Source organism: Brucella sp. JSBI001 (assembly GCF_026014005.1).
Lineage (GTDB): Bacteria > Pseudomonadota > Alphaproteobacteria > Rhizobiales > Rhizobiaceae > Brucella > Brucella anthropi.
This window is the reverse complement of record NZ_CP110339.1, coordinates 3299351-3414693: the sequence shown is the minus strand read 5'-3', so window position 1 is coordinate 3414693 and position 115343 is coordinate 3299351. Positions and strand designations below refer to the sequence as shown.

The following is a 115343-nucleotide window of genomic DNA, read 5'->3' as shown; positions in this document are numbered from 1 at the left end:
TTGATCGTGCTGGCGCTTGTCGGCGTTGTGCTTATCCAGCGTTCTGAAGGCGGTGGCCTTGGCATTGGCGGTGGTTCGGGGTTCATGACGGCTCGCGGCGCAGCCAACGCACTGACCCGCACGACAGCCATTCTCGCGATCGGTTTCTTCGCGACCTCGCTTATTCTTGGCATCATGGCACGCTACGGCGAAAAGCCGACCGACATTCTCAACCGTATCCCGGCGGCAACCGGCAGTCAGTCAGCTCCGGCAGGCGGCAACGGCGGCGGTATCCTCAATCAGCTGGGTGGCGAGTCTTCGCGTCCTGACGCCAATCAGACTGCACCTGCAGCTCCAGGTGCTACAGCGCCGGCAACACAGCCCGACGCTACCCAGCCGCAGGCTCCGGTTGTTCCGGAAACCCCGGCCAACCCGGTTCCTAGCTCGCAGTAAAAGGCCGAGCAAAGTGAACAGAATGCGGAACCGGCCCTTGTGGCCGGTTTTCTTTTTGTTAATCATGAGACTGCAAAGTGTTGCAGCTAGGCAATACGCTGCCGCGAATCGCATTGCAGAACGATGGCAACGAATTGAGAACCGGATCGCTTTGCAGTAAGGAAAGCGAAAGTCTGGTCGCAATTAATGCGGCAGACATTTTTCCCTTGTGCTTGAATTTTCGGGAACCGAACATGTTTTCACGCCGTATTTTGATGGCAGGTATTGCAACTCTCTGCATCGGAGCGACTGCTCCTGCATTTGCAACTTCGCCGGTAAGCGCTGAAGCGCAGCTCAATGAAGCTGCTGCGTCTGTTCAGCAAGTTGCTCTCTCAAGCGATGCCAAGGCCAATCCTGAAAAGCCGAAGAAGAAAAAAGCTTCCAAGAGCGGCAATGCAGTTAAGGCCAACAAGTACAACATCGATCCGAAGTTCCGGGCGCAGGAAGTGGCTTTTACCGGCTATAAGCCTGGCACTATCGTGATCGACCCGAAGCAACGTTTCCTTTACCTTGTTGAAACGTCGACGACTGCTCGCCGTTATGGCATCGCTGTCGGCAAGCAGGGATTGGAATTCAAGGGCACTGGAACAATCAACGCGAAGCGGGAGTGGCCGCGCTGGATTCCAACCAAGGAAATGATCGAGCGTGATCCGGCTCACTATGGTCGCTTCAAGAACGGTATGGATGGTGGTCCAGGCAACCCACTTGGTTCGCGCGCTCTGTACTTGTTTCAGGGCAACAAGGACACCTACATCCGCATTCATGGTACGGTACAGCCATGGACTATCGGTAGCTCGGCTTCCAACGGCTGCTTCCGCATGATCAATGAGGATGTGATGGATCTTTATGAGCGCGTCGGTCTGGGTACCGAAGTGGTTGTTCTCTGATCTGTAAATGACTATGTGAATGTGGCCGGGCTTATGGGCTCGGCCTTTTCTTTTGTGCCAATGGCTATTCTGGCAGGTGGAAGCTGTGGATTTCGAGCTTCGACATGGCTTTATGTGAATAGGGGCGCTAGAGAGTACAGACGTATTCGCTCCGGGGTTTCTGGCTCCGGTTTTTCTTTGTGCAACGACGATTACCGCCTGGCTTCGGTGAAAAAACACTGCCGGGGTGCATTTTTTTGTGGCGGAATCAATCAAGAAAGTCTAACGAGATAAGCCCATGGCGCGATATGTATTCATCACTGGCGGCGTGGTTTCTTCCCTTGGAAAAGGCATAGCTGCCGCAGCACTGGCTGCACTCCTTCAGGCACGTGGTTACCGCGTGCGTATCCGTAAACTCGACCCTTATCTGAATGTCGATCCCGGCACGATGTCGCCTTACCAGCATGGTGAGGTGTTCGTCACTGACGATGGTGCCGAAACCGACCTTGATCTGGGCCATTACGAGCGGTTCACCGGTCGTCCTGCCAACCAGCAGGACAACATCACCACCGGCCGCATCTATCGGAACATCATCGAAAAGGAACGCCGCGGCGATTATCTCGGTGCGACGGTTCAGGTCATTCCGCATGTGACCGACGAGATCAAGAACTTCGTCCTTGAAGGCAACGAAGACTATGATTTCGTTCTTTGCGAAATCGGCGGCACGGTTGGCGATATCGAAGCCATGCCGTTCCTCGAAGCGATCCGTCAGCTTGGCAATGAACTGCCGCGCGGAACGGCAGTTTATATCCATCTGACCTTGATGCCGTATATTCCGGCAGCTGGTGAACTGAAGACCAAGCCGACCCAGCATTCGGTCAAGGAGCTGCGCTCTATCGGTATTGCTCCAGATATCCTTCTGGTCCGCGCCGATCGCGAGATTCCGGAATCAGAACGTCGCAAGCTGTCGTTGTTCTGTAATGTCCGCGAAAGCGCGGTCATTCAGGCGCTCGACGTAGCAACGATCTACGATGTGCCGATTGCCTACCATAAGGAAGGCCTTGATTCGGAAGTTCTGTCGGCATTCGGTATCGATCCGGCTCCGAAGCCCCGTATGGACCGCTGGGAAGAGGTCTCCAACCGCCTCCACAATCCGGAAGGCGAAGTGACCATCGCCATCGTCGGCAAATATACCGGCCTTAAAGATGCCTATAAGTCGCTGATCGAAGCGCTCTATCATGGTGGTCTTGCCAACAAGGTAAAAGTCAATCTCGACTGGATCGAGGCTGAAGTCTTCGAAAGCGAAGATCCGGCCCCATATCTGGAAAAGGTTCATGGCATTCTGGTGCCGGGCGGTTTCGGCGAACGTGGCGCGGAAGGCAAGATTCTTGCAGCGAAGTTCGCTCGTGAACGCAAGGTTCCTTACTTCGGTATCTGCTTTGGCATGCAAATGGCTTGCATTGAAGCAGCACGTAATCTCGTTGGTATCGAAAACGCATCTTCGACCGAGTTCGGTCCGACCAAGGAGCCGGTTGTCGGTCTCATGACCGAGTGGCTGAAGGGCAATATGCTCGAGAAGCGCGCTTCGGCTGGTGATCTTGGCGGTACAATGCGCCTTGGTGCATATGAAGCGGCGTTGAAGTCGGGCTCGAAGATTGCGGAAATCTACGGATCGACCGATATTTCCGAGCGCCATCGTCATCGCTATGAAGTCAATATCGACTACAAGGAACGTCTGGAATCTGCCGGACTGAACTTCGCAGGCATGTCACCGGATGGTGTTCTGCCGGAAACAGTCGAATATCCTGACCACCCTTGGTTCATCGGCGTTCAGTACCACCCTGAACTGAAGTCTCGACCGTTCGAACCGCATCCGCTGTTTGCTTCCTTCATCGAAGCGGCAATCGAGCAGAGCCGTCTGGTCTGAAAATCTAACGCGCCTTTCGGGGCGCGTTTTCATTTCCGCTTTCAGGCCGTGGTCTTGTTTTCGACCCACCTTTACGCCAGATAAGGTGCCTGCAAGGCATTCAATATCGAGGTTCACGTCATGGCGACTGCCAATTCATCCGTAAAAATCGGAAACGTTACTTTTTCAAACAGTGCGCCGTTTGCCCTGATAGCGGGCCCGTGCCAGATGGAAACGCGTGAACACGCTTTCGATATGGCAGGCCGTCTCAAGGAGATGACTGATAAGCTCGGCATCGGTCTTGTCTACAAGTCCAGCTTCGACAAGGCCAATCGCACATCCTTGAAGGCTGAGCGTGGAATCGGCCTCGAAAAGGCAATGGAAGTTTTTGCGGATCTCAAGAAGGAGTTCGGCTTTCCGGTGCTGACGGATATCCACACTGAAGAGCAGTGCGCCGCAGTTGCTCCTGTGGTCGATGTCCTGCAGATCCCGGCATTTCTCTGCCGCCAGACCGATCTGCTGATTGCTGCCGCCAAGACGGGACGTGTCGTGAATGTCAAGAAGGGCCAGTTTCTGGCGCCGTGGGACATGAAAAATGTTCTTTCCAAGATTACGGAAAGTGGCAATCCGAATGTGCTGGCGACCGAACGCGGTGTTTCGTTTGGCTATAATACGCTCGTTTCCGATATGCGTTCCTTGCCGATCATGGCAGGCCTCGGTTCGCCAGTAGTCTTCGATGCGACTCATTCCGTACAGCAGCCGGGCGGGCAAGGTGGTTCGTCGGGTGGTCAGCGCGAATTCGTTGAGACGCTGGCACGCGCAGCTGTAGCCGTTGGCGTTGCCGGGCTCTTCATCGAAACGCATCAGGATCCGGACAATGCTCCTTCCGATGGCCCGAACATGGTGCCGGTGGATAAAATGCCCGCGCTCCTCGAAAAGCTGATGGCTTTCGATCGTATCGCGAAAGGGCTTTAAACAGTTCTCGGAGAATTTAAAAAGGCGGGGGATTTTCCTCCGCCTTTTGTTTCGCTAAGCCATTCTCGCCGCTTTTTTTGCGGTTAGGGCTTAAAAATTGGCCTGGTGCATAATCTTTTCTGAAATGTCTGCAAAGTTTCAGGATTATGCGCTAAGAAATGGCCGCATCGGATTTGTTAAGCGCCTCGCACATCTGGCGGGGCAATCTATAGGGAAGGACTGGTTCCTATGACTGCAATCATCGACATCGTCGGCCGCGAAATCCTCGACAGCCGCGGCAACCCGACCGTCGAAGTGGACGTTGTGCTTGAAGACGGCTCTTTCGGACGTGCTGCGGTTCCGTCTGGCGCATCGACTGGCGCGCATGAAGCTGTAGAATTGCGTGATGGTGGCAGCCGCTATCTCGGCAAGGGTGTGGAAAAGGCCGTCGAAGCTGTCAATGGCAAGATTTTTGACGCTATTGCGGGCATGGATGCGGAAAGCCAGCTGCTCATCGACCAGACGATGATCGAGCTTGACGGCTCGGCCAACAAGGGCAACATCGGCGCCAACGCTATTCTGGGCGTTTCGCTTGCCGTTGCCAAGGCTGCGGCCCAGGCAACCGGTCTCCCACTTTACCGCTACGTTGGTGGGGCAAATGCCCATGTTCTGCCGGTCCCCATGATGAATATCATTAATGGCGGTGCACATGCTGACAATCCGATTGATTTCCAGGAGTTCATGATTCTGCCAGTGGGGGCTTCGTCCGTTCGTGAAGCTGTTCGTTATGGCTCGGAAGTTTTCCATACCCTCAAGAAGCGTCTGAAGGATGCCGGTCACAACACCAATGTTGGCGATGAAGGCGGCTTTGCTCCTAATCTGAAGAATGCCCAGGCTGCGCTCGATTTCATCATGGAATCGATCGAAAAGGCCGGTTTCAAGCCGGGTGAAGATATTGCTCTTGGCCTCGACTGCGCTGCGACCGAATTTTTCAAGGACAGTAATTACGTCTATGAAGGCGAACGCAAGACGCGCGATCCAAAGGCTCAGGCCAAGTATCTCGCCAAGCTCGCCAGCGACTATCCTATCGTCACTATCGAAGATGGTATGGCTGAAGACGACTGGGAAGGTTGGAAGTACCTGACCGATCTTATTGGCGACAAGTGCCAACTCGTTGGTGACGACCTGTTCGTCACCAATTCCGCTCGTCTCCGTGACGGTATTCGTATGGGCGTTGCCAACTCGATTCTCGTCAAGGTCAACCAGATCGGATCGCTGTCTGAAACGCTCGACGCGGTCGAAACGGCTCATAAGGCTGGCTATACTGCCGTCATGTCGCATCGTTCGGGTGAAACCGAGGATTCGACGATTGCCGATCTCGCGGTTGCTACCAACTGTGGTCAGATCAAGACTGGCTCGCTGGCCCGTTCGGACCGTACGGCCAAGTACAACCAGCTGATCCGTATCGAGGAAGAACTTGGCAAGCAGGCCCGCTATGCAGGTCGCAGCGCACTGAAGTTCCTCTGATTTTTCTCTGAGACTGATAAAGGCGGGCTTCGGTCCGCCTTTTTTCGTTTTCGCCCTATATGACTTCCAATGCTCGGCATTTGACCGGATGCAATTATATTGATATCAATGTTATTGCATTGGTGTTTGAGCTGATGAGGCAGCGGCTTGGAATTCAGATGATGAAGCCGTGGGGGAGTTAACAACGGGAGAGAGAAAATGGCTTATATCGAAGGATTTGTTGTCGCCGTCCCCAAGGCGAACAAGGAACTTTATCGCAAGCATGCCGCCGAAGCTGCTGTATTATTCAAGGAGTTTGGCGTGACGCGTATGGTCGAAGCATGGGGGGATGATGTGCCGGATGGCAAGGTCACCGATTTTCGACGTGCGGTTAAGGCCGAGGCCGACGAGGAGGTTGTTTTCTCCTGGTTCGAATATCCCGACAAGGCAACGCGCGACGCTGCAAATAGCAAAATGATGAGTGATCCGCGTATGAAGGCGATGGGTGACCAGATGCCATTCGACGGCAAGCGCATGATCATGGGCGGGTTTTCCACAATTGTAGATGTTTGATCCTGTCAAACATTTTATCAATCTGAATGAGCGGCTCGTCTTTATGATGAGCCGTTCTCGATTCCTGACGGGTTTGAATGGTTTGCGCGAGGTTCACTTCTTCCAGTTGTTACGAAAACTAGTCCCGACTGCTCCTGACATCGGTTCTTGGTAAATCTCTGTTAAGCAAAATAATGCTTGATGGTGGAATTCGGATTGATGTCCTTCGCAGGATTCGTAGTGGCACCGAATATCCGGGAAGGAAGCCGAAATGTGGACCAAGCAGAAGCGTAAATCGATCCGTGGGCGTTTTGTGTTGCCCATTCTGACGGCTGCATTTCTGAGTTACTTCGGCTTTCACGCCTATCACGGCGAATATGGTCTCTACTCCCGTATCCAGCTGGAAGAGCAGAAAAGTCTTCTGGCCAAGCAGCTCGAACAAGTGACGGCAGATCGCAACGCGCTCGAAAAACGAGTCACGCTTTTGCGCGACGGTTCCATCGAGAAGGATATGCTTGACGAGCAGGCACGCAGAGCGCTTAATCTCTCCCATCCCGATGAAGTGACAATTATCACCTCCAGGGAAGACCGTTCAAATTAACTGAAATCCGGTTAATTGTCTTTTTGTGATATGTTTTTAAGGGCTTGGCGACATAGCAGATATGCTCTGGGCGCATATTGTATCTTGTGATATGCCCGTATAACGTCACAATAGAACGACAATTTAGGGAGCGAGATATGGCACCGAGGGCTAAAAAGTCGCCTGCTAGCAAAACGCAGGCGACTTCTGTGACTGCACCCAAGGCACCTGCACCTGTGAACTTCGACAAGAAGCAGGAGCTGGACGCTTATCGCGAAATGCTGTTGATCCGGCGTTTCGAAGAAAAAGCCGGTCAGCTTTATGGCATGGGCTTCATTGGTGGTTTCTGCCACCTTTATATCGGCCAGGAGGCCGTGGTGGTCGGCATGCAGATGGCGCTGAAGGAAGGTGATCAGGTTATCACCGCCTATCGCGATCATGGTCATATGCTAGCAGCGGGCATGAGCGCGCGCGGCGTGATGGCTGAACTGACCGGACGTCGCAGCGGCCTTTCCAAGGGCAAGGGCGGCTCCATGCACATGTTCTCCAAAGAGAAGAACTTCTACGGCGGTCATGGTATCGTCGGTGCGCAGGTTTCGCTCGGCACAGGCCTCGCATTCGCGAATCGCTATCGCGACAACGACAATGTAACGCTGACCTATTTCGGCGATGGCGCTTCCAATCAGGGTCAGGTCTACGAAAGCTTCAACATGGCATCGCTATGGAAGCTGCCGGTAGTCTACATAATCGAGAACAACCGCTACGCCATGGGCACTTCGGTTTCGCGCTCGTCCGCAGAAACGGACTTCTCGAAGCGCGGTCTCTCTTTCAATATTCCGGGTATCCAGGTGGATGGCATGGATGTTCGTGCGGTCAAGGCTGCTGCGGATCTGGCCGTGGAATGGACGCGTTCGGGCAAGGGGCCGATCATTCTCGACATGCAGACCTACCGTTACCGCGGTCACTCCATGTCGGACCCGGCAAAGTATCGCTCGAAGGAAGAAGTGCAGAAGATGCGCTCCGAGCATGATCCGATCGAGCAGGTCAAGCAGCGTCTGATCGACAAGGGTTGGGCAACCGAGGAAGAGCTGAAGGAAATCGACAAGGATGTCCGCGACATTGTCGCTGATTCTGCTGATTTCGCTCAAAACGATCCGGAGCCGGATGCATCCGAGCTCTACACGGATATTCTGCTCTAATTCCAGGAAGGTGTTGTCATGCCCGTAGAAATTCTCATGCCCGCACTTTCCCCAACCATGGAAGAGGGCAAGCTCTCCAAATGGCTGAAGAAAGAAGGCGACAAGGTTACGTCCGGCGATGTGATCGCCGAAATTGAAACCGACAAGGCGACGATGGAAGTCGAAGCTGTCGATGAAGGCACGATTGGCAAAATTCTTGTCGATGAAGGCACCGAAGGCGTGAAGGTCAATACGCCGATTGCCGTGCTTCTCGGTGACGGTGAAAGCGCTTCCGATATCGGTTCTGCTCCGGCCGCCAAAGCCGAGGCACCATCGAGCGAAGCCAAGGAAGAGCCAAAAGCCGAAGAAAAGAAGACTGATTCTGTTCCGGCTGCTCCAAAGGCTCCAGCACTCGAAGTCGCGTCCGACCCGGACATTCCGGCTGGCACCGAAATGGTTTCTACGACCGTTCGTGAAGCGCTTCGTGATGCGATGGCCGAAGAAATGCGCCGCGACCCGAGCGTTTTCGTTATGGGTGAAGAAGTTGCCGAATATCAAGGCGCTTACAAGGTAACTCAGGGACTTCTCGATGAATTCGGTTCCAAGCGCGTTGTAGATACCCCGATCACCGAACATGGTTTCGCCGGTGTAGGTGTAGGGGCTGCTTTTGCAGGTCTGCGTCCGATCGTTGAGTTCATGACCTTCAACTTTGCCATGCAGGCAATCGACCAGATCGTGAACTCTGCTGCCAAGACGCTTTATATGTCCGGCGGACAGATGGGCGCTCCGATGGTCTTCCGTGGTCCGTCCGGTGCGGCTGCGCGTGTTGCTGCCCAGCACTCGCAATGCTATGCGGCCTGGTACAGCCACATTCCGGGTCTCAAGGTCGTCATGCCGTACACGGCAGCCGACGCCAAGGGCTTGCTGAAGGCTGCCATTCGCGATCCGAATCCAGTGATCTTCCTCGAAAACGAAATCCTGTACGGTCATCATTTCGATGTACCAAAGCTTGACGATTTCGTGCTGCCGATTGGCAAGGCCCGCATTCACAAGCAGGGCAAGGACGCCACCATTGTTTCGTTCGGTATCGGCATGACCTACGCCGTCAAGGCGGCTGAAGAGCTGGCCCAGCAGGGTATCGATGTTGAAATCATCGATCTGCGCACGATCCGCCCGATGGATATTCCAACTGTAGTCGAATCGGTCAAGAAGACTGGCCGACTTGTGACTGTGGAAGAAGGTTTCCCGCAGTCGTCCGTTGGTACGGAAATCGCCACCCGCGTCATGCAGCAGGCTTTCGATTATCTCGATGCGCCGATCCTGACCATTGCTGGTAAGGATGTTCCGATGCCTTATGCGGCAAATCTGGAAAAGCTGGCGCTGCCGACTGTCGCCGAAGTGGTCGAAGCGGTGAAAGCCGTTACCTATACCGCGTAACGAAAGGGTCTGGACATGCCGATCAATATCACCATGCCAGCGCTTTCTCCGACGATGGAAGAAGGCAACCTGTCGAAATGGCTGGTCAAGGAAGGCGACAAGATCGCTCCTGGCGATGTTATTGCTGAAATCGAGACCGACAAGGCCACGATGGAAGTGGAAGCTGTGGACGAGGGCACGATTGCCAAGCTCGTGGTTCCCGCTGGCTCCGAAGGCGTCAAGGTCAATGCGCTGATCGCTATCCTCGCCGAAGAAGGCGAGGACGTGGCGGCTGCAGCAAAGGGCGCGGCTTCTGCTCCGAAGACAGAAGCGAAGGTCGAGGCTCCCAAGGAAGAGCCGAAGCCAGCCGCAGCTCCTGCAGCGGTGCCTGCACCAACCAAGGCAGAGCAGCCTGCTGCTGCGAATAAGGGTGACCGCGTGTTTGCGTCACCGCTTGCACGCCGTATCGCCAAGGAATCCGGTGTCGATATCGCCGCTGTGAAGGGTACCGGTCCGCACGGCCGTGTCGTTCAGCGCGATGTGGAAGCTGCTCTGGCTTCCGGTGGTGCCAAGGCTGCTGCGCCGAAGGCGGAAGCTGCCTCTGCTGCCGCACCGAAGCCGATGTCGGATGAAACCGTTCTCAAGCTCTTTGAGGAAGGCACCTACGAGATCGTTCCTCACGATGGTATGCGCAAAACCATTGCCCGCCGTCTGGTGGAATCGAAGCAGACTGTTCCGCATTTCTATCTGACGATTGATTGCGAACTGGATGCACTTCTGGCTCTGCGTTCGCAGATCAATGCAGCTGCGCCGATGATCAAGACTGAAAAGGGTGAGGTTCCGGCCTACAAGCTTTCTGTCAACGATCTGGTGATCAAGGCTGTTGCTCTTGCACTGCGTGACATTCCTGAAGCCAATGTCTCCTGGACTGAAGGCGGTATGGTCAAGCACAAGCGTGCTGATGTCGGCGTTGCAGTCTCCATTCCGGGCGGTCTGATTACACCAATCGTGCGTCAGTCGGACTCGAAGACGCTGTCCGCTATCTCCAATGAGATGAAGGACCTTGCCAAGCGTGCGCGTGATCGCAAGCTGAAGCCTGAAGAATATCAGGGCGGTTCGACCTCCGTGTCCAACCTTGGCATGTTTGGCGTGAAGGACTTTGCCGCGATCATCAATCCGCCGCATGCGACCATTTTCGCAATCGGCGCAGGTGAACAGCGTGCAGTGGTCAAGAACGGTGAAATCAAGGTTGCGACCGTTATGTCTGTAACCCTTTCAACCGATCATCGTGCCGTCGACGGCGCGTTGGCTGCTGAACTTGCACAGGCCTTCAAGCGTCACATCGAAAACCCGATGGGTATGCTGGTCTGATTGATCAACTTCAAGGGCGTCGCGTTCTGCTGAACTCGACGCCTGAGGTTTTTGAATGGCTGGACAACCGAACCTACGCCCGGCTGAACGCCGTGAAGCCGCAGAGATCGCCATTCTTGTCGATATCTCTTCGCACGGTTTTGCGTCATGGCTCTGGTACGGGGCCGTTCTTGACGGGCGAACCGAAACGGCCATGGAACGCGGTCGGCAATATATGCGCGCTGACGGGAGCGAAGGCTGGCAGAGCGCGACCATAGCCGAATGGGCCGACGATATTGCTGGGCTTTCCATCGGCTTCACTGTGGACGAAAGTATCAACGATCTGCCTGAAAAACATCCGGTTACGGATCAGCTGATCGCGATGCAGCGCAAGGTCATTGGCAACCGTTTTATAGATAGTGTTGGCGTTTATCGGGAGTTTCGCGGCAAAGGTATTGGCCGTGCACTCGTCGCCAACGAGATCGACCTGGCGTACCGGAACGGTAATCCGGCAATCAGCCTGATAACCGAAAGCCACAACGATGTGGCGCTTTCCCTTTACGGCGCCCATGGTTTCAAGGAAATTGAGCGGCTCGAAGCGATAGAACGCATTGGGCAGGACAAAAGACACGACTGGGTGCTGCTCACCCGAGAAGTGAACTGAGCAAAGGCAGGACAATATGGCCGACATTTACGACGTTATTGTTATCGGCTCGGGCCCGGGTGGTTATGTTACCGCAATCCGCGCTGCGCAGCTTGGCCTGAAGACGGCTATCGTTGAGCGTGAACATTTGGGTGGCATTTGCCTCAACTGGGGCTGTATTCCGACCAAGGCGCTTTTGCGCTCGGCTGAAATCCTGCATTTTGGCGAACACGCCAAGGATTACGGTCTGAAGCTGGAAGGAACGATCACACCTGATGTGACGGCTGTGGTACAGCGGTCGCGCGGTGTGTCCGCACGTCTTAATGGCGGCGTCGGCTTCCTGATGAAGAAGAACAAGATCGACGTGATCTGGGGCGAGGCAAAGCTTGTAAAGGCTGCTTCGGGCAACAATCCGGTTGAGATTTCGGTCGGCAAGTCGTCAAAGCAGCCGATGCAACCGCAGAACCCTGTTCCGAAGGGCGTTTTGGGGGAGGGCACCTACAAGGCGAAGCACGTTATCGTCGCCACTGGCGCACGTCCGCGCTCTTTGCCGGGCATTGAGCCGGATGGCAAGCTGATCTGGACCTATTTCGAAGCAATGGTTCCGCAGGAACTGCCGAAGTCCATGCTGGTTATGGGGTCGGGTGCGATTGGTATCGAGTTTGCCTCTTTCTACAATGACATGGGCGTTGACGTGACGGTCGTGGAATTGATGCCGCAGATCATGCCGGTTGAAGATGCGGAGATTTCCACACTCGCGCGCAAACAGCTTGAAAAGCGTGGCCTGAAGATCATTACCGATGCCAAGGTTACCAAGGTCGAGAAGGGTGCAAATAATGTGACTGCCCATATCGAGACCAAGGACGGCAAGACGCAGTCGTTGACCGTGGACCGTATGATCTCGGCAGTTGGCGTTCAGGGTAATATCGAAAATCTTGGCCTTGAAGCACTCGGTGTGAAAACAGACCGTGGATGCGTCGTCATTGATGGATATGGCAAGACCAACGTTGCTGGCATCTATGCTATCGGCGACGTTGCCGGTCCGCCAATGCTAGCACACAAGGCCGAGCATGAAGGCGTTATCTGCATCGAGAAGATTGCAGGCCTTCCGAATGTTCATCCGCTCGAAAAGAACATGATTCCGGGCTGCACCTACTGTAACCCGCAGGTCGCTTCCGTTGGTCTGACCGAAGCAAAGGCCAAGGAAAAGGGCTACGATATCCGCGTTGGTCGCTATTCGTTTGCTGCAAATGGCAAGGCGATTGCGCTCGGTGAAGATCAGGGACTGGTTAAGACCATCTTCGACAAGAAGACGGGACAGCTGCTTGGTGCTCATATGGTCGGTGCGGAAGTGACTGAACTCATCCAGGGTTTCGTGATCGCCATGAACCTTGAAACGACTGAGGAAGAGCTGATGCATTCGGTCTTCCCGCACCCGACCCTTTCCGAGATGATGAAGGAAAGCGTTCTGGATGCGTATGGTCGTGTGCTGAACGCATAATACGGAGGGACGCTCATTCCGCTGATCGAGAACGGAGGGCCATGGCGGCGTGCCGCCTGGCCGATCATTAAGTGGTGTACTGTTGGAGGACTGGTGCTGGGCTTTGCAGCCGGCACCTTGAGTGTTCTTGGCGGCAACACCATATCGGTCAACGGAGTGGCCATAACCGGTTGGTATGGTGTCTGGGTGCTCACATTGGCGCTCGGCACTGCAGGCTTGGTATTTGGCCTGATATGGGCATTAGTTTTCCGGGCTCTTGGACTGGCGGCGCGGCGATGAGTAGCAAATCGCTCAAGTTGACAGGGTTGAGGGCAGGGATTAGGACCGAACCGAATTTGGGAGCATTTCAGGTCCATTCATGAAAATGCTTCGGATAGGCAGGAAAAAGCATGGTTACAGTTCTCGATCTGGTGAACCAAGGCAAGCGTGAGCGGCATCCAGAGAAGGCGCATCGTCCGGACAATGTTGTCCTGAAGAAGCCCGATTGGATTCGTGTCAAGGCTCCTGTCTCACGCGGCTACAGCGAAACGCGCGATATCGTTCGCTCAAACAAGCTGGTCACGGTTTGCGAAGAGGCAGGTTGCCCGAACATCGGCGAGTGCTGGGAAAAGAAGCACGCGACCTTCATGATCATGGGCGAGATCTGCACGCGTGCCTGTGCTTTCTGTAACGTCTCGACCGGTATCCCGACTGCGCTCGATCCGAACGAACCCGAGAATGTTGCCAAGGCCGTCAAGCAGATGGGCTTGACGCATGTGGTTATTACATCGGTGGATCGCGACGATCTTGCCGATGGTGGTGCGCAGCATTTTGCTGAGGTCATTCAGGCCATCCGCGAAGCTACTCCTGCTACCACGATTGAAATCCTGACACCGGATTTCCTGCGCAAGGAAGGCGCTCTCGAAGTCGTGGTGAAAGCCCGTCCCGACGTGTTCAACCACAATCTGGAAACTGTGCCGTCGCGTTATCTGAAGGTTCGTCCTGGCGCTCGTTATTTCCATTCGATCCGTCTGCTGCAGCGCGTCAAGGAACTGGACCCAACCATTTTCACCAAGTCCGGTATCATGGTCGGTCTTGGCGAAGAGCGGAACGAAATCCTTCAGTTGATGGACGATCTGCGTTCGGCTGATGTGGATTTTATGACCATCGGCCAATATCTTCAGCCGACCCGCAAGCATCATCCTGTCATTCGCTTCGTGACACCCGACGAATTCAAGTCGTTCGAGACGATTGGTCGGACGAAGGGCTTCCTGCTGGTTGCATCCAGTCCGCTGACGCGTTCATCGCATCACGCTGGCGATGATTTCGCGAAGCTGAGAGCCGCGCGTGAGGCGCAGATCGCTGCACGGGCCTAAGACAGGAAATGCCGCAGTTTACAACCGTCAGGCGGGTACATCACCGGGCAGAGCAAATGTTCGGTCTCGTTGCGGATGTCGAGAAATATCCGCAGTTTCTGCCAATGTGTGAGGCCTTGTCTGTTCGCTCCCGCAAGGAGCGTGACGGTAAGGCTCTTCTCATTGCCGACATGACAGTTGGTTACAAGCTTATCCGTGAGACATTCACCAGTCAGGTGCTGCTGAAGCCCGAGGAAAACGTCATTGATGTAAAATATCTCGACGGGCCGTTTCGCTATCTCGACAACCGCTGGACCTTCAAGCCGGTGGGAGACGGAAGTGAGTGCGATGTCGAATTTTTCATCGATTATGAGTTCAAGAGCCGTACCCTCGGTCTTCTCATGGGAACGATGTTCGATCTCGCTTTCAAAAAATTTTCCGAAGCGTTTGAGAAGCGGGCCGATCAGATATACGGACTAACCTGAGAAGAGCCCTGGTTTTCCGGGGCTCTCATTTTTTCTTTTCACGCACATCTTATCTGAAAACCGTTTCACACTTTTCAGGATGTGCTTTTACTGCGCCGTATAACCGCCATCGACCAGTATGGATGCTCCCGTGACGAAGGAAGATTCGTCGCTTGCCAGAAAAAGCACGACGCTGGCTACTTCTTCGGCGCGACCGAGACGACCTATAGGATGCAGGGCTAATAGAGCCTGTTTCTTGTCGTCGGGTATATCCTTGAGAAGCGGCGTATCGATATAGCCGGGACAAACCGCATTCACCCGGATGTTTTGCGCACCGTAATCAATGGCAAGTGTCTGCGTCAGAAGTTTTACGCCGCCCTTTGTAGCCGCATAGGCGGTGACGCCTGATTTCCCGACATGACTGTGAATGGAGCCGCAATTCACGATCACTCCGCCGCCCTGTGAGCGCATCTGGTCAATCGCGTATTTATCGCAAAGATAGACACCGGTAAGGTTGATATCGATGGTTTTCTGCCATGCAGTTTCATCCAGCTCGTCTATCGGGCCATCTGCGGCGATGCCTGCATTGGCGAACATGATGTCGAGGCGACCATAAGTTTCGACGGTTTTTGCAATCAACGCCTGCACGGCTTTCGTATCGGTTACATCGGTTTTGACGAATATTGCCCGTTCGGTGCCGCTTGCAAGCTTGCTGGCCAGTTGCTGGCCATGCTCTGAATAATCCGCGATAACGACATTCGCTCCCTCGCGAACAAAAGCCCGAACAGTCGCTTCGCCGATGCCACTTGCCCCACCTGTAACGATTGCCACCTTACCATCGAAACGCATCGCCATGTTCTCCTTGTCTGATCAAAGACAAGGATAGGGCGCGACAGATAAAAGTATATGCTTCAGACTATCGAAGGTTTTCCAGAACGAGGTCCAGTGCGGCGAAAACCGTCGCGTGGCGGATTTCGGCTCTGGTTTTTGGACCGAAATGGTATTCGCGATGAAGGGGCGGGTGGCCTTTTCGCGCCGATGCGATGTGCACGAGACCGACAGGTTTTTCATCGGAACCGCCGCCTGGCCCCGCAACGCCCGTAACCGCCACCGTTACACCGGCGCGGGAGCGAGAAAGTGCCCCTTCAGCCATGGAAAGCGCCACTTCTTTCGAGACAGCGCCAACGCGATTGATCAATTCCATCGGAACACCGATCATTTCGGCTTTCGCTTCGTTGGAATAAGTAACGAAGCCGCGATCCACGACATCGGATGAACCGGCGATGTCGGTCAGAGATCCAGCTATAAGCCCGCCTGTGCAAGACTCGGCCATCGCGATCATTACACCGGCCTTGCGGCAGGCTTCCAGCACGGCAATAGCTTTGTCTTCTGCGATGAGCGCGCTCATTCGGGAACCTCGCCGGGATAGATGACGGTTGCCGTTGCAATGGCAGCGATACCTTCACGGCGTCCGACGAAGCCAAGTTTTTCGTTGGTTGTGGCTTTAATGGAAACGCGATCGGCGGCAATTCCCAGCATGTCGCAAAGAGCTTCTGTCATTGCTGCACGATGTGGGCCGATCTTCGGTGCTTCGCTGATAAAGGTCACGTCGACATTGGCGATACGACCGCCAGCTTCACGCACGATATTGGCAGCATGTTCGATAAAGATGCGGGAAGCAGCGCCTTTCCATTGTGGGTCGGAAGGCGGGAAATGCGTGCCGATATCACCCGCTCCTCGCGTCGCAAGCAGGGCGTCGGTCAGCGCATGAAGTCCAACATCGGCGTCTGAATGGCCATTGAGTTTCGCTTCGTGGGGAATTTTCACACCGCACAGCGTCACATGATCGCCGGGTTCAAAGGAATGGACGTCATAACCATTGCCAGTACGAATGTCGGGAAACGAGACGTGGTCTTGCCGCAGGCGTTTGTCAGCCATTTCGATATCCTTTGCCCAGGTAAGCTTGGTATTGTCCGCCGATCCTTCGATGATGCGGACAGCGATACTTTGCCATTCGGCAATGGCAGCATCATCCGTGAAATCAGAGCGACTGATCGCGAAGGCCTTTTCATGTGCATCAAGGATTGGCGTATAGGGAAATGCTTGGGGGGTCTGTGCAGCAAAAAGACCAACGCGAGGCACCGTCGTTTTTACTGTTCCGTCTGTGGCTGACTGTTTGAGAGTGTCCGAAACTGCCAGAGCCGGTAGAACGCCTTCATCAGGCGCGAGATTTTCGACGATACGCTTCAGTAAATCCTGACTGACAAACGGTCTCACACCATCATGGATCATGACATATTGCGGTGCATAATCTCGCAATGCGAGGAGACCAAGGCGCGTTGATTCCTGCCGGGTAGCGCCGCCATTCACGACGAGAATGGTGCCGCAGTTTTCCGGGAGGGCGCGTTCGTAAAGCACATGGTCGTCTGGATGAATGACGACAACGATGCTATCAACCAGCGGGCAGTCGATAAAAGCGCGCAAAGTGCGGGCAAGTACGGCTTCGCCACCGATGCGCCGGTATTGTTTCGGCCCTTCGATGCTCTGCCCGGCTCGCTCTCCGCGGCCAGCTGCCACAATGACTGCTGCTATCTTTGAAATGGTTGTCGCCTCTGCCAAAGGTTGCATCTGTTCAAATTTGCCTTTTCAAGCCGAATAATGCCTTGTGCAGATAAATGCCAGACGGCAATTGATTTATCGTGATTTTGCGCGCGCTTTTCCTTGCGTTGAAAATTGAGACTGATTAATGTATGTGCTAATTGCACTATGCACATCAAATAGGCATTTATTGGTGAGTTTTCTCGATCAACCTTTGACCATTGGCGATGTGGCCCTTGCCAATCGCGTTTTCCTCGCGCCGATGTCTGGCGTTTCGGACCTTCCGTTCCGCAGGCGTGCCGCAGAGGCTGGCGCTGGCATGGTCGTGTCTGAAATGGTCGCCAGCGCCGAACTCTGTAACTGTCACAAGGAAAGCCTTCTGCGTCTTTCGGGTGAAGGGCTTGGAACGCATGTCGTGCAGCTCGCGGGACGAGAAGCACACTGGATGGGCGAGGCGGCCAGGATCGCCGAAGGTGAAGGCGCTGATATCATCGATATCAATATGGGGTGTCCGGCCAAGAAAGTGACGGGCGGTTATTCGGGATCTGCGCTGATGCGCGATCTCGATCACGCAATGACCCTCGTCGAGGCCACGGTTAATGCGGTCCGCGTTCCGGTCACACTCAAGATGCGGCTGGGATGGGACGAGAAAAGCGTCAACGCGCCTGAACTTGCAAGGCGCGCTGAAGGAGCCGGTATTGCCATGGTGACTGTCCATGGGCGCACGCGTTGTCAGTTCTATGAAGGTAAAGCGGACTGGAATGCAATTCACGCCGTCCGGGATGCAGTCAGGATTCCTCTGATTGCCAACGGAGACGTGGCGTGTCGACCTGATGCGGAGGAAATTTTACGCCGTTCCGGAGCGGATGCCGTGATGGTCGGGCGTGCCTCTTATGGACAACCATGGCTGGCCGGTGCAATTGCTGGAAGCGATCTTGCCCCACAGTCACGAAGTGAAATTCTTGATTATATTATAAAGCACTACGAAGATATGCTCGAGCATTATGGAAGTACGACGGGCATCCGTCATTCGCGCAAACATCTCGGCTGGTATCTTGATCGTCATGCTGGCGCTGCATGTACGCCAATCGAGAAAGCAGAAGTCATGACCCTGACTGACCGGAAAGCCGTCATCGATGCCTTGCGTCGTATATTCATGCGCGAAGTTCCTGAAACCGCGCTCAAAGAGGTTGCCTGATGCGCGAGAGAACCGAAACGAACGGTATTCCGTCTGTTGTACTCGATGCGATCAGCCAACCGGTTATCATGGTTAGCGCCGAGAATTATATCGCCTATGCCAATCTGGACGCGGAACAGTTCTTTCGTTCCGGCTCGTCCATTCTGGCGCGCAACCGGCTGGAATCCTTTCTGCCCTTCGGCAGCCCGCTTCTGGCACTCGTCGATCAGGTTCGCACCAGTCAGATGCCGGTGAACGAATATCGCGTCGATGTCTCGTCGCCGCGTCTTGGGGCAGAGCGCATTGTTGATGTTTACGTAGCGCCTGTAGCGGAGCTGCCGGGAGCTGTGGTCATCCTCTTCAAGGAAAAGACGATGGCTGAAAAGATAGACCGCCAGATGACGCATCGAGGTGCTGCGCGGTCCGTGACCGGGCTTGCCTCAATGCTGGCCCATGAAATCAAAAACCCTTTATCCGGTATCCGCGGTGCGGCACAGTTGCTGGAGCAGGTTGTCAGCGATGAAGATCGAGCGCTTGCGCGCCTCATTACCGACGAAACGGATCGGATTGTTTCACTGGTTGACCGCATGGAAGTTTTCTCGGACGAGCGCCCCATCGAGCGCTCTGCGGTCAACATTCACGCGGTTCTGGATCATGTGAAGGCGATTGCGAAGAACGGGTTCGCACGGAAGATCCGCTTTGTGGAAGATTATGATCCTTCTCTCCCGCCGGTTTTCGCCAATCGTGACCAGCTCGTGCAGATCTTTCTCAATCTCCTGAAGAATGCCTCGGAAGCCATAGGCGATCGTGAGGGCGGCGAGATTGTCCTGTCCACGGCTTATCGTCCAGGCATTCGTCTACAGGTGCCGGGCGCACGGGACAGGGTGGCGCTGCCTCTCGAATTCTGTGTGCATGATAATGGTCCAGGTGTGCCGCAGGATATGCTGCCGCATTTGTTCGATCCGTTCGTGACCACGAAGACCAATGGCTCGGGGCTGGGATTGGCACTCGTTGCGAAGATCATTGGCGATCATGGTGGCATTATCGAATGTGACAGCCATCCTTCGCGAACGACTTTCCGCGTTCTGATGCCCGCATGGAAAAATACTGAACTGGCAGCTGGAAATACTGGAGATAACGCATGATCGCAAGACGTCCGACGGGAACCATATTGGTGGCGGATGACGATGCAGCCATTCGGACCGTGCTGAACCAGGCATTGTCGCGAGCAGGCTACGATGTGCGCGTAACTTCCAATGCTGCCTCGCTCTGGCGATGGGTGGCTGCAGGTGATGGTGATCTGGTCATTACAGACGTCAATATGCCGGACGAGAATGCCTTTGATCTTCTGCCGCGCATCAAGAAGATGCGTCCCGACCTGCCGGTTGTGGTGATGAGCGCGCAGAACACATTCATGACGGCAATTAGGGCATCCGAGGCGGGAGCCTACGAATATCTGCCGAAGCCATTCGATTTGACGGAACTCATTAATATCGTCGGTCGTGCGCTGTCTGAACCAAAACACAAGCCCATTGCCGCTCTATCGGATGAGCAAGCAGATAACATGCCGCTGGTGGGCCGTTCGCCTGCGATGCAGGAAATATACCGTGTGCTGGCGCGCATGATGCAGACGGACTTGACCGTGATGGTTACGGGTGAATCCGGTACGGGCAAGGAACTGGTTGCGAGCGCCCTGCACGAATATGGACGCCGTCGAAAAGGACCGTTTGTTGCGATCAATATGGCGGCAATCCCACGCGACCTGATTGAGTCTGAGTTGTTCGGGCACGAGAAGGGCGCTTTTACCGGCGCACAAAACCGCTCGAGCGGTCGCTTCGAGCAGGCGAATGGTGGAACACTGTTTCTCGACGAAATCGGTGATATGCCGATGGAAGCACAAACCCGACTTTTGCGTGTGCTGCAACAGGGCGAATATATGACAGTCGGCGGACGCACGCCGATCAAGACCGATGTGCGCATCGTTGCAGCAACCAACAAGGATTTGCGGCAGTTGATTGCACAAGGACTTTTCCGCGAAGACCTTTATTATCGGCTGAATGTCGTGCCTCTGCGCTTGCCGCCGCTTCGCGAGCGCAGCGAGGATGTGGCCGATCTCGTGCGCCATTTTTTCAAGCGGGCTGCCGAAGAAGGTTTGCCCGAAAAACGTATCAGCACTGCTGGCCTGGAAATGATGCGTCGGTACCCATGGCCTGGAAATGTGCGTGAGCTGGAAAATCTCGTGCGAAGACTGGCGGCGCTTTATCCGCAAGAGGAAATATCGCCGGAGATCATCGAAACCGAATTGAAGTCTGAACTGGCCAAGCCGGATATCGTTCCCGCCGGTGGTGGCGATATGGAGAACATTTCCATATCGCAGGCTGTCGAGCAGAATATGCAGCGTTACTTCGCGTCATTCGGTGCCGACCTGCCGCCTCTAGGTCTCTATCATCGGGTTCTGGCGGAACTGGAATATCCCTTGATCCTTGCCTGTCTTACGGCAACACGTGGAAATCAAATCAAGGCGGCAGATCTTCTGGGATTAAATCGGAACACGCTGCGCAAGAAAATTCGTGAGCTAGGGGTCAATATATATCGCGGCAACAAGGGAAACTAAGCGGTAGTTGGGCGCTAATAACGCATTAACTACATTATTTAATAGGCGATTAAGTCTGCTCGACTACTGTTAGTTGCATGAGAGATCAGCAATCCACGCGAAGCAAGAAAACCCGGCGCATTCTCGAACCGGCTGTAAGGAGCGGCATTCTTGCTGCGCCTTTGATATTGATGCTAGCGATCGTCGTCATCTTGTCTGGAGCAGAGCCTAAACTCTCTGCGATGATAGATCAAACCTTCACCGGTTCGATAAGCCCCATCATAAAGTAATGCTCATTAGCCTTGAAGAAGACGCCTGAAGTCCTACTCTTTTAGGATAGCTAAAGGAGAGAACCATGCGTCTTGCTGTTACGACTTTGTTTCTTGGTCTGTCTGTTGCTGCGGCCTATGCCGCTCCGCCACCGGAAGGCGCCAAACTTTCGGAAATAATCGCGAAAATCGAACAGAACGCGGATACTGCTTTCATTGATGAAGTCGACTGGAATGATCGTGGTTATTACGAGATCGAATATGTCACCAAGGCTGGCGCCAAGGTGGAGGTGAAGGTCGATCCAAAAACCGGAGAAAATGTTCGCTAGTCTCTGACACTTGTGCGAGCGATTATGTTGGAGCGGGTAGCGGGAATCGAACCCGCGCGTTCAGCTTGGGAAGCTGACAGGCTACCATTACATCATACCCGCAAACTGTAATGTATTTCAGTCGATTAGCGACAAATTCGACGAGGCCGCTTTAGAAAGTTTTACAGTTGGTTTTGCCAAACTATGTTCTCTTTCTGGTCTCGTCAAACTGTTTTGTCGACAGGTCGGCCTTGTCACTACATGCGGTCTCATGACCTCACGAAACACTACAGTACCGTGACAAATTTTTCATGAACCATTCCATTGATATCCAGGATTGAGGGGCCATCTGCAGGTAACGCTCCTAACCATGCAGCCAGATTCGCAGGCTGTTGCAGATGACAGGAAGTCCATGGGTAAGACCACAAAGCGCCGAGCACTACTTATCGTAAACCCACATGCCCGAAATGGCAGGGGTTACGGCGCGGATATTCGTGCAGCATTGGAACGCGGTGGCCTCCAGCTCATAGAACGAAATCCGCAGGACGATGAAACAATTTCAGATGTGATCCTTCGTGAAAGAGATTGCGATCTGGTTATTGTCGGTGGTGGCGACGGTTCGCTGAACGCTGCGGCCAAAGGATTGATGGAAACCGGATTGCCGCTTGCAATCCTTCCGCTGGGAACGGCAAACGATTTTGCCCGAACCATTGGCATTCCTGCCGATCCAGTTGAGGCAGCGCGTCGCCTTGCATCCTACGAGGTGCAGCCCATCGATCTGGGTGAGGTGAACGGTCACCTTTATTTCAATGTCGCAAGTATCGGTTTCAGTGCTGAATTGGCGCAGCAACTGAGTTCCGCGGCGAAGAAGAAATGGGGAAAGCTCGGTTATGCGATTGTCGCAGCGCGCATCCTCATGCGCTCCGAGCTTTTCACAGTCTATCTGGAACATGACGGCATGACAGAGAAAATCCGTACGTTGCAAGTCTCTGTCGGGAATGGAAAATTCTACGGCGGCGGTATGGCTGTCGAAAAGGATGCGACAGTGGATGACGGTAAGCTGGATTTCTATAGTCTGGAAGTCGATCACTGGTGGAAGCTTTTGCGCCTGCTTCCAAGCTTGCGTCGCGGTACCCATTCCAAATGGGATGATGTACGGGCTTTCCCGACGACCGAAGTTATTGTGCGCACCAAGAAGCCGCGTGCCGTAAACACAGATGGTGAACTGTCAACCTGGACACCTGCCCATTTTCGTCTGCTGCGCAAAGCAATCAATGTTTACATGCCAGATTCAAAATTGAGGCCGTGATGTTGATCACGCAAAAAAAGACCCGCCTTGTTGGAGCGGGCCTAATCCATGACGTTAGGTGACTGGCTCGGAGGTCATAAGAGCCGTATGAATAACGATTGAAGGGTCTGAACGTTCCACATTTAAAAGAAAAAATACCAGATAAGCAGCACGACAACGAGTGGAACCCCCATCAGCCAAAGGATCATTGCTCTCAACATTTTTGTTCTCCTTCCTGTTGAAAATTCAACGTTTCGAATGAGCGATTGTTCCACAAGTCAGGACATTCATGGCGCGTCCGCGTTGAGCCCGTGCCGTTCAATGCGACTCAAAATACGCGGAATTTCAAAAGCTTTAATGATCCGTCAATGAATCGGTGACATCACTAAATTCTAAAAGGCGTGACCAGCGTTTCCGGTTGCGTTGTTGAGTAACGGGCGTGTGGCGTATGGATTCGAAACGAGGGCTGAAACATTCGGTCAACGGCAAGGCAGTGAAGCTGCGCGATAAGCGCGGTTCTGTCGTTCTGTTGTCGTTTATGGCCATTGCTGTTGCCTTGGCGGGTTGTGCATCGGCACCGCAGCCGAAATCGAAGACAAAGCGCTCGAAGGAATATTTCGCCGAATCCAAATATGGCGTGAAAGCCAGCCCACGCGTAGCCTTTTCGAAAGGAAAGCCTCTACCACGTGGTGGCGGGCGCGATCAGACCGGTCAGCCATACAAGGTTAAGGGGCGCTGGTATTATCCCAAGGAAGACAAGAAATACGTCAAGGTCGGCCATGCCTCCTGGTATGGCGAAGCTTTCCATGGTCGTCTGACTGCCAATGGTGAAGTCTATGACATGACGCATCTGACCGCAGCGCATCCAACGATGCCGTTGCCGAGCTATGCCCGCGTGACCAATCTTGCCAATGGCAGTTCGGTGATCGTGCGTGTGAACGACCGTGGTCCATACGAATATGATCGCGTGATCGATCTTTCCCAGAAAGCTGCCGAAATGCTTGATTATCAGCATCACGGTACAGCGAATGTGAAGGTCGAATATGTCGGAAGAGCTCCGTTGAACGGCAATGATGATGCATTTCTGATGGCGTCGTACCGTCCGGCAGGTGGCGATGCGATCGGCCAGCCCGCAACTGGCGTCATGATGGCAATGAACGGGCCGACGCCGACCTCACCGAAGTCACGCGTTCCGATGCCTGTAATGGACGCGGTTCCGGTGTCCGCGCCTATACCTGAAAACTCACCGTTTGCAGTCGATCCTGCTTATAGCGATCCGTCGGGTGGAGCAGCTCCAATGTTACCGGCAAATGTACCGGTACCGTCGCAGCGCCCCGGTACAAGCTTCGGAGTGGCTAATGCTGCCGGTGTCAGCGGTCTCGCGGGCTATGCGTCTGACCGGCTTGCAGCAACAGCCTATGCCGAAGAGCGCGCCTATGGCAGCATCCTGACCAAGGATGCGATCTCAAGCGCCTGGAAGCGTCGTGAAGCCGAGGAACACGGCGAATATGTTGAGATTGGCACATTCAAGACGCTTGAAGAGGCCAAGCAGGTTCAGGCTTCATTGCCAGGCTCAATCAGATTTACGCTCACGAAGATTCCGACCGAAACCAGTGAGTTGTACGAGTTGACAGCCGTGGCCGAGAAGGGTGGAAATGATGCCCTGCTGCGTGCGGCCTGGAAGGCAGGCGCAGAAAATGCGTTTGTGGTGCGTCTCGATTGATCGCTCACGATACGGTGATAAACACTGGCATATTGATTTTGGTCGGATTCGTTGCGTAAGCTCTATCACATTGCTCACGTAACGGGATTTGCATGGGGCTGATTTCAAAAACACTGGTGTTTGCTCGTGCCGTCACTGCCGGCGTTTCGCTGGCTGTTGCCATGCCGGTTACTAGCTTGGCGGCACCTGTCGAAACTGCATTCGTTACAAAAGCTCCGCAGGTCTTGCTCGTCGATGACCGGAGCGGAACTGTGCTTCTTTCCAAGAATGCCAATGTTCCGATTCCTCCTGCGTCTCTTGCCAAGCTGATGACTGCGGAAGTGGTATTTGAAGCGCTCGAACAGGGTGCCACGACACTCGGTACATCATATACAGTCAGCGAAAATGCATGGAGAACCGGAGGTGCACCCTCGGGGACGTCAACGATGTTCGCGCGCATCAAGTCGACGCCGACCGTCGCTGATCTTTTGCAAGGAATGATTGTTCAGTCGGCGAATGACGGAGCTATCGTACTGGCAGAAGGACTGGCAGGCAGCGAGCAGGCTTTCGCAGACCGCATGAACGACCGTGCGAAGGAACTAGGCTTGACCGGCTCCAAGTTCGTAAACTCGACGGGTTTGCCTGCTGAAGGACAAGTAGTCTCGCTGCAGGATTTGGTCAGATTGGCGCGACATATCCGAACCGCCCATCCTGAATATTATAAGTACTATGCTCAACCGGCCTTCACCTGGAACAACATCATGCAGCGCAACCGCAATCCGTTATTGCGGCTTGATGTCGGGGCTGACGGCATGGGAACAGGCTTTACGGAAGCGTCGGGCTTTGCGCTGGTCGGGTCGGCGGAACAGAACGGTCGCAGGCTTTATCTGGCGGTGAGCGGCCTTGCCAGCATCAAGGAGCGTGAAGAAGAAGCAAAGCGTCTCCTGCAATGGGGGATGACGGCATTTGATGATGTGCAGCTTTATCCGGCGGACGAAATCGTGGGTGAGGCGCAAGTTTTCGGTGGTGCGCTCACGCACGTGCCGTTGAAGGTCAAGGATCGCGTCGAGCTGTTGTTGCCCAAGGACGGTCGCGACAAGCTGAAAGCGCGTATTGTCTATAAGGGTCCACTCGATGCACCTGTCGCCGACAACCAGCAGGTCGGCGTTCTTCGGCTGGAGCTTAATGGTAGTATTCTTCGCGATGTTCCTGTTTTTACAGCGCAATCTGTAGAAGAGGGGAGCCTTTCGAAGCGCGCATTGGGTGCGGCAATGGAGCTTTCCACTGGCTGGCTGCGGAAATATCTTTAACCTGTGCTACGCGTATTCCAGGCTCGACCTGATAGCCAAAGGCCGATAATAACTTTCATAGAAGTCCATTCGGACATCGATTCAAACATTTGGAAGTTGGTTTGTCGGGATTGTTCATCACATTCGAAGGCGGCGAAGGAGCGGGCAAATCAACGCAAATTGCGTTGCTGGCCAAGCATTTGCGGGCAAACGGCTTCGATCCGGTCACCACGCGAGAACCGGGTGGTTCTCCTGGTGCGGAAGCAATTCGCCATGTCATATTGAGCGGCAATGCGGAGAACTACGGCGCAGCGATGGAGGCGCTTCTGTTCGCGGCGGCAAGAGCAGACCATGTGGACCAGCTTATCCGCCCGGCGCTGAATGAGGGGCGGGTGGTCCTCTGTGACCGTTTCATCGACTCAAGTCGTGCGTATCAAGGTGTTACCGGCAATCTCGACAGAACCTATATGGCGGCGGTGGAGCGCATTGCGATCGATGGCGCCATGCCTGACATGACGATCATCCTCGATATTCCCGCAGAGAAGGGTTTGTCTCGTGCTGGAAAACGGCGCGGTAGCGAGACGGCGGACCGATTCGAGAAGGAAGATATTGCTGTGCACGAGGCACGACGGCAAGCCTTTCTCGCAATCGCCGAGGTGGAACCTGAACGCTGCAAGGTGATCGATGCTGATCGCTTGCAAGACCAGATTGCAAGTGATGTCGCAAAAGAGGTTGATAGTGCTTTGAAGGAAAGGGGGTTGTTGTGATTGAGGAACTCGACGTCCCTAAAGCGCACGATTCCATTGAAGGTGTGCCAGAGCCTTCTGCAAGTGATTATGTTGCCGGGCACCGGGAGATTAGTGACTTTTTGGCGCAAGCCTATCGCGAGGGGCGTATGCATCATGCGCTGCTCTTTGAAGGTGCGCAGGGGATCGGCAAGGCAACGCTCGCTTTTCACCTGGCAGGGCATATGCTGGCGCATGGCGACAATAGCGAGGCGCCGGAGCATATTGCTGTTCCGGATTTTGCAAGACCGCTCTGGCGACAGATTGCAGGCGGGATGCATCCCGCTGTCCTGCATATTAATCGCCCATTCGATCAGAAGACCGGGAAATTCAAAACGGGTATTCCTGTGGAGGAAATCCGCCGGATTACACATTTTCTGACCAGAACGGCATCAGACCACGCTTGGCGCATCGTTATTGTCGACCCTGCCGATGATATGAACCGCAATGCCGCCAATGCACTCCTGAAAACCCTGGAAGAGCCTCCTGCACGGGCGCTCTTTATCCTGATTTCCCATTCGGCGGGACGCTTGCTCCCGACAATCCGGTCGCGTTGCCAGAGCATCGGCTTCAAGCCACTCGACGATGCTGGGTTGACGGATGCCTTGGCACATGTCGGTCCCGGTGTCGGAATGCAGGCTGATGCTGTTACGCAAACACTGCTCCAGCGATCGGAAGGCAGTGTGCGTAAGGCACTTCTGCTGGTAGCGAATGGCGGTATCGAAATCTCCGACACTGTCGATTCCCTTCTCGAAGGACAAAATTTCGATTTGCCGAAAGCGCAGGCGCTCGGCGGCATATTGAATGGTCGTGAGTCGGAGGTTCAATATGAGCTGTTCCGTGATCATCTGCTTGGGCAGGTTGCAATCGAAGCTCGTCGTCGTGCGGAGGCAGGGCAACTGCGTGATGCAGATCGCTGGTCGCGTTTCTGGAGTGATCTCGTACGCGAGACCGTGGATGCTGAAACCTATAATCTCGACCGCCGGCAAGCTGTGGTAATCCTTTTGGAAAAAACGCATCGCGCTTTTCGTTCCGGTCAGCCTCCGCTTGCGTGACATGGCCGCTGACATGCGTTATGTCACCGCTGATAATTTTCTCCTCGTGTGTCTGCTAATCATTCAGGCGCGCTTTCAAACTTCGAAAGACCGGGTCCATAATGAGCCGCGAAAAATATTACATCACCACCGCGATTGCTTATCCGAACGGAAAGCCGCACATCGGCCACGCGTATGAGTTGATCGCGACCGATGCAATGGCGCGTTTTCAGCGCCTGAATGGCAAGGATGTTTTCTTTCTGACCGGTACGGACGAACACGGCATCAAGATGTTGCAGAGCGCGCGCAAGGAAGGCATTACGCCGCGCGAGCTCGCAGATCGCAATACGGCTGCGTTCCGCCAGATGGCGGATGTGCTGAACAGCTCGAATGACGACTATATTCGCACCTCGGAAGAGCGCCATTACAAGGCGAGCCAGGCTATCTGGAAAGCGATGGTTGACAATGGCGATATCTACAAGGGTGGATATGCCGGCTGGTATTCCGTGCGTGACGAAGCCTATTACGGCGAAGAGGAAACGGAAGTCCGCGAGGATGGTGTGCGCTACGGTCCGCAAGGGACTCCTGTCGAATGGGTTGAGGAAGAAAGCTATTTCTTCCGTCTCTCAGCCTATCAGGACAAATTGCTCGATCTTTACGAGAAGAATCCGGGCTTCATCATGCCTGCGGAACGTCGCAACGAGATCGTGAGCTTCGTAAAGTCGGGTCTGAAGGACCTGTCGATTTCGCGTACGACATTCGACTGGGGCATTCCGGTGCCGGGTGACGAGAAACACGTCATGTATGTCTGGGTCGATGCCCTGACCAATTACATTACTGCTCTTGGCTATCCTGATACTTCGGATGAAAAGTGGGGTTATTGGCCTGCCGATGCACATATCATCGGCAAGGATATCTCGCGCTTTCACGCCGTCTATTGGCCTGCATTCCTGATGTCTGCTGGTATTCCGCTGCCGAAGCGGGTTTTCGCACATGGCTTCCTGTTCAACCGCGGCGAGAAAATGTCGAAGTCCCTTGGCAATGTGATCGATCCCTTCGGTCTCGTTGAACGTTATGGGCTCGATCAGCTGCGCTATTTCCTGATGCGTGAAGTACCATTCGGTCAGGACGGCAGCTACAGTCATGACGCCATCGTCAACCGCACCAATGCCGATCTGGCCAATGATCTCGGTAATCTGGCGCAGCGTTCGCTGTCGATGATCGCCAAGAATTGCGAAGGTAAGGTTCCGGTTCCGGGTGAATTCTCCGACGCGGATAAAGCCATTCTCGATCAGGCCGATGCGGCGCTGGAAACGGCGCGTAAAGCTATGGACGACCAAGCGCTGCATCTGGCGCTCGGCGCGATCTTCGCCGTCGTTGCGGAAGCCAATCGTTACTTCGCAGGGCAGGAGCCTTGGGCTCTGCGCAAGACCGATCCTGCACGCATGGGCACTGTCCTTTATGTAACAGCTGAAGTCATTCGCCGTGTCGGCATTATGGTGCAGCCGTTCATTCCGCAGTCGGCAGAAAAGCTTCTCGACATACTGGCAATTCCTGCCGACAAGCGTCAGTTCTCTGACGTTACGGCAAGCCAGCTTGTCGGGGGTGCCGATCTGCCAGCCCCGCAGCCGGTATTTCCGCGCTATGTGGAAACAGAAGAACAGAACTGAGTTCAATGATGCTTGTCGACAGTCATTGTCACCTCGACTTTGCCGACTTTGAACCGGAGCGTGATGATATTGTTCAGCGCGCTCTGGATGCCGGAGTTAGGCGCATGGTGACGATTTCCACGAGGGTAAAGAAATTCGATACGATCCGTGCGATCGCGGAAGCCTATGATTCCGTTTATTGCTCGGTCGGTACCCATCCGAACAATGCGCATGAAGAACTCGACATTACGGCTGATGATCTCGTGCGTCTTTCGGAACATCCGAAGGTTGTCGCCATAGGCGAGGCGGGTCTCGATTATCACTACGACTATGCCCCACCGGAAGCGCAGCGCCAAGGTTTCCTCGTACACATCGAGGCGGCGCGTCGGACTCAGTTGCCGTTAGTCATTCATGCCCGCAGTGCGGATGAGGATATGGCCGAGATACTGGAGCGTGAGACGGAGAAGGGCGCTTTTCCGTTTATCCTGCACTGCTTCTCTTCCGGTCGTGCTCTGGCTGAAAAGGGCATCGCGCTCGGCGGTTATGTTTCTTTCTCAGGGATTCTGACTTTCAAGAACTCACCGGAGATCCGTGAAATAGCGACCATCGTTCCGCGTGACCGCCTGCTGGTGGAAACGGATGCGCCGTTCCTTGCTCCGTTGCCGCACCGGGGCAAGCGTAACGAACCGTCTTTCGTGCAGCATACGGCGGCCGTGCTGGCTGAGACAATTGGCGTGAGCAATGACGAAGTCGCGCGTATCACGAGCGACAATGTGTTCAGGCTGTTTTCCAAGATGCCTCGGCCTACACTGGCATTGTAAGGGGGAAGATTGAGCGTGACTCCCCCCAAAAATTGCCTGCGTTTCACGGTTCTGGGCTGTGGTTCGTCGCCCGGCGTGCCGCGTATCAATGGCGATTGGGGCAGTTGCGATCCCAATAATCCGAGAAACAAACGTCGTCGCGCATCGCTATTGGTTGAGCGATTTGACGATACAGGTAACAGCACAACAGTTGTGATCGATACCGGGCCGGATTTCCGTGCTCAGATGATTGATGCAGGCGCACACAGCCTCGATGCGGCTGTTTATACACATCCGCATGCTGACCATATTCACGGTGTCGACGATCTTCGCACATATGTCGTTGAAAATCGTCGTCTCATGGATGTCTATGCCAATCGATTGACGCGGAACCGGCTCTTCGAGGCATTTGGCTATTGTTTCGAAACACCTGCCGGATCGAGCTACCCGCCGATCCTCAGCATGCACGACATTGCTCCGGAGACGCCGTTTTCCATATCGGGAGCGGGTGGCCCAATCCGCTTCGAGCCGTTTAGTCAGGTGCACGGCGATATTGAATCGCTCGGCTTTCGTATCGGATCTGTTGTTTATTGCACCGATGTGAGCGCTTTCCCTGAAACAAGCCTCAAGTATTTGGGCGGGGCCGACGTGCTCGTCATCGATGCATTGCAATACCGCCCACATCCAAGCCATTTCTCGCTTGGCGAAGCGCTGGAATGGATCGAGAAGCTGGCGCCCAAGCGCGCCATTCTCACGCATATGCACGTTCCACTCGATTACGAGACCGTCATGCGTGAGACACCGGGTAATGTCGAACCGGGATATGATGGACTCCGCTTCGACGTACCGTTTTAGATTTTAGGCCATGAAGAAAAAAGCCCGCGATGAGATCATCGCGGGCTTTTCATTTGAAAGCTCTTTGATTTAGCCCACTGCGCCCTTGGACGGGAACGGCATCACATTGCTACCCTCAACAGCTTTGGGCGCTTTGTCCTCCAGCATGAGGCCGCCAGCACGAAGAAGGTCGGTAAAGCGACCGCCGCGTGCGGCCAGTTCATCGAAGCTGCCGCTTTCGACCAGATGGCCCTTGTCCATGAAAAGGACCAGATCGGCGGAGCGGACTGTAGAAAGACGGTGAGCAATGATGAAGGTCGTGCGGTTGTGGCTGAGATCGTCAACCGCCTGCTTCACCTTCTCTTCGGTTTCAACGTCAAGCGCACTGGTGGCTTCATCCAGAACGAGGATCGGCGAATCCTTCAGGATTGCGCGCGCAATCGCAAGGCGCTGACGTTCACCGCCCGAAAGCTGTGAGCCGCGTTCGCCGACAACCGTATCGTAGCCATCGCTCTTGGCCAGAATGAAGTCGTGGGCTGCTGCGGCACATGCTGCAGCATGCACTTCCTCATGCGTGGCGCTTTCACGACCGACACGAATATTCTCCTCGACCGATCGATTGAACAGGCCTGCATCCTGAAAGACGGTTGCGATGGCGTGACGTAGCGAACGACGGCTGACGGTACGCGTATCTGTTCCGTCGATCGTGATGCGGCCAGCTGCCGGATCAAAGACGCGCTGCAACAGATTGATGAGCGTCGTCTTGCCTGCACCGGTTGGGCCGACGATGGCCACCGTCTGTCCCGGCTTGATTTCAAACGATACATCATAGACGCCCTGGCCGGAGTTCGGAAACTCGAAGGTTACATTGTCGAAAATGATGTCGCCCTTGACGTCGTTCAGGTCTGAGACGCTCTGGGGCTCCTGACGATCAGCCGTGGCATCTTCCATCTGAAAGAACTCTTCAAGCTTGGCGCGTGCCGTAACGGTCTGGTTGATGAAGGCGCTGATCTGGTCGAGACGACCGATCATCAGCTGTGCAAAGCCGATAAAGGCAATTACATCGCCGACGCGCATCTGGCCTTTGGTAACGAAGTAAGCGCCGAGAACGAGAACCACCACCATTGAGAAGGTCGATGCCATGCGGTTCAGGCCGCTGGCCAGCGCCCACCAATTGAGAACAGGAAACTGTACCTTCTCCAGGTTCTTGGCATAATCACGCAGAGATTGGGTTTCCGACGCAATGCGGTTATAGCTCTGCACAACCGAGACGTTGCTGATCGTATCGCTCACATGTTCGAACAGCTTGTGGTGATGCTTTTCGACAGCGGTCTGACCATCCTTGGTCTTGCGCATGACGAGCTGGCCAATCATCACATAGATGACACCGAGCACAATGAGCACCAGCGACATGCGCATATCCATGCTCATTGCAACCGGAATGAGCGTTGCCAGAGCAACCACGGTCGTCAGATGCTGGCGCATGAATTCGAGCCAGAGCGTGAAAAGCGAGTCTGTTGCGCGGATCAGCGTGTGGAGTGCGTTGGATGTACCGCGCTTCTGGTGCCACGAAAGCGGCATAGTGATGAGACGCTCATAAGAATCGATCATCACGCCCAGACGACGGCGGTGTGCGAGGCGGTCGGCTCCGCGCGCCACGAAGACTGCAGCAACGATGTTGAAGCCGCCAAGCGCAGCCCACATCGCAAGAGGCGAGAAGATGTCGCCCTTATCGGAGATAGCCTGAATGACCCGACCGAACAGAATAGGTTCGGCAAGTGTGACCAGGGCAACCAGCACGCTGGCGACACACATGGTAATCGTTGCAGTCTTTTCGACCGCAAGGTATTCCATGGCTCGCCAGTAGATTTTGAGCAATGACACTTTCGCACTCCCGCTCGTTCTATTTCACGGGACTAAATGGTATAGCCCCTTAGTTCTATCAATATCTGATGACGACAAGAAGTGGCGATTGGGTGTCAAGATCGACCATAAATTAAGAACGTGTGTAACCGAGTGTGAAGATTCAGTAGTCGAAATGGAATTCTTTAGGGATTGCTGGACCAGTTTCGGCTAAAGCAGCCAAATTGCAGTTTTCAGGAATTCCGCCTAGCAATCGTCGGAACTCGCGTCTATTGACAGGACTTAATGACCGGCGCGCGCGTACGCACCGCAATAGCAAGAGTTGATCGGGTTTCTCCATGGCAGGCGTTGAACAGAAGATTGTGGATACAGGCGAGGCGGGCATGCGGCTCGACCGCTGGTTCAAGGTCCATTATCCGGGGCTGGGTTTCGGCCATCTGCAGAAGCTTCTGCGGTCGGGGCAAGTTCGTATCGACGGCTCAAGGGCCAAGGCAGATACGCGTATTCAGGCCGGACAGACTGTTCGTATTCCACCTCTTGGCGTCGATGAAAAGGCCGTCGGCCCGGTCACGGCGCGCACAATCCGCAGTCAGCAGGACGGCGACGTGCTTTCGCAGATGCTTCTTTATGAAGACCCGAAAGTGTATGTTTTCAACAAGCCTGCAGGTCTCGCCGTGCAGGGCGGTTCAGGCGTATCGCGTCATGTTGATGGAATGCTGGAGGCATGGCGCAACAAGAAGGGCGAAAAACCGCGTCTTGTGCATCGTATCGACCGTGACACATCGGGCGTGCTTGTCGTTGCTCGTACGCGGGGCGCAGCGCAGGCGTTGACCACCGCCTTCCGTGAACGCGACACCAAAAAGACCTATTGGGCTTTGGTCAAAGGCGTTCCACGCAAGCGCGAAGACAAAATTTCCACCTGGCTGGTCAGGGAACAGACACCGGATGGCGACAAGATGCGTGTTTGCCAGCATGGTGAGCCGGATTCCGATCACGCTGTCTCATATTATCGCATCATTGAGAAGGCAGGGAACAATCTGACCTGGCTGGAGATGGAGCCTTATACCGGCAGAACCCATCAGTTGCGCGTTCATGCGGCCTATATCGGTCATCCTATCATCGGTGATCCAAAGTATTTTGAAGCTGACCAAAATTGGGAATTCCCGGGCGGTATACAAAAACGTCTGCATCTTCATGCGCGCCGTATTCGTATTCCAAACCCGTCGGGCGGTACTATCGATGTGACCGCGCCACTGCCGCCGCATATGGTTCAGTCGTGGAACCTGCTCGGCTTTGATGAGGAAAGTGCGGAAGATTAAAAATGTCAGGCGAAGCGGGGGGATCGTCCGAGGGACGAGTTTCGTTCGATGGACTGGCCATCATGCTGGTCATGTTCATCATGTTCAGCTGGGGGCTCAATCAGGTTGCCATCAAGATCGGCAATCGAGGGTTCAATCCCATGCTGATGGCAGCGGGGCGTGCTGCGCTCGGTGGCTTGTGCGTTTTTCTCTGGTGTTACTGGCGCCGTATTCCGCTTTTCAAGCGTGATGGCACGCTCTGGGCCGGAATTGCCGCCGGGCTGTTGTTCGGAAGCGAATTCGTCCTGATTTTTCTGGCGATGGAGCTGACGAGCGTTGGGCGCGTCACACTCATGATGAACGTCATGCCGTTCTGGGTCGCGATTGGCAGTCATTTCCTTCTCGGCGAGCGGATGTCTGTCCGGGCCTTCGTTGGCATGTGTATCGCCTTTCTGGGTGTGTTTCTCGTCTTCTCCGATCATGTCAGCCGACCGGGGCCGTACGCCATCTATGGCGATATGCTTGCGCTGGTGTCAGGTGTGCTGTGGGGACTTACCACGCTGGTTATCAAGCGAACCCGGCTTGCCTATACGGCTCCAGAAAAGACGCTTCTCTACCAGCTGGTGGTCGCGACACTGGTGCCGCTGCCATTCATCGCGTTGAGCGGCCCATTGCTTCGTAGCCCGGATGCCTTGTCCATATCGGCGTTTCTCTTTCAGGCGATATTCGTGGTGGCATTCACCTATCCGCTCTGGTTCTGGATGGTGCGCCGTTATCCGGCATCGAAACTTTCTAATTTCGCCTTTCTCACGCCCGCTTTCGGCGTTTTATTGAGCGGTCTGATCCTGAATGAGCCTCTGAGCTGGAAAATATTCGCGGCTCTTGCGCTGATTGGTTGCGGACTGATGATTATCAACAAGCCGGCAAAGGTCACCAACGCCCGATGAAACTGGTCCTTTTCGATTGCGACGGTACGCTGGTCGACAGCGGTGACTTCATTCACAGATGCATGGCTACGAGCTTCGCAGATGCCGGTCTGGAACCTCCCGGAATCGAGGAAACGCATTCGATCATCGGCCTGTCGCTGCATCTGGCTATTGCTAAGATTCTGGATCGCGAGCCGGATGAGCAGGTGCATTGGTTGACGCAACGCTACAAGGAAAACTTTGTGATGTTGCGACAGGCGCCCGATTTCACGGAGCCGCTCTACGATGGAATTATGCCGCTTCTGACGGAGCTCGGGGCGAGGGACGATCTTCTGCTTGGCATAGTGACCGGAAAATCCCAGCGCGGCGTCCGCTCTGTTTTCGAACGTCATGGCATCGGGCATCATTTCGTGGTGACGCGTACTGCTGACGATTGCCCGTCGAAACCGCACCCGGCCATGGTGCTTGAATCCTGTGCGGAAATGGGGATAGAACCCAGCCAGACAATTGTTATCGGTGATGCTGTTTATGATATGCAGATGGCACGCGCGGCGGCGGCTATGGCGGTGGGCGTCTCCTGGGGGTATCATAACCGACAGGGACTGATTGAATCTGGCGCCCATCACATTCTGGACACGCCATCTGAACTCCATGCATTGCTGCAAGGTATGGACGAACAGGTTCTCTAGTTGTTGAGCCTTCCACCAAGTCAGCGACACTGAACTGGACAAATCTATGCGTGATATTTTGAGTGATCTTGAGGCAGGAAAGCAGCTTTCGGACGAAAACCCGATCGTGCGGGCACAAAAGCAGATGCTGGCGCAACTGCCTAAACGCTTCTACGAAAAGGCAGAAGTGGCGGAAGTTGAAGGCGGCTTTGCCGTCCATCTGGATGGTCGCCCTGTCAAGACGCCGGCTCGCAATCTGCTGCTGTTGCCGACCAAGGCGGCGGCCCAGATTGTAGCGGATGAATTCACCGCTCAGGAAAAGGTTATCGACCCAGGGAAAATGCCTGCGACCCGTCTCGTCAACACAGCGATTGACGGGATTGCGCAGGATCCACAGGCAGTTTTTGAGGACATTTTGCGTTTCGCGGGCACGGATATGCTTTGCTATCGCGCCGATAGTCCGCAGGAACTCGTTTCCCGGCAGACCGAGCAATGGGATCCGCTGATCGATTGGATGGAAGGCCTTGGCGCACGTTTTTCACTTGCCGAAGGTGTGATGCACGTTGAACAGCCTCGGGAAGCCATCGCGGCATTCGGTGTTCATCTGGCTGGTTTCAAAGACCCAATCGCGCTGGCATCACTGCATACAATGACGACGCTGACCGGGTCAGCGATTATTGCACTTGCTATCGCAAAGGGTGAAATAACAGCAGAGCAAGGCTGGAATCTGGCTCATATTGATGAGGACTGGACTATCGAGCATTGGGGTTCGGACGCGGAAGCCATAGAGCGGCGAGAAAACCGCGAAATTGAAATGATGATGGCGGCGCGCGTGCTCAAAGCACTTTAAATATCAGACTTATCGCATTGATCTAATAAAGAAACCCCGGCAATGCCGGGGTTTCTTTTGCGCGCGCAATCATCAAGTGTTGTGCGTCGTTCCCCTCGGTAAGAGCAAAAGAAATGGCGCGAACGCATTAACGCCCGCGCAGCTTTCTTAAACCGAGTAGTACATGTCGTACTCGACCGGATGCGGCGTCGTTTCATAACGCATCACTTCGGCCATCTTGAGTTCGATGAAGCTGTCGATCTGATCGTCATCGAACACGCCGCCAGCCTTGAGGAATTCACGATCCTTATCGAGCGACTGCAGTGCTTCACGCAGCGAACCGCAGACGGTCGGAATCTTCTTCAGTTCCTTGGCAGGCAGATCGTAAAGATCCTTGTCCATGGCCTGACCGGGATGAATCTTGTTCTTGATGCCGTCAAGACCAGCCATGAGCAGGGCAGCAAAGCACAGATACGGGTTTGCCGCCGGATCAGGGAAACGAACTTCCAGACGCTTGGACTTCGGCGAATTGCCGAATGGAATACGGCACGAAGCCGAACGGTTGCGAGCCGAGTAGGCAAGCAGAACCGGGGCTTCGTAACCCGGAACCAGACGCTTGTAAGAGTTGGTCGACGGGTTGGTGAAGGCATTCACGGCCTTGGCGTGCTTGATGACGCCACCGATGAAGTAAAGGCAGTTTTCCGACAGGCCGGCATATTCGTTACCAGCGAAGGTTGGCTTGCCTTCTTTCCAGATCGAGAAATGGACGTGCATGCCCGAACCGTTGTCACCGAAGATCGGCTTCGGCATGAAGGTTGCGGTCTTGCCATAGGCATTGGCAACCTGATGCACGACATACTTGTAGATCTGCATCTTGTCGGCGTTGCGGACCAGCGTATCGAATTTCACGCCGAGTTCGTGCTGTGCGGAAGCAACCTCATGGTGATGCTTTTCAACCGTGACACCCATTTCGGTGAGGACGGTCAGCATTTCCGAGCGCATGTCCTGCGCGCTGTCGATCGGCGGTACCGGGAAATAGCCGCCCTTGACGCGCGGACGGTGGCCGAGATTGCCTGTTTCATATTCGGTATCGTCGTTCGACGGCAGTTCGGTCGAGTCGAGCTTGAAACCGGTATTGTACGGGTCAGCCTTGTACTTCACGTCGTCGAAGACGAAGAATTCAGCTTCCGGACCGACATAGACCGTGTCGCCGATACCGAGCGACTTCATGTAGGCTTCCGCCTTCTTTGCAGTCGTGCGCGGATCGCGGCCATAGGCTTCACCCGAGATCGGGTCAAGAATGTCACAAAGGATGACCAGCGTGGATTGAGCGAAGAACGGGTCGATATGGGCCGTCGTCGGATCCGGCATCAGAACCATGTCGGATTCATTGATGGCTTTCCAACCGGCGATGGAAGAGCCGTCGAACATCACGCCGTCGACAAACATTTCTTCGTCGACGAGGCCGATATCCATCGTAACGTGCTGCAGTTTGCCCTTCGGGTCGGTGAAGCGAAGGTCGACGAACTTGATGTCGTTGTCTTTGATTTGTTTGAGAATATCGTTGGCAGTCGTCATTTTAATTCCCTGTTTGCACGACGATGGATTGTACGCAGGTATTATCAGATTGCATCCACGCCGGATTCACCGGTGCGGATACGGATAACTTCTTCGATGTTGGAGACGAAAATCTTGCCGTCGCCGATGCGTCCCGTCTGGGCAGCCTTGCGGATGGCTTCGATGGCGCTGTCCACGGTTTCGTCTGCGACGATGACTTCAACTTTCACCTTGGGAAGAAAGTCGACGACATATTCGGCGCCGCGGTAAAGCTCGGTATGACCTTTCTGTCGTCCGAAGCCCTTGGCTTCGATGACAGTGATCCCCTGTAAGCCGACTTCCTGAAGGGCTTCCTTCACTTCATCCAGCTTGAAGGGCTTAATGATGGCTTCGATCTTTTTCATCAGAGAATGGTCTCCGCTCTTCTACGGAAATGGACATTGTGCCCGTTTCACCAATAGAGAAGCATGAAGTGTGCCAGTTTGAAGTCTGTATAAATAATTTCTTCGATTTCGTTCATCCGCAGGCAGAGTGGCACTATTCATGACGCTTGTGCAAGCGGGACTCTGCTGACGGGTATGAAATAGGCACTATCATTCTGGTTTATCTGTCTAAAAATTAGTCATTGTGCATCAAAAGAGGGCAAGCTTGCATAAAGTCCGGTGCCGCGTATTTAATCACAATGAGACCCCGTATTGAGAAGGTACGCGATGTACGAGTTGCTGACCCCGCAGGAAATGGCAGAAGCGGATCGCCAGACGATCGAGACTGGTATCAAGGATGGTTTCTCACTGATGCTTGCTGCAGGCCGAGCCGTCGCAGAGGTTGCACAGCGGATGTTTCCTCGCAATGCTCCAGTTGCTGTTCTGTGCGGGCCTGGCAACAATGGTGGCGACGGTTACATCGCCGCGCAGTTTCTGCTGGAAGCGGGTTTGGAAGTTGTGTGCTTCGCATCCGCTCCCCCGAGGAAAGGCTCCGATGCCATGCGTGCGTCGTTGTTCTATAAGGGGCCTGTCTCGAACTTCGGTGAATTTTCGGTCGCGAGTTTCGGTGGCGTAATCGATGCATTATTCGGCGCTGGCCTCGCTCGCGATGTTCACGGAGCTGAAGCCATCGCGATTGATGCTGTGAACACTTCTGATGTGCCGGTTGTGGCGGTTGATTTACCTAGTGGCATATCCGGTGAAAGCGGCCATATCCTCGGAACGGCGATCCGTGCACGAGCAACAGTTACGTTCTTTCGCAAGAAACCCGGCCATTTGCTACAACCGGGAAGGGCGCATTGCGGTGTACTTCATGCGGCCGATATCGGCATTCCCGATCACATGCTCGCGGCGATCGTACCGCATGCATTCGAGAATGCTCCAGACCTTTGGGCAAGCGCCCTGCCAGTATCTGGCGTTGAGGCCCATAAGTATAGTCGCGGCCATGCAGCCGTGTTTTCCGGTGGCGCTCATTCGACAGGTGCCGCACGCTTATCAGCCCTCGCTGCGGCCCGTAGTGGAGCGGGTGCGGTAACACTTCTGTCTCCACCCGATGCTATGACGGTCAATGCCACGCATTTGACCAGTATCATGATCCGTGAAACCCGTGGTTTGAGGGATGTTCGACAGTTCTTTGCCGAACGTAAGGTCGCAGCAGCGGTACTCGGTCCGGGCTATGGAAATCCCGCGTTCGCGCGTGAGCACGCCCTGTTTCTCGCAAGCGGTGAGGCTGAGGGGTTTCATGGTTTGGTTCTTGATGCCGACGGGATTACGGCCTTTGAGCAGAATCCAGCTGAGCTTTTCGATAAGCGACAGGGCATAAAGACTGCTCTTGTGCTTACACCACATGAGGGAGAGTTCCGGCGGCTTTTTCCAGATATAGCAAAGAGTTCGACATCAAAGATCGAAAAGGCTCGCGAGGCTGCAAGGCGTGCTAACGCAGTCCTTATATATAAAGGTCCCGATACCGTGATCGCAGAACCGGGTGGTCTGGCAGTGGTCAATGCCAATGGAACCCCGCTGCTCGCCACTGCAGGATCAGGCGATGTCTTGACGGGAATTGTGTGCGGCCTGCTTGCTCAAAGGATGCCCGCATTTGCAGCGGCCTGTGCTTCCGTGTGGATGCATGCGGACGCCGCGCGACGCTTTGGCCATGGACTTATTGCGGAAGATTTGCCTGCTCAGATACCTGCTGTCCTGTCGGCATTGGTGCGATCCTCTCGCAATTAACGACCGGACGTCCGGCTGTTCTTGGTGCCGACATCAATCGTGATGCTTCCAGAGACCGAAACGTCAGTATTGCCAACACGAAAATTTTTCCAGTTACCGCTTGGTGCCTGTTCCGGTTCGGGAGCAGGCGGCGGGGCGGTCACAATGGGTTTTTGAGCCTGAACGCCGGGCAGTCCCGGCGATCCGTCGTTCGCAGACGCTGTTGATACCGTGGCTAAGAAAACAAAGCCAAATATAAGAAAACGCTGCGTAATCATTTACCATTCTCCCTTTATACGGGATCGGTGACCGCATCGATGAGCTGTTCGGCCATTTCGAGAGTGAACTCGTCAAAATGCGAAATCACACGGCTTGGATCGTAATGCTGCACGGGAAGATCGGTATACCCAAAGTCGACGGCAACAACGGGGATGCCTGCAGCTTTTGCGGTGTCGATGTCGGTTCGGCTATCCCCGACCATGATTGCCCGTTCACGATTGCCACCAGCCCGTACAATGGTCTCGGTGAGATGGCGCGGATCAGGCTTGCGATAAGCAAATGTATCGGCTCCGCAGATTGCAGCAAATCGTTCGGCTTCACCCATGGAAGTCAGGAGTTTTACCGACAAGGCCTCAAATTTGTTCGTGCAAACTGCCAACTCGTAGCCACTTGCCGAGAAGCGGTCCATTGCTTCCACAACGCCTGGGAAAAAGGTTGAATGTCCCGGCATGTGATCCGCATAATGTTCGCGGAACTCTTCCACGAGGTTGTCGAGCAGTGCTTCGTCAGCCTGTTTCTTCTGCGCAGCGAAAGCACGCTCGATCATGACGCGCCCGCCTTGCCCTACGAATCTGCGTAACGATTCACGATCTGCTGTTTTCAGGCCCGATATAGCGAGGCAGTGATTGAGACTGTCGAGAAGGTCTGGTGCTGTGTCGACAAGGGTTCCGTCGAGATCGAAAACGATGATGGGCTTGGGGTTGGCAGCAGACATTAGCTTCTCGTGTGTGAAATGGGGAATAAGGAAGTCCTATCTGATTGTCGACTTCGGCTCAACCTCGCGATCGGGATGCGCTCTAAAAACCGAAATTCTGCGTCATAGTTCGAATAGGCGCTTTGTTGTGCCGCGTCCGCATGCTAGAGGCGAACCGGACCACAATGAGAATCCGCAGGGGAATATCGGGAATTCAAGTATGGACGAAGCTCGCAAGCTGAAAATCGCAGCCGCCGCAGAAGCGCTCACGCACGTCAAGGACGGAATGCGTCTGGGGATTGGTACTGGTTCGACAGCCGAGGAATTCGTGCGCCTGCTTGCCGACAAGGTAAGCAACGGCTTCAAGATCATTGGAGTGCCTACTTCCGAACGCACCGCAAAACTTTGCGAGGAACTCGGGGTTCCGCTTACGACGCTCGATGAAACGCCTCATCTCGATCTTACCGTGGATGGTGCCGATGAAGTCGATACCAACCTTTCGCTCATCAAGGGCGGCGGTGGAGCGCTTCTTCGTGAAAAGATCGTGGCTGCGGCATCTGACGCAATGATCGTTATTGCCGACAGCTCAAAGGTAGTTGAGGCGCTTGGGCGTTTTCCACTGCCTATAGAAGTCAATCGCTTCGGTCTCGGTGCTACCATGCACGCGATTGAAGAGGCAGCTGCGAAGTGTGGTCTTGCAGGCCCACTGGCACTGCGTTTAAAAGATGGCTCACCCTTCGTAACAGATGGTGGGCATTATATCGTGGATGCATCTTTTGGCCGCATTCCCGATCCAAAGACACTATCTGACGCTCTCTTCGCAATTCCAGGCGTTGTCGAGCACGGACTTTTCATCGGACTGGCGCGTGCGGCAGTGGTTGCCGGCAACGACGGCATCCGCACCATGAACCGGTCTTGAACTGATTGAACGGAGTACTGACCTTATGATCCCGGCAACTGGCTTTCGCCGTCTGATTGCACCGTTTTCCGCGCTCGTACTGATGTCGGGCATTCATGCAGCTTCGGCACAGGAAATCACTGAAGCTCATCTGGAAGCTGCCCGTGCCGCTATTTCTGCGATTAGTGCTACTGAGCAGTTCGACGAAATTCTGCCGAACGCAGCGCGCTCCCTCAAGGGTGAACTGATCCAGAAAGATCCGAATCTGGAAGCCCTGATCACGAAGACTGTCGATGACAAGGCTCTCGCTCTTGCTTCCCGCCGTGCTGATCTCGAAACCGAATCCGCTCGCGCCTATGCAAAAGCATTTTCCGAAGACGAACTCAAAGCCATAGCAGCATTCTATACGTCGCCTGCAGGCAAGAAGCTTCTGTCCGAAGGCCCGATTGTGACGCGTGAAGTCGTGAAAGCAGCAAATATCTGGCAGAATGGCATCGCTCGTGATCTGGCGACCGGCGTAGCTGAGGTTCTGGCGGCACAGGCTGGCGCTGCTGCAGCTCCGGCACAGCCTGCGCAGCAGTAATTTTTGCGGTAACGAGGAATTTGGAAGCCCGGTCCCTTGGCCGGGCTTTTTCTTTTGCTTACATAACAGCCAACCTAATGTTTACTGGAGAATCCCATGACCGGCTTCGACTATGATCTTTTTGTTATCGGCGGTGGTTCTGGCGGTGTTCGGGCAGCGCGTCTCGCTGGGGCCATGGGCAAAAAGGTCGGTCTTGCAGAAGAATATCGCATGGGCGGAACCTGCGTTATTCGTGGCTGCGTACCGAAGAAACTCTTCGTCTATGCTTCGCAGTTTCCTGAGCATTTCGAGGATGCAGCCGGCTATGGTTGGGATGTCGGCACATCGACGTTTGACTGGAAAAAGCTGATCGATGCCAAGGACAAAGAAATTGCCCGGCTTGAAGGGCTCTACACCAAGGGCCTCCAGAATTCCGATGTCGAAATTTTTGCCAGCCGCGCCGAATTGATCGATGAACATACTGTCGAGCTGAAGGCAGACGGTCGTCGCGTTACTGCAGACCAGATATTGATTGCGACCGGCGGTCATCCGAGCATGCCCGAATCCATGCACGGACATGAATATTGCATCAGCTCCAACGAAGCGTTTCATCTCGCTGAGCTGCCGAAAGCGATTGCCATTGCGGGTGGCGGATATATCGCTGTTGAGTTCGCGAACATATTCCACGGCCTTGGCGTCGAAACGACACTCGTGTATCGAGGCAAGGAAATCCTCTCCCGTTTCGACCCGGACTTGCGCCATCTTTTGCATGAAACCATGGAAGCAAAAGGTATCCGTATCATTTGCGAAGCGGTTTTCGAGAAAATCGAGAAGCAGTCCGACGGTAATCTGAAAATCGTGTTGAACAATGGCGATACATTGGAAGTCGGTCAGGCAATGATGGCGATCGGGCGCAAGGCCAACACGACGGGTCTTGGGCTAGAGAGAGCTGGCGTCAAGATGGATGAGCTTGGCGCAATTCCGGTCGATGATTATTCGCGTACCAATGTCGCGAATATCTGGGCCGTCGGTGATGTTACGAACCGCGTCCAGCTGACGCCGGTGGCAATTCACGAAGCCATGTGCTTTCTCGAAACGGCGTTCAAGGACAATCCGACGAAGCCCGACCATGAATTGATTGCGACGGCGGTGTTCTCTCAGCCAGAAATTGGCACGGTCGGTTTGCCGGAAGATGAGGCTGCGAAGAAGTATCCGGAACTTGAGGTTTACCGAGCGCTGTTCCGCTCTATGAAGAACACGCTTTCCGGCCGCAATGAAAAAATGCTGATGAAGCTCATCGTTGATGCCGCGAGCCGCAGGGTGGTCGGGGCGCATATCATGGGGCCAGATGCCGGTGAAATGGCTCAGCTTCTGGGTATTTCCCTCAAGGCTGGTGCGACCAAGGATGATTTCGATCGCACGATGGCGGTTCATCCGACTGCGGCCGAAGAACTGGTCACCATGTACAAGCCGACCTATCGCGTCGTGAATGGTGAGAAAGTCGACGACTAACTCTTTCGCGACCGGTTTCTCCGGTTAACGATTATTGCTGGCATAAAGTCTCGGCCTGCATTATATCAGCGCGACCACGCAGGCCGGTTTTCCGGGGCAGACTGTCATCTTTGTCAGATGCGAGCTGTCCGTTAAGGGATTCCGGCATTCGTGTAAGGAGGATATAATCCGAGAGAAATCGAGCGGATAGAAGCAAACAGGTGCTCAAATGACGAAGAACTGGACCCCGCATTCCTGGAGAAACAAACCGATCAAGCAAGTGCCGTTTTATCCAGACGCACAGGCTCTGAACGACGTTGAGGCTCGTCTTCGCACCTATCCGCCGCTGGTTTTTGCAGGTGAAGCACGCAAGCTCAAGCAGCAACTGGCTGAAGTGGCGGAAGGCAAGGCATTTCTGCTCCAGGGCGGCGATTGTGCTGAAAGTTTTGCTGAACATGGCGCGGATAACATCCGCGACTTTTTCCGCGTCTTTCTTCAGATGGCCGTTGTACTCACATTCGGTGCGTCGAAGCCCGTCGTGAAGGTCGGTCGTATCGCCGGTCAGTTTGCCAAACCACGTTCATCGGACATGGAAACGCTGAATGGTGTGGAACTGCCGTCCTACCGTGGTGACATCATCAACGGTATCGAGTTCGACGCGGCATCGCGCATTCCGGATCCGCAGCGTCAGGACATGGCATATCGCCAGTCGGCGGCTACGCTTAACCTGCTGCGGGCATTCGCCCAGGGCGGTTACGCTAATCTGGAGAACGTTCACCAGTGGATGCTCGGCTTTGTCGGCAAGAGCCCGCAGGCAGAGCGCTATGCAGCTTTGGCGCAGCGTATTTCCGAGACCATGAACTTCATGCGTGCAATCGGGATCACGGCTGACAGCAATCATTCGCTGCGTGAAACCGATTTCTACACCAGCCATGAAGCGCTGCTTCTTGGCTTTGAAGAAGCGCTGACTCGTGTGGACTCGACGTCCGGCGATTGGTACGGCACGTCCGGCCACATGATCTGGATCGGTGATCGCACACGTCAGGCTGACCATGCGCATATCGAATACTGCCGTGGAATCAAGAATCCGCTCGGTCTCAAGTGTGGGCCGTCGCTGCAGCCGGATGATCTCATCCGCCTTATCGATCTTCTGAATCCGGAAAACGAAGCAGGGCGCCTGACGTTGATTGCGCGCTTTGGCTACGACAAGGTTGGTGATCATCTGCCGCAGCTTATCCGTGCTGTCGAGAAGGAAGGTCGCAAGGTCGTATGGTCATGCGATCCTATGCACGGCAATACGATCACTGCCGGTGGCTACAAGACGCGTCCGTTCGACCGTATCCTCAAGGAAGTGGAGTCCTTCTTCGCGATCCATCGCGCTGAAGGATCGCATCCGGGTGGTATCCATGTCGAAATGACCGGCAAGAATGTGACGGAATGCACGGGCGGCGCGCGTGCGATCTCGGCAGAAGATCTGCACGATCGTTACCACACGCATTGCGATCCACGTCTCAACGCCGATCAGGCACTGGAACTCGCGTTTTTGCTGGCCGAACTCCTCAAGAAGGAGCGCGATGCCGGTGCGGACAAACAGGTTGCGAGTGCCTGACCGGTTTCCAACATTCTAGAGCTTGCAGGGCGGAGGTTTCGATCTCCGCCCTGTTGCATTTCGGGGAAACTCACCTATTGATTGCCTTGGAGCGGCATGTGTCTGAATGGATGCATAAAGGACGCTTTATGCTTTCAGAAAATTGGCTCTGATTTTCGGGCCAAGCTGTAACCAATTTGATTGAGGGTAATGATGCAGCGCATTTTCCTGGCCTTTCTTAATTCCATGCGAGCACTGAAGTACCTCGCAGGACATGAAAAGGCCGTCCAACAGGAGCTTGTGCTGTTTCTTCTGTCTCTGCCGGTGGCTTTTTTCCTTGCGCCGACATGGCTCGCTTTCCTCTTCATGACTGGCTCGATCTTGTTTCTCATCCTCGTGGAAGTGTTGAACACTGGTATCGAGGCAACGTGTGATGCCGTCTCGCGGGATTTTCACAAGGAAATTCAGATTGCGAAGGACTGCGGTTCTCTTGCTGTTCTGATTTCCATTGTGTTCGTCGTCGCGATCTGGGGCTATATCCTCGCCAATACCTATTTGGCCTGACAAACAGAGTAGTCTGTTGATTGCATCCGTTGCATTTGCTTGCCCAAGCGCGCTAAAGCTTGGGCATGTTAGCCTCTCATGAGAATCTTGCCATGCTCCGTATTGCCGTTGCGCAGCTTAATCCCATCATGGGCGATATCGCCGGAAATCTGACCAAGGCACGCGCGGCACGCGCTGAGGCGGCCAGGATGAAGGCCGATCTCATTTTGTTTACAGAATTGTTCATCTCCGGCTATCCGCCGGAAGATCTGGTTCTGAAACCATCTTTTCTTGCTGCGTGTGAAAAGGCTGTTCGTGCGCTGGCGAGCGACACTGCCGACGGCGGACCAGGCGTCATTATCGGCACGCCGCTTAGCCGTGAAAGCGGTCTGCACAACTCTATCGCGGTTCTGGATGGCGGCGAGATCATTGCCGAACGGTTCAAGGTCGATCTGCCCAACTATGGCGAGTTTGACGAGAAGCGCGTATTTCAGGCAGGCCCAATGCCTGGGCCAGTCAATTTCCGTGGTGTTCGCATAGGGATTCCAATCTGTGAAGATATTTGGGGCGAACTCGGTGTGGCGGAAACGCTGGCTGAGAGCGGCGCAGAGATTTTGCTTGTACCGAATGGTTCGCCTTATCATCGTGCGAAGATGGACCGGCGCCATCAGGTTGTCCTGAAGCAGGTGATCGAAACCGAGTTACCGATGGTCTATGCCAATCAGGTTGGCGGACAGGATGAACTGGTTTTCGATGGTGGATCGTTTGCATTCAACACTGACCGGTCGCTCTGTCTGCAAATGCCTCAGTTTGAGGAGCAGATCACGCTGACCGTTTGGCGCAGAGAGAATGACGGCTGGCGCTGTGACGAAGGCGAAAAGGCTAATCTTCCTGAAGGGCTTGAAGCTGATTATTCCGCCTGCATGCTGGGCTTGCGGGATTATGTGAACAAGAACGGTTTCAAGGATGTGGTGCTCGGGCTTTCGGGCGGTATCGATTCGGCAATCTGCGCGGCTCTCGGCGTCGATGCATTGGGTAAGGATCGCGTGCGCTGCATCATGCTGCCTTACCGCTATACATCCGATGAATCTCTGAAAGACGCAGCCGATTGTGCAAAAGCGCTCGGTGTTCGGTACGATATTGTTCCGATCTCTGCGCCAGTTGAAGGCTTTCTTGAAGCGCTGCATCCGCTGTTTGAAGGCACCGAGAGCGGCGTTACCGAAGAAAACCTGCAAAGCCGCGCACGCGGCACCATTCTGATGGCTGTTTCAAACAAGTTCGGTTCGATGGTTGTCACCACCGGCAACAAGTCTGAAATGTCGGTAGGCTATGCGACGCTTTATGGCGACATGAATGGCGGGTTCAATCCGATCAAAGACGTCTACAAGATGCAGGTCTATGCGATGTCGGAATGGCGCAACAGTCATGTTCCGAACGGCGCACTCGGACCATCGGGTGAGGTGATCCCGCACAACATCATCTCCAAGGCGCCGTCTGCTGAACTGCGTGAAAACCAGACGGATCAGGATAGTCTGCCACCTTATCCGGTTCTGGACGATATTCTTGAATGCCTTGTCGAAAACGAAATGAGCAACACCGAGATTGCTAAACGCGGGCATCCGCTCGAAACCGTTCAACGGATCGAACATTTGCTCTATCTGGCTGAATACAAGCGCCGACAATCGGCGCCCGGTGTTAAAATTACCAAGAAGAATTTCGGACGCGATCGCCGCTACCCTATAACGAACCGCTTCCGCGACCGCTGAAAGACAATAAGATGACCGCAACCGTTCGTTTTGCTCCGTCGCCGACGGGCTATATCCATATTGGTAATACGCGCACAGCGCTTTCAAACTGGCTTTTCGCACAGAAGAATGGCGGCAAGTTCATTCTGCGCTATGACGACACCGATGTTGAACGCTCCAAAGAAGAATACGCACAGGCAATCGCAGTCGATCTTGACTGGCTCGGTGTCAAACCTGATCGCGTCGAATATCAGTCGAAGCGTTTTGATGTTTATGGCAAGGCGGTAGAGAAGCTCAAACAGGCTGGTTTGCTTTATGCTTGCTATGAAACGGCTGATGAATTGGAGCGTCGCCGCAAACTGCGCCTCGCACGTCGTCTGCCGCCGGTATATGGCCGCGAAGGTTTAAAACTCACTGAAGATGAGAAAGCTGCGTTTGAAGCTGAAGGGCGCAAGCCGCACTGGCGTTTCCTGCTGCCGAATTTCGAAGCTGATCCGTTTGATACGCAGCGCACGGAGGTTCATTGGGATGACCTTGTTCGGGGCCCGCAGACTGTCGATCTGGCCTCTATGTCCGATCCTGTGCTGGTGCGTGAAGACGGCACTTATCTTTATACCTTGCCGTCGGTGGTGGATGATATTGATCTCGGTGTCACGCACATCATTCGCGGTGACGACCACGTAACCAACACCGGTGTGCAGATTGCTATTTTCGAGGCACTGGGGGCCAAGGCTCCGGTTTTTGGGCACCACAATCTACTGACGACAATTTCGGGCGAGGGGCTTTCAAAGCGAACCGGCGCACTGTCTGTCGGATCGCTGCGCGACGCCGGGTTCGAACCGATGGCAGTGGCCTCGTTGGCGATTTTGATCGGCACCTCGGAAAATGTTTCGGCGGCACCCAATATGGAAAGTCTCGCCGGACGTTTCGATCTGGCATCCATATCGAAGTCATCGGCAAAGTTCGATCCTGCGGAACTGGACACGCTCAATCGTGCCCTGCTGCACGAGATGCCGTTTTCAGAAGCCCAGCCACGTCTGGCTGCCATGGGCATTTGCGGCGAGAAGGCTGAGCCGTTTTGGCAGGCGGTGCGAGGAAATCTCGACCGCTTCAAGGATGCGGTACATTGGTGGTCTATCGTTGACGGTGATCTGCCAGAAACGCCGGACCTATCAGAAGAGGATCGTGTTTTCCTGGAAGAGGCTTTTGCCCTTTTGCCACCAACTCCCTGGGATCATCAGACATGGAAAGTCTGGACCGAAGCAGTGAAGGCTGCAACTGGGCGCAAGGGCAAGAACCTTTTCATGCCCTTGCGACTGGCGCTTACGGGGCAGGCGCATGGGCCGGAGTTGGCTGACTTGCTGGTGTTGATTGGTCCGGAAAGAACCCTGACCCGACGACCCTGACTTTTGCGTTTGCCGTATAGGGGCGTTCCACAGGCGGTGTCGTTGCGACAGGTGCAACATAGGCTGGTGTGGTATTCGAGGTCTGCACCGTTGCAGACGACGTGTAATCCACTTTCTCTGTTTCGACAGGAGCGGGAGTTTCATAGGCAGGCAATGCAATTGAGTTGGCCATCTCGGCGCTCGGCTTGGCGATGCCTCTGGACTTCCGCTGTGGTACGTGGACAGTTTTCGACTGAGGTTTCTTAGGGGACACCACCCAGGAGGCCTTGCACAATTTGACATGTTTGGACGGAGACGGACGTCCGGCAAGCGCCATATTCAGCTCATTGACGCGTTCGCGCAAAGTCTGTGTTTCGGTTACCAGATGATCTGTTCTGGTCAGCAATTTCGTGCACTGCGCGGATTTGACAGCAGGTGTAAACAGGATCCCGACGCAACGATTCTGAGCCGAGGTCTTTCTCATCTGAGAAAGCTCTGCTTCCTTGCGATCAAGGAGTGACTGGGTGACGCGAAGTTGCTTCTTAAGCTGTATCTGCTCGGCAGGCGTGCATAATTCTGGAGGGCGTATAGTTGTACAGCCAGCCAATATTCCCGAAAATATCAAGACTACTGAGTAAGTCAGCGATCTATTAGAATTAATTGAAATAAAAGACATGATAACCTCGATAACGATGCTGGCGATATCATGTTTAAAAAATATAGTAAATTAAATACTAACGGCGAGTATATTTAAATATACTCGCCGTTATTTAAACTTATGTTATAATTATCTAACTTAGTTGTTGTTAAATTACTTCTTCTTGCGAAGAGTCTCTCCTGATTTTTGCAAGGCTTCAACAACTGCCAGTGCTGTCATATTGACGACGCCACGCGAGGTGACGGATGGCGTCAGAATATGTGCCGGACGTGCCGCGCCGAGCAGGATTGGACCCACGTGCAGCGCATCTGTAACCATCTTGACTACGTTCAGCGTGATGTTTGCAGCGTCAAGGTTGGGGAAGACAAGAAGATTGGCTTCGCCCTTCAGGCGCGAATTCGGGAACACACGATCGCGCAGAGCCTGAGAGAGAGCAGAGTCGCCGTGCATTTCGCCATCGGATTCCAGCTCAGGCGCCTTCTCGGCAAGAATTGCCGCTGCTTCACGCATCTTTTCGGCGCTGGCTGATTCTTTCGACCCGAAATTCGAATGGGATACTAGGGCAGCCTTTGGCTCAATACCGAAGCGGCTGATTTCCTTTGCGGCAAGAATTGCCATTTCGGCGATCTCGTTCGCGCCCGGTTCGACGTTGACATAAGTGTCTGTGAGGAAGAGGGCGCCACGCTGCGAGATGAGCAGGCTCAAGGCGGAATAGTCTCGGATACCGGGAACCTTGCCGATAATCTGCCGTACGACACGGAGGTGGCGTTCGAAGCGACCTTCAAGACCGCAGATCATGGCGTCTGCTTCGTCGCGCATAACCGCGAGAGCGGCAATTGCGGTCGAGTTCGTGCGGACGATGGTGCGTGCAGCTTCCGGTGTGACGCCCTGCCTGCCGGTGTAGGACAGATAAAGGTCTACATAGTCGCGATAGCGCGGATCGTCTTCCGGATTGATGAGTTCGAAATCCGTTCCCGGACGAATCTTGAGGCCGTAGCGGCGCAAGCGTGTTTCGATAACCTGCGGGCGTCCGACGAGAACCGGAGCTGCGATACGCTCTTCAATGACTACCTGAGCAGCGCGGAGCACGCGTTCATCTTCACCATCTGCATAAATGACGCGCTTTGGTTTTTCCTGGGCGCGGGCGGCAGCAAAAACCGGCTTCATGATGAGGCCGGAGCGGAAGACGAAGCGGTTCAGACGATCGAGATAGGCTTCCATGTCTTCGATCGGGCGTGTCGCCACGCCTGTTTCCATGGCCGCTTTGGCCACTGCCGGGGCGATACGCAGAATCAGGCGCTGATCGAATGGCGATGGAATGATGTAGTCTGGTCCGAAAGTGGGTGTGTCGCCGGAATAAGCGCGTGCTGCGACATCCGAAGGCTCTTCGCGGGCAAGAGCGGCAATTGCGCGAACAGCCGCCAACTTCATTTCTTCGTTAATTGCAGTCGCACCGACATCGAGTGCGCCGCGGAAGATATAGGGGAAGCAGAGAACGTTGTTGACCTGGTTCGGATAATCCGAACGTCCGGTGCAGATCATGGCGTCGGCGCGGGCCGCACGAGCCTCTTCCGGCATGATTTCCGGCTTCGGATTGGCAAGGGCCATGATGAGTGGCTTTTCGGCCATCTGTTTCAGAAGTTCAGGCTTCAGCACGCCAGCAGCCGACAGGCCGAGGAAGACGTCAGCACCACCGATGACATCGGCCAGAACGCGCGCGTCAGTCTTCTGGGCGTAAACTTCCTTCCAACGATCCATCAGCGTGTTACGGCCTTCGTAGACAACGCCTTCGAGATCACAGACCCAGATGTTTTCGCGTTTCGCGCCGAGATTGACGAGAAGATTGAGGCAGGCAAGGGCAGCAGCGCCAGCGCCCGATGTAACGATCTTGGCGTCCCCGATTTTCTTGCCGGCAAGTTCCAAACCGTTCAACACCGCCGAAGCAACGATGATCGCTGTGCCGTGCTGGTCGTCGTGGAAAACCGGAATGTTCATTTTCGCGCGAAGCTGTTCTTCAACTTCGAAGCACTCCGGTGCCTTGATGTCTTCAAGGTTGATGCCGCCGAAAGTCGGCTCTAAAGCGGCAACAACATCAACGATGCGACCGATTTCGTGCGCGTCGATTTCAATGTCGAACACGTCGATGTCGGCGAATTTTTTGAAAAGGACAGCTTTACCTTCCATGACCGGTTTGGAAGCAAGCGCACCAATGTTACCAAGGCCGAGAACCGCAGTGCCGTTTGACACGACGGCAACGAGATTGCCGCGAGCGGTGTATTCGGCGGCAGTTGCCGGGTCTTCGTGGATTGCGAGGCAGGGAGCGGCTACGCCGGGAGAATAAGCTAACGCCAGATCTCGTTGGTTGCCAAGTGGCTTTGTCGCCTGAATTTCCAGCTTTCCGGGCTTCGGATAACGGTGGAAGAACAGAGCTGCTTCATCGAAATCCGAACGGGAAGTGAAAGGTGTTTTCTTGGTCATGGTCGCATCGCTTTCCAAAATCTTTCGTGCAGGGCAAAAGCTCGTTTGCACGTGGAGGGTGCGGTATCCGCATACAGTTTCCGTACACGACTTCCGCACTCTGGGCCGTCATTGTTCTTAGTCTATCGGCTCAAATCTCAGTAGGCCCGTTTTCGAGAATGAGTTTTTCCAATTTTGCAGATCTATTATTTGATGCTGTTAAAACGCACTCTGATAGGCGCCGCCATCGATAACGAGATTCTGCCCGGTAATGAACCCGGAATGTTCCGAACATAGGAAGGCACAGGCCTGACCAAATTCCTTTGGCTGCCCGATTCTTCCGGCGGGAATTGCTGATGCGCGCTTTGCAGCTTCCGCATCCGCTGTCGTGCCGTTCTTCTGGGCTGAGAATGCAAAGCCATTGCGAAGGCGATCCGTGTCAAAGGCCCCGGGAAGGATGTTGTTGATCGTCACATTGGAGGCTGCAACCGTGCGGGCGACGCCAGCCAGAAATGCAGTCAGACCGGCGCGGGCGCCAGATGAGAGATCAAGCCCGGGAATGGGGGCGTAAACCGACGTCGATGTGATATTGACGATACGGCCGAAACGGCGCTCGACCATTCCGTCGATAACAGCTTTGATCAATTCTATGGGGGTGACCATATTCTGTGTCACACCCTGCAGGATCGCGTCGCGGTCGAGCAGGCGGAAATCCTTGAAGGCTGGACCGCCGTTATTATTCACGAGAATGTCGGGTGCAGGGCAGGCGGCAAGCAGTTTGGCTTGCCCTTCAGCGGTGGACACGTCGGCAACGACAGCATCGACTTTCACGCCAAATGTTTTGCGAATTGCTTCCGCGGTTGTGGCGAGAGTTTCTTCGTTGCGTCCATTGAGAACCAGATCGCAACCGGCTTCGGCGAGCGCCTCCGCGCATGCCCGTCCGAGTCCCTTGCTGGAAGCACATACAATTGCTTTTCGACCCTTCAGGCCCAAGTCCACGGCTTGATCCTCACATCTTGTTCAAGTTTTAGAGACATGCCACCAAGCGAGCAGTCCGATCAACCGGATTCTGGTTCACGGGCGCATATGTCCACCTTTTACCGGCAGAATATGCGTTCATTGCGAACAATATTTGGTGAAGTGCTATTCAAGCGGCGGCATGAATTCTGCCCTCGGGCGTATAAGCGATCCGCTATCAGCCTGTTCCAGTGCATGGGCGAGCCATCCCACAATGCGTGCGAGCGCAAACAGAAATAGCGGTGCGTCGGGCGGTAGATCATAGATTTCTGTAACGGCGGCGAGGGCGAAATCGACGTTTGGCTTTTCTCCGAGAATGTTCGCGGCACTTTGTTCCAGATCGCTATAGGAGGCAGGCAATTCCAGATGTTCCAATAGTGCGGTGGCGCGAATATCACCTGTTTCGCGGTAAAGCGGGTGGCCGAAAAAGTGAAACTGTGTTCCTTGCCTGAGCTGGCCCTTGATCGCTGCTTCCGCTCCTATTTGCCGGGTTTGCGTAATAATAGCCGCCGCCGCTGTAGCCGCTCGTCCATGTCGCGGGCCAATCAATGTTGATAATCCGGCGAGAACCGCAGCGGAAAGCGGTGTACCTGTAGACGCCGCAACGCGTGTAGCGAATGCCGATGCATTGAGTTCGTGGTCGGCCAGAAGCACAAGAATGCGCCGGATCACATCACTTGCCTGCGGCTTTTGCCAAGCCTGAGCAATGCGTTCATGCATCGGCATATTCGATGCGGAAACGCCAAGAACGGTATTGTGAAACAGTTGCAGCAGACCAAAAGCCTCTTGCTGCAGAATCGATGTTGAACGCCCCGAACTGGGTAGATCATTCGCAGCGCGAATACCAAGGACAGTAAACAGCCGTTCCAGAGGCGCAGTTTCGGTCTGACGAATGTTCAAGGTCGATTCGTTGTCACTCCTGATGATACCGTCGAAATCCATCTGCCACAGCAGTGCAGCCACTTCCTCCAGCGTCGCTGTTTCGGACAGCTCAGCAGCGTCGCAGCCGCGATAGAGCAAGCGGCCATCCAGGATGGTCGAAATGCCCGAGCGCATGATCGGCAGGCCCCAACGAATGGTGTCGGCGGCAACCACGCTATCTCTCTTGCGACCGGGACGCTTGCCAGCCAGACGATGGACATCCTCCGACCGATAGAGGCTGCGTCTCGGATCATCCGGCAATGGTTTGGAACGGATGCGGCCACGGCTCACATTTGCATAGAGAGTCTGCGGCTTTGTCTGGAGAACAGCGAGGGCTTCCTCCGCAGTTAGCCAGTCCATTATTGCCCCCTACATTGATCTATTTCGTCAAGATTGACGTCAACTATACTTGGATTCAATGTCGAAAGGCAAACAAGGAGAATAATTATGAATAGCGGACTTGAAGATGTGATTGCTGCTGAAACCGTGTTGTCTGACGTCGATGGGCTTGCAGGCAGGCTGGTTATTCGCGGTCGGTCGCTGGACGATCTGGTCCCGCATAGCAGCGTCGAAGATGGAATAGAACTTCTGTGGGGCGGCTTTTTCAATGACCTTCCCAAAGGGGAAGAGCTTCAAAAAGCGCTCGGTGAAGCGCGCGTACAGGTATTTCATCATACGGATGCGCTTGACGATACATTGATGGAAATGTCTCCCATCGAAGCGCTTCGCGCATTGATGGCACGCATCCCTGATGACGATGATCTGACCGCAGCCTTACACCTGATGGCGGCACCGGCAGTCTTTACGACGGCCATTCTGAGGGGCCAGAAGGGGCGCCGTCCCATACATCCTGATCCGACGCTTCCCCATAGCGCTGACATCCTTCGTATGATGAATGCGGGAATGCCGGATGAAGCAGAAGTTGCGGGGCTGAACACCTATCTTATGACGGTTTCCGACCATGGATTGAACGCATCGACTTTTGCTGCGCGTGTCGTGGCATCAACACGAGCCGGATTGACCTCATCGCTGCTTGCCGCAATCAGCGCATTGAAAGGACCGCTGCATGGTGGTGCACCCGGACCGGTCCTCGATATGCTGGATGCAATCGGTAGACCCGACAACGCTGAACGTTGGCTTGAATCTGCTGTTGCCGATGGAGACAGGCTGATGGGGTTCGGTCACAGGGTCTATCGTGTACGCGATCCTCGTGCCGATGCCTTGAAAGGTGCATTGAAGCACATCGAAGCCCTAGAACAAGGGCGTGGAAAACACCGCGTTGAGTTGGCCGAGGCCGTTGAAAAAGCCGCTATCGCAGTTCTAAAGCGCCACAAGCCGGACCGTTCCCTCGAAACCAATGTCGAGTTCTATACTGCTTTGTTGTTGGAACAACTGGGGTTCCCGCGTGAGGCTTTCACTTGCGTTTTTGCTATGGGGCGAACCATGGGCTGGATAGCGCATTGCCGTGAACAGGTTGCGGCAAACAAGCTCATTCGTCCGCAATCGCGATATGTCGGCCCAACTGTGGGACTTGTCGCCTAAAGTGGACACAACAAGAGGCGCGGACGCTACCTTCCGCGCCTCAAAGCCGACCGTCATATCTCTGTGACATGAATCGGGTTTTCTGCGCTCAGATCAGGTTGCCATTGAAGGGGACAACCACATGAGCACCGACGCTCCGCAGCCCAGAAAACTCCGAACCCTCTTTATCTCGGATGTGCATCTCGGTTCCAAGGCCGCACAGGCGGAACTGCTTCTGGATTTTCTTCGCTATCATGAAGCCGAGACGATCTATCTTGTCGGCGATATTGTCGATGGGTGGCGCCTGCGGCGCAATTGGCATTGGCCGCAAGAGCATAATGACGTAGTCCAGAAGCTGCTTCGCAAGAGCCGCAAGGGCGCCAACATCATCTACATTGCCGGTAATCACGATGAGTTCCTGCGCAATTTTCAGGGAACGCATTTTGGCGGCATCGAAGTGATGAACCGCGCGATCCATGAGACGGCGGACGGTCGCAAGTTTCTGGTAATCCATGGTGATCAGTTCGATGTGGTTGTACGCAATGCCCGCTTTATCGCCTATCTGGGCGATTGGGCATATGACACAGCGATCTGGATAAATACGGTTATGAGCCGGGTTCGCTCGCTTTTCGGTCTGCGCTACTGGTCATTTTCAGCCTGGGCGAAGTTTCGCGTCAAAAAGGCGGTCAATTTCATTGGTCAGTTCGAGAGCGTGGTTTCGGAAGAAGCGCAGCGTATCGGGGTTGATGGTGTGATCTGCGGCCATATTCATCACGCCACGATCGAGAGCATGAATGGCGTGGAATACATCAATACGGGCGATTGGGTGGAAAGCTGCACGGCCGTGATTGAACATTTCGATGGCCGTATGGAGCTCATCGAATGGACGGAACGCCGTGATCGCCGCCCGACGACAGGTATTGTCAATTCCGACAGTGAAGAGCGTGACGAGGATAGGGTAATCCAGCTCCCACTTCCCGTCCGCGAACTGGCGACCTTCCGCTGATGAAGAAAATTGTCATCGTTACCGACGCCTGGCATCCTCAAGTCAACGGCGTCGTGCGCACGCTGACCAAATGTCGTGATCTGATGATTGAGCGCGGATACGACGTCACCGTCATATCTCCGCTGGATTATCGGTCGGTCCCCTGTCCGACCTATCCGGAAATCCGGCTCGCCTTGACGACGCCAGGTGCGCTTAGACGACGTCTGAAGGTCATGCGACCGGACTATGTGCACATTGCAACCGAGGGTCCACTCGGGTTTATGGCACGGCGCGCTGCCTGAAAATGGGCTGGTCCTTCACGACAAGCTTTCACACGCGGTTTCCCGAATATCTTGCGGAACGCTTTCCTGTCCCGCCACAATGGACCTATGCTTTCCTGCGACGTTTCCATAATGCGGCCCAGCATACGCTGGTACCGACCCAATCTATTGTGGATGATCTCAAGGGGCGAGGTTTTACGCGGCTGGACCTCTGGACGCGCGGTGTCGATCGCAATCTGTTTTATCCTCGGCCGGAAGTGGTCAAGGACTTGCCACGTCCGGTGTTCATTTGTGTGGGACGCGTCGCCACGGAAAAGAACCTGCCAGCGTTTCTGGAGCTTGATCTTCCCGGCACAAAGTTGATCGTCGGGGATGGTCCTTCCCTCAACGATCTGCGTGCGCGTTTCCCGGAGGTTGTGTTTGTCGGGAAACAGGAAGGTGAAACGCTGGCAAACACCTATGCCGCAGCCGACGTGTTTGTCTTCCCAAGCCGGACAGATACGTTTGGTCTCGTCTTGCTGGAAGCGATTGCCTCCGGCTTGCCGGTGGCGGCCTATCCCGTTCCCGGATCACGGGATGTCGTGGGGGCAACCGGGGCAGGCGTTCTCTCCGAAGATCTTGGGAAGGCGTGTCTGTCAGCCCTGCAAATGGAGCCGTTTGAGCCCGCACAGGTGCTCAGGCAGTTCACCTGGGACGCTTGTGCGGACATTTTCGAAGATGCTCTCGCTCCGATAAGCGGAACCGCGAGCGAGAGTTATCAACGTGCAAGTCAGCCCCAAACGGCGGCTTCCGGCAGGTAAACCAGAGCCCCATCATAGCGCAAGCCTGGGTCACGATCATGGGCGAGGAGTAGCGGGCCATCAAGATCAACCACATTGGCTTTCTGGGCGAGCAGAACAGCTGGCGCCATGCCGAGCGATGTGCCGACCATACAGCCGACCATGATCTGAAGACCGTAGTTGATTGCCTTGTCTCGCATGATGAGACCTTCAGTCAGTCCACCTGCTTTGTCGAGCTTGATGTTCACCGCGTCGTAGCGCTTGGCCAGCTCCTCAAGTCCGACCGACGTATGAACGCTTTCATCGGCACAGATAATGACAGGCCGTTCAATTTCACTGAGAATATGATCGTTATCCGCTGGTAAGGGCTGTTCGATAAGAACGACGCCTGCGTCGGCTGCTGCGCGCATGTTCTCGGCAATATTGTCGGCCGTCCAACCTTCGTTTGCATCGATAATGATGCGACTGTTCGGAGCCGCACTCGTGACCGCTTGTATCTTCTCGATATCGTTTTCACCACCCATTTTGACCTTGATGAGAGGATAGTGAGCGACCTTGGCTGCCGACTCTGCCATTTCGGCGGGTGTGCCGAGCGAAACGGTGATTGCGGTTTCAAGTGGTCGGGTTGGCGTACCGAGCATATCGGCGACGCTTCTGCCTGATGCCTTTGCCTCGAGATCCCATAAGGCACAATCGACCGCATTGCGAGCAGCGCCGGCTGGCATCAAAGTCTGGATATCCTGTCGTGTGGCGCCACTTTCGATAGCTGTACGGGCGGCTTCAATCTGGGCACTCACGCTCTCAATGCTTTCGCCATAACGCGCATAAGGAACGCATTCGCCGCGCCCTTGATTGAGACCGTTGCCAATCACACACACAACGACAACGGCTTCCGTCTTGGAACCTCTGGAGATTGTGAATTTTCCGGCGATGGGATAGCGTTCGACAATGATATTCAAGGTATTGTGCATAGAGATGCCCTCTGGGACGCAGTATTTCGGTCGTTCAACGACTCGTATATGAGGTAGGCCATGTTGACCGACACTGCCGACAAAGCAAGAGCCACCAATAATCCTGCGCCGAAGATTGATCTGACGGAGCAGGACGGTGCGCGCCATATCAGGTTGAGCGGTCGCTGGGTCTCGCAGAGCGTCAATCTTGTCGATGACAAGATGCGCAGTCTTGAGAAAACGGACGAACACAAAGCAACGATAATCGATGTTTCTGGCGTATCCGGTCTCGATACGGCAGGTGCCTGGCTGATTGAACGCTTGCGGCAGCGGCTCGTTGCAAAGAGTGCCGACGCCCAGCTTGAAGGCGTGCGTCAATCCTGGCTCCCTCTGATGGAGGAAGTGGGGCAGGCTGTCGAACGTACTCTGGATATTCCACGTCAGAAGAAGCCGTTCTTTTTTATCTCGTTTCTGGCCGCGCTTGGCGGTGGCGTTATCTCTATGGGTAACGACTTCAAGATGGCGATGCATATCCTGGGCGCCACCATCCGCGGGGCCCAGCTGAAATACGGTCGAGGAAGCGGTATTCCAATCGCTGCCATCGTTACGCAGATGGACCGCATGGGCGTCGGTGCGATTCCCATTATCATCCTGATGTCGACGATCGTTGGTGCGATCATCGCCCAGCAGGGCGCATTTCAGTTGCGCTATTTCGGTGCAGAAATCTTTGTCGTCGATCTGGTTGGCATTCTGGTGCTGCGTGAACTCGGGGTGCTTCTGACAGCTATCATGATCGCCGGTCGTTCAGGCAGTGCGATCACAGCTGAAATCGGCTCCATGAAAATGCGCGAGGAGACGGATGCTCTGACGGTTATCGGCCTCAATCCGGTCGGCGTTCTGGTTTTTCCCCGTCTCGTTGCGCTGGTCGTAGTCCTGCCATTGCTCACCATCATTTCCGACCTGGCTGCATTGATCGGGGCAGGCGGGGTCGCTTGGTTCTACTCCAATATTTCGCCCGATGCTTTCATCAGCCGCCTGCATGACGCAGTGGCGCTTAATACTTATTTCGCCGGTCTTATCAAGGCACCGTTTATGGCCATGATCATCGGGATTCTCGCCTCGGTAGAAGGTATGAAGGTCGGTGGCAGTGCAGAATCACTTGGCCGTCGTGTTACTGCTTCCGTTGTGAAAGCAATTTTTGTGGTTATTGTCGTGGATGGTTTGTTTGCGATGTTCTATGCGGCCATTAATTTTTAGAAACTGCTTATGTTCTTTGTTTTTAATGGGTTCTTTGAGACACAGTTGCACAGAAAATTGACCCCTCAATCGTGTTCAACGGTTCAGTCCGAAGCCAAGCTCGGTTAAAGAATGGTTATGGAGAACGGCATCGACCACCGGTCGCAACTGCAGGACGAAGACAATCGCCAGACGACCGCGCCGATGATCTCGGTGCGCGACGTGACGGTTTCGTTCGGGCGTCAGACGGTGCTCGACAAGCTGTCGCTTGAGATTTACCAGGGCGAGGTTCTGGGCTTCATCGGTCCTTCGGGGGCGGGAAAATCAGTGCTGATGCGGACCATTCTCGGTCTCAACAAGAAACAGTCGGGTGAAATCGAGATTCTCGGTCGCAACATCGATCAGCTGAATGAGATGGAAAAAATGTCCATCGACATGCGTATGGGCGTCTTGTTTCAGCATGGAGCGCTATTTTCGGCGCTGAATGTTCTTGAAAATATTCAGGTTCCGATGCGCGAGTATCTTGATCTGTCGCCGAAGCTGATGGACGAGCTGGCGCGACTGAAAATCGACCTTGTCGGTTTGAAGCCTGACACGGCAGAAAAGTTTCCGTCCGAACTTTCCGGCGGCATGATCAAGCGTGCTGCGCTTGCACGTGCTCTGGCTCTGGATCCGGATATTCTGTTCCTTGACGAACCGACATCGGGTCTTGATCCCATTGGCGCTGCAGAGTTTGACGACCTGATTGCCAATCTGCGGGATACGATGGGTCTGACCGTCTATATGGTCACTCATGATCTCGATAGTCTTTTTGCAATTTGCGACCGGATTGCCGTTCTTGGAAACAAGAAGGTACTCGTCAGCGGCACCATTGAAGACATGCTAACGGTAGACGATCCGTGGGTTAAATCCTATTTTCGGGGCAAGCGTGCGCGCCAGATTGATCCATCGGCGCCAACGAGACGGCGGCCCGGCAGCCGCTTGCAGACTGGATAAGATATGGAAACTAAAGCCAATTATGTTCTGGTGGGTGTCTTTACGCTGATCGTCAGCCTGTTGGCTTTCGCGTTTGTGTTCTGGATCGCCCGTTTTGGGGAAGCACGCGATTCTCTGGAGCTCGATGTTCGTATCCCGGGTTCCGTGACTGGCCTTTCGATCGGGAGTCAGGTTCTATTCAACGGTATCAAAGTTGGCGATGTTCGGGCGCTGCGTCTTGATCCGTCCAATCCAGAAATGGTGATCGTTAAAACTCGCGTCAACGCGACAACACCTATTACCCGCTCAACTGCAGCAACCCTTGGTTTTCAGGGACTGACCGGGCAGGCTTATATTGAACTGAAGGGCGGTCGTCTTGATGAGCCCAATCTTCTGACCGAGGCTGCAAACGTAGATTCGGTTGCGCGTATTGATGCCGATCCGTCCTCAATCAACAATCTTCTTGCTACCGCACAGGATATTGCTGCACGAGCCAATGCCGTGCTTGGTCAGTTGGAGGGTTTCGTAAAGGATGCTCGTGGACCGCTGACGGATACAATCAACAACACGAAGACTTTCACCGACGCACTGGCACAGAACGCCAACATTATTCAGGAACTTGGTGAGAACACCGGAAACATCAACCAGATCGTCACTGACGCCAAGGATATGATGGCTCGCTTGAACGCTGCTTCTGTGCGTGTTGACGCCATTCTGGCGAAGACCGACAAGCTCCTGTCGAGCGACGACAAGGATGGGGTTGTTGCACAGGCTAAGGCAACGCTGGAATCCATCCGCCAGACATCCGACAATCTCGACAAGCGGATGGGGCCGATTGCGGACAATCTCCAGCGTTTTTCGGGACAGGGATTGCGTGATGTGCAATCCGTCGTGGTGGATAGCCGCCGCTCCATTCAGCGCATAGAACAGGCAATTACCGATCTCGAGCGTAACCCTCAGCGCCTTATCTTTGGCGGTAAAGGGAATGTACCTCAGTATGACGGGAGGACGCGTCATTGATTTCCAAAGCTAGCCTTATTGACATGAAATCACGTCGCACTCTTTGTCGTACAACTTCAATATCTGTTCTGCTCAGCATACTTCTTGCTGGCTGCGGGACGACAACGCCGCTTGACACGTTCAATCTGTCTGCACCGCAGCCCGGTGTTTCTTCGCCAAGCCGCAAGAACACACAGTTGCTGGTTCCGACGCCAACAGCCCTTAAGGCGCTCGATAGCGAGAATATCGTTGTCAGCTCAGCGCCCGGTTCCATCGAATATCTGAAGGGTGCTCAATGGGGTGACAGGCTGACGAACATTGTGCAATCACGTCTGGTGCAGGCCTATGAGAATACAGGTGTGTTCGGCGGGATTGGCCGTCCAGGAGACGGGCTGGCAATCAACTATCAGATTCTGACCGATCTGCGCATGTTCGGCATTCAGGCCTATGCATCGCCTAAGCTCGCAGTGGTCGAACTGGCTGTCAAACTGATGAATGACAAGAATGGCGAGGTTCGGGCCACCCGCGTGTTCCGTACGGCCATTCCGGTAAGCGGTGCGACGAATGCGGCCTATGTGAAGGCACTTGACGCGGCTTTTGAACGGACTGCTAGCGAGATTGTTAGCTGGACAGTGACAGCGCTCTAACCGTTTTTTTAAAGCACATATTGTCTGAGAACCGTTTCACACTTTTCGAGATGCACTCCAACTGAGGCAAGGTGGAACAATAAAAAAGGTCGGCGTGTTGCACCGACCTTTTTTATTGAACGGAACCAGCCGGTTTCATCCGAGCCAGACAAACAAAAACGCGGCCCGAAGGCCGCGTTTCCTTTGAGTTCTGGTCTTAGCGAAGGCGACCGCTTGCGTGGGCAAGCATGGTGTAGACCTTACCAGTGTCCGAGGTGAGGTAAGTCCGCGTCACCATGTTGTCACGGTCGTTGCGGGCTACATCTTCAAGCAGACGCTGGAAGTCGTCCATGTAGCGGTCGACGGCGCGGCGGAATTCACCATCCGTCTGATACTTGCGCTTGATATCATCAAAAGTCTGCTGACCCTTCAGCGTGTAGAGACGGCGAGTAAAGACGTTTCGTTCACCGCGACGATAACGGTCCCAAAGCTCCACCGAAGCTTCGTGGTCGATAGCGCGGGCAATGTCCACCGAAAGCGAGTTTAGCGATTCAACGACATGGCTTGGTGAACGAGGCGTTGCGACCGGCTGTGCTTTCGGCTGCGCGGCTTCTTCTTCCTCGCGGGAAGCACGGGCTAGGAGATCAGACACCCATCCACGCGGCTTTTCTGCCTGTGCGGCTGCCGGTGCAGGCTGAGCCTTCGGCGCTTCGTAGGCGCGCTGGCGAATTGCAACATCTGCCTGTACCACCGGTGCCTGAACAGGGGCTGGACGAGCTGCTGCCGGTGCCGGACGCGAAACCGGGCGATCAGCACGGCTTTCGCCGACATCTACCAGACGACCAGACTTATTGACGATTTCGGCCAGTTCCTTGAGCGCATTGATCTGCTCGCTCACGGCTTTGCGCATAGCGGTCGTTGTTTCCTTGGCCTCGGCAGGCATGTCGAGAACGCCACGCTTCAGTTCGCCACGGGTCGTGTTGAGCTCGTTTCGAATTTCGCTTGCAGTGCGGCGAATATCGTCGGTTGCTGCAGAGAACTTCTGTGCTGCCTGTTCAACGATTTCCGAAACGCTTTCCCGCATCTTCTCGGCAGACGAACGGGTCTGGCCTTCGGCGCGCTGGAATGCGGAGGTCACCAGCCCTTCGAAGGACTGCATCAGCTTTTCCACGCCTTCCGACTTCTCGACGAGACCGGATGCCAGTTTGTCGAGCGCCTGATGGCGATCTTCAAGCGTGCTGACAAGGCCGTTCTGGGCCGTGTTGATCATGTCGGAAGCCGAAGAGAGAACCTTTCCGTGCTCTTCGAAACGGTCGGCGATGTCTGCGATCTGCGACAGCGTGCTGTCGGAGATAGCGCGCAGCGTACCGATATTGCCGTCAATCAGGCCCGTGGAGGCCTGGAACATCTGCGCTGCACGGTTGGTGTTCTCAACGAAGCTCGACGTCGTGTCGACAAGGCGACCATCGATATCGGTGAGATTGCGCGTTGCAGTGTCGATCAACTTGCCCAGTTCGCCGTTGGAGGCTGCAAGACGATCGATCAGTTCGCTGACATTGTCGGAAAGACCGGTCTTGGCCTGCTGAACAGCGGCAATTGTTTCCGCTGTGCGGCTTGCAAGCGCATTGACCAGAGCGGCGTTTTCCGAACGAAGCCTATCTGTTGCGGCATGGGTTGCTTCTTCAAGCTGCTGCGCCAGTCCACGACCGCTATCAGCAAGCCGCTGTACAAGCGGTTCTGCAGTATCGTTGAGGATCTTGGTGATTTCCTGCGAACGGGCAGCGAGAACGGCATTGAGCTCACGAGTACGTTCTTCCAGCGTCACCGCAGTCGTGTCGGTTACCTGTGCAATACGAGCCTCGACGGAGCCGAGTTCCATCGTGATGCGCGAGCCGATATCACCGAGACGGGTTGCAATCGCGTCAGCACGCTCAGCGAGGCGCGTTTCGGTACCAGCGAGATTGTCGGCAACGCTGGCCGAGAAGGACTCGCTATGGCCTGCAAGCGTTTCACTCGTCTTGGAAGCCGTATCGGCAATCCGCGCTTCAATCGAGCTAAGTTCGCCGGTGAGGCGGCTTTCGATTGCTTCAAGACCGCTGGCAATAGCGCTGGCGCGTTCATTGAGGCGCGTTTCGGTGCCAGCAAGGTTGTCGGCGACGCTTGCAGCGAAGGCTTCGCTGTGACCAGCAAGCGTTTCGCTGGTTCTGCTTGCCGTGTTGGCGATGCGGGCTTCGATTGAGCCAAGCTCGCCGGTGAGGCGGCTTTCGATCTCACCAAGACGACCGGCAATCGCGTCGGCGCGGTCGCCGAGACGTGCTTCCGTCCCAGACAGATTATCGATCAGGCGAGCGCTGAATGCTTCGCCGAAGCCGTCCAGAGCTTCACCAGCCTTGGCTGCTTCAGCCGAAAGCGTGCTCGCGGCTTCGCCGATCTTCTCGCGCAGCGTGCCAGCAACGATGCCAGCGCTCTGTTCGAGTGCACGACGGACATTGTCGACGCCGATGGTGAGTGCCTTTTCCATCGTCTGTGTGCGTTCTTCGATAATGCCGGTCTGGCCTTCGAATGCGCGGCTGATGGTCGAACTGCTGTCGGCAATTGCGTTGTGAAGGTTGGTCGTGCGCTGTTCCAGGATATCACTGTGATCCTGCAGCGTCTGGCTCAGCGATGTCGTGCTCTCACTCAGGGTCGAGCGGATTTCGGCAGCACGCGTTTCAATTGTGCGCTCGTGACCGTCCAGAATGCCGGAGAGGGCATTGTTGTGATCGTTCAGGACGTTATGAAGGCCGCTCGTGCGCTCTTCGACCTGACGAACATGTTCGCCCAAGGCGGCAACAAATGCATCGCGACCGGCACCAATGGAATCAGTCATGCTGCTTGCACGTTCATCGAGAATGCGTGCGAGCGTGTTCTGATTATCAGTGATGAGCGCCTGTAGCGAATTTACGCGCTCATCGAAAGTGCGAGCGAGAACCTCACGGTTTTCGTTGAAGTTATCGCGCATTGCGGCGGCACGCTCATCCATCAGTTGAGCAAGCATGGCTTGATTGCCCGCGATGACACCATGAAGCGTGGTGGCGCGCTCTTCCAGCGAACGAGCGTGGTCTGCAAAGCTTGCATCAAGCAGTGCGGAATGGCTTGCCATTGTCTCGCGCAATGCGTTGGTCCGCTCTTCCAGAATTGCCGCATGACTATCGGCAACGGTGTTGAGGGCAGATGCGCTGACGTTAACGGCATTCTCGATATCGCTCGTGCGTGCAGCAAGCGTATCGGCATGACCGCGGATGACGGAGGAAACGCGTTCCGTTTCGCCTTCCAGCGAAGCAGCCAGAACATCACGGCTTTCGGCAAGCTTGCCTGCAAAGGCATCGGCCTTTTCGCCAAGAATATTGCCGACGCTTTCGCCGATAGATGTCAGATCTTCGCCGATCTTTGTCTTGGTTTCGTCGATCATCGTGCTCAGAGACGTGCGACCGCTGGAGAAGGTCTCTGCGATTTCACGAGTACGAGCGATGAGGTTTTCGTTGATCTGGCGCGAACGGGTTTCGAGAGCTGCATTGAGCTTCTCAGTGCTGCTGTCGAGAGCATGCGCACGGGCTTCGAATTCGGACAGAAGCGACCGGCCACGCTCGGAAAGGGTGCTTTCGAGGTTTGCAAGACGGGTGTCGAATTCGCTGACCATGGATTGCGTTGCACCGCCGAGCAGATTGGCAATACCGGTCGTGCGTTCGTCCAGAGCTTCCGTCAGGCGGTCCGATACAGTGCGCGACTGTTCATCAAGCGTTGCAATGCGCGTATCGAGCAGGTTTGCAAAAGCTTCGCCCGAAGTCGTGATGCGGGAGCCGATGTCACCGGTGCGGGTTTCAATGGCCTCGGCAATAGCGCCGCCGCTTTCGTTGATGCTGCCGATCAGGCGTTCACCGGATTCGCCGAGCAGGGTGCTCAGCTGCTGCGAGGCAGACAGAACATTGTCGCGGATGATGTTGGACGCGCTGGAAAGTTCTTCCTTAAGCTGCTCATGCGCACCGGAGATCGATGAACGTACCCGTTCGGCATGGCTGACAACAGCTTCACGCTCATTGCCCAGATCGCTGACGAGCGAACGAATGCGAACTTCATTGTCGCTATAAGCACGCTCAAGCTGATTGACTTCGGACTGAACGAGCGTTTCCAGCTCGACGGCACGAGCCAAGGTGCGTTCGATGCCTTCGTTCATGGCGGCGACTTCGCGGCGCACTGCCTGTCCGAGGGTAGAAACGCGATCACCGGATACGGCTTCCGGCTGGAGCAGGCGCATCGCAGCTTCCGACATGCTGCGTGCTGCCGTATGCATTTCCTGCGCGCGTTTTACGAGTTGCGCGAAGCCCCAGAACATGGCGACCGGCAATGCTACACCCGCAACGACGCCGAGGCCGGCGGGCGAGGTGAAAAAGTCCTTGGTGGCTTGCAGGGTCGAAAAGACATCAGGATTGATGGCTTTGCTCAGGGCGACGCCGCCAGCGGCCCAGAGCACGCTGATTGCAGTTGTCGTCCAGAAAAGCTTAGAGGAGTTTTCCGTCGCACGGCGCGGAGCGGCGATAATCGCTTTTTCACTGCGGGAATCGTCATTGGCCGGCGTGAAGGTAGGGGATGCAACGGTGGCGGCGGTTGCAACAGGTGCAGCGGAAACAGGCTTGCTGACAACAGGTTCGGGCGCGGGCGTTGCGACCTTCGAGGTGTTGGCAGGCTTGTGCTGAACGTTGGCCGTACCTTGCGAAACTGGTCCGGCAGCTTTCACAACCGGCGGGACCGGCGGCGCTGCAGGCGTTGCAATCACCGAGGCAGTGGTGATGGTGGCCACTTTTGCAGCAGTTTCCACAGGGGAAACGGCAACGGGCTCTACCGTCTTGGTCTTCTGCTCAGCAACAAGTTCTTCAGCCGCGCGCGAAATCTGTTCTTCCAGATCATCGACGGAGAAGCCTTCATCGAACGCACTCAAGTCCATGTCGATATCAAGATCGTCACCGAAATCGATATCGAGTGCCTGTTCCAGCGCCTTTTCAACCTCAAGGTCGAGCTTCTGTGCCTTGGATTTGGAAGCCATTGTTTGCCTACCTCGTACTCATTACTGCGACGGCCGGACCATAAAAAGGCCGTTACAAAACTTTCTCCGCCATTTTGCATCGTATCGGCTCGGGCTTGTTAAGGAAATAGGCCTCTTCTGCCGATACCTAAAACTTTAAATACAAGGTTAACGGAAACCGGCTCAATTCATGAAAATTCGACATTTCCGGGCTTCCCGCATTTACCAGCAAGTTGTGGAAATCGATCCGGACCGTTTCCTTCATCCAGGAAAGCTCTACGAGTTTATTAACAAGAATACCCGTATAGAGTGTCTGGATGACTGAATTTCATTTCATGATTGCATGCACTGTAGCGCTGGATTCTGTCCGTCATTCCTAACCGTTCCTCAATTCACATCATATGATGCAGTTTCCGCAGACGGCAAGGAAGAGTTTTCGGGTTTTGGGCCCAACTGTCGGGTTTATCAGGCAGGGAAACTCGTCGTCGATGCACGGCATATTGGCGCAGTTGTGGGCGCGGGCGCGGTCAAGGTTGAAACTAATTGCAGAACGCCGTATCTGCCATTCCGAGTTTATTTGCGTTTCCCTGCGAAGGCAGTGACGGGCGCTCAGGATGAAGATCGCGCGAAACTTGCGTGTTTCAAGGAATAAAAATGACGAAGATCGTATTCGTATCAGCTGATGGCGCGACACGGACCGAAGTCGAAGCCGACAACGGGTCAAGCGTGATGGAAGCTGCCATTCGCAATGGCATTCCGGGCATTGATGCGGAATGTGGCGGTGCTTGCGCCTGTGCAACCTGCCATGTCTATGTTGATGAAGACTGGACGGACACTGTCGGCGGACCTGACGCGATGGAAGAGGACATGCTGGACTTCGCTTATGAAGTTCGTCCTACTTCACGCCTCTCGTGTCAGATCCGGGTTTCTGACGATATTGACGGCCTTGTCGTGCAGGTGCCCGAACGCCAGAATTAAGTTTTGAAAGAGATGGTGATGTGATGGGCGCCGAACCGCAGAATGATATTGTCATTATCGGCTGCGGGCCTGTTGCACTCTTTTCCGTTTTTCAGCTTGGGCTGTTCGGTTTCAGGTGCCATCTCATTGATGCCAGTGATCGGCCCGGTGGTCAATGTACGGCACTCTATGCCGACAAGCCGATTTACGACGTGCCCGGGTTTCCTGAAATCATGGGTGAGGAGCTTGTCGAAAGGCTTCTCAAGCAGATCGCGCCATATAATCCTGTTTTTCATTTCAACAAGATCGCGGTCAGCATCGCGGTCGATGATGACGGCGTGGCTGTTGACACTAGCAATGGCGACAAGCTTGAAGCACGGACAGCGGTGATTGCATCCGGTCTTGGTGCTTTCGGTCTCGATGGACAGGTTATCCGTCCCGACCCTCTGGCCGAAATTTCCTTAATCAAGACGGGCAACATGCTGGCTGTTAGTCCCGAGACCTTCAGAACTTCAAGTCCGAAGGTCTACGCTATCGGCGATGCTTGCCACTATCCGGGCAAGCTGAAACTTATCCTGTCAGGGTTCCATGAAGCAGCATTGATGACGCAGGCTATACGCCGCGAATTGAGATAGTTCGGCACTACTGTTGTTTGGAAGCCTGCTGGGCGCGCTCCATGCGATAAGTCAGCAAGCGTGCAAAGCGGTTTTCGAAATTGATCGTCTCAACCCGGTCAAACCGTTGTTGCTCCTTATCATGCGCTTCCATAAGGCGTGCAGTCACTTTGTCGATGTCAGCGCGAAGCACAGAGCAATCCGTGCGGGTGCGCAGTCCGCGTATTTCCCGTTCCATCTGGCTTGCAAAGCTGCGGGCAATGACGATGTGACTCTCTTCGTGGCGGCGAATATCCTGCAACAGGGTATCCCAGATCAGCGCCAGTTCCGGCGTGGCCTTGCGGCGCTGTTTCCAGCGGGGCAGGGAGACCTTTGCGTGAACGTTTACATAAACGTCCTGCACCTTGCAGGCTTTCCCGGGCGCGCGACCATAACGTACCTTCGCATCGAAACGGATTTCAGCGGCACCGGGATGATGCTGACCAGTCTTCTTGAGGAAGGGGCCATTGCGGGAAAGAGCCTTGTCGAGGTCCGCTGCCGTTTTGCCGCTCACGGTATAGTAGCTGAATTCGCGAAAGATCGCGGCGGCTTCCGCTTGGGGAGCTACGATGGCAAGAACTGCACTGAGAGCCAGAACCTTCTTCCTCAAATTCATGTCCTGGCACCTCTTTCTAAAACCAGTAAGAAATTCTCTTTTTATTGCCGTGAGCATGGCATGCAATCGTCAAGAGAACTATAACGCCCTTCACAAAATGACTTCAGGCGAGGTTGGTTGCAACCTCGCCGCAATGAAATGCCCCAGGTAAACAGCCCAAGGAAATGACACAGGAACATTTCGCTATGACGAAAGAATGGCACGTTGCTCATGGAAGAAGCCTTCGTCTGGGGGAAAAGTCCGTGATCATGGGCATATTGAATGTCACGCCAGACTCATTTTCCGATGGCGGCCACCACAATGAGCTGGAAAGGGCCGTCGAAGTGGCCGGTCAGATGCTTGCCGATGGAGCGACGATCATTGATGTTGGCGGAGAATCGACCCGGCCCGGAGCTGCTGCGATCGATTCCGAAACGGAAATCGCGCGCGTTGTCCCGGTCATCGAAGCGTTGGTGAAAAAATACGATTGCATCATCTCCATCGACACTTACCGCGCAGCAACAGCGCAGGCGGCAGTTAGTGCCGGGGCACATATCGTCAATGATGTCTGGGGGCTACAACGAGAACCAGAAATCGCTCATGTCGCCAAAAGGAGCGGCGCAGGGCTGGTCATCATGCATACCAGCAGGGATCGACCCGTTCTTGCTGATGTCATCGAGGACCAGTTCTCGTTCCTGGATGCTTCACTGGATATAGCGAAAAAGGCAGGCATTGAAGAAACCCGCATCGTACTCGATCCCGGTTTTGGTTTCGGCAAGAACAAGGATGAGGATATTGCGCTGCTGGCGAGAGCAGGCGAATTGCAGAAATTCGGATTTCCGTTGCTCGTCGGCACGTCGCGCAAACGCTTTATCGGCGGCATGACGGGCAGGGACAATCCGCTCGACCGCGACATAGGAACTGCGGCAACGTCTGTCGCACTGCGTTTGGCAGGTGCCGACATCTTCCGTGTTCACAATGTCGCTTTTAATAGAGATGCACTTGCCGTTGCAGATGATATCCTGCAATCCAGACGCAGTGAAAATAGAAAGTGAAGCCGTGTACACGATCCGAATGATGAACTGCGCGTTTTTCGCGCATCACGGCGTTTTCGATGAAGAGCACAAGCTCGGTCAGCGTTTTTACGTCGATGCTATCCTTGATGTCGATCCGGGCAATGCGCTGGAGAATGACGATATCGACGGCACCGTGCATTACGGTATCGCCTTTGCTGTCATTGAAGACATCATCACCGGTCGTCAGCGCTATCTGATCGAGACGCTGGCTCTCGACGTGGCCAAGGCAATGACTGCCCGGTTTCCGCAGGTAAAGCGCGCAGAAATTACCGTCCGCAAGCCGAATGCACCTGTTCCGGGCGTATTGGACCATGTTGAAGTGACGGTGGTTTATCCGCAGTGACTACAGGCAGACATTATCGTGCCTGGCTGGGGCTTGGCGGAAACATCGATGATCCTGTCGCTTCGATGGGCAAGGCGTTGCGTATATTGGACGAACGAGCCGACACAGATGTCGTTGCGGTTTCGGCAGTCTATCGCACGCCGCCATGGGGGAAGACGGATCAGGCGTGGTTTCACAATGCCTGTGCAGAGATAGAAACGTCGTTGCAGCCATTGGAGTTGATTGCGACCTGCCTTGATGTGGAGCGTTCTTTGAAGCGTGTCAGGCTTGAAAGATGGGGCCCGCGCATCATCGATATCGACATACTGGCAATGCAGGATGATGCCGGAGAGACTGTCGTCATGGCGGATTCCGCTCTCGAGCTTCCGCATCCGCGTATGCACGAGCGGGCTTTCGTCCTCGTGCCCCTGAGCGATATTGCACCGTCTCTCGAAATTGCAGGCAAGGCCGTTGCGGACTGGAATGCCGGGATAGAGCAATCCGGAATAGAAAAAGCCCGCACGGATGCGGGCTGGTGGCGTGAATAGCGTTCCGGTCAGTTCTTGGCGATACTGCCGACAGCGATATTATCGACGCGCTTCAGGCTCATGCCGATGACCGGAACCAGTTCCTTGTCGACCCGCACCGAAACCGTCACGTTCATCGTGTTCGGATCGGAGACACGTGCCAGCATCGCACCATTGAGCTGCTTGCGGTTCAGGCCGAAAACAACCTTGTTTCCACTGACGGAACCCGACGTAACATCAAGGCCTTTGCCCGCTGCACCATCATTGAACTTGCCGGAATAAGCGGACCCGACACGCGTGACGGTGGCCTTCATCGGCTGCGAAAAGACACCGACGCGGCAGGTGCCGTCGAGTGTCATGCCAATATCTTCATCCGGGGTCGACCCGGCGAGATTGCAGACGAACTTCGTGCCTTTGTATTTCCCGGCGACGATTTCACCCGGGCCTGACCATTGGCCTTCGATCGTTTGAAAGAACTGTTTGTCCTTGTCAGCGGCCAGAACCGGCGCAGCGGAAAATGACACGGGCAGCAGCGTCAGGCAGGCGGCGATGCAATTCTTCATATTCAGCTCTGTCCCGGATTCACGACCTTGATCGGACGTCATTCCTAATCGTTGTTTTCCAGCATGTCACGACCAAAAGCTGGTCGCGCCTCGCAAACCGTCGGATTTGCCGACGTTGCCATAAGCCGATTGACAGAGAAGGGCACGGTTCAGGGGAGTGTGCCGATACATCTGGTCGCTCGATTCTGGCGCAGATTTCTATCTATCCATAATCGTCGCGAATGGTTAATGCTTCGGAAATAAACCGCTATTTTCCGGGATGCTTTTTATCCGGTCGTTCGCCGTTGATCTTCACGAGATCGCCGATAAAGTCGCCGATGCCGGGGCGTTTTTCCGCATTGAATGGAAACGGACGCACCACATCCATGGCGGCAATCCCGATGCGCGCCGTCATGAGTCCGTTGACGACGCCTTCACCGAGCTTGGCCGATAACCGGGACGCAAGACCATGGCCGACGAGCTGCTGGATCACGCTGTCCCCCATGGCCAGCGTTCCTGTCACGGCCAGATGGGCAATGACCCGGCGGGCAAGTTTCAGAAAGCCTAGCGTGCCAGGACGACCACCGTAAAGTTGTGACAGTCGGCGGATCAGCCGAGCTGATTCAAAAATGACGTAACCGATATCGACCAGCGCACGTGGGCTGATTGCCGTGACAATCGAAACCCGCTTTGAAGCATTCAGAATAAGTGTGCGTGCTTCACGGTCGAGGGGGCGAAGGATTTCTGTTTCGGCAAGCTGGATCAGGTTTCGGCCGTCAATGATATCGTCTGTCAGACCGTCCAGAAGCTGTCGTCCGCGTGCCGTCTCCGGCAAGCCCGCCGCAATTGAGCGCAAGGCGTCCACTGCCTTTCTGGCCGCGGCCATATCGTCCCGCTCTGCGGCATCTGCCGCGTCCTTGCGAAGGTGCTGCACCGAAGCGAGGCGGCGTAATGCGACCAGTTCGCGAACGACGATGGCGATAAAGGCGGCAAGCGCAATTATCGCAACACCTAGAGCCGTCCAGCCCAGCCAATCCGCGCGGGAAAATAGCGCTCGGATAAGGTCTTCGGTCCAGATGCCGATGGCGAATGAAACAAGGATACCGAGTGCACCGAAAAGTATTCTGCTGAGCGACCAGCCCTTGCGTTCAGGCGCTTCAAACGACGGATCGAGGATTTCCAGCTCTGCCGCCTCTTCCTCGCTCAATGCAAAAACATCTGGTTGGGCGACAACAACATCAAGGTCCCGCACTGCACGAGGACGGCGCGGCGCTTCATCCACTGTTTCTGTGCGGGCGGAGGGCTGGCTTACCGTAAAGGAAGCTGGTTTGCGTGGTGTCTTCTCTGTCATGCGAGACGATCCCCAATCAGAAACTGCAAGGCACGATCCAGCCTTATGTGGGGCAGGGACAACGTGATGCCTTCGGCGGTACGTTCAAGCCGGGGTGGCCGGAAACGGACGAAACGAATGGCTGGATCATCCTGCGCAAAGGACTTTTCAAAAATCGCATTGGGATTCTTCGGTAAGTCGCCGGGAAATATAGCTGTTTCGGTTTCGCCATCGAATACTTCACCGTCGATCTTTTCGCCTTTCAGCGGTGTGCCGACGATGACGGGCAGAGTTTCCTTACCTTGTGTAACGGTTGCCTCGCGCGTGGCGCGCACGGCAGCCATTGCGAGGACATCAATATCTGCTCCGGAAAAATCGGCGCGCTCTATAGCCCGTTCCACGAGACGGCGCACGATGGCTTGCAGACGGTCATGACTTTCATGATGCAGATGGTCGGCCTTCGTTGCAGCCACGAGAATCCGGCCGATCCGTCGCTGGATCAGCCCGGTTAGCAGGTTAGAGCGTCCCGGTCGGAAGCAGGACAGGATATCGGTGAGTGCACGTTCGAGGTCGGCAACGACCGCGCCACCGGCATTCATTGCCTGCATGGCGTCGATAAGCACAATTTGCCGGTCGAGCCGCGCAATATGTTCGCGAAAGAAGGGCTTGATGACATAGGTTTTATAGGCTTCGTAGCGCCGCTCCATCATTGCGCCCAGAGAACCGGCCTTCAGATCGTCCGGTTTCAGGTCGGGAAGCGGGGCAAATGTCAGTGCCGGTGAACCCTCGAGATCGCCCGGCATCAGGAAACGCCCCGGCGGCAAGGTCGATAATGCACGCTCATCGGCTTTGCCTGCACGCAAATAAGCCGTAAAACTCTTGGCCAGACGCTGTGCGGTCAGTTCATCTGCCTTTTCGGAAGAGGTGATGAGTGAAGCTTCGGTGATCCAATCCTGAGCCAGATCCTTGTGCGTCGGTTCATGGGCCAGAGCAAAGGAGTCCGCGCTGAATTCAGCATAGGATTTGCCCAGCAAAGGCAGATCCAGCAGCCATTCTCCGGGATAATCCACAATATCGACCGAAAGCTTGCCCGGTGACAACCAGCGCCCCCAGGCAGAAGCGGATTCATATTCGATTGTCAGGCGCAATTGCGAGATTGCGCGCGTGGAGTCCGGCCAGATACGCTCATCAATCAAAGCCGACAGATGCTCTTCATATTGAAAGCGGGGGACTGCATCATCGGGCTGCGGTTCGAGCAGCGCGCGTGAAATGCGGCCAGATTTATAGGCCTCGAACATTGGAAGCCTGCCGCCATGCAGCATGTTGTGAACGAGAGCCGTGATGAAGACCGTCTTTCCGGCACGCGACAAACCAGTCACACCGAGCCGCAATGATGGAGACAAAAGCCCGGTCGCACGATCTGCCAGCGTATCCAGTGCGATCTTCGCTTCGTCGCCGATACTTGTCAGCTTAGCCAATTAATCCTCGCCGAATTCAATGATCTGTCAGCGGTATAGATAGGGTTGTGTCAGCGGTCTTGGCAAGGAATGTTGGTGCACTTACGGAAAATCTACTGGGGTAGTATGAAGCTTTCGAGATAGCCTGCTCCACGTTCGAGTTCGCCCAGTGAGGCAGGAAATGTAATATTTGCCAGTGCGGCAGTGGGAAAACCTGCCCGGAGCTTCAAGAGGCCATCCTTGTTGCCATCGCCACATAAGGCCAGCGCCAGATCCTCTATGCTGGGATTGTGTCCCACGAGCAACAGCGTCGGCACATCGCCATGTTCACGTATAGCTTGCATGTAGTCAGCCGCGCCGCCGCTATAGATCGTATCGTCGACGATGGTTTCGACCTCGATACCCAGACGTTCAATAATGCCTAACGCGGTTTCTCGCGTCCTACATGAACCGGAAAGAACCACCCGATCAGGATAAAGATCGATTGACTTCATCGTCCTTGCAAGCCGGTCGAGCGAAGCTTTGCCTTCCTGATCAAGAGGGCGGTCAAAATCCTTCATTCCAGGTTTCGCCCACACGGCTTTAGCATGTCTAAGGAGAAGCAAACGACTCATCTGTAACGTTCCAAGCTGTGTTTTGTGAGCATTTTCGACCATATTTCGAGCGCAATTGAGCGCTCCGGTGGTCCATTCTCCCGATTTTTTGATGTCTGTCAGCATTATTTACAGGTGCCACATGCCTAATTATTGGGCTGATTATGCTTCCATAGGTTGATGGTGACAGTGACTGGAAAATATACCCACTTTATTGGCAATTGATTGAAGTTATTCTGAAAGTCCAAAGAGCAATTTTTTGCGTGCAGTTTTGAATTGCATAATTTTGATGCAAAATCATACAAAATTGATGCACTAAAAAGTAGTGGGATACGGTTGTTTGATGTTGTGTCCTTGTTGCTATGGAACTATATAACCGCTCGCGTCTCCTAGATGTGGGGTAATTCAGAATGAGTGAATTGATTGACCTTGACTATAGGCCCACTGAAGACGAGCCGTTCATGAATGAGCGGCAGAAGTCTTACTTCCGCGCGAAACTGGTCGCATGGAAGAATGATATTCTGCGAGAAGCGCGTGAAACGCTTGAGGCGCTACAGCAGGAAAATGCAAACCACCCGGACCTGGCGGACAGGGCATCCTCCGAAACGGATCGGGCAATTGAGCTACGTGCTCGCGACAGACAGCGCAAATTGATCTCCAAAATCGACGCAGCATTGAGCCGCATTGATGAAGGAACATACGGCTTCTGCGAGGAAACGGGAGAACCTATCAGCTTGAAGCGGCTTGATGCGCGTCCGATCGCTACGCTATCTATCGAAGCGCAGGAGCGCCATGAGCGTCGTGAGAAAGTCTATCGCGACGACTAAGCTTCGAGACGGTTTGAAAATTTATAGGCTGCGGTTTCCGCAGCCTATTTTCTTTGTATTGAGACAAATTTTGGCCGGAAGTTCAGCTTCTGCGAGTTTCATCCTTGGTCAATTCACCGAGAAGCTTTTCCATTTCATCTTCGATATCATCCTTCGCCTTGTCTTCGACAACGTCGTCCGTTGCGGAAATATCAAGTGAGCTTAGAAGCTCATTCTCGAAGAATTCAGTATCGAATGAGATCGCGTCCTTGGCGTCATCGCTGGCGGCGCTCTCCGAATTGACGTCTGCAGCAATTGCTTCGTGCAATGCACCGCCGAGATCGGCCAGATTATCGCTCGGCGTTTCTACTGCTACGGCCTCTGTTGCTACAGGCTTTGACTCGGCAACCACGATTTCAGGCTCGACGCGCTCCGGTTCCGAAGGGGCGCTGAATGCCGGAGCTGCAGTCAAAGAGACTGTAGGTCCGGTTACATCGACCGGAGGAGATTTATCCGCAACCGTTGTTTCACGCTCGGGAACGATGCTGCCAAGATTTGCTGAAGCAACCGATGCGGCGGCGGCAACACCGGCTGCAGTGGCGGTCGCACCGGACGAGGTTGAACTCAGAACGCCGCGCGAAACCTGGCTCAATGGATAGGCCGGATGTGCACGTGTTGACTGCGGCTGTGCTTGCGCGGGGCGGGGCGGCAATACGGTGCGTGGCTGCGGCGGATAGTTCGGCGCCGGGCGCGGTTGAGGCCGTGGTTGGGGTGGTTGAGCGGATTTCTGCTCGACAGGTGGTCGCGGCGGGATTGGTGCCGTCGGCGCCTGCGGCGGCACACGAACAGGTGCAGCAGCCTGCTGGACCGGCTCTTCTCGTGCTGGCTCAGGCTTGCGGTAGACCGGTGCTTCAATTGCGGAGGTGATCTGGATCGCTTCGTCCTTCTCTTCGGCCTGCGGTGTTTGCAGTGAGAGAGCAGGGCGCTCCGCCTTGTCATTGGTCAGGGTTGCTTCGTGCTGCTTGAAGCGTTCGATATGTTCAGGCTCGATGCGTGAAGCTTGCACACGCGCATGAGCCCGCGATTCCATGACAATATTCTGTTCCACCACAACATCGGTTGGCCCGCCGATGAGCAGGAGATGTTCCACGTCGTCGCGGCGAATAAGCACGAGCTTGCGTCGGCTGTCGACCGCTGCTGCGTCCATCACCGAAAGGCGCGGCTGTCGCGTACGCCCGTTGGAAACGAAAGTACCGCCGCTGAAACGGCGAATGATACTGAGAACAACGAAAATTCCGCCAAGAATGATCGCAAATATTAGGATGAAGCCAACAATATTAGCCGCACTCTCTCCAACGATGCCGCTGAGCCATTCCTTCATGCGGATACCCTCTTATACAATAAACGAAAAACCTGCGGCGAATGGAGACTGCGCTTCCCCCGGCACTCCGCATCATCACATGATTGGTACAGTAGTTGAATTTCTAAGCCTTGGGAATGTTTCTTGGAAATGCGAGAAATATATGATCCCCAGGCAAAACGGTGCAAAAAAGTCCAATTTGCACCGTTTCAGTACGGCAATGCTTGTACTGCTCGCCGATTAAAGCATTCTGCGAATCGGATATACCCTGACATATTGGCTGCGTGTTCCCACGTGAGAGCTGAACTGTGCGGAAAAGTGCATTCGAGAAAATCGGATATGCGGATGATTGAAATGACGTCTTGGCTGATCGAAAAAATGCATGGCACCCGGGACACCCGGATGCCTGTTGGTGCTCGGCCACGCAACATGAAAGGGCAGCAGGCTTGATGTCGCGACAGACGGACAACGCTTACCCGAAACCGCTCGTAATGCCCAAGCGCAATCGCAGCGGAGCTCTTCGCCTGCTGATCGCCGGTATTCTGCTTACGGTCGCCGCAATCGCCTATTTTGTGTTCCGCGACCGGCTTGGAGATGGATTCGCCCTCGTTCTTATGGGCGTTCTGTCGATGGTCGGCGTATTCTACCTTTTCGGCGCAGCAACGGGTCTCATTCAATTCAGCCAGAAGAACGGTGAACAGGACCTCGCTCATTCCTTTATGGATTCGCAGCCGGAAGGGACTGTCATTTCCGACGCGCGCGGCCAGATCGTTTATGCCAATCAGGCTTATGCCGTCATGACTGGTGTTGCGAATGCCGAAGGAGTCCGTTCGCTCGATAATGTATTGACGGCAGAACCCGCGGCATCCGATGCCATATACCGTCTGACGAATGCCGTTCGCGATGGTCTGTCGGCACAGGAGGAAGTGCGTCTTTCCGGCGGCCTTTCCCGTGAGGGGCATGGCTCGCTGGCGCCTGTCTGGTATCGCATCAAGGCGCGTCCCGTTGAAGCCGGACACGAATTCAAAAGCCCGCTCGTCGCGTGGCAGATTGCCGATATTTCCGACGAGCGTGCGGAGCAGGAGCGCTTCTTTCAGGAGCTGCAGGAAGCGATCAATCACCTCGATCACGCGCCAGCCGGGTTCTTTTCTGCCGACCCTTCCGGCCGGATCATCTACCTCAATGCGACGCTTGCAGAGTGGCTCGGTGTCGATCTGACCCAGTTCACACCGGGATCGTTGACACTCAACGATATAGTGGCAGGCAGTGGAATGGCGCTCATCAAGGCGGTGAAAGCCGAGCCGGGCACAAGCCGCAACACTGTCATCGATCTTGATCTGATCAAGCGGAACGGACAGAGCCTCGCCGTTCGCTTCTATCACCGTGTCCAGGCTGCGCGTGATGGAACGCGCGGTACGAGCCGTACCATCGTTCTGGATCGTGCGGAGGGCGAAGATTCATCAATGGCGCTGCGTTCCGCAGAAGTGCGCTTCACGCGTTTCTTCAATTCGGCTCCGATGGCCATCGCTGCGGTTGATTCTGCCGGACATATACTGCGCACCAATGCGCGCTTCCTCGATATTTTCGCCCCTGTTGTCGATCGCGATGCGATTGACGGCAATGCGAAGCTTGAAATTGTCGTGCATGAACGCGACCGCGAGACCTTCAACAGAGCGCTTGCCGCAGCCTTTGCAGGACAGGCAAGCATTTCGCCTGTTGATACGGTGTTGCCGGGCAACGAAGAGCGGCACATCCGCTTTTATATGAGCCCTGTCACTGATCTGGGCGGCGAGCGCGCCGAAGAAGCGGCGATTATCTCGGCTGTCGAAACAACCGAGCAGAAAGCCCTTGAAAACCAGATGGCGCAGAGCCAGAAGATGCAGGCTGTCGGCCAGCTTGCAGGTGGTATTGCGCACGACTTCAACAACGTTCTGACGGCGATCATCATGTCGTCGGACCTGCTGCTGACCAACCATCGCGCATCCGATCCGTCCTTCCCGGACATTATGAACATCAAGCAGAACGCCAATCGCGCGGCCTCGCTCGTGCGCCAGTTGTTGGCCTTCTCGCGCCGTCAGACGCTTCGTCCGGAAGTGCTCGACCTGACCGACGTTCTTGCAGATCTGCGTATGCTTCTGGCTCGCCTTGTCGGCAAGGATATAGAGCTGAAGATCGATCATGGACGTGATCTCTGGCCGGTCAAGGCCGATCTCGGACAGTTCGAACAGGTTGCTGTCAATCTCGCGGTCAATGCACGTGATGCCATGCCGGACGGCGGCGAAATCACGTTGCGCACCCGTAACGTGTCGGCGCAGGAAGTCGCAAAGCTGCATTATCGCGATCTTCCGGAAGCGGACTATGTGGTCTTCGAAGTGGAAGACACCGGGACGGGTATTCCTGCGGATGTGCTCGAAAAGATTTTCGAGCCGTTCTTCACGACGAAGGAAGTGGGCAAGGGTACGGGCCTTGGGCTGTCGATGGTCTACGGGATCATTAAACAGACCGGTGGCTTCATCTATTGTGATTCCGAGGTTGGAAAAGGCACGACATTCAAGATCTTCCTGCCGCGCCTCATCGAGGAAAAACGCGCCGACGATGCGCCGGTTGTCGTGAAGGAAAAGAAGGTCGAGAAAGCAACCGATCTTTCCGGTTCCGCGACCGTTCTCCTGGTGGAAGACGAAGACGCGGTCCGTATGGGCGGCGTGCGCGCACTCCAGTCACGCGGTTATACAGTCCACGAAGCGGCTTCCGGTGTCGAAGCGCTTGAAGTCATGGCAGAACTTGGCGGTGAGGTGGATATCGTCGTATCGGATGTCGTCATGCCCGAAATGGATGGCCCGACACTGCTGCGTGAGCTTCGCAAGACGTATCCTGATATCAAATTCATCTTCGTGTCGGGTTACGCGGAGGATGCCTTTGCACGCAATCTTCCAGCTGATGCCAAGTTCGGATTCCTGCCAAAGCCGTTCTCACTCAAGCAGTTGGCGACCACAGTTAAGGAAATGCTGGAGAAGCAGGATTAATACTGCGGCGAGGCTGATACCGTGATGCCTGAAGGCAATATTGCCATTCTCGGAGGCGGGCCATCTGGTCTGATGGCCGCCGAAAGACTGTCAGCGCGAGGCTATCGCGTGATGGTCTACGAGCAGATGCCGACAGTTGGCCGCAAGTTCCTGCTTGCCGGAAAGTCAGGGCTGAACATTACGCATTCGGAAGATTTTGCAACTTTCGCGAAACGCTTCGGCTCAAGCAGTGACCGTATATTGCCAGCCTTGACGGCTTTCGGCCCGACCGAATTACGTGCCTGGGCGGATGAATTGGGTGCCGAGACATTTGTCGGCTCATCCGGTCGTGTCTTTCCCAAAGCGATGAAAGCGTCTCCGCTTTTGCGGGCTTGGGGAAAACGTCTGGAAGATCAGGGTGTTCGCATTCTCACCCGACATCGCTGGATTGGCTTCGAGGGCAATAGTCTCAAGATCGAGAACCCCGACGGTGTTCAGACGATTACATGTGATGCCGCGCTCTTTGCTTTTGGCGGTGGCAGCTGGCCGAAGCTCGGTTCCAACGGCCTCTGGATCAATGAGTTTCAGCGAAGGTCAATCGATATAGCACCGTTTCAACCCGCAAATTGCGGTTTTGACGTTGCCTGGAGCGACTTCTTTGCTGAACGCTTCGCCGGTGAACCGGTGAAGTCTGTTATCGCAACTTCCCATGCAGGCGCGACACAGGGCGAGTTTGTCATTACACGCGGTGGGGTTGAGGGTAGTCTCATCTATGCGCATTCCGCAGCTCTGCGCGACAGCTTGCAGAAACATGGAAAGGCATTTCTGACGCTCGATCTTGTTCCTGGACGAACTATCGAGCGACTGGAAAGCGATATTGCTCGGCAGGATACAAAGCTGAGCTTCGGCAATCTGTTGCGCAAGGCTGCAGGTCTGACGGGCGTGAAGGCAGCTCTTGTGACGGAATTTACCCGCGACAGAAGCCCGAAAGTGCTGGCCACTGCGATCAAAGCTATTTCCATTCCACTGCTCCGTCCGCGCCCGCTGGATGAAGCGATTTCGTCGGCAGGCGGTATTCGTTGGCATGAAATCGACAAGAACTACATGTTGCCGAAGCTACCCGGCATTTTCGTTGTCGGAGAAATGATCGACTGGGAGGCTCCAACTGGCGGCTATCTCCTGACTGCCTGTTTCGCGATGGGCCGCGCGGCGGCGGACGGTATCGATGCATGGCTCGAAGCAGGTAACACGTTCGGCGGGAAATAAGACGACACTGACTTCTTTAAGTGGAAATCAGCACATTCGGATATACGGCTGATCGACTGCGGGCTAAGCTGCCGGACAGTGGTATTGAATGCTTGCCGTCTGAGGGGAAGGTACATTCGCATGAATTCAGCTTCTACCGTCGCTTCACATCCGCTTTTGAGACAAAGAGACGGGCACCATGCCCGGGTGACATTCGAGGAATTGTTCTTCGATCTGGTCTATGTTTTCGCGGTTACGCAGCTCAGTCATGAACTTCTGCACAATCTGACGCTCACCGGTGTTGTCGAAACGCTGATCCTCTGGTTCGCGGTATGGCTCGGCTGGCAATATACCTGCTGGGTGACAAACTGGTTCAACCCGGAAACGCCGCAGATACGCAGCCTTTTGTTCTGCGTCATGTTGCTCGGTTTGGTGATGGCATCGTCCATCCCCGGTGCTTTCGCTGACAAAGGCTGGATATTTGCTCTGGCCTATGTGGCGATTCAGGTCGGCAAAACAGCCTATATCGTGTTTGTTCTGGGGCAGAACCATCCACTTGCCGCCAATTACAGGCGTATGCTCGGTTGGCTCACTATTTCCGCTGTCTTCTGGATAGCCGGTTGTTTCGTCGAGCATGAAGCCCGTATGGTGTTGTGGCTTATTGCCGTGCTTTGCGAATATTTATCGCCGATGTTCGGCTTTGCTCTACCGGGTCTCGGACGCTCTCACACCAGTGATTGGACCATTGAAGGCGGACATCTGGCGGAGCGTTGCCAGTTGTTCGTAATCGTGGCACTTGGCGAAACGGTTTTGGCTACCGGGGCAACCCTTGCAAATGCTGAAGTCTGGAATTTGGCCCTCATGTCGGCGCTGCTGGCCACTTTTCTCGGGACGCTTGCCATGTGGTGGCTATACTTTGGCACCTCCAGCAAGGATGCGACAGATACGATCACCCACTCCGCTGATCCTGGACGGATTGGCGCATATTTCCACTATGTTCACGCCATTCTGGTGGCCGGGATTATCGCAACGGCAGTTGGAAACGATCTTGTCATGGCCCATCCGCATGATCCGTTGAAGACTGCTTACGTTCTTGTTCTTGTCGCAGGACCGGCGATCTATCTGATTGGCAGCGCGATCTACAAGAAGGTTGTCTATGGCGTTATTCCCACGTCCCACGTCTTTGGCGTTCTGGCTCTACTGGCAGCGATCCCGGTCGGCTATATGGCCGATTTATTGGAAATGGGCATATTGACGACGGTTATCATGCTGGTCGTGAGTGTTTGGGAGGGGCGCAATAAAAGACTGCGCTCGGCTGCGATGGTAGGATAGGTGGGCTTTCGACGCCGCCGTCTGATCCCTATCTACGGACACAAATCATATTTCGGAAGCCTATAGCGCATCATGTCAGATATACAGTCCGTCGATCAGCAGCCAGCCGATAATGGCCATGTGAAAGTCGCCCGCAAGGTCGACATTGTGGTTATTGGAGCCGGGCAGGCGGGGCTCTCGTCGGCCTATCATCTGAATAAACTTGGTCTCGCAGGCGAACGGCAATTCGTGGTTCTGGACAAGGCCGCAGGGCCGGGCGGAGCCTGGCAATTCCGCTGGCCTTCGCTAACTCTCCAGACTGCCAACGCCATTCACGATCTCCCCGGCATGAAGTTCGAGGATATTGTCGAAACGACCAATGGCGAGGTGCGTGCATCGGTTGCCGTCCCACAATATTACCGCGCCTATGAGGAAGCCTTCGATCTTCCGGTGCACCGTCCTGTGGCCGTGAAAGTCGTTTGCGATCGTGGCGAACGGCTTCGTGTGGAGACAGATCGGGGCAACTATTCGGCACGCGGGATCATCAACGCGACCGGCACATGGGAGTCTCCTTATATCCCACCCTATCCGGGTGCGGAGCTTTTCAAAGGCCAGCAACTTCACACGCGGGATTATCAGACAGCTGACGCCTTCAAGGGCAAACGTGTTCTTGTCGTAGGCGCGGGTATCTCGGCTGTGCAGCTTCTGGACGAGATATCGCGTGTGACGAAAACCGTATGGGTCACGCGCAAAGAACCTGCTTCCGGAAAGGTCCGTTTACACCGGAGTTGGGCCGTGCTGCCGTGGCTTTGGTTGAGGAAAGGGTACGCCGGGGCTTGCCACCTGGATCGGTCGTTTCAGTAACGGGGCTGCCGTTGACGCCGGCCATTGAAGCGGCACGCGCTCGCGGTGTGCTCAACCGTTTGTCCATGTTCAGCGAAATCACGGAAACAGGTGTTCGGTGGGACGATGGAAGTGAACAATCCTTTGATGTTATTTTGTGGTGCACAGGATTTCGCAGTTCGCTCGACCATCTTGCCCCGCTGCAATTGCGCAATGCGGAAGCCGGTATTCTCATGACTGGACGCCTGGCAACACAGGTGGCCGCCGATCCCCGTATTCATCTTGTTGGTTATGGCCCATCTGCCTCGACCATCGGTGCAAACAGGGCAGGTGGTGCCGCCGCGCGGGAGTTGGCAAGTTATCTCGGCTTCGTATGATTGACGTAACGACTATTTGCGAGGGGCAGCATGAAGCGTATTCTGAAGTTTGTCGGTGGTCTTCTGCTCGTCATCGTGCTGGGAGCAATTCTCTGGCTGGCGGTTCGGCCGCCTGAGCTGTTGCGTGTCGGCACCGGCTATGCTGCCAAGATTGTCTGTTCAAATGTTTTCATTGCCGGTCGGGATGCTGATGCCGTCCTTGCAGACGATGTTCAGGCACCGGGAAACCCGCTGCTGCGGTTTCTGAATGCCTCTCTCGACAAGAATAATAGCAGTGTGACGGTGCGGATTTTCGGCTTCTTTGCACCAAGTACCGCAATCTATCGCCCAGCGCTGGGATGCGCGAATATCCAGAAAGATGATTTGCGCGTTGAAATTCCGACCGGCCCGCAGGTGCCCGCAGAACCGATCCGGATTGAGACCGATCCAGCGGTGCAGGCTGTGATTGAGGATCAGGCTCTGGCCGGGCCGGGAATGCGTGCAATCGCAGTTATTCGCGATGGCAAGCTGATCGCGGAGACGTATGGTCCGGGCTTTAATGCGGATACGCCTTTGCTGGGCTGGTCCATGACCAAGTCCGTCATCGCGACACTGATCGGCATGCGCATTGCTGAAGGGCGCATGAGCTTGGAAAGCACAGCCCTTTTACCGGAATGGAAGAACGATGAGCGGGCAAAGATTTCTCTCGCAAATCTGATGGCGATGAATAGCGGTCTGCGCTTCGATGAGGACTACGGCACAGTAACGGATGTCACGCGCATGCTTTATCTGGAGCCGGATATGGCCGGGTTTGCTGCATCTTTGCCGCTGGAGGCGGCGTCAGGGACGAAATTCAATTATTCCAGTGGAACGGCGAATATTCTGTCAGAGCTTTTCATGGATAGTTTTAACAGCCGCGAGGAGGCGCTGGCTTATCCGCGGCTTGCCCTATTCGGTCCGCTTGGCATGAACAGCGTCATTTTGGAGACGGATGCGTCAGGCGTCTTTGCCGGTTCTTCCTATATGTACGCTACCGCCAGTGATTGGGCTCGGTTGGGCGCGTTTCTCGCGGACGGTGGAAACCTGTACGGAAAACCGATCCTGCCTGCGGACTATATTTCATTTATGCGCAAACCCAGGCCCGAGTCCGAAGGGCGCTATGGTTCCGCTCAAGTCTGGCTGCAGATTAGCGGTGTGAAGGCAGGTGAGGATGGCATTCCGGAAGACGCATTCTGGATGTCGGGCCATGACGGGCAAAGCGTCATGATCGTTCCTTCAATGCATCTTGCTGTCGTCCGTCTTGGCCTGACACCGTCCCGGGCACGCTATAATGTTCAACGTTTGAACGCCAAGGTGATTGAGGCTGCTCGACAGGCGCATTGATTGTCAGTTTGCGAAAATCGTTACCGCTCGGATTCTGGAAGGCGCTGAGGCCGAATTCCGGCAACACCGCGTAAAGGTGATCGAAAATATCTGATTGAATCTGTTCGAATGACGCCCAGACGGTCGTGTTCGTAAAGCAGTAGATTTCCAGCGGCAGTCCTTCGGGAGTAGGGTCCATCTGGCGCACCAGCAATGTCATGCCTTTGTGTATGCCGGGGTGATTGCGCAGATAATTGTCTACATAGGCCCGAAACGTACCGACATTGGTGAACTGACGCCTGTTGACCGGATTGTTGGCGCGGTCGCCAAGCTTCTGGTTCCATTCGGCGATTTCCTTGGCCTTCTTGGGCAGATAATCCGCCAGCCAATCAACTGTGCCAAGTCTGGCTCGCTCGTCATCCGACAGAAAACGAATGGTGTTTTGATCGATATAAAGCGCGCGCTTGATGCGACGCCCGCCGGATTCCTGCATGCCGCGATAGTTCTTCATCGGCTCGGTGATGAGCTTGCGGATCGGAATGGTGGTGATCGTCTTGTCGAAATTCTGGACCTTGACGGTATAGAGCGCGATTTCCGTGACATCGCCATTGGCGTCGAGATTCTTCATTTCGATCCAGTCGCCGACACGCACCATGTTGGACGAGGCGATCTGCATACTGGCGACCAGAGAAAGCAATGTGTCCTGAAAGACAAGGATCAGCACTGCGGCCATAGCACCGACACCCGAAAGAAGGATAACCGGCGACTTGTCCAGCAGTGTCGCAATGACAAGGACTGCCGCCACGATGTAGACAGCAAGTTTGGCCACCTGAATGTAGCCCTTTATGGGGCGGTATCTGGCTTCGGGACGGCGATGATAGAGCGTATCGATCAGCCCAAAGACTGAATTGACCGCCAAAGCCAGCGTCAGAATGATGAAAGCTATCGCTACATTCCGAATAACGGTGATCACGCCTTCGGGCAGGCCCGGCACCGCCATGATCCCGGATGAAATAATCAACGCCGGAACGATATTGGCAAGACGGCTGATGACACTGTGTCTTTTAAGCTCTTCGTCTTGTCCGAAAGAGGTTTTCTGGACAAGACGTTCGAGTAGTTTGAGCAAAATCGCCTTGATTAGAAAGTTTGCAATGAAAGCTGAAAGAAATAATCCTCCAAGCGCCACAAGGGTTTCCGCCCAGGGATGAGCAATAAAAATTCGGACAATAGACTTTCCTGAGATTAACCTGGTGAAAATTGGGGGCCGTGTTGCGATGCTTGTATCATGTTCTACCAGGAATTAAGGCGGCCATATGAATATTTCAACCGCGAGTAATGGTTATTTGCATCAAAACCCCGGCCATAAGGCCGGGGGGTAGACTTGTCGTATTGCTCATCGAGACCGTATCATTGGGCTGGAGGTGGTGATGCCGGAGCTGTATCGCTTGCCGGGGCATCAGTCGTCGGGGCATTGGTCTCGTTTGCTGCTGATGGGTCGGCTACACCGTCCACAAAAAGCTTCGAGCGATCGAATGCCGGCGCATCGGTCAACTGCTGTTTGGTCGCCTTTATGACCAGCCATTTTTTGCCGTCACTGCGGGTTGCAAGCTGCAGTTGATCCGGGCTTACAGCGACGTCCTTCTCGCCGATTCCAAGAAAACCACCCACGCCGATCACCGCAGCTTCAATGTCACCTTCGGGGCTGGCGATAAGATCATTCAGCTTGCCGACAGTCTGGGCGTCAGCAGCATCACTTTCATAGACGTTCTGTCCGATGAAAGAGGTGACGAGAAGCTGGCCCTCTTTCGGTTCCAGAAAGCCGACCTTGTCGGTCTCACCCGATGTGGGATTGCCAAACATGTCCTTGGACGAAACCGGCATTTCCTCTGCCGCAGCCGGTGGCTCGGCAGGTGCTGGCGTTGGTGCAGTTGTCTGAGCATAAGCAGCGCCACCTATCAGCAATGCACACGTCGTCGTCAGAAGTGTAGTCCTGAACATAACTATCTCCTTTATACGTTCGGTTGCTTAGGTTGAACGTGGAAATAGTCGGTTCGTTCCGAAATTTGTTGAATCTCAATATTTCATCATAGAAATATAATTCTATATAATTTTTCTTTGAAATACTTATGGAAAGAAAAGCCCGCATAAAGCGGGCTTTTTATCTTCGTATTCAACGAACTAGACTTAGCTACAGCCACTCGTTGCACCGCAAGTGTCGCACTTGAGACACGTTCCGTTGCGAACCATGGTAAAGTTCTGGCATTCGGTGCAGCTGTCGCCGGTATAGCCTTGCATCATCGACTTGATACGACGGTCAGCTTCCAGCTTCTTGGCGGCATTCGCACTTTCCGCGCGGGCGGAAGCAGCGTCTGCTGCAGCCTTATCCGAGAAAAGTTCGGTTGCCGTTGCCGATGTGCTTTCCTGCTGCTGTGCCGGAGCAGGTTGCTCTTCCAACTCCCGCTTGAAGGCGGTCGCACCATCCGTCACCAGACCGATTGTTGCGGGGCGATTGCCCGTCGGCGTGGTCGACTTCAAGGTTGTGACGTTGGAAGCCTGCGGCGCAGAATTTGTCGATCCCTTGGCTTCGTTAGTCGAGTTGGTCACCAGAGTGGGCTTGTAACCACGCGTCCAACCGGTCGAGACCAGGTTGGTCTTACCTTCCTTGATACCCTTGCCGAGCGCCGTATTACCGAAATCGCTTGTGTCGACATGGGCGAGGTCATTGCGTCCGAGATAGGACACCGCCAGCTCACGGAAGACATAGTCGATGATCGACGTTGCGGTCTTGATGGCATCGTTGCCGATGACCATGCCTGCCGGTTCGAATTTCGTGAAAGTGAAGGCTTCCACATACTCCTCGAGCGGTACGCCGTACTGCAAGCCGAGCGATACGGCGATGGCGAAGTTGTTCATCATTGCACGGAAAGCAGCGCCTTCCTTGTGCATATCGATGAAGATTTCACCGAGACGTCCATTACCGAACTCGCCGGTGCGCAGATAGACCTTGTGACCGCCAACGACTGCCTTCTGCGTATAACCCTGACGACGGTTCGGCAGCTTTTCGCGCTCATGCACGATCTTTTCGACAACCTTTTCGACGATACGCTCGGTTACCTGAACGGCGCGGGCTGCAGCAGGGGCTTCGATCAGTGCCTCGACTGCATCGTCTTCGTCCTCATCATCCGAGATGAGGGCGGCGTTGAGCGGCTGCGAAAGCTTGGAGCCGTCGCGATAAAGCGCATTGGCCTTGAGCGCCAGCTTCCAGGACAGCATATAGGCGTTCTTGCAGTCCTCGACGGTTGCGTCATTCGGCATGTTGATCGTCTTGGAGATCGCACCCGAAATGAACGGCTGTGCGGCTGCCATCATGCGAATGTGGCTATCCACCGAGAGATAACGCTTGCCGATCTTGCCACAAGGATTGGCGCAATCGAACACGGCGTAGTGCTCTTCCTTGAGGAACGGCGCCCCTTCGAGGGTCATTGCGCCGCAAACATGGATGTTGGCAGCTTCGATGTCCTTCTTGGCGAAACTCAGCGCCGGGAGCATCTCGAACGAGAAATCGTTGAGCTGTTCATCGGTGAGCTTTAGCACGTCCTTGCAGAAGTCTTCGCCCAGCGTCCACTTGTTGAAAGCGAACTTGATGTCGAATGCGCTTTTGAGAGCAGCATTCAGGGCTTCGATCTTCTCGTCGGTGAAGCCCTTGGACTTCAGAGAAGACGGGTTGATGCCCGGAGCCTGATTGATGTTGCCGTGACCGACAGCATAGGCTTCGATTTCAGCAATCTGGCTTTCCGAATAACCGAGCGTGCGGAGTGCTTCCGGTACGGCGCGGTTGATGATCTTGAAGTAACCACCGCCAGCGAGCTTCTTGAACTTCACCAGCGCAAAATCAGGCTCGATGCCGGTCGTGTCGCAGTCCATGACGAGGCCGATCGTGCCGGTAGGCGCGATGACGGTGGACTGTGCATTGCGGTAGCCATGCTTTTCGCCAAGTTCCAGCGCCTTGTCCCAGGCAGCACGTGCATGGGTGATCATATCCTGATCCGGGCAATCCTCGGCAATCAGTGCAACCGGATTGACAGCAAGTCCTTCATAACCTTCCGTCTGGCCATGGGCTGCGAGGCGGTGGTTGCGAATGACGCGCAACATATGCTCGGCGTTTGGCTCATAGCTCGGGAAGGTTCCGAGTTCCTTTGCCATTTCAGCGGAGGTGGCATAGGCCACACCGGTCATGATCGCCGTCAGCGCGCCACAAATTGCACGGCCTTCGTCGGAGTCATAAGGAATACCGGAAGTCATCAACAGGCCGCCAATATTGGCGTAGCCGAGGCCGAGCGTGCGGTATTCATAAGAAAGACGGGCGATTTCCTTCGACGGGAACTGCGCCATCATCACCGAGATTTCGAGAACGATGGTCCACAGGCGTGCCGTGTGCTCGTAAGCCGCAATATCGAATGAACCATCCTTGTTGCGATAGGTGAGCAGGTTGATCGACGCCAGATTGCAAGCCGTGTCGTCAAGGAACATGTATTCCGAGCACGGATTGGAAGCGCGGATCGGACCGGCGGTCGGGCAGGTGTGCCAGTCGTTCATGGTCGTGTTGTAGTGCAGGCCCGGATCAGCGGACGCCCAGGCGGCGTAACCGATCTTTTCCCACAAATCGCGCGCCTTCAGCGTCTTCATGACGCGACCGTCGCGACGAGCTGTCAGGTTCCAGTCGCCGTCGTTTTCGACAGCGCGCAGGAATTCGTCCTTCAGCGAAACGGAATTGTTGGAATTCTGGCCCGAAACAGTGAGATAGGCTTCCGAATCCCAGTCTGTATCGTAGGTCTTGAACTGAATGTCGGTGTAGCCCTGACGCGCGAACTGGATCACACGCTTGACGTAGTTTTCCGGAACCTGGTTCTTCTTTGCGGCCTTGATTTCGCGCTTCAGGGCAGGGTTCTTCGCCGGATCGAAGCAATCATCATTGTCCGCTTCGCAGTTGACGCAAGCCTTCATGATGGCGGTCAGATGCTGCTTGACGATCTTGGAACCGGTGACGAGCGAAGCAACCTTCTGCTCTTCCTTGACCTTCCAGTCGATATATTCCTCGATATCCGGATGATCGATGTCGACGACGACCATCTTGGCGGCGCGGCGGGTCGTGCCGCCCGACTTGATCGCACCTGCGGCGCGGTCGCCGATCTTCAGGAAGCTCATCAGACCGGAGGATTTGCCACCACCGGAAAGTTTTTCACCTTCGCCGCGCAGATAGCTGAAGTTAGAGCCCGTGCCGGAGCCATACTTGAACAGGCGCGCTTCACGGACCCACAGATCCATGATGCCGCCTTCATTGACGAGATCGTCGCCAACGGACTGAATAAAGCAGGCATGCGGCTGCGGATGTTCATAGGCCGACTTGGACTTGGTCAGTTTGCCGGTCTGCCAGTCGACATAGAAATGGCCCTGGCCGGGACCGTCGATGCCATAGGCCCAATGCAGACCGGTGTTGAACCATTGCGGGCTGTTTGGAGCCACACGTTGGGTCGCGAGCATATAGGCAAGCTCGTCGCGGAAGGCGAGGGCATCTTCCTCAGAGGCGAAATAGCCACCCTTCCAGCCCCAATAGGTCCAGGTGCCGGCGAGACGGTCGAAAACCTGGCAGGCGTCCATTTCGGAGCCGTAGCGCTCATTTTCAGGCAGCTTGGCAAGCGCGTCCTCGTCAGCGACCGAGCGCCACAGCCATGAGGGAACGTCGTTCTCCTCGATCTTCTTCAGCTGTGCGGGAACGCCAGCCTTGCGGAAGTACTTCTGTGCAAGAATGTCCGCAGCGACCTGGCTGAACTGCGCGGGCACATTGATGTTCTCAAGACGGAATACGATGGATCCATCGGGATTCTTGATCTCGCTGGTCGCAGTCCGGAACGCGATGTCCGCATAGGCCGACTGATTCTCTTTCGTGAAACGGCGTTCGATCTTCATCTGTCCCATCCAAACGTTCTATATATAGTAGCTCTAGTGACGGTTTTCAGCCACGGCCTGTCTGTATCGCGTCTCTGTCAAAACAGCTCTTCTGCGGGGAGGAGCGTCTTGTTGGGGAGAAAACTCCCGGAAATCCGCTTCCACCTCATCAAAGCCCACGAAAAAACGCCTCAGGGGAGCTTAATTGCAACCTTGCTAGCGCGATCGCGATCAAAAATCGGCGGAACGAAAAATACCTTATCTTGTAAGAAGCATGAGCGCAAATACTAAATCTAGTGTTAACGCTGTTTCTGATCGATGTTGCATCTGCTTCTCCAGAGAAGGGCGCACCCAGAATTTGGGCGCAAGAAAGCACCGAGCGAAAACCGCACTTTCAAAGCGCAACGCTCGTTCGATACTCAACTTGACCGAAAAAAGGACCGGCAGATTACAACGCCCGATCACGCTACTTACGCAACGATAGTATCATAAAAAAACGACTCGGCTTCGAGCGTCAAGCAATGGTTTGTTGTAACGCTCCAGCATCTAGATATTGTGCGTAACAGCTTGGGGCAAATGTGGATAACGGGGAGAAGCGACACTTTTGCGAACCAAGCCGGCTATGTGATTTGGGGAGCCTGGATAGCCGCTATTACTAGCAGTTAGAGGAACAAGCACGGCAGTGTCGACTGTCGAAAGAGAAAATCCCTGCAAAAGGATCATAATCCGGGGGAATGCTGCATTGAAGACGGCTTGCCGGTTGCTTACTCAGCAGCAGCGGCAATGCCCGAATCACCAAAATGGTTCAGTAACTGCTTCAGTTCTGTCTCTTCGACGCGATTGGCCGCTTCCTGTGGCGACACCCATTCGCAGATGCGCTGATCCCGCTCAGGCCAATCTTTCTCCTGCCCGGTGAACTGCACCGCGAATACTGCTGCCGTGAACTGGTTTATGCGTTCAGGCGGTAGGTCGGTCTTGCAGTAGCAGAAACTGCCGATTGGTACTGGTGAGACCTCACCACGAATACCTGCTTCTTCATAAGCTTCACGAAGAGCAGTATCCGCCAGAGTGCGACCAACTTGCGGCCAGCCCTTGGGGATGATCCAGCGGCCTGTACCGCGGCTCGTAATGACGAGAACCTTGAGGATGCCCATGTCGCGACGATAGACAAGCGCCGCAACCTGCTGCAAACGACCGGAAGGCGTCAAAATACGCTTTTCGGTTGCAATCAGTTGTTTGGCCTGCGACTTCACCGCGAAAATCCCCTTTTTATCTATAGCATGATCCGATTCGCCAAAATAACAACTGATTAGTTAGGCAACAGACCTTTGAAAGTATCCGAAAAAGCTTTTATTTTAAAGGTATTACTGAAATTTCAGGGTGGGATGGCAGCTTTGAAAACGCTATCCGCCCTCGATCAGCGTTATTTCGTTGCGTTTTCCATAAGGTGCGATTGCGGCGGAAATGTCACCGCAATCGCGTTCGTTTGTTTTCGTTTCGCAGCGTTTTGATCTGGCGGATGTGAATCCGCCAGTTTTATCGGAAGTGCATTCGATGGATTTATGGCTTCAAGTCTGTCGGGCTTCAGCCGCGCTTGTCGCCTGCGATCGGTTCCTGATAGGTGAAGCCCATATCCCAAGGGAAGTAGATCCAGGTGTCCTGAGACACTTCCGTTACGAAGGTATCGATCAGCGGACGGCCTTTCGGCTTGGCGTAAACAGTCGCAAAATGGGCCTTCGGCATCATTTCCCGCACGATGGCTGCGGTTTTGCCGGTGTCGGTCAGGTCGTCTACGACGATGACGCCGTCGCCGCCATTTTCCAGCAGTGTTTCGCTCACACCCTTGAGGATCTGCATGTCGCCTTGCGACGTGTAGTCGTGATAGGAGGCAATACAGACGGTTTCGATGAGACGAATGCCGAGTTCGCGGCAGACGATGGCAGCAGGGACCAGACCGCCACGCGTGATGGCAACAATTGCGTGCCAATCACGATTCATACCGGCAATCCGCCAGGCAAGGGCGCGGGCATCACGGTGGAACTGATCCCATGAAACTGGGAAGGCTTTATCTGGCAAGGACATCGAAACGCTCCGTGGAACGATCCGGAGCTCGTTCTCCGGACCTTTAAAAACCAAAAATGCGCTATGACGGATTGCCAAGCGCTGTAACTGTCAGGATCTGCGGCTTTTCTTCGTCTGCGCCCTTTCAGGCGGGCGGCAAGAGAGGAAAAGGCTCTCCACCCGGCACAGTCAGCGCCGGGTGATGCTGATAACCGCAAAAATGGTGTTCTTGCAAGCGTGTCGTGTCATCACAGGCTAGTTGTCGGCCAGTTGTTGGCCAATTGCCGGATCAAACTGGCTTCAATCGTGTCTTCTAACGCGAGAAAAGCGTGAGAATGGGCAGCTCGTTCAGCATGGAGCGCGTCACCCCGCCAAAGACGAGTTCACGCAACCGGGAATGACTGTAAGCGCCCATCACGAAAAGATCAGCGCGTTCAGCGATGATATGTTCCCTCAAGGCATCCTGCGCATAACGTCCGTTGGATGCCAGTGCTGTGGTCGTCACATCAATCCCATGCCGAGACAGTGATTCCGCAATATCGTGGCTCGCCAAAGCCTGATCCTCGCCTTCAATTTCCGGTGGATCGACCCAAACGATTTCCGTTCTGTCGGCATGTTTCATCAAGGGCAGGGCGTCGAAAGCGGCCCGGGCCGCTTCCCGCTTGCCGTTAAAGGCGACGACGATCCGGTCGAGCGAAATCATCTGCAGCACCGGTGCATAGGGAACCAGCAGAACAGGGCAGCTGGAATTGAAAACAATCGTATCGGCGGTTTCGTCGTTGGTGGCCGGATCGTCGGGGTCGGGTTGCCCGGCGACCAGCAATTCGGCTCCAAGACAAGCAGTCAGCACGCCATCAGCAGCGGTGCCGGTTTCGGACCGCGTGATGCGATATTCATAGTTGGTGCCCTGACGGCGCATCTCTTCCTCGAAGAGATGTTTCAGCCTTTCGGAAAGCTCCTTGTGCTGCTTGTCATGCAGTTCGAACATTCCCGGATCGATGAAGCCGTTCGGGTCGGCATAGACGATGGGCGAAGGGATTGAATAAAGCCCGATGACGTGAATATCGGGCACCTTCTGCTTTAGAAGTCCAACGGCGGACACAACCCGCTTCAACTCGGATTCACTGCGAGAATAGGCAACCACCGTCTTGTAGGACATGACCGAACTCCTTCCGGCTGTGTTTCTATTTTAGCATATAGTGCAACGAGTTGCGCGGGCAAAAGGTTGCAAAGGATTAAGCGGCACCTTTTGTTTCGAGCGACGAGATCATTTTTTCGATTGCATCAATTGCCGTATCGATTTTTTGAGGATCGCTCCCGCGGACGACAAGTTCCGTGCTGAAGCGCCCGTTCTCGAATTTCGGATAGGAACCGATGATCGTATCGGGGTTTTCTTTCTGGATTTCCGTCAGGGGAGCGCCAATCACGCCTTCGCCAAAAGGACAAAGCACCGATCTGGACAGAAGCTTGCGGCCGGTCTTCAGTGTCGGCAGTACATTGTCGAGCATTGCCTGAAACACGGATGGCACGCCTGCCATCACATAGACATTGCCGATATGAAAGCCGGGCGCAGCGGAGATCGGGTTCGCTATATGCTCAGAACCTTGCGGCATACGCGCCATGCGCTTGCGCGAGTCGGTGAATTCCAGCCTGCGCTTTGCATAATTGTCGCCAAGTAGTTTCATGGCTTTTTCGTCATAGATACAAGGCACGCCAAAGGCCGCAGAAACCGCATCGGCGGTGATGTCGTCATGGGTAGGGCCAATTCCACCGGACGTGAAAACATAGTCATAATGCGGTCGCAGTGCATTCAGAGCGGCGACGATGGCGTTTTCTTCGTCCGGAACAATCCGTACTTCCTTGAGATCAATGCCCGCCGCTGTCAGGACATCAGCGAGATGTCCGATATTCTTGTCCTTGGTGCGGCCTGAGAGAAGCTCGTCGCCAATTGCCAGCATGGCTGCCTTGACGGCTTGCTGCGGATTGTTGGTCATATCCAGACTCCATTTTCTGGCATCAGTTAAGCGCCAGCAGGACAAGGCTGCAACTGCTTTATTGCAGCATTTTATTTGGGCGCGAGAAGTTGTGCCTTCCCAAAGAAGGCGGCTCCCCTAATTGAACCTGTCGAGGTTGGGGCCTCACAAATCGGGATATGGAGACGTCACATGGTTAAAGTGCTGGTGCTGTATTATTCGGCCTATGGTCACATGGAAAAAATGGCCAAGGCGGCGGCTGAAGGTGCGCGCGAAGGCGGCGCGGAGGTCACGATCAAACGGGTGCCGGAACTGGTTCCGCCGGATGTCGCGAAAGCCTCGCACTATAAGATCGATCAGGATGCGCCGATTGCCACGCCGGCTGAACTCGCGGATTACGACGCCATCATCATCGGCACTGCTACCCGCTATGGCATGATGGCGGCTCAAATGAAGAATTTCCTCGACCAGACCGGCGGTCTCTGGGCAAAGGGTGCCCTCATTAACAAGGTCGGGTCGGTGATGGTTTCCACAGCCACGCAGCATGGTGGCGCGGAACTGGCGTTGATTTCCACACAGTGGCAGATGCAGCATCAGGGCATGATTATCGTCCCGCTTTCCTATGCCTATCAGGGGCAGATGGGAAATGATGTGGTGCGCGGTGGTGCTCCCTATGGGATGACGACAACTGCAGATGGCGACGGTTCGCGCCAGCCTTCGGAACAGGAACTGGACGGGGCGCGGTTTCAGGGCAAGCGTGTTGCGGAAATCACTGCCAAGCTGAACAGTTGAGCGGAGTAGCAGCTATTGAAAAGCCGCAGATTCAATCTGCGGCTTCTCTGAAAAAAGAGTTTAGAAAGATCAGTTAACTGTTTCTGTTTTATTATCTTTTTCAATGACATGATAAGTCATTTGCGGATAAGGGATGTTGATCCCGGCTTTGTCAAATTCGATCTTCACCGTTTTGATCGTGTGGCGCGACACCTGCGCATAATCGGCGCTGTTTATCCAGTAGTTGGCGCTGAGAACAACGGCACTGTCGCCCAGTTGCGATACGAAATAGGCCGGCGCGGGTGTTGAGAGAACACCTTTCTGATCTTCGACAACCTTCTTTATGATCGCGAAGGCCTGATCGATATTGTCTTCGTAGCCAATCCCCACCTTGAACTCGTGCATGCGGGTTTTCATGCGGCTGTAATTGGTGACGGGCGTATTCCAAAGAGAAGAATTGGGTGCCAGCACGTAAAGGCCATCAATGGTTTTGAGCTCCGTCGCAAACAAGCCGACGTCTTGCACGGTGCCGACGACGGTGCCTGCACTGATATATTCACCAACGCGAAATGGCCTGAGGACCAGAATCATGATGCCTGCTGCGATGTTCTGCAACGTACCTTGAAGGGCGAGGCCGATAGCAAGGCCAATGGCGCCTAGCGCTGCGAGAATGGACGCGGTCTGGACGCCAAATTGCCCGAGAACCATGACCAGAATGATGACGAGTATGCTGTAGCGGACGACAGCGCCGAAGAATCCGACCAGAGTCTGGTCGAAGCCGCGAATTTTCGACAGCGACTGTATGGTCCATTTTTGAAGGATTCCGGCCAGTATCCAGCCGACGCAAAGGATAATCAGCGCACCGAGTGTGGAGACTGAGTATCGTATGAGAAGGTCGTACATCTGGAGAACGAATGCGTTTGTATTTGCGATCAACTGTGTGGCTTGCTCTTCCATTGTTCCGTCTGCATCTGTTTCGAGTAGGGGAAAACTGGAGGATAGGGCAGCAAATTGTCAAGGCGAGGTTGCCTGGAGCGGATATGGGAAAACTGAGCGCAAAAGGAGGAGGTGGTGCGGTCGGCGGGACTTGAACCCGCAAGTCTAAAAGACGACGGATTTTAAGTCCGTTGCGTATACCAATTTCGCCACGACCGCAGCAATTACCCTCGTCTATGTCATGATTTGTGTCACGAATTCAAGCCACAAAGCCTGTTAACATCAACAGTTAGTATTGCCGAATATATGCTTACTCTAAATCGTTGATTTGGCGACCTGACGAGCTTCAACCTTGTCTGCATTGTCAAACCCATGTAGCCATGGGCGGAAAACCAGCAGGAAATGCAGAAAGTCGAATAATGACCGCCTTCGTCAAATCCGTATCCGAGGCCGAAAAGGCAATGCGCGCGCTGTTTCCTGAAACGCCGCTGCAGCTCAACGATTACCTTTCACGGAAGTACGGTGCGGAAATTTGGCTCAAGCGCGAAGATCTCACACCGGTCCGGTCCTACAAGATTCGTGGCGCTTTCAACTTCATCTCCAAGGCAGTCGAAACGACCGACAAGAATGCGGTGTTCGTTTGCGCTTCCGCAGGCAACCATGCACAGGGTTTTGCATTCGTCTGCCGCCATTTTGGCCGCAAGGGTGTCGTTTTCATGCCGGTTACGACGCCGCAGCAGAAAATCGACAAGACCCGCGCTTTTGGCGGCGAATTCATTGAAATCAAGCTGGTGGGCGATATTTTCGACGTTTGCTATGCCGCGTCGCAGGAGTTTGCCGCAAGCCAGAAGGGCGTGATGGTGCCACCTTTCGATCATCCCGGTATCGTCGAGGGGCAGGCGACGGTGGCGCTTGAGATCGAGCGGCAGTTGCCGGAGGGAAAGAAGCCCGACTTTATTCTGCTGCCTGTCGGTGGCGGCGGATTGTCCGGCGGCGTTACGCAATATGTTTCAGATCTGGGCTGGAAGACGAGTTTCCGCTTTATCGAGCCACAGGGCGCTGCGAGCCTGAAAGGGAGCCTTGAAGCAGGCAAGCGTATCAAACTTACGCATGTCGACAATTTCGTCGATGGTGCAGCTGTTGCCGAGATCGGAAAAGAAAACTTCAAGCTTCTCAAAGGGTTCGATCCGAAAACTGTTATAACGGTTCCGGAAAACCGGCTTTGCGCAACAATCATCGAAATGCTCAATATTGAGGGCGTCGTGCTTGAACCAGCGGGCGCGCTCGGCATTGATGCGTTGAAGGACTTCAAGAAGAGCGACCTCAAAGGCAAGCGCATCGTCATTGTTGTTTCGGGCGGCAATTTCGACTTCGAGCGCCTGCCGGATGTTCGTGAGCGTGCACTGCGCTTCGAAGGCTTGAAGAAATATTTCATCTTCCGCTTCCCGCAAAGGCCGGGCGCCCTTCGGTCGTTCCTTGATCTTCTGGGTCCTGAAGATGATATTGCGCGTTTCGAATATCTGAAGAAATCGGCGCGTAATTTCGGCTCTGTGCTGATCGGCATCGAAACGAAGAACGCGGCGAACTTCAAGCTTCTGGAAAAGAAATTCGCAGAAGCCGGTTGGGCCTATCAGGACATAACGGACAATCAGGTGCTCGCTGATTTCATCATCTGATTTCGGTGCCTTAAGCGAAATCAGTTGCTTTTTCGACGAAAACACCCCATATGCCGCGTCAGGCGCATGGGCCGACGTGTTCGTTGGCTTTCCCGGCATTGGACTTGTTGCGTCTCGCCTCTGTCTTCCGGAATGGTCCGGAAGCGGGGAGACCCGAGAAAATGTTCGGGCACGGCAGCGCAAGTCGCCTGGAGTTTATAAGCTTCGGCGTCCCGTCGTTATCATTGAACAGATAGAGTTCGGCAAGTTGCGCTTGACCGGCATTTGTATGCGGACCATGACATCATGGTGCCGCCGAAAGAGATTGAATTGACAAAAGAAATTACGGGCGGCTTTGCCGCTCTCGGCGTTACCGGCATTTTGCTCAAGGGCGTCGAAGCCGCTGGCATGACCGAGCCGAAGCCGATCCAGTTGCAGGCGATTCCACACCAGCTTGAAGGCCGCGATATTCTTGGTATCGCGCAGACGGGCTCCGGCAAGACCGCAGCTTTCAGCCTGCCGATCCTGCAGAAGATCATCGGCCTCGGCGACAAGCGCCGTCCAAAAACTGCACGCGCGCTGATCTTGGCGCCAACGCGTGAACTCGCCGTGCAAATTGAACAGACGATCCGCAATGTTTCCAAACACGCGCATATCTCGACAGCGCTTGTGTTGGGCGGCGTTTCCAAGCTGTCCCAGATCAAGCGCATCGCACCGGGCATCGACGTTCTGATCGCCACGCCTGGTCGTTTGACCGATCTGATGCGTGACGGTCTGGTTGACCTCTCGCAGACGCGTTGGCTCGTCCTCGACGAAGCGGACCGTATGCTGGACATGGGCTTCATCAACGATGTGAAGCGCATTGCAAAAGCGACGCATTCTGATCGTCAGACCGCGCTGTTTTCGGCCACCATGCCGAAGGAAATCGCGTCGCTGGCAGGAAGCTTGCTGCGTGATCCGGTTCGTGTGGAAGTCGCTCCGCAGGGAACGACGGCTGCTGAAATCACGCAGGTTGTGCATCCTGTGCACACCAAGGAGAAGCGCCGTCTTCTTTCCGCGCTGCTGGGTGACAAGGCTATGCGTTCGGTCATCGTCTTCACCCGTACGAAGCATGGTGCCGATGCAGTCGTCCGTCATCTGGAACGCGATGGCTATGAAGTCGCCGCCATTCACGGCAACAAGTCGCAGAATGCACGTCAGCGTGCGCTGAACGGATTCCGTGATGGATCGCTGCGGATTTTGATCGCAACGGACATTGCTGCTCGCGGCATCGACGTGCCGGGTATCAGCCACGTCGTGAACTACGATCTGCCTGACGAGCCGGAAACCTATGTGCATCGTATTGGCCGTACCGGCCGTAATGGCGCCAGCGGCGCGTCGATCACGCTCTTTGATCCGGCAGCGGAAGAATCCAAGCTGAGAGCCGTTGAGCGTGTGACGCGTAACAAGCTTCCGATCAAGGATGCACCTGTGGAGCTTGCACCTGCTCCGGCACCGCGTGCGGCAGCTCCGGGCGAACGCCCGCAGAAGACCCAGCATCGCAAGGGCGGAACGGCGCAGAAGCCGCGTCGTGCAGCCCCGAAGTCAGGCGACCATCGTACAGGCGGTCACGCAGCAGGTGAAGCCGCTCCGAAAGCGAAGCGTCCGTTCCGCCGCAAGCGCCGCAATGCCAACGGCAATGGCGGACAGCGCGCAGCGTAAGCTTGCCTTGAATATTTTTTCAAAAAGCCGCCCATTTCGGGCGGCTTTTCTATTTATGAGCGCAGGATGGGTTTCAATTTGCGTAATGGCTTGGAAAAATATTCCATGCTTGCTTGAAGGGCAGGGCCGTTCCTCATAATTTCCTCTTCAAAACAGGAAGGACGGAAGCCATGTTCCAATCGGTGCTCGACGCAATCGGCAATACGCCATTGATCCATTTGAAAAAGGCTTCCGAACTTACCGGCTGCGCAATTTATGGCAAGGCCGAGTTTCTCAATCCCGGACAGTCGGTGAAGGACCGCGCAGCGCTCTATATTATTCGCGATGCCGAAAAGCGTGGGCTTCTGAAACCCGGTGGTGTCATCGTTGAAGGTACGGCCGGCAATACCGGCATCGGCCTCACGATGGTCGCGAAAGCGCTTGGCTATCGGACAGTTATCGTTATTCCCGAAACGCAAAGCCAGGAAAAGAAGGACGCGCTGCGCCTGCTTGGCGCCGAACTGATTGAAGTTCCAGCCGCCCCCTATCGCAATCCGAACAATTATGTGCGCCTGTCGGGACGATTGGCCGAAAAACTTGCCAGAAGCGAGCCGAACGGCGCGGTCTGGGCCAATCAATTCGATAATCCGATCAACCGGCAGGCCCATATCGAAACCACGGCGCAGGAAATCTGGCGGGATACCGACGGCAAGGTGGATGGGTTTGTCGCCGCTGTCGGATCAGGTGGAACGCTTGTCGGCACCGCATTCGGTCTGAAGGACCACAATGCTGATATCAAGATCGCACTTGCCGATCCATATGGAGCCGCACTCCATTCCTTCTACACGACGGGCGAGCTGAAAGCCGAAGGCGACTCGATCACCGAAGGCATCGGGCAGGGGCGTGTCACCGCCAATCTTGAGGGGTTCACCCCCGATTTCTCCTATCGCCTCTCCGACGCGGAGGCGCTCGATATCGTTTTCGATCTCGTGGAAAATGAGGGACTTTGCCTCGGCGGTTCTTCGGGTATCAATATTGCAGGCGCAATCCGGCTTGCAAAAGATCTCGGGCCGGGCCACACAATTGTGACGGTGCTTTGCGACTATGGTAATCGTTACCAGTCCAAGCTGTTCAATCCTGCTTTCCTGCGTGGCAAGAACCTGCCAGTGCCGGGATGGCTGGAGAGGAAGACCGAGATAGACATACCGTTCGAGGGATAATCATGGCATACGAGACCGAAGCGCTTTTCCGCGAAGATTCCTATCTTTCAACGGCGGAGGGCACGGTACTCGCCATTACCGAGACGGGCGGGATTATTCTCGACCAGACAAACTTCTATGCGACCTCCGGCGGCCAACCGGGGGATATCGGCTTTCTCGAGCGCGCGGATGGTTCTCGTATCGAGATTTCAGCAACCGTTACGGGCGAAAACAAGAACGAAATCATTCATGTTCCGGCAGAAGGACAGGCTTCGCCCACTGTCGGTGAAAAGCTGGTCCTGCATGTTGACTGGCCGCGTCGCTACAAGCTGATGCGGATGCATATGGCCTGCCACCTGCTTTCCGTTGTCTGCCCGTTTCCGATTACCGGCGCTGCGGTGGGCGAGGATGAAAGTCGCGTTGATTTCGATCTTCCCGATCCGAGCTACACCAAGGAATTCGTGACCGAAAGGCTCATGGAGCGGGTGAATGCCAATGACGCGGTTGCCATTCGCTGGATCAGCGATGAAGAATTCCTTGCAAATCCGGATATCGTAAAGTCGAAGAATGTGCGTCCTCCGGCGGGGCTCGGTCGCATACGCCTTGTTCTTATCGGTGAAAACGGCGTGGTGGATTCGCAACCTTGCGGTGGTACGCACGTTTCCGAAACGCAGGAAGTGGGTGAAATCCACATCGGCAAGATCGAGAAAAAGGGCAAGGAAAACCGCCGGTTCCGCATTCGCTTTGGCTCCCTGCCAGAAGCCTGAACCCATTTTTTTCTGCGTGTTTCCCGGTTTTACGAAACATGCTTGAGGAGTGTTTACCCATGGTAGAGAAAAGCGCCTTCGTCGTTTCACGGGACTGGTTGAAAGAACGGCTCGGCAAGCCGGGCATCGCGATTGTCGATGCCTCCTGGTATCTCCCGGCTGCTGGACGCAACGGGCAGGAAGAATACAACGCTGCACATATTCCAGGCGCTGTGTTCTTCGATCAGGACAAGATTGCTGACAAGGAATCCGGTCTGCCGCACACCCTGCCGTCGCCAGAGCTTTTTGCGCAGCATGTCGGTGCCATGGGAGTTACGGCTGATGAGACAGTTGTTGTCTATGACGGAGTCGGCATGTTTTCCGCACCGCGCGTCTGGTGGATGTTCCGCGTGATGGGTGTGAAGAATGTCTATGTACTTGATGGCGGCTTCGACGGCTGGAAAAAGGCTGGTTATCCGGTGACCGAAGAAGCTACAAAGATTGCGCCAACGCTGTTCACGCCATCATTCGACGAGGCCGCAGTGGTCGATTTCGTGCAGATGCGCGAAATTGTGGACGAGCGACGCTCGCAGATCGCCGATGCACGCGCAGCCGGACGCTTCACCGGACGCGATGCCGAGCCGCGGGCAGGCATGCGCTCCGGCCATATGCCCGGTGCACGCAACGTTCCCGTTGGCACTTTGTCTGAAAACGGTGAGCTAAAGGACCTTGCAAGCCTGCGCAAGATTTTCGACGAGGCCGGTGTTGATCTCTCACAACCGGTCGTTACGAGCTGTGGCTCTGGCGTTACCGCAGCGGTCATCATGCTTGCATTGGCGTCGGTCGGTCACAAGGATAATCGTCTATACGACGGTTCCTGGAGTGAATGGGGAAGCCGGCAGGATACACCAGTTGTCACCGGTGAAGCTGAATAAGCATGACCGGAAAACTGACCGCCCGCATCACCCACCTGGAAATGTCTGCCCGTCAGGCAGTTCAGGTGCCGGTGCCGTCTGGTATCCGCCTCGCTATGATGCGCGCGGGTGCCATGCCGGTCCATTACTACCGCTATCTCTATGAACAGATCGGGCGTAAGCATCACTGGATGATGCGCCGTGTTCAGACGGATGCGGAAGTTGCAGCCGTAATTCATGCAGATACGACTGAAATCCACGTTCTCTATGCAGAAGGCTGTCCCGCTGGATTTGTCGAACTCGACTTGACCGCTCTGCCGGAGGCTGCCGAGATTGTCTATTTCGGTCTCATCGATGATTTTCAGGGGCGGGGTCTCGGAAAGTTTTTCCTGAGTGAGGCCATTTCCGCAGCCTGGGCGCATGGACCGGAAAAGGTGACGATCCATACCAATACACTCGACAGCCCGCGTGCTCTGCAACTCTATCAAAAAATGGGATTCGTGCCGGTCGGTTGGTCCGAAGAGGTAATAGAACCCTGGGAATGAAGCGCGGCGCTATCCGCGCGCCACTTCGCGAGCACTTACGATAGAAACGACAGATGCGCTGGCAAGGCGCCCACTTTCTTCATCGAAGACACGCAATTGCGTCCGCGCTGCTTCGCAATATAGAGGCAGCGATCAGCGCGGCTGAGTACCTGCGAGTTCGTCTCATTTTTCGGCGCAGAGGCAACACCGATACTGATCGTCAACGGATAGACCTGATACTCCGTTGTGTGAAACGGCGTATTTTCTACTTCTGCGCGTATGCGTTGTGCAACCCGCATACCGGTCTCTCCACTGGCACCCGGCAGAAAAACGCAGAATTCCTCCCCACCGATACGGCCGACAAGATCGCCTTTTCGCGTCACATTCTGAAGCGCGAATGCGATCAGCTTCAAGGCACGGTCGCCGACGCCATGGCCAAACGTATCGTTGATCGCCTTAAAATGGTCGGCATCGATAACGAGCAAGGTGCCGGTTTCGATACGGGAGCGGCTGATCTTCATGGCTTCGAACAACGCTTCACGGTTGAGAAGACCAGTCATGTGGTCGATCCGTGACCGTGCCTGCAGTTCGACATGCGCTTTTTCAAGCTGGAGATATGCGTCTTGCAACTTGCTATGTTGATGAAAAATATAGGCAAGAGAAGGGAAGGCCGTGGCTGCGGGAATGCCCGCGCTGAGGCCGAGCGCGACGATGCCAAGCGTGACGCCAGAAGTGAACGCCACTATCGAGGTTGCCCCGAGAGAGAACAACACGACAGACAACGTTATCAAGGCTGCTTTTAGTAGAGCAGTCTTCTTCATTTCCTCGCGCTCCCAACCCTGAGTGAGGATGATCTACGACCCGCGCCTGATCCCTATTAAGAACGGGCATTTATTTTGTGGGCCTTATAAAAGGAACGCCGGAGAGGGGAAAGATACCACCATGCGCTTCTTGCAATTTTTTGTCTATGAGTGCCATTATTGACACAATCACAGGTAGCATAGCGAATATATGTTACGAGGAAATGTAATTAAGCACAACTATGTTTAAAAGAACCGTCTCAATGAGACATAAATCGTAAGTGGCTAATATAAGTCAGGAAATACCCTGGGTTAGGCATTGTAACGAATCCCCGGAGCGGCCTGACACTCCGGGATTTTGGCCGGGATTTCGCCGGCACTATGACTGCTGATGGCTTGAATCAGAAGACCGCCAAATATTTCAGAAGCGAAATGATGCCAATAATGATCACGATAACTTGAGCGATCTGTTTGACCTTGGCATCCAGAGGCAGCATGTTGATGAGATAAAGTACGAGGAAGATAACAAGAATTGTTATCAGAAGGCTGATGAGGATGGACATAGGCGGTCTGATCCTTCCCGGAACTTGGGGTTGCGTTGCCTAACCGACGACCGTTCCTCGACGCCGCCGATTGAGCCCGTTCAAACCGAAAGAAAGAGCAGGGCTCTTGCTAGCGGCACATCGTCTCCAATCCAAAAACGATGTGCCGGTTAACGTTCCAAGGAAAAGAAGGTTCCGCTTTGTAAGCAATAACTTAAATCAAACTGGCGCCGAACAGTGCAAGATTTTTCAGATATTCAGCTACGCATGCTGCCCGTCTCGCGGCGGCGCTGATGCCAGCTGAAAGCCTCTTCAATTAGATGAGGTGTATGCCCGCCACGTGCGCAAGCGCGGTCGAAATAATCGTTGAGTTGTGGGCGATAATCCGGGTGCGCACAGTTGTCGATGATGACACGGGCCCGCTCACGAGGGGCGAGGCCGCGCAGATCGGCAAGGCCCTGTTCCGTTACCAGAATGTCCACGTCATGCTCCGTATGGTCGATATGCGTGACCATCGGAACGACGGACGATATCGCGCCGTTCTTGGCTTCGGATTTGGTCACGAAGATCGAGATGAAGGCGTTACGGGCAAAGTCGCCTGAACCGCCAATTCCGTTCATCATATGCGTGCCGTCGACATGCGTGGAATTCACATTGCCATAAATGTCGAATTCGAGCGCTGTATTGATACCGATAATGCCGAGACGACGGATGACTTCCGGGTGGTTGCTGATTTCCTGCGGGCGCAGAATAAGCTTGTCGCGGTAACGGTCGATATTGTTGAAGACACGCTCTCCACAGGTGGGGCTGAGCGTGATCGATGATCCTGATGCAAAGTCGAGCTTTCCGGCATCGAACAGGTCGAAGGTGCTGTCCTGCAGCACTTCGCTATACATGCGCAGATTGTGGAACGGGCTATCGGCAAAACCGTTCAATACGGCATTTGCAATGGTGCCGATGCCAGCCTGAAGCGGATTGAGCGTCAGATCAAGACGTCCGGCAGCGACTTCCTGCATCAGAAATTCAATCAGATGGCCCGCAATGGCTATTGTTTCACCGTCGGCCGGTTCCACGGTCGAGGCGCTGTCATTTTCCTGCGTGATGACGATGCCTGCGATCTTTTCCGGTGGGATCGGGATATAGGGCAGGCCGACGCGGCTGTCGCACGCCGTGACCGGTATAGGGTCGCGGGAAGGGCGCTTCGTTGGAATATAGATGTCGTGCAGACCTTCAAGCGCCATAGGCTGATTAAGGTTCACTTCAACGATGACCTTATCGGCCAGAATGGCAAAACTTGCCGAATTGCCGATCGATGTCGTGGGAATGATTCCGCCGCTCTCGGTGATGGCAAGAGCCTCGACCACGGCGTAGTCGATAGGACCGATCTGGTTTGAGCGCAATTGCTCTACAGTTTCGGAAAGATGCTGGTCGATGAACATCACTTCGCCGCGATTGATCGCGGCACGCAGGGTTCTGTCGACCTGAAACGGCATGCGCCGCGAGAGCACGTGTGCTTCTGTAAGAATCTTGTCGACGTCGTGGCCGAGGGAAGCGCCAGTAATCAGCGTGATCTTGAAGGGATCTGTCGCAGCACGGGCAGCCATGGCAACGGGTACAGCCTTGGCGTCGCCAGCGCGGGTAAATCCACTCATGCCGACGACCATACCGTCCTGGATAAGGCTCGCGGCCTGTTCAGCGGTAATGATCTTGTCTCGAAGCGAAGTGTTTCGAATACGTGCTTCCAACATCTTTAAATCTACCTTCCTTCCCATCCGGACTTGAGCCGGAAATGGCGCTCACCGTCTCGAAAGCAAGATATCGCTACCGACCATCTGCGAAATACGGCGCCGCCCGGGTAATAGCCTATATGGACCGACAGTACACGCATGCTTTGGTCTTAGATGCCAAGACAGATTGCTGTGATACTGGTCGTGTTTCTCACGTCACGCGATTCTTCGAAATGATTGAAATCAACGATGTAAAGCAGGCTGCTGCGCGTCCAATCGGTGTGAAGGGCAGGATACAATCGGCTAATGCTTAGTGACGTACATCGATCACATAAGATAGATTATGGAACATCTAGGCGGTTTGCGGGCTGTTGCGTTCTGGCCTGAAACCGCGTTTTCCACGACTGTGGAAAACCGTAGATGCTGCGGTTTGCTGTGTTGCGTTTAACCGAACCGATGGCATTGTTGCTTTCGTTGAGAAACGCGAGTGACCATGCCGATCATCAATATAAGAAATGCAGCCCTGCCGCCATCAGCACGTGGGCTTGTCGCTGTCGGTTCTCTTGGCGTCCCACGGTTTTGGGCCACCATCTGGAGTGACGTCCTGAACCCAAGACTGGAACCATCGAGCCGACAGAAGTATCTGACGGCCATTGATCGTTTCTACGAGGCAGTCTGCGAGCAACACGGTACCGACTGTCTGGACCGTCTTATAGCCGAAGCCGATGGAGATGCTTTGGAAGAATGTCTTCTGGGCTTCTTCGCCCAACTCAGGAACGCGGCCGTCGTCGAGAACGCGGACAAGTCGTCCACATGGAAGTTTGCGCTCGACTTCGCGACGGAAATGCTTCGCCAGGCCGGTAGCACGGCCGGTGCGCGGGCGAACGAAATCCAGGCAAAGGTACATCGCCTTGAGACCTTCTACCGCAACCTAGTTCCGAACCCCCAGAAGCCGCCACCGCCGATCCGGGCACTTCCGCCGCTCGTAATCGAGGACCTTTACGAAATCTTCAGGCCGGATCTCGACGCGAAACCCCTTCAAGACTGAAGCGCTGCGCTGGCGCAACCTCTTGGTCTTCATGTTGCTGTTGCGCCTTGGGCTTCGGCGTGGTGAAGGCGCGTTGCTGTACGCTTCCTCGTTTAAGGAGGACTTCGACCCAGTCGCTCGCAAGACCGTCCACTGGTTGGATGTCGAGGAAGTCGATGATCCGGACCCACGGTACGAACAGCCTGGGCTGAAGACGGAGACCTCGCGACGCCAGCTTCCGTTACAGGAAGAGATCGTTGAACTCGTCAGGTTCTACATCCGCAACTATCGCGGACGGGCAAACCACCCACACCTTCTGATCTCTCAAAAGGCCTGCCACTTTCGCTGCGATCCCTCAGTGAAATCTTTGAGGTTGCGACGAAGGCCCTGTGCGACGAGGCTAAGCAATCTCTGAAAAGCAAGGGCTTAAAGGCGTCTCTTGTCACGATCTCCGCCATACATCCGCTGTCGTTAGGATGCGTCGGTATCAGGACACGGGCAATGATCTGGACAAGGCTCAGGAGAAGCTACGGACATTTTTGGGTGGTCGAAGAAGTCGGATATGCCGCGCCTCTATGCCAAGGCCTACTTCGAAACCAGCCTGGACGAAGCCTGGGGCGAAAAATTTGACCATTTTGTGGATGCTCTTCGACGCACTGTTCCGGAGACATCCCATTGAAAGCCGCCGTCACGCTTCAGAACGACCGCCTCGTCGCCGATATTGATCGCCTGACATCGAGATTGCCGCCGCTGCCTGCGGTGGTCAAATACTACGATGATTTTGCGAACGAGATATGCTCCGTCCGAGACCTATCCGAAACCGACCAAGTCTTCCTTGCCTTGGACGGCCGCCAGCATTCAATATCGTTCAATGCGTTTGGTCCCGCAACGCAGGTAATGAAACATGTGTTCGCCGAATGGCTTGGCGAGCACGACCTTCACTACGTGACGATCCTGTTTGGCAGCACCCTGAGCTATCTCGCACGTCGCGGCGTCGCCTCTCTCATCGAGCTATTAGTGTCACAGCCGTTCGATGCTCGATCCCATTGGAACACATTCGTTCTTGCAGAGGTAAGTGCCAGGGAAGTTACTCGCTAAGAGCCATTCTTCATTCCCTGTGTCGGCTCAACATTGGTCATTGGACGCCCACGGCGGCATCGATCATTCGGGCTCTGAAGAGCCCAAAGGTCGACAAGTATCGCGTCGTTCGCATCGGTGATTGCTTCCTGCCACTGGATCACCAAAGCATCATCGTCGACCACATCGATGCGATGTGCGCCGCGCTATCGAATGATCCTCAGTCGATTGATGACGAAGCGCTACGGGACGTGTGCATCTTGGTCACGTCATACCAGTATGCCTTCCGTCCGGGGCAGATAGCGCGGATCGAGACGGCCGATGTTCGGCTGTACTCGACTGGTGCGGTGCATGTTGCGGTCACCCGGATCAAGCAGAAGGATCACCGCAAGCGCATTCGAGAAACCCGGCGGATCAAGCGTGAGTGGGGGCCGCTCTTCAATGAGTTTGTGAAGCGCCGGGACGCAGGAATCGTCATGATAGAGGAGGGCGTGCCCCTCGCCTCCTCTTCGGCCTCACGCCGTCCGGTGTTGGCCGGGTCATTCTTGAGCTTACGTCGGACTTGACAGGAGAAGCCTGGTCTCCAACCGACCTGAGACATACGGCGGCACAACGTCTCGCGGACGGCGGCATCTCGCACGCTGGCCTCTCGGAGTTCATGGGACACTCCAGCGACCGCGTGGCCAATGTCTACTTCGACGCATCGCCACCACAAGCCAAGCGTATCAATGATGCCCTTGCAATCTCGCCCATTTACAAGAACGTAGCCAAGATCGCGACGACGAGAACCATCGATAAGGAGATGCTTCTAGCCTTCCGGCCGAGAAGCAGATCGGAGGTGTGCCTCACGGGATTCCTTATCGCAGGAATAGGTGGTTGCAACTTGGGTCAGAACCTCTGCATGAAGAACCCGGTGCTTGCCTGCTACACCTGTTCCCAGTTCATGCCCCTCAACGATCCCGAAATCCACCAGGACGTCGTGGAGAGCCTTCGTCCGGTCGTCACTGAGTTCGCCGCCGCGTCCCGCAACAACCAGCAATCCCCTGCCTACGCTCAGTTGAAGAGCACGCTCGACGCCGCAAGACGTGTTGCCGAGGAACTGAAATCCGATGGCGGGGACGAGCCATGAACCCGTTCTATGCCGAATACATTGCCACGGCCAAGAGGCTGGCCGAAGAACGCGGCCTGAGCTGGAAGCTAGTCTTCGACGGTGAGGGCAAGGTCACCAAGGAGACGAGGTGGAACCTGACGGAACTGAGGGGTGGCCTTTCCAAACCGGTCTCATGGCTTGGTCAGGTTGGCGTGGACGCCGCGCCATTCATAAAACTGAACGAGATCAGAGTGGAAATGGGACAAGGTCTCTTGGTCGCCATGCCCCTGTCCCCCACTGGCTGGACTTCTTCCAGGCTGTATTGATCCACCAGCTTCTCCTTGGTCAGACGAAGCCCGGAAGCGCCGTTCAAGTGGGCGCTGGCATCCGACGGCTGGCACCTGCAGCAGAGGATACACCGCCCTGGGCGGTAACCCCGATCAAATCCAGCAGGCCTACAATGCCGTTCTTCGGTCATCGGAATCCGGCAAGCAAGCGCTCGACTTCGTGACCATGGTCAGGAACGTCATCGACAGACAAAGCTCGCCGACATCCCTGCTTTGGCTCGTTTCTGCCAACCCTATTCCAGCAAGGAAGCGTTGGCAGCGCAGCAGTGGGCCGATGCGGTCAAAGACCGCCAAAACGCACATGGTGGCCGCAAGAGCTCGCGGCGCAGCCTGGCTGAACGGAAGTCGGCGTCGAAGCTTCCGGATGAGAAGGCCTTCTGGGAACTGGTTCGGATTGTCTTCACCGAGACGCCCCTGTCCTTCTCGGATGCGATCCGGTTTGCGGCATTTAAGGTCCAGATCATCATGGGCTTCCGGATCGGAGAGGCCGCCCTTCTTCCATTGGATTGAAGCGTTGGCGCGAATATCTGACGCCGACGGCCGACTGGCCGGAGAGCATGGTGGGTTCTCCTGTTCCCTGATAATCAGGTACTTCGCTGAAAAGCAGGAAGAGGACGACCTTGCCGAGGGATTGGCTCTGTACGAGAACATCCAGCACGTCCCGCCGATGTTCGAGGAGATTTTGGTAGAGACGCTCGACCACATAGCCACCATTACCGCCCCGCTGCGGGAGCGATTGAAACGGCAGGCTGAAACAGGTCGCATCTTTCCCGAATATGCTGAGGACGCGCTCGTTCCTGCCTGGGAGATGTACGTCCGCATTACAGGAAATGCGGTGTTCTCGGACGCAGAGGTTCCGCCGCAACTGATCCAGCAATATCGCGAAAGCTACGACCCGCAGTACCTCGACACCATCCGCGATCTTCAATTAGGCGGCAGACCCGCTGGTTTGTCGCAGTTCTGGACCAATCCGGCTCAACGCAACATTCCGATCCGGACATCGGCGGGCGTGATCGAAAACGGCAGGATTAACTGGCGATTTGCATTCGTCCGCGTTGGCGATGTCGAGGAACACATCCGGGAGAACCGCGCGACGAAGCTATCCGCTACCAAGCCGACCGCGACGACCGACGGTACGGTGTTTTATCCCTACGACCTCCTGTTCTTGATGCCGATCAGAAACCTCATCGAGGGGCGCAACAACGGCCTTCTTGACACGACCTTGTACTCTGCCATCGGCATTTTGGACAAAGGCCCTCTGAACGGCTCCTTGAGCGGCAAGGCAAGCGGGGAGACCCTCTTCCAGCGATACGGCCAGACGGACGAGGACCGCGCGTTGACGCTGACTTCTCATTCCCTGCGGCACCTGCAGAACACCGAGCTGTTCCGTCTCGGCGTCGCTGACACGATGATAACCAAGAAGTTCGGCCGCCGTAGCGTTCAGCAGAGCTACGAGTACGATCACCGAAGCCTTCATGAGGATATCGAGCATATCGACGTTCCCCGGAAGCCGAAGATTCTCTCGGCGACAAGGCGCTTCAGGTCTACAAGATGATCGCCGCCAACAAGGTGCGAGGACCTATCGTCGACGAGTTCCGGCGTGTTCAACGCGAGTATGGCGACGATGCAGCCTTCGACTACCTGAATGCCGAGGCCGACGGTCTTCACGTCACGCCCTACGGGCTGTGCGTGAACAGCTTCACCAGCGATCCCTGCCCGAAACATCTCGAATGCTTCAACGGCTGCCTGCATCTAGCCCGAACCGACGTCGTAGAGGAGCACGACCATCTCGAAACGATGCGCGACCGCTTCGCGAAAATCATCATCCAGTTGGAATCCGTACCCGAGGGCCGTCGATATGCCGGATGGGCGAACCAGATCGCCCACGCCCGCATCCGATACGAGAATATCGGCAAGGCTCTCGCGACCGAACCCGGTGACCGCCCCTTCCCCGATGGCAAAGACCTCTCCGTGACGCCGGAGCAGAAGTTCGGTAACACCATCATCGACACCATGAGCCGCCTGAGAGACCTTGATGATTGATAAGATCGCCCATCTTGAGGAAATGTTGGAGGCGATGATCGCCGAGGACGAAACCATCACCGCGAGAGCCATCGTCCGGCGCAGCGGCGGCGTGTTCAAGAACGCCACTGACATCACTCGGAATGTGGACCGTCGCACCAAGTTCGAGGGTGCCCAGCGAAAGCAGGAGACTATAAGGATCGCGATTGGTCGCAGCAGCGGTAAGTCTCGCGCAGAGCTGGAGCGACTGGTCGAAGTGAAGAACGCCGAGATTGACCAGCTTCAGGCTGATCGGCAGCTCGTGATCGCGTCACACCGCATGATGATCCTGGCTGTCGCCGAAATGGGCGGCTTCTCAAAATGGAAACGTCTGTTCGAGGGATATCAGGAGACAGTCAACAAGCTCGACGGAATGAATGCCATTCCTTCTGGCGAGGTCGTAACCCTTCCTCCGAGGAAGTCCTAATGGCGCGAGGAACGGGCAAAAGCGGTGTCGAGGTTGCCCAGGAGCATGTCGATGCCTCCAAGAGTATCTGGAGAACCTCGGTGACCAGCCGCTTCCCGCTACGGCGGCGTCGAGCTGAACAAGAGCGCCATCGCCAAGGCCTGCGGCTTCGACCGTCAGGTGTTCCGCACCAATCCGAGATGCGCCGAAATCCTGGGCAACGCAGACGACCGTGATCGCAAGGCTAACCTGACACGCCTCGAACAGGCGGAAGCGGACCGCGAGCAGAAGGCCAAGGTCGATGGCAATCAGATGGCTTTGGAGGAAGAGAACCTTCGGCTGAAGGCGGAGAACGCCTCGCTGCGCCGCGACCTTGACCGCATGAAGCGGTTGAGCGCGGTGATCGCCGAGACTGGGAGACTTCCATGATTGGGTGTTTGAAGTCTGGTCCTCGGAGCCGCGCCGTCGTGGCCCCGACAGGCCGTGGGAGCTGGATCGCAGTGAATGAGGCACAGGGACCCGCGACGGCACGTCGTGGTGGCCGCAGTGAACGGAGAGCCAGAGCCCATGGCAGGGGCCAATCAACGACGGGGTGGCGCAGAGGGGCAGACGTTCCTGGTCCTTGGTGAGCGTTCTGAGCAGTCTTCCTGGGAGCTGTCCATCACCTCCGTTCATGCCAGCCGGTTCGGCGACCATGTCATCATTGGCCGTGACGGGACCGAGCAGCTCCGTCGTGCACTCGTCCCTTCGAAGAGGTCGCCGCGCGATCCGGTCGCAGGGGAGACGTGGCGTGTCACGGGTCCTGTCAAACTCCATCCCGAATATGGGCCGCAGCTCCATGCCGAGGTGGCCCTGCCCTTGGTCACCAAGGGGCGGGCGATCATCCGCCATCTGGCCACCGACAAGCGCTTCGTAGGTATCGGCTGGGCTACGGCGGAGAAAGTCTGGGAGCGCTTCGGCGAGACCATCTACTCCATCATCCGAGATCGTGACCTGAAGGCGGTCGCGGACGTCGTCGGCGCGGATCGGGCCATCGCCATCGTCGACGGCTTCGGCATGCTCGCCGAGGAGGTCGAAATCTTCCGCTGGCTGGATCGATACGGCGTCTCGCCTCGTGTGGCTGGTGCTGCCGCCCGTCTCTGGGGTCTCGGAGCCATCGACCGCATCAAGGCCGATCCGTTCACGATGACATTGCTGGAGCCGTGGAAAGACGTGGACGCGAGAGCGCTTCGTCTTGGAGTCGCCCTCGACGATCCGAGGCGGCTAACGGCCGCCGTCGAGGAGGCCTTGGCCATCCGGTTCCGGACAGGGAACATGGCCTCCCTTCCCCAGTTCTGAAGCCTCTGGTGAAACGCCTGCTCGCGCCTTGGAGCGGCGATCCGGCGAGTGCCATCGACCTGGCCTTGGCCAGCAGTCGCGTTGTGTCGCCAACCCCGACCTTTGCAGTCGAGGGCCTGCCGGTTCATGGAGGAAGAGGTCGCGCGACAGGTCAGCG

General features: G+C 55.0%; 106 protein-coding genes, 2 tRNA genes and 3 pseudogenes (2 of these 111 running past the window's edge). 78 read left to right on the top strand and 33 right to left on the bottom strand.

Going from position 1 to position 115343, the window contains the following annotated elements:
- The 15 genes from secG to LJ361_RS16070 all read left to right on the top strand — a co-directional run.
- Positions 1-432: the 3' portion of a preprotein translocase subunit SecG gene (secG, locus tag LJ361_RS16140; protein ID WP_010659999.1), read on the top strand. 30 nt of this gene lie to the left of the window's left edge; 432 of the gene's 462 nt are visible here — the last part of the coding sequence; its start codon lies beyond the left edge, outside the window; the stop codon is at positions 430-432.
- 233 nt (positions 433-665) lie between these two features.
- The gene (locus LJ361_RS16135) at positions 666-1358 is read left to right on the top strand and encodes a L,D-transpeptidase (protein ID WP_010660000.1); all 693 of its coding nucleotides are present in this window, start codon (positions 666-668) and stop codon (positions 1356-1358) included.
- 277 nt (positions 1359-1635) lie between these two features.
- Positions 1636-3264, top strand: coding sequence for a CTP synthase (locus LJ361_RS16130; protein ID WP_010660001.1), 1629 nt, complete (start codon positions 1636-1638; stop codon positions 3262-3264).
- A gap of 120 nt (positions 3265-3384) precedes the next feature.
- Positions 3385-4218: a 3-deoxy-8-phosphooctulonate synthase gene (kdsA, locus tag LJ361_RS16125; RefSeq protein WP_010660002.1), complete on the top strand. Its 834-nt coding sequence runs from the start codon at positions 3385-3387 to the stop codon at positions 4216-4218.
- A 228-nt stretch (positions 4219-4446) separates the two neighbouring features.
- Positions 4447-5724 carry a phosphopyruvate hydratase gene (eno, locus tag LJ361_RS16120; RefSeq protein WP_010660003.1) on the top strand — a complete coding sequence of 426 codons (1278 nt, stop codon included), beginning with the start codon at positions 4447-4449 and terminating at the stop codon, positions 5722-5724.
- Positions 5725-5922: 198 nt separating this feature from the next.
- Positions 5923-6276, top strand: a complete 354-nt coding sequence (locus tag LJ361_RS16115; RefSeq protein ID WP_010660004.1) for a DUF1428 domain-containing protein — start codon at positions 5923-5925, stop codon at positions 6274-6276.
- A gap of 250 nt (positions 6277-6526) precedes the next feature.
- The gene (locus LJ361_RS16110) at positions 6527-6856 is read left to right on the top strand and encodes an FtsB family cell division protein (RefSeq protein WP_010660005.1); all 330 of its coding nucleotides are present in this window, start codon (positions 6527-6529) and stop codon (positions 6854-6856) included.
- Positions 6857-6993: 137 nt separating this feature from the next.
- On the top strand, positions 6994-8034 hold the full coding sequence (pdhA, locus tag LJ361_RS16105) for a pyruvate dehydrogenase (acetyl-transferring) E1 component subunit alpha (protein WP_010660006.1): 1041 nt from the start codon (positions 6994-6996) through the stop codon (positions 8032-8034).
- A gap of 18 nt (positions 8035-8052) precedes the next feature.
- On the top strand, positions 8053-9450 hold the full coding sequence (locus tag LJ361_RS16100; RefSeq protein WP_010660007.1) for a pyruvate dehydrogenase complex E1 component subunit beta: 1398 nt from the start codon (positions 8053-8055) through the stop codon (positions 9448-9450).
- A gap of 15 nt (positions 9451-9465) precedes the next feature.
- Positions 9466-10800, top strand: coding sequence for a pyruvate dehydrogenase complex dihydrolipoamide acetyltransferase (locus tag LJ361_RS16095; RefSeq protein WP_010660008.1), 1335 nt, complete (start codon positions 9466-9468; stop codon positions 10798-10800).
- 55 nt (positions 10801-10855) lie between these two features.
- On the top strand, positions 10856-11443 hold the full coding sequence (locus tag LJ361_RS16090; RefSeq protein WP_010660009.1) for a GNAT family N-acetyltransferase: 588 nt from the start codon (positions 10856-10858) through the stop codon (positions 11441-11443).
- A 16-nt stretch (positions 11444-11459) separates the two neighbouring features.
- Positions 11460-12923: a dihydrolipoyl dehydrogenase gene (gene lpdA / locus LJ361_RS16085; RefSeq protein WP_036578908.1), complete on the top strand. Its 1464-nt coding sequence runs from the start codon at positions 11460-11462 to the stop codon at positions 12921-12923.
- A 93-nt stretch (positions 12924-13016) separates the two neighbouring features.
- Positions 13017-13202, top strand: a complete 186-nt coding sequence (locus tag LJ361_RS16080; protein ID WP_036578910.1) for a hypothetical protein — start codon at positions 13017-13019, stop codon at positions 13200-13202.
- A gap of 110 nt (positions 13203-13312) precedes the next feature.
- Positions 13313-14278: a lipoyl synthase gene (gene lipA, locus LJ361_RS16075; protein ID WP_010660012.1), complete on the top strand. Its 966-nt coding sequence runs from the start codon at positions 13313-13315 to the stop codon at positions 14276-14278.
- Positions 14279-14286: 8 nt separating this feature from the next.
- Positions 14287-14742, top strand: coding sequence for a type II toxin-antitoxin system RatA family toxin (locus LJ361_RS16070; protein WP_010660013.1), 456 nt, complete (start codon positions 14287-14289; stop codon positions 14740-14742).
- An 87-nt stretch (positions 14743-14829) separates the two neighbouring features.
- Here LJ361_RS16070 and LJ361_RS16065 read toward each other — a convergent pair whose 3' ends face one another.
- From LJ361_RS16065 to LJ361_RS16055, 3 genes are all read right to left on the bottom strand, one after another.
- On the bottom strand, positions 14830-15570 hold the full coding sequence (locus LJ361_RS16065; RefSeq protein WP_010660014.1) for an SDR family NAD(P)-dependent oxidoreductase: 741 nt from the start codon (positions 15568-15570) through the stop codon (positions 14830-14832).
- Between the two features lie 67 nt (positions 15571-15637).
- Positions 15638-16129 carry a CinA family protein gene (locus LJ361_RS16060; protein ID WP_010660015.1) on the bottom strand — a complete coding sequence of 164 codons (492 nt, stop codon included), beginning with the start codon at positions 16127-16129 and terminating at the stop codon, positions 15638-15640.
- Positions 16126-17349, bottom strand: a complete 1224-nt coding sequence (locus tag LJ361_RS16055; protein WP_010660016.1) for a bifunctional 2-C-methyl-D-erythritol 4-phosphate cytidylyltransferase/2-C-methyl-D-erythritol 2,4-cyclodiphosphate synthase — start codon at positions 17347-17349, stop codon at positions 16126-16128. The genes LJ361_RS16060 and LJ361_RS16055 overlap by 4 nt, the downstream gene beginning before the upstream one ends.
- Before the next feature lie 163 nt (positions 17350-17512).
- Here LJ361_RS16055 and dusB point away from each other — a divergent pair, with 163 nt between their 5' ends.
- The 4 genes from dusB (at position 17513) to LJ361_RS16035 (ending at position 21687) form a co-directional block, all read left to right on the top strand.
- On the top strand, positions 17513-18517 hold the full coding sequence (gene dusB / locus LJ361_RS16050; RefSeq protein WP_029376094.1) for a tRNA dihydrouridine synthase DusB: 1005 nt from the start codon (positions 17513-17515) through the stop codon (positions 18515-18517).
- On the top strand, positions 18517-19641 hold the full coding sequence (locus tag LJ361_RS16045) for a two-component system sensor histidine kinase NtrB (protein WP_010660018.1): 1125 nt from the start codon (positions 18517-18519) through the stop codon (positions 19639-19641). Before dusB ends, LJ361_RS16045 begins: the two co-directional genes overlap by 1 nt.
- Positions 19638-21110 (top strand): nitrogen regulation protein NR(I), encoded by a 1473-nt coding sequence (gene ntrC, locus LJ361_RS16040; protein ID WP_264812028.1) that lies wholly within the window; start codon positions 19638-19640, stop codon positions 21108-21110. Before LJ361_RS16045 ends, ntrC begins: the two co-directional genes overlap by 4 nt.
- A gap of 334 nt (positions 21111-21444) precedes the next feature.
- Complete coding sequence (locus tag LJ361_RS16035) at positions 21445-21687, top strand: PepSY domain-containing protein (RefSeq protein WP_010660020.1); 243 nt, start codon at positions 21445-21447, stop codon at positions 21685-21687.
- A gap of 28 nt (positions 21688-21715) precedes the next feature.
- Here LJ361_RS16035 and LJ361_RS16030 read toward each other — a convergent pair.
- A tRNA-Gly gene (locus tag LJ361_RS16030) sits at positions 21716-21789 on the bottom strand.
- A gap of 289 nt (positions 21790-22078) precedes the next feature.
- On the opposite strand from LJ361_RS16030, the gene LJ361_RS16025 reads away from it, so the two are divergent.
- From LJ361_RS16025 to LJ361_RS15990, 8 genes are all read left to right on the top strand, one after another.
- Complete coding sequence (locus LJ361_RS16025) at positions 22079-22975, top strand: lipid kinase (RefSeq protein ID WP_029376096.1); 897 nt, start codon at positions 22079-22081, stop codon at positions 22973-22975.
- Between the two features lie 427 nt (positions 22976-23402).
- Entirely contained in the window at positions 23403-24677 is a 1275-nt protein-coding gene (locus tag LJ361_RS16020; protein WP_010660022.1) for a septal ring lytic transglycosylase RlpA family protein, read from the top strand.
- Between the two features lie 92 nt (positions 24678-24769).
- A complete protein-coding gene (locus LJ361_RS16015; protein WP_010660023.1) occupies positions 24770-25966 on the top strand; it encodes a D-alanyl-D-alanine carboxypeptidase family protein in 1197 nt (398 codons plus the stop codon).
- 101 nt (positions 25967-26067) lie between these two features.
- A complete protein-coding gene (tmk, locus tag LJ361_RS16010) occupies positions 26068-26712 on the top strand; it encodes a dTMP kinase (RefSeq protein WP_010660024.1) in 645 nt (214 codons plus the stop codon).
- Positions 26709-27785 carry a DNA polymerase III subunit delta' gene (locus tag LJ361_RS16005; RefSeq protein WP_264812025.1) on the top strand — a complete coding sequence of 359 codons (1077 nt, stop codon included), beginning with the start codon at positions 26709-26711 and terminating at the stop codon, positions 27783-27785. The genes tmk and LJ361_RS16005 overlap by 4 nt, the downstream gene beginning before the upstream one ends.
- 101 nt (positions 27786-27886) lie before the next feature.
- On the top strand, positions 27887-29434 hold the full coding sequence (gene metG, locus LJ361_RS16000; RefSeq protein WP_010660026.1) for a methionine--tRNA ligase: 1548 nt from the start codon (positions 27887-27889) through the stop codon (positions 29432-29434).
- An 8-nt stretch (positions 29435-29442) separates the two neighbouring features.
- Positions 29443-30234, top strand: a complete 792-nt coding sequence (locus LJ361_RS15995; protein ID WP_010660027.1) for a TatD family hydrolase — start codon at positions 29443-29445, stop codon at positions 30232-30234.
- A gap of 15 nt (positions 30235-30249) precedes the next feature.
- The gene (locus LJ361_RS15990; RefSeq protein ID WP_010660028.1) at positions 30250-31068 is read left to right on the top strand and encodes an MBL fold metallo-hydrolase; all 819 of its coding nucleotides are present in this window, start codon (positions 30250-30252) and stop codon (positions 31066-31068) included.
- Between the two features lie 69 nt (positions 31069-31137).
- Here the strand turns inward: LJ361_RS15990 and LJ361_RS15985 are convergent, their stop codons facing one another.
- Entirely contained in the window at positions 31138-32931 is a 1794-nt protein-coding gene (locus LJ361_RS15985; RefSeq protein ID WP_264812024.1) for a glucan ABC transporter ATP-binding protein/ permease, read from the bottom strand.
- Between the two features lie 317 nt (positions 32932-33248).
- Between LJ361_RS15985 and LJ361_RS15980 the strand changes: the two genes are divergently transcribed.
- Genes LJ361_RS15980 through LJ361_RS15965 form a run of 4 tightly spaced genes read left to right on the top strand, consistent with a single transcriptional unit; the run spans position 33249 to position 36652 of the window.
- Positions 33249-34229 carry an RluA family pseudouridine synthase gene (locus tag LJ361_RS15980; RefSeq protein WP_010660030.1) on the top strand — a complete coding sequence of 327 codons (981 nt, stop codon included), beginning with the start codon at positions 33249-33251 and terminating at the stop codon, positions 34227-34229.
- 2 nt (positions 34230-34231) lie between these two features.
- Entirely contained in the window at positions 34232-35155 is a 924-nt protein-coding gene (locus LJ361_RS15975; RefSeq protein WP_010660031.1) for a DMT family transporter, read from the top strand.
- The gene (locus LJ361_RS15970) at positions 35152-35823 is read left to right on the top strand and encodes an HAD-IA family hydrolase (protein WP_010660032.1); all 672 of its coding nucleotides are present in this window, start codon (positions 35152-35154) and stop codon (positions 35821-35823) included. The genes LJ361_RS15975 and LJ361_RS15970 overlap by 4 nt, the downstream gene beginning before the upstream one ends.
- A 46-nt stretch (positions 35824-35869) precedes the next feature.
- The gene (locus tag LJ361_RS15965) at positions 35870-36652 is read left to right on the top strand and encodes an ATP12 family chaperone protein (protein ID WP_010660033.1); all 783 of its coding nucleotides are present in this window, start codon (positions 35870-35872) and stop codon (positions 36650-36652) included.
- Between the two features lie 147 nt (positions 36653-36799).
- On the opposite strand, the gene glnA is transcribed toward LJ361_RS15965, so the two are convergent.
- Together glnA and LJ361_RS15955 are read right to left on the bottom strand one after the other, a co-directional pair.
- Complete coding sequence (gene glnA / locus LJ361_RS15960) at positions 36800-38209, bottom strand: type I glutamate--ammonia ligase (protein ID WP_010660034.1); 1410 nt, start codon at positions 38207-38209, stop codon at positions 36800-36802.
- Positions 38210-38253: 44 nt separating this feature from the next.
- Positions 38254-38592, bottom strand: a complete 339-nt coding sequence (locus LJ361_RS15955; RefSeq protein ID WP_002964122.1) for a P-II family nitrogen regulator — start codon at positions 38590-38592, stop codon at positions 38254-38256.
- A 306-nt stretch (positions 38593-38898) separates the two neighbouring features.
- Between LJ361_RS15955 and LJ361_RS15950 the strand changes: the two genes are divergently transcribed.
- Positions 38899-40401, top strand: a complete 1503-nt coding sequence (locus LJ361_RS15950; RefSeq protein WP_010660035.1) for a bifunctional ADP-dependent NAD(P)H-hydrate dehydratase/NAD(P)H-hydrate epimerase — start codon at positions 38899-38901, stop codon at positions 40399-40401.
- Here LJ361_RS15950 and LJ361_RS15945 read toward each other — a convergent pair.
- Positions 40398-40658, bottom strand: coding sequence for a hypothetical protein (locus LJ361_RS15945; RefSeq protein ID WP_010660036.1), 261 nt, complete (start codon positions 40656-40658; stop codon positions 40398-40400). The two genes, LJ361_RS15950 and LJ361_RS15945, sit on opposite strands and share 4 nt — an antisense overlap.
- Positions 40659-40672: 14 nt before the next feature.
- On the bottom strand, positions 40673-41374 hold the full coding sequence (locus LJ361_RS15940) for an HAD family hydrolase (protein WP_010660037.1): 702 nt from the start codon (positions 41372-41374) through the stop codon (positions 40673-40675).
- Positions 41375-41573: 199 nt separating this feature from the next.
- Here LJ361_RS15940 and rpiA point away from each other — a divergent pair, with 199 nt between their 5' ends.
- From rpiA to gltX, 7 genes are all read left to right on the top strand, one after another.
- On the top strand, positions 41574-42272 hold the full coding sequence (rpiA, locus tag LJ361_RS15935) for a ribose-5-phosphate isomerase RpiA (RefSeq protein WP_010660038.1): 699 nt from the start codon (positions 41574-41576) through the stop codon (positions 42270-42272).
- A 25-nt stretch (positions 42273-42297) separates the two neighbouring features.
- A complete protein-coding gene (locus LJ361_RS15930; protein ID WP_010660039.1) occupies positions 42298-42834 on the top strand; it encodes a DUF2059 domain-containing protein in 537 nt (178 codons plus the stop codon).
- Positions 42835-42930: 96 nt separating this feature from the next.
- Positions 42931-44325, top strand: a complete 1395-nt coding sequence (gor, locus tag LJ361_RS15925; RefSeq protein WP_010660040.1) for a glutathione-disulfide reductase — start codon at positions 42931-42933, stop codon at positions 44323-44325.
- A 208-nt stretch (positions 44326-44533) separates the two neighbouring features.
- Entirely contained in the window at positions 44534-45913 is a 1380-nt protein-coding gene (locus LJ361_RS15920) for a class II 3-deoxy-7-phosphoheptulonate synthase (protein ID WP_010660041.1), read from the top strand.
- Between the two features lie 192 nt (positions 45914-46105).
- Entirely contained in the window at positions 46106-46456 is a 351-nt protein-coding gene (locus LJ361_RS15915; protein WP_010660042.1) for a diacylglycerol kinase, read from the top strand.
- A 65-nt stretch (positions 46457-46521) separates the two neighbouring features.
- Positions 46522-48201 (top strand): NAD+ synthase, encoded by a 1680-nt coding sequence (locus tag LJ361_RS15910; RefSeq protein WP_010660043.1) that lies wholly within the window; start codon positions 46522-46524, stop codon positions 48199-48201.
- Between the two features lie 11 nt (positions 48202-48212).
- Positions 48213-49586 carry a glutamate--tRNA ligase gene (gene gltX, locus LJ361_RS15905; protein WP_264811936.1) on the top strand — a complete coding sequence of 458 codons (1374 nt, stop codon included), beginning with the start codon at positions 48213-48215 and terminating at the stop codon, positions 49584-49586.
- Here gltX and LJ361_RS15900 read toward each other — a convergent pair.
- The 4 genes from LJ361_RS15900 to LJ361_RS15885 form a co-directional block, all read right to left on the bottom strand.
- Positions 49504-50241 (bottom strand): hypothetical protein, encoded by a 738-nt coding sequence (locus LJ361_RS15900; RefSeq protein WP_010660045.1) that lies wholly within the window; start codon positions 50239-50241, stop codon positions 49504-49506. The two genes, gltX and LJ361_RS15900, sit on opposite strands and share 83 nt — an antisense overlap.
- 135 nt (positions 50242-50376) lie before the next feature.
- Positions 50377-52701 (bottom strand): NADP-dependent malic enzyme, encoded by a 2325-nt coding sequence (locus tag LJ361_RS15895; protein WP_264811934.1) that lies wholly within the window; start codon positions 52699-52701, stop codon positions 50377-50379.
- Positions 52702-52899: 198 nt separating this feature from the next.
- The gene (locus LJ361_RS15890; protein ID WP_010660047.1) at positions 52900-53679 is read right to left on the bottom strand and encodes an SDR family oxidoreductase; all 780 of its coding nucleotides are present in this window, start codon (positions 53677-53679) and stop codon (positions 52900-52902) included.
- A 144-nt stretch (positions 53680-53823) separates the two neighbouring features.
- Positions 53824-54978 carry a citrate synthase gene (locus LJ361_RS15885; protein WP_010660048.1) on the bottom strand — a complete coding sequence of 385 codons (1155 nt, stop codon included), beginning with the start codon at positions 54976-54978 and terminating at the stop codon, positions 53824-53826.
- Positions 54979-55065: 87 nt separating this feature from the next.
- Between LJ361_RS15885 and LJ361_RS15880 the strand changes: the two genes are divergently transcribed.
- The 3 genes and pseudogenes from LJ361_RS15880 to LJ361_RS15870 all read left to right on the top strand — a co-directional run bounded on the left by LJ361_RS15880 (position 55066) and on the right by LJ361_RS15870 (position 58205).
- On the top strand, positions 55066-56160 hold the full coding sequence (locus LJ361_RS15880) for a citrate synthase/methylcitrate synthase (RefSeq protein ID WP_010660049.1): 1095 nt from the start codon (positions 55066-55068) through the stop codon (positions 56158-56160).
- Between the two features lie 121 nt (positions 56161-56281).
- A complete protein-coding gene (locus tag LJ361_RS15875) occupies positions 56282-57145 on the top strand; it encodes a UDP-2,3-diacylglucosamine diphosphatase (protein ID WP_010660050.1) in 864 nt (287 codons plus the stop codon).
- Positions 57145-58205: pseudogene (locus tag LJ361_RS15870) on the top strand (glycosyltransferase family 4 protein). Before LJ361_RS15875 ends, LJ361_RS15870 begins: the two are co-directional and overlap by 1 nt.
- On the opposite strand, the gene dgcA reads toward LJ361_RS15870, so the two are convergent.
- Positions 58175-59155 (bottom strand): N-acetyl-D-Glu racemase DgcA, encoded by a 981-nt coding sequence (gene dgcA / locus LJ361_RS15865; protein ID WP_010660052.1) that lies wholly within the window; start codon positions 59153-59155, stop codon positions 58175-58177. The pseudogene LJ361_RS15870 and the gene dgcA sit on opposite strands and share 31 nt — an antisense overlap.
- Positions 59156-59215: 60 nt before the next feature.
- Between dgcA and LJ361_RS15860 the strand changes: the two genes are divergently transcribed.
- From LJ361_RS15860 to LJ361_RS15845, 4 genes are all read left to right on the top strand, one after another.
- Positions 59216-60391 carry an ABC transporter permease gene (locus tag LJ361_RS15860; RefSeq protein ID WP_010660053.1) on the top strand — a complete coding sequence of 392 codons (1176 nt, stop codon included), beginning with the start codon at positions 59216-59218 and terminating at the stop codon, positions 60389-60391.
- A 111-nt stretch (positions 60392-60502) separates the two neighbouring features.
- Complete coding sequence (locus tag LJ361_RS15855; RefSeq protein ID WP_029376099.1) at positions 60503-61366, top strand: ABC transporter ATP-binding protein; 864 nt, start codon at positions 60503-60505, stop codon at positions 61364-61366.
- A gap of 3 nt (positions 61367-61369) precedes the next feature.
- Complete coding sequence (locus LJ361_RS15850) at positions 61370-62365, top strand: MlaD family protein (protein ID WP_010660055.1); 996 nt, start codon at positions 61370-61372, stop codon at positions 62363-62365.
- A 23-nt stretch (positions 62366-62388) separates the two neighbouring features.
- Positions 62389-62991: an ABC-type transport auxiliary lipoprotein family protein gene (locus LJ361_RS15845; RefSeq protein WP_010660056.1), complete on the top strand. Its 603-nt coding sequence runs from the start codon at positions 62389-62391 to the stop codon at positions 62989-62991.
- A gap of 196 nt (positions 62992-63187) precedes the next feature.
- On the opposite strand, the gene LJ361_RS15840 is transcribed toward LJ361_RS15845, so the two are convergent.
- Positions 63188-68050: a kinesin gene (locus tag LJ361_RS15840; RefSeq protein ID WP_010660057.1), complete on the bottom strand. Its 4863-nt coding sequence runs from the start codon at positions 68048-68050 to the stop codon at positions 63188-63190.
- Between the two features lie 633 nt (positions 68051-68683).
- Here LJ361_RS15840 and LJ361_RS15835 point away from each other — a divergent pair.
- Complete coding sequence (locus LJ361_RS15835; RefSeq protein WP_010660058.1) at positions 68684-69007, top strand: 2Fe-2S iron-sulfur cluster-binding protein; 324 nt, start codon at positions 68684-68686, stop codon at positions 69005-69007.
- Between the two features lie 23 nt (positions 69008-69030).
- Positions 69031-69621 (top strand): NAD(P)/FAD-dependent oxidoreductase, encoded by a 591-nt coding sequence (locus LJ361_RS15830; protein ID WP_010660059.1) that lies wholly within the window; start codon positions 69031-69033, stop codon positions 69619-69621.
- 7 nt (positions 69622-69628) lie between these two features.
- Here LJ361_RS15830 and LJ361_RS15825 read toward each other — a convergent pair whose 3' ends face one another.
- Positions 69629-70255 carry a DUF922 domain-containing Zn-dependent protease gene (locus tag LJ361_RS15825; protein ID WP_010660060.1) on the bottom strand — a complete coding sequence of 209 codons (627 nt, stop codon included), beginning with the start codon at positions 70253-70255 and terminating at the stop codon, positions 69629-69631.
- A gap of 185 nt (positions 70256-70440) precedes the next feature.
- Here LJ361_RS15825 and folP point away from each other — a divergent pair, with 185 nt between their 5' ends.
- The 3 genes from folP to folK are packed head-to-tail and all read left to right on the top strand — an operon-like array spanning position 70441 to position 72180.
- Entirely contained in the window at positions 70441-71289 is an 849-nt protein-coding gene (folP, locus tag LJ361_RS15820; protein WP_010660061.1) for a dihydropteroate synthase, read from the top strand.
- 4 nt (positions 71290-71293) lie between these two features.
- Positions 71294-71653, top strand: coding sequence for a dihydroneopterin aldolase (gene folB / locus LJ361_RS15815; protein ID WP_010660062.1), 360 nt, complete (start codon positions 71294-71296; stop codon positions 71651-71653).
- A complete protein-coding gene (gene folK / locus LJ361_RS15810; RefSeq protein ID WP_010660063.1) occupies positions 71650-72180 on the top strand; it encodes a 2-amino-4-hydroxy-6-hydroxymethyldihydropteridine diphosphokinase in 531 nt (176 codons plus the stop codon). Before folB ends, folK begins: the two co-directional genes overlap by 4 nt.
- Positions 72181-72188: 8 nt before the next feature.
- On the opposite strand, the gene LJ361_RS15805 is transcribed toward folK, so the two are convergent.
- The 4 genes from LJ361_RS15805 to LJ361_RS15790 form a co-directional block, all read right to left on the bottom strand.
- The gene (locus LJ361_RS15805; RefSeq protein ID WP_012092019.1) at positions 72189-72722 is read right to left on the bottom strand and encodes a hypothetical protein; all 534 of its coding nucleotides are present in this window, start codon (positions 72720-72722) and stop codon (positions 72189-72191) included.
- Between the two features lie 247 nt (positions 72723-72969).
- Complete coding sequence (locus LJ361_RS15800) at positions 72970-74052, bottom strand: YcjF family protein (protein ID WP_010660065.1); 1083 nt, start codon at positions 74050-74052, stop codon at positions 72970-72972.
- Complete coding sequence (locus LJ361_RS15795) at positions 74049-75509, bottom strand: YcjX family protein (protein WP_010660066.1); 1461 nt, start codon at positions 75507-75509, stop codon at positions 74049-74051. The genes LJ361_RS15800 and LJ361_RS15795 overlap by 4 nt, the downstream gene beginning before the upstream one ends.
- A 92-nt stretch (positions 75510-75601) precedes the next feature.
- On the bottom strand, positions 75602-76102 hold the full coding sequence (locus LJ361_RS15790) for a SixA phosphatase family protein (RefSeq protein WP_010660067.1): 501 nt from the start codon (positions 76100-76102) through the stop codon (positions 75602-75604).
- A 389-nt stretch (positions 76103-76491) separates the two neighbouring features.
- Here LJ361_RS15790 and dksA point away from each other — a divergent pair, with 389 nt between their 5' ends.
- The gene (gene dksA / locus LJ361_RS15785; RefSeq protein WP_010660068.1) at positions 76492-76908 is read left to right on the top strand and encodes an RNA polymerase-binding protein DksA; all 417 of its coding nucleotides are present in this window, start codon (positions 76492-76494) and stop codon (positions 76906-76908) included.
- Positions 76909-76990: 82 nt separating this feature from the next.
- Here dksA and LJ361_RS15780 read toward each other — a convergent pair whose 3' ends face one another.
- Positions 76991-78268, bottom strand: coding sequence for a flagellar biosynthetic protein FliO (locus LJ361_RS15780; protein WP_010660069.1), 1278 nt, complete (start codon positions 78266-78268; stop codon positions 76991-76993).
- A gap of 428 nt (positions 78269-78696) precedes the next feature.
- Between LJ361_RS15780 and cckA the strand changes: the two genes are divergently transcribed.
- The 6 genes and pseudogenes from cckA to LJ361_RS15750 all read left to right on the top strand — a co-directional run.
- Positions 78697-81270, top strand: a complete 2574-nt coding sequence (cckA, locus tag LJ361_RS15775) for a cell cycle histidine kinase CckA (RefSeq protein ID WP_151576354.1) — start codon at positions 78697-78699, stop codon at positions 81268-81270.
- Between the two features lie 24 nt (positions 81271-81294).
- On the top strand, positions 81295-82515 hold the full coding sequence (locus tag LJ361_RS15770; protein WP_010660071.1) for a TIGR03862 family flavoprotein: 1221 nt from the start codon (positions 81295-81297) through the stop codon (positions 82513-82515).
- A gap of 120 nt (positions 82516-82635) precedes the next feature.
- Complete coding sequence (locus LJ361_RS15765) at positions 82636-83826, top strand: low temperature requirement protein A (protein WP_029376101.1); 1191 nt, start codon at positions 82636-82638, stop codon at positions 83824-83826.
- A gap of 72 nt (positions 83827-83898) precedes the next feature.
- Positions 83899-84669 carry an NAD(P)/FAD-dependent oxidoreductase gene (locus LJ361_RS15760; protein ID WP_264811931.1) on the top strand — a complete coding sequence of 257 codons (771 nt, stop codon included), beginning with the start codon at positions 83899-83901 and terminating at the stop codon, positions 84667-84669.
- An 11-nt stretch (positions 84670-84680) separates the two neighbouring features.
- On the top strand, positions 84681-85025 hold the full coding sequence (locus LJ361_RS15755) for a hypothetical protein (protein ID WP_264811930.1): 345 nt from the start codon (positions 84681-84683) through the stop codon (positions 85023-85025).
- Between the two features lie 30 nt (positions 85026-85055).
- A pseudogene (locus tag LJ361_RS15750) lies at positions 85056-86369 on the top strand (serine hydrolase domain-containing protein); the annotation flags it as partial.
- Here LJ361_RS15750 and LJ361_RS15745 read toward each other — a convergent pair.
- The 7 genes from LJ361_RS15745 to LJ361_RS15715 form a co-directional block, all read right to left on the bottom strand.
- Positions 86266-87594: a mechanosensitive ion channel family protein gene (locus tag LJ361_RS15745; protein WP_264813605.1), complete on the bottom strand. Its 1329-nt coding sequence runs from the start codon at positions 87592-87594 to the stop codon at positions 86266-86268. The pseudogene LJ361_RS15750 and the gene LJ361_RS15745 sit on opposite strands and share 104 nt — an antisense overlap.
- 179 nt (positions 87595-87773) lie before the next feature.
- Positions 87774-88364 (bottom strand): PRC-barrel domain-containing protein, encoded by a 591-nt coding sequence (locus LJ361_RS15740; protein ID WP_010660076.1) that lies wholly within the window; start codon positions 88362-88364, stop codon positions 87774-87776.
- Positions 88365-88550: 186 nt separating this feature from the next.
- A complete protein-coding gene (locus LJ361_RS15735; protein ID WP_010660077.1) occupies positions 88551-92333 on the bottom strand; it encodes a vitamin B12-dependent ribonucleotide reductase in 3783 nt (1260 codons plus the stop codon).
- Between the two features lie 743 nt (positions 92334-93076).
- Positions 93077-93565, bottom strand: a complete 489-nt coding sequence (locus LJ361_RS15730; RefSeq protein ID WP_010660078.1) for an NUDIX hydrolase — start codon at positions 93563-93565, stop codon at positions 93077-93079.
- 331 nt (positions 93566-93896) lie between these two features.
- Entirely contained in the window at positions 93897-94394 is a 498-nt protein-coding gene (gene gpt / locus LJ361_RS15725) for a xanthine phosphoribosyltransferase (protein WP_010660079.1), read from the bottom strand.
- Between the two features lie 292 nt (positions 94395-94686).
- Complete coding sequence (locus tag LJ361_RS15720; protein WP_010660080.1) at positions 94687-95532, bottom strand: universal stress protein; 846 nt, start codon at positions 95530-95532, stop codon at positions 94687-94689.
- A gap of 76 nt (positions 95533-95608) precedes the next feature.
- Entirely contained in the window at positions 95609-96367 is a 759-nt protein-coding gene (locus LJ361_RS15715) for a competence/damage-inducible protein A (RefSeq protein WP_010660081.1), read from the bottom strand.
- Positions 96368-96538: 171 nt separating this feature from the next.
- Between LJ361_RS15715 and wrbA the strand changes: the two genes are divergently transcribed.
- Complete coding sequence (gene wrbA / locus LJ361_RS15710) at positions 96539-97138, top strand: NAD(P)H:quinone oxidoreductase type IV (RefSeq protein WP_010660082.1); 600 nt, start codon at positions 96539-96541, stop codon at positions 97136-97138.
- A gap of 69 nt (positions 97139-97207) precedes the next feature.
- On the opposite strand, the gene LJ361_RS15705 is transcribed toward wrbA, so the two are convergent.
- A complete protein-coding gene (locus LJ361_RS15705) occupies positions 97208-98074 on the bottom strand; it encodes a mechanosensitive ion channel family protein (protein ID WP_010660083.1) in 867 nt (288 codons plus the stop codon).
- A 112-nt stretch (positions 98075-98186) separates the two neighbouring features.
- A tRNA-Leu gene (locus LJ361_RS15700) sits at positions 98187-98272 on the bottom strand.
- Positions 98273-98469: 197 nt separating this feature from the next.
- Here LJ361_RS15700 and ilvA point away from each other — a divergent pair.
- The 6 genes from ilvA to LJ361_RS15670 all read left to right on the top strand — a co-directional run bounded on the left by ilvA (position 98470) and on the right by LJ361_RS15670 (position 104792).
- Positions 98470-99729 carry a threonine ammonia-lyase IlvA gene (gene ilvA / locus LJ361_RS15695; protein ID WP_029376102.1) on the top strand — a complete coding sequence of 420 codons (1260 nt, stop codon included), beginning with the start codon at positions 98470-98472 and terminating at the stop codon, positions 99727-99729.
- Between the two features lie 285 nt (positions 99730-100014).
- Positions 100015-101409 carry a DEAD/DEAH box helicase gene (locus tag LJ361_RS15690; protein ID WP_313733151.1) on the top strand — a complete coding sequence of 465 codons (1395 nt, stop codon included), beginning with the start codon at positions 100015-100017 and terminating at the stop codon, positions 101407-101409.
- Positions 101410-101579: 170 nt separating this feature from the next.
- Positions 101580-102608: a cysteine synthase A gene (locus tag LJ361_RS15685; RefSeq protein ID WP_010660086.1), complete on the top strand. Its 1029-nt coding sequence runs from the start codon at positions 101580-101582 to the stop codon at positions 102606-102608.
- Positions 102609-102610: 2 nt separating this feature from the next.
- Positions 102611-103354 (top strand): alanyl-tRNA editing protein, encoded by a 744-nt coding sequence (locus tag LJ361_RS15680; RefSeq protein ID WP_010660087.1) that lies wholly within the window; start codon positions 102611-102613, stop codon positions 103352-103354.
- Between the two features lie 59 nt (positions 103355-103413).
- Positions 103414-104268: a 3-mercaptopyruvate sulfurtransferase gene (sseA, locus tag LJ361_RS15675; protein WP_010660088.1), complete on the top strand. Its 855-nt coding sequence runs from the start codon at positions 103414-103416 to the stop codon at positions 104266-104268.
- 2 nt (positions 104269-104270) lie between these two features.
- Positions 104271-104792 carry a GNAT family N-acetyltransferase gene (locus LJ361_RS15670; RefSeq protein WP_010660089.1) on the top strand — a complete coding sequence of 174 codons (522 nt, stop codon included), beginning with the start codon at positions 104271-104273 and terminating at the stop codon, positions 104790-104792.
- A gap of 9 nt (positions 104793-104801) precedes the next feature.
- On the opposite strand, the pseudogene LJ361_RS15665 reads toward LJ361_RS15670, so the two are convergent.
- The 3 genes and pseudogenes from LJ361_RS15665 to LJ361_RS15655 all read right to left on the bottom strand — a co-directional run bounded on the left by LJ361_RS15665 (position 104802) and on the right by LJ361_RS15655 (position 107861).
- Positions 104802-105592 (bottom strand): annotated as a pseudogene (locus tag LJ361_RS15665) (GGDEF domain-containing protein).
- A gap of 380 nt (positions 105593-105972) precedes the next feature.
- Complete coding sequence (locus tag LJ361_RS15660; RefSeq protein ID WP_010660091.1) at positions 105973-106134, bottom strand: Thivi_2564 family membrane protein; 162 nt, start codon at positions 106132-106134, stop codon at positions 105973-105975.
- 236 nt (positions 106135-106370) lie between these two features.
- On the bottom strand, positions 106371-107861 hold the full coding sequence (locus LJ361_RS15655) for an acetyl-CoA hydrolase/transferase family protein (RefSeq protein WP_010660092.1): 1491 nt from the start codon (positions 107859-107861) through the stop codon (positions 106371-106373).
- 41 nt (positions 107862-107902) lie between these two features.
- Here LJ361_RS15655 and LJ361_RS15650 point away from each other — a divergent pair, with 41 nt between their 5' ends.
- The 13 genes from LJ361_RS15650 to LJ361_RS15590 all read left to right on the top strand — a co-directional run.
- Entirely contained in the window at positions 107903-108154 is a 252-nt protein-coding gene (locus tag LJ361_RS15650; protein ID WP_029376105.1) for a hypothetical protein, read from the top strand.
- Positions 108155-108333: 179 nt separating this feature from the next.
- On the top strand, positions 108334-108888 hold the full coding sequence (locus tag LJ361_RS15645) for a hypothetical protein (RefSeq protein ID WP_264811923.1): 555 nt from the start codon (positions 108334-108336) through the stop codon (positions 108886-108888).
- 654 nt (positions 108889-109542) lie between these two features.
- Positions 109543-109965 (top strand): hypothetical protein, encoded by a 423-nt coding sequence (locus LJ361_RS15640; protein WP_264811921.1) that lies wholly within the window; start codon positions 109543-109545, stop codon positions 109963-109965.
- On the top strand, positions 109914-110510 hold the full coding sequence (locus LJ361_RS15635) for a hypothetical protein (RefSeq protein WP_264811920.1): 597 nt from the start codon (positions 109914-109916) through the stop codon (positions 110508-110510). The genes LJ361_RS15640 and LJ361_RS15635 overlap by 52 nt, the downstream gene beginning before the upstream one ends.
- The gene (locus LJ361_RS15630) at positions 110507-111073 is read left to right on the top strand and encodes a tyrosine-type recombinase/integrase (RefSeq protein ID WP_264811919.1); all 567 of its coding nucleotides are present in this window, start codon (positions 110507-110509) and stop codon (positions 111071-111073) included. Before LJ361_RS15635 ends, LJ361_RS15630 begins: the two co-directional genes overlap by 4 nt.
- Positions 111070-111360 carry a hypothetical protein gene (locus LJ361_RS15625; protein ID WP_264811918.1) on the top strand — a complete coding sequence of 97 codons (291 nt, stop codon included), beginning with the start codon at positions 111070-111072 and terminating at the stop codon, positions 111358-111360. Before LJ361_RS15630 ends, LJ361_RS15625 begins: the two co-directional genes overlap by 4 nt.
- A 234-nt stretch (positions 111361-111594) precedes the next feature.
- Positions 111595-111891, top strand: coding sequence for a hypothetical protein (locus LJ361_RS15620; protein ID WP_264811916.1), 297 nt, complete (start codon positions 111595-111597; stop codon positions 111889-111891).
- 4 nt (positions 111892-111895) lie between these two features.
- Entirely contained in the window at positions 111896-112936 is a 1041-nt protein-coding gene (locus LJ361_RS15615; RefSeq protein WP_264811914.1) for a hypothetical protein, read from the top strand.
- On the top strand, positions 112933-113424 hold the full coding sequence (locus tag LJ361_RS15610; RefSeq protein WP_264811913.1) for a hypothetical protein: 492 nt from the start codon (positions 112933-112935) through the stop codon (positions 113422-113424). The genes LJ361_RS15615 and LJ361_RS15610 overlap by 4 nt, the downstream gene beginning before the upstream one ends.
- Entirely contained in the window at positions 113417-113869 is a 453-nt protein-coding gene (locus tag LJ361_RS15605) for a hypothetical protein (RefSeq protein WP_264811912.1), read from the top strand. The genes LJ361_RS15610 and LJ361_RS15605 overlap by 8 nt, the downstream gene beginning before the upstream one ends.
- A gap of 159 nt (positions 113870-114028) precedes the next feature.
- Positions 114029-114277: a hypothetical protein gene (locus LJ361_RS15600; RefSeq protein WP_245362183.1), complete on the top strand. Its 249-nt coding sequence runs from the start codon at positions 114029-114031 to the stop codon at positions 114275-114277.
- A gap of 138 nt (positions 114278-114415) precedes the next feature.
- Positions 114416-115186 carry a helix-hairpin-helix domain-containing protein gene (locus LJ361_RS15595; protein WP_264811911.1) on the top strand — a complete coding sequence of 257 codons (771 nt, stop codon included), beginning with the start codon at positions 114416-114418 and terminating at the stop codon, positions 115184-115186.
- Between the two features lie 126 nt (positions 115187-115312).
- Positions 115313-115343 carry the 5' portion of an ATP-dependent DNA helicase gene (locus tag LJ361_RS15590; protein ID WP_264811910.1) on the top strand. 992 nt of this gene lie beyond the right edge of the window, so only the first 31 of its 1023 coding nucleotides appear in the window; it begins with the start codon at positions 115313-115315; the stop codon falls past the right edge of the window.

Excerpts from the sequence above, each read along its gene's own strand:
- LJ361_RS15715 (WP_010660081.1), bottom strand. The coding sequence starts at position 96,367 with ATGACCAACAATCCGCAGCAAGCCGTCAAGGCAGCCATGCTGGCAATT.
- LJ361_RS15945 (WP_010660036.1), bottom strand. The coding sequence starts at position 40,658 with ATGATTACGCAGCGTTTTCTTATATTTGGCTTTGTTTTCTTAGCCACG.
- LJ361_RS15655 (WP_010660092.1), bottom strand. The coding sequence starts at position 107,861 with ATGTTGGAAGCACGTATTCGAAACACTTCGCTTCGAGACAAGATCATT.
- LJ361_RS15625 (WP_264811918.1), top strand. The coding sequence starts at position 111,070 with ATGAACCCGTTCTATGCCGAATACATTGCCACGGCCAAGAGGCTGGCC.
- LJ361_RS15765 (WP_029376101.1), top strand. The coding sequence starts at position 82,636 with ATGAATTCAGCTTCTACCGTCGCTTCACATCCGCTTTTGAGACAAAGA.
- sseA (WP_010660088.1), top strand. The coding sequence starts at position 103,414 with ATGGTAGAGAAAAGCGCCTTCGTCGTTTCACGGGACTGGTTGAAAGAA.
- LJ361_RS15840 (WP_010660057.1), bottom strand. The coding sequence starts at position 68,050 with ATGGCTTCCAAATCCAAGGCACAGAAGCTCGACCTTGAGGTTGAAAAG.
- LJ361_RS15610 (WP_264811913.1), top strand. The coding sequence starts at position 112,933 with ATGATCGCCGCCAACAAGGTGCGAGGACCTATCGTCGACGAGTTCCGG.
- LJ361_RS15650 (WP_029376105.1), top strand. The coding sequence starts at position 107,903 with ATGGCGCTCACCGTCTCGAAAGCAAGATATCGCTACCGACCATCTGCG.
- LJ361_RS16060 (WP_010660015.1), bottom strand. The coding sequence starts at position 16,129 with ATGAGCGCGCTCATCGCAGAAGACAAAGCTATTGCCGTGCTGGAAGCC.
- LJ361_RS16045 (WP_010660018.1), top strand. The coding sequence starts at position 18,517 with ATGCGCGAGAGAACCGAAACGAACGGTATTCCGTCTGTTGTACTCGAT.
- LJ361_RS15950 (WP_010660035.1), top strand. The coding sequence starts at position 38,899 with ATGTACGAGTTGCTGACCCCGCAGGAAATGGCAGAAGCGGATCGCCAG.
- LJ361_RS15915 (WP_010660042.1), top strand. The coding sequence starts at position 46,106 with ATGCAGCGCATTTTCCTGGCCTTTCTTAATTCCATGCGAGCACTGAAG.
- cckA (WP_151576354.1), top strand. The coding sequence starts at position 78,697 with ATGTCGCGACAGACGGACAACGCTTACCCGAAACCGCTCGTAATGCCC.
- LJ361_RS15800 (WP_010660065.1), bottom strand. The coding sequence starts at position 74,052 with ATGACAGAGAAGACACCACGCAAACCAGCTTCCTTTACGGTAAGCCAG.
- LJ361_RS15825 (WP_010660060.1), bottom strand. The coding sequence starts at position 70,255 with ATGAATTTGAGGAAGAAGGTTCTGGCTCTCAGTGCAGTTCTTGCCATC.
- LJ361_RS16065 (WP_010660014.1), bottom strand. The coding sequence starts at position 15,570 with ATGCGTTTCGATGGTAAGGTGGCAATCGTTACAGGTGGGGCAAGTGGC.
- LJ361_RS15605 (WP_264811912.1), top strand. The coding sequence starts at position 113,417 with ATGATTGATAAGATCGCCCATCTTGAGGAAATGTTGGAGGCGATGATC.
- LJ361_RS15895 (WP_264811934.1), bottom strand. The coding sequence starts at position 52,701 with ATGACCAAGAAAACACCTTTCACTTCCCGTTCGGATTTCGATGAAGCA.
- LJ361_RS15645 (WP_264811923.1), top strand. The coding sequence starts at position 108,334 with ATGCCGATCATCAATATAAGAAATGCAGCCCTGCCGCCATCAGCACGT.
- LJ361_RS15685 (WP_010660086.1), top strand. The coding sequence starts at position 101,580 with ATGTTCCAATCGGTGCTCGACGCAATCGGCAATACGCCATTGATCCAT.
- pdhA (WP_010660006.1), top strand. The coding sequence starts at position 6,994 with ATGGCACCGAGGGCTAAAAAGTCGCCTGCTAGCAAAACGCAGGCGACT.
- LJ361_RS15830 (WP_010660059.1), top strand. The coding sequence starts at position 69,031 with ATGGGCGCCGAACCGCAGAATGATATTGTCATTATCGGCTGCGGGCCT.
- LJ361_RS15860 (WP_010660053.1), top strand. The coding sequence starts at position 59,216 with ATGTTGACCGACACTGCCGACAAAGCAAGAGCCACCAATAATCCTGCG.
- LJ361_RS15670 (WP_010660089.1), top strand. The coding sequence starts at position 104,271 with ATGACCGGAAAACTGACCGCCCGCATCACCCACCTGGAAATGTCTGCC.
- LJ361_RS15970 (WP_010660032.1), top strand. The coding sequence starts at position 35,152 with ATGAAACTGGTCCTTTTCGATTGCGACGGTACGCTGGTCGACAGCGGT.
- LJ361_RS16090 (WP_010660009.1), top strand. The coding sequence starts at position 10,856 with ATGGCTGGACAACCGAACCTACGCCCGGCTGAACGCCGTGAAGCCGCA.
- LJ361_RS15740 (WP_010660076.1), bottom strand. The coding sequence starts at position 88,364 with ATGTTCAGGACTACACTTCTGACGACGACGTGTGCATTGCTGATAGGT.
- LJ361_RS15845 (WP_010660056.1), top strand. The coding sequence starts at position 62,389 with ATGAAATCACGTCGCACTCTTTGTCGTACAACTTCAATATCTGTTCTG.
- gpt (WP_010660079.1), bottom strand. The coding sequence starts at position 94,394 with ATGTCCTTGCCAGATAAAGCCTTCCCAGTTTCATGGGATCAGTTCCAC.
- ntrC (WP_264812028.1), top strand. The coding sequence starts at position 19,638 with ATGATCGCAAGACGTCCGACGGGAACCATATTGGTGGCGGATGACGAT.
- LJ361_RS16130 (WP_010660001.1), top strand. The coding sequence starts at position 1,636 with ATGGCGCGATATGTATTCATCACTGGCGGCGTGGTTTCTTCCCTTGGA.
- LJ361_RS15910 (WP_010660043.1), top strand. The coding sequence starts at position 46,522 with ATGTTAGCCTCTCATGAGAATCTTGCCATGCTCCGTATTGCCGTTGCG.
- LJ361_RS15975 (WP_010660031.1), top strand. The coding sequence starts at position 34,232 with ATGTCAGGCGAAGCGGGGGGATCGTCCGAGGGACGAGTTTCGTTCGAT.
- LJ361_RS15690 (WP_313733151.1), top strand. The coding sequence starts at position 100,015 with ATGGTGCCGCCGAAAGAGATTGAATTGACAAAAGAAATTACGGGCGGC.
- LJ361_RS15835 (WP_010660058.1), top strand. The coding sequence starts at position 68,684 with ATGACGAAGATCGTATTCGTATCAGCTGATGGCGCGACACGGACCGAA.
- LJ361_RS15955 (WP_002964122.1), bottom strand. The coding sequence starts at position 38,592 with ATGAAAAAGATCGAAGCCATCATTAAGCCCTTCAAGCTGGATGAAGTG.
- LJ361_RS15930 (WP_010660039.1), top strand. The coding sequence starts at position 42,298 with ATGATCCCGGCAACTGGCTTTCGCCGTCTGATTGCACCGTTTTCCGCG.
- metG (WP_010660026.1), top strand. The coding sequence starts at position 27,887 with ATGAGCCGCGAAAAATATTACATCACCACCGCGATTGCTTATCCGAAC.
- LJ361_RS15855 (WP_029376099.1), top strand. The coding sequence starts at position 60,503 with ATGGTTATGGAGAACGGCATCGACCACCGGTCGCAACTGCAGGACGAA.
- LJ361_RS15920 (WP_010660041.1), top strand. The coding sequence starts at position 44,534 with ATGACGAAGAACTGGACCCCGCATTCCTGGAGAAACAAACCGATCAAG.
- LJ361_RS16135 (WP_010660000.1), top strand. The coding sequence starts at position 666 with ATGTTTTCACGCCGTATTTTGATGGCAGGTATTGCAACTCTCTGCATC.
- LJ361_RS15735 (WP_010660077.1), bottom strand. The coding sequence starts at position 92,333 with ATGAAGATCGAACGCCGTTTCACGAAAGAGAATCAGTCGGCCTATGCG.
- LJ361_RS16035 (WP_010660020.1), top strand. The coding sequence starts at position 21,445 with ATGCGTCTTGCTGTTACGACTTTGTTTCTTGGTCTGTCTGTTGCTGCG.
- LJ361_RS15880 (WP_010660049.1), top strand. The coding sequence starts at position 55,066 with ATGAATAGCGGACTTGAAGATGTGATTGCTGCTGAAACCGTGTTGTCT.
- LJ361_RS15940 (WP_010660037.1), bottom strand. The coding sequence starts at position 41,374 with ATGTCTGCTGCCAACCCCAAGCCCATCATCGTTTTCGATCTCGACGGA.
- LJ361_RS15705 (WP_010660083.1), bottom strand. The coding sequence starts at position 98,074 with ATGGAAGAGCAAGCCACACAGTTGATCGCAAATACAAACGCATTCGTT.
- dgcA (WP_010660052.1), bottom strand. The coding sequence starts at position 59,155 with ATGCACAATACCTTGAATATCATTGTCGAACGCTATCCCATCGCCGGA.
- LJ361_RS15660 (WP_010660091.1), bottom strand. The coding sequence starts at position 106,134 with ATGTCCATCCTCATCAGCCTTCTGATAACAATTCTTGTTATCTTCCTC.
- LJ361_RS15780 (WP_010660069.1), bottom strand. The coding sequence starts at position 78,268 with ATGAAGGAATGGCTCAGCGGCATCGTTGGAGAGAGTGCGGCTAATATT.
- LJ361_RS15680 (WP_010660087.1), top strand. The coding sequence starts at position 102,611 with ATGGCATACGAGACCGAAGCGCTTTTCCGCGAAGATTCCTATCTTTCA.
- LJ361_RS15885 (WP_010660048.1), bottom strand. The coding sequence starts at position 54,978 with ATGGACTGGCTAACTGCGGAGGAAGCCCTCGCTGTTCTCCAGACAAAG.
- rpiA (WP_010660038.1), top strand. The coding sequence starts at position 41,574 with ATGGACGAAGCTCGCAAGCTGAAAATCGCAGCCGCCGCAGAAGCGCTC.
- LJ361_RS15965 (WP_010660033.1), top strand. The coding sequence starts at position 35,870 with ATGCGTGATATTTTGAGTGATCTTGAGGCAGGAAAGCAGCTTTCGGAC.
- LJ361_RS15595 (WP_264811911.1), top strand. The coding sequence starts at position 114,416 with ATGGCAGGGGCCAATCAACGACGGGGTGGCGCAGAGGGGCAGACGTTC.
- LJ361_RS15875 (WP_010660050.1), top strand. The coding sequence starts at position 56,282 with ATGAGCACCGACGCTCCGCAGCCCAGAAAACTCCGAACCCTCTTTATC.
- LJ361_RS16110 (WP_010660005.1), top strand. The coding sequence starts at position 6,527 with ATGTGGACCAAGCAGAAGCGTAAATCGATCCGTGGGCGTTTTGTGTTG.
- dksA (WP_010660068.1), top strand. The coding sequence starts at position 76,492 with ATGAGTGAATTGATTGACCTTGACTATAGGCCCACTGAAGACGAGCCG.
- lpdA (WP_036578908.1), top strand. The coding sequence starts at position 11,460 with ATGGCCGACATTTACGACGTTATTGTTATCGGCTCGGGCCCGGGTGGT.
- wrbA (WP_010660082.1), top strand. The coding sequence starts at position 96,539 with ATGGTTAAAGTGCTGGTGCTGTATTATTCGGCCTATGGTCACATGGAA.
- LJ361_RS15805 (WP_012092019.1), bottom strand. The coding sequence starts at position 72,722 with ATGAAGAATTGCATCGCCGCCTGCCTGACGCTGCTGCCCGTGTCATTT.
- LJ361_RS16095 (WP_010660008.1), top strand. The coding sequence starts at position 9,466 with ATGCCGATCAATATCACCATGCCAGCGCTTTCTCCGACGATGGAAGAA.
- LJ361_RS15760 (WP_264811931.1), top strand. The coding sequence starts at position 83,899 with ATGTCAGATATACAGTCCGTCGATCAGCAGCCAGCCGATAATGGCCAT.
- gor (WP_010660040.1), top strand. The coding sequence starts at position 42,931 with ATGACCGGCTTCGACTATGATCTTTTTGTTATCGGCGGTGGTTCTGGC.
- lipA (WP_010660012.1), top strand. The coding sequence starts at position 13,313 with ATGGTTACAGTTCTCGATCTGGTGAACCAAGGCAAGCGTGAGCGGCAT.
- folP (WP_010660061.1), top strand. The coding sequence starts at position 70,441 with ATGACGAAAGAATGGCACGTTGCTCATGGAAGAAGCCTTCGTCTGGGG.
- LJ361_RS16055 (WP_010660016.1), bottom strand. The coding sequence starts at position 17,349 with ATGCAACCTTTGGCAGAGGCGACAACCATTTCAAAGATAGCAGCAGTC.
- LJ361_RS16015 (WP_010660023.1), top strand. The coding sequence starts at position 24,770 with ATGGGGCTGATTTCAAAAACACTGGTGTTTGCTCGTGCCGTCACTGCC.
- LJ361_RS15790 (WP_010660067.1), bottom strand. The coding sequence starts at position 76,102 with ATGAGTCGTTTGCTTCTCCTTAGACATGCTAAAGCCGTGTGGGCGAAA.
- glnA (WP_010660034.1), bottom strand. The coding sequence starts at position 38,209 with ATGACGACTGCCAACGATATTCTCAAACAAATCAAAGACAACGACATC.
- LJ361_RS15995 (WP_010660027.1), top strand. The coding sequence starts at position 29,443 with ATGCTTGTCGACAGTCATTGTCACCTCGACTTTGCCGACTTTGAACCG.
- kdsA (WP_010660002.1), top strand. The coding sequence starts at position 3,385 with ATGGCGACTGCCAATTCATCCGTAAAAATCGGAAACGTTACTTTTTCA.
- LJ361_RS16115 (WP_010660004.1), top strand. The coding sequence starts at position 5,923 with ATGGCTTATATCGAAGGATTTGTTGTCGCCGTCCCCAAGGCGAACAAG.
- LJ361_RS15720 (WP_010660080.1), bottom strand. The coding sequence starts at position 95,532 with ATGTCCTACAAGACGGTGGTTGCCTATTCTCGCAGTGAATCCGAGTTG.
- LJ361_RS15900 (WP_010660045.1), bottom strand. The coding sequence starts at position 50,241 with ATGTCTTTTATTTCAATTAATTCTAATAGATCGCTGACTTACTCAGTA.
- LJ361_RS16025 (WP_029376096.1), top strand. The coding sequence starts at position 22,079 with ATGGGTAAGACCACAAAGCGCCGAGCACTACTTATCGTAAACCCACAT.
- LJ361_RS16020 (WP_010660022.1), top strand. The coding sequence starts at position 23,403 with ATGGATTCGAAACGAGGGCTGAAACATTCGGTCAACGGCAAGGCAGTG.
- LJ361_RS16100 (WP_010660007.1), top strand. The coding sequence starts at position 8,053 with ATGCCCGTAGAAATTCTCATGCCCGCACTTTCCCCAACCATGGAAGAG.
- LJ361_RS15980 (WP_010660030.1), top strand. The coding sequence starts at position 33,249 with ATGGCAGGCGTTGAACAGAAGATTGTGGATACAGGCGAGGCGGGCATG.
- gltX (WP_264811936.1), top strand. The coding sequence starts at position 48,213 with ATGACCGCAACCGTTCGTTTTGCTCCGTCGCCGACGGGCTATATCCAT.
- LJ361_RS16070 (WP_010660013.1), top strand. The coding sequence starts at position 14,287 with ATGCCGCAGTTTACAACCGTCAGGCGGGTACATCACCGGGCAGAGCAA.
- LJ361_RS15770 (WP_010660071.1), top strand. The coding sequence starts at position 81,295 with ATGCCTGAAGGCAATATTGCCATTCTCGGAGGCGGGCCATCTGGTCTG.
- eno (WP_010660003.1), top strand. The coding sequence starts at position 4,447 with ATGACTGCAATCATCGACATCGTCGGCCGCGAAATCCTCGACAGCCGC.
- LJ361_RS15850 (WP_010660055.1), top strand. The coding sequence starts at position 61,370 with ATGGAAACTAAAGCCAATTATGTTCTGGTGGGTGTCTTTACGCTGATC.